Below are 115,343 nucleotides of genomic sequence, written 5' to 3'. Positions count from 1 at the left end.
TCTAAAGCAGTCAGACGCTTTCCGCTTCTGGCTCTCTCTACTCTCTCCCAGGCTGTTACCGCTTTACCTGTTCCCTGTTTTTTGGAGTTCTTTTTTTCTTCTTCTTTTTTTGGCATGTGAATCCTGGAAAACTGACAATATCCATCGCGCCTCTCATGAATCTTCACAAGAGCTGCCAGAGTCTGTCTTAAGTCTTCCCTTTTCACAATTCCATCCAGCATACCATGCTCCAGAAGAAACTCTGCTCTTTGAAAGCCCTCCGGCAGCTTTTGTCCAATGGTCTGTGCAATGACTCTGGGACCCGCAAAGCCAATGAGTGCCTGGGGTTCTGCCAAAATCACATCTCCCAGCATGGCAAAGCTTGCCGTAACCCCACCCATGGTAGGGTCAGTCAAAACAGATATATACAGAAGCCCTGCCCTGCTGTGCTTTTGTATGGCTGCTGAGGTTTTTGCCATCTGCATCAGGGATACAATCCCCTCCTGCATACGGGCTCCCCCGGAACAGCAGAATAAAATCACCGGGAGTTTCTCTTTTGCGGCACGTTCAAAGGCAAGGGCAATTTTCTCGCCCACTGCATAGCCCATACTTCCCATAAGAAAACGGGTATCACAGGCGCCAAGAACCACAGGTGTGCCCTCGATTTTTCCCTCTCCGATATACAGGGCTTCATCTAAATGGGTTTTTTCTCTTAATTCCTCCAGCTTTTCCTCATATCCGGGGTACTCCAGGGGGTTGTTACCCTCCACCTCTGTAAACCAGGGGGTAAAGCTGCCCTCATCTGCTGCCAGCCTGATTCTGGTCTTTGCCTTCATGCGGAAATATCCTCCGCATTTCGGACAGGTGTAGGAATGCCGGACTACCTCCTCCTTTAAGAGCAATTCTTTGCATTTCGGGCATTTTACCCACATACCCTCCGGTACAGAGGGACTCTGCAAACTCTCTGCTTTTCCTGTTTCTTCCTGTTGTTTTTCCGTCTGCACAGCGGCAGTTTTCTTAAATAAATCTCTTAATCCGGACATGTCCTGTCACTCCCTTTGGCAAAATTTCTGTATTAGTCGAAAGAATAGTGTTCTTCAATAAAATGAGTAGTCACTCTTCCCTCTTCAAAGTCCTTTTGTTTCAAAATATCATACTGAAAATCCAAATTGGTCTTTACCCCTTCAATAATCACTTCCCCCAGCACACTCCGCATTTTGGCAATAGCGGACGCCCGGTCCTTATCATGGACAATCACCTTCATAATCATGGAATCATAGTTGGGTGGAATTTTATATCCGTGATATACCGCAGTATCCACCCGCACCCCCTTTCCACCGGGAATGTGCAGATTTTCAATGGTTCCCGGACAGGGCATAAAATGATGCCTGGGGTCTTCTGCATTGATTCTACACTCAATGGCATGTCCTCTTAAAACAATGTCCTCCTGTTGTACAGAAAGAGGCAGTCCTGCTGCAATACGAATCTGCTCTTTTATTAAATCTACCCCGGATACAAATTCCGTGACCGGGTGTTCCACCTGGATTCTGGTATTCATTTCCATGAAGAAAAACTCCCCGGATTTATCCAGAAGAAATTCAATAGTTCCTGCACTTTCATAGCCTACGGCAAGCGCCGCCTTTTTTGCTGTTTCCCCCAGTTGTTCCCTGATTTCTTCGGAAACAGCGCAGGAGGGAGATTCTTCAATTAATTTCTGGTGACGTCTTTGAATGGAGCAATCTCTTTCTCCAAGCTGTACGGCATGTCCCTGCCTGTCTGCCAGAATCTGCACCTCAAATGTGCCGGGGACGCTCAATATAGCGTTCCAGATACATGGCGTTATCTGCAAAGGCATGTATGGTTTCTGTCTGGGCTGTGTGGAAATTCTCCAGAAAATCCTCTCTGTCATAAGACACCCGCATACCCTTTCCTCCGCCGCCGAGCGCAGCCTTTATCATAACGGGAAAACCGATTTCTTCTGCCCTTAAAAGAGCTTCCTCTGCCTCATACACCGGTTCTTCTGTTCCCGGCACCACCGGAACGCCTGCCTGTACCATGGTCTTTCTCGCTTCTGCCTTATTGCCCATTTTTTCTATGACCTCTGCAGAAGGACCAATAAAAGCAATATGACATTCCTCACACATTTTTGCAAAACGGCTGTTTTCGGAAAGAAAGCCAAAGCCGGGGTGAATGGCTTCTGCCTTTGCGGCAATGGCTGCGCTTAAAATCCGCCCCATATTCAGATAGCTCTCCAAAGGAGAAGCAGGTCCGATACACACCGCTTCATCTGCCAGTTGCGCATGAAGGGCGTCCTTATCTGCCTCGGAATAAACTGCCACTGTACAGATTCCCATTTCCCTGCAGGCACGGATAATCCGCACAGCAATCTCTCCCCTGTTTGCAATTAAGATTTTCTGAAACATATCCTGCCACTCCTATCCAATCATAAAGGTCAGCTCTGCGGCTGCTGTAACCTGCTGCTTCTGATTTTTTGCCACAGCCCTTCCGATTCCCACAGGACCTTTGACCTTGATAAGTTCTACCTCTAAGGTCAACACATCGCCCGGGACGACCTTCTGCCGGAATTTTGCCTGACGGATTCCTCCAAAATAGGCGGTTTTTCCTTTGTTTTCCGGCAGACTTAAAATAGCTGCCGCGCCGGTCTGTGCCAACGCTTCTATCTGGAGAACCCCCGGCATCACCGGCTCACCTGGAAAATGTCCGGCGAAAAAAGGTTCGTTATAAGTTACGCATTTGTGTCCCACAGCTCTTACTCCCGGCTCCAGTTCTTCAATAGTGTCCACCAGAAGGAAAGGTTGTCTATGGGGAATAATTTCCATAAGTTCCTTTGTTGTCAGTTTCATTTTTACTCCTGTCCCAGCACAAATAACGGCTGTCCATACTCTACCATGGTTTCATTGGAAACCAGAATCTTTTCAATCACACCATCTTCTTCTGCCTCAATTTCATTCATCAGCTTCATGGCCTCAATAATACCCAGTACCTGTCCCTTTTTCACGGTGTCACCCTCCTGTACAAAAACCTTTGCACCCGGAGATGGAGCATTATAAAAGGTACCTACAAGAGGAGATTTTATGGTTTTTCCCTGAGGCGCGCTCTTTTGGCTTAGTACCTCTTCCTGCTCAGTCAAATTCTCTGCCCCCTGTACAACAACGGGAGCTGTCTGTAAACCCTTCACCCTTGCCTTTTTCCCTGCCTTCATAGAAATTTTCAGATTGCCCTCTTCCATATAAAAATTTGTCAAATCTGATTTGCTCACTGCCTGAATCAGTTCTGTTATTTTTTCAAACTCCATTTCTATTTTCAATCCTTTCTATACTTACCCAAAAGCAGGCTGGCATTATGACCTCCAAAGCCCAGAGAATTGCTCAGTGCATAGGAAAGCTCCATATTCTCTCCATGTCCTGCCACATAGTCCAAATCACAGTCCTCGTCCGGTACCTGGTATCCTGCTGTTTCATGAATATAATTCTCCTGAAGTTCCTTTACACAGGCAATGGCCTCTACGGCTCCGGCAGCGCCCAGAAGATGTCCGATCATGGATTTGGTAGAATTGATTTTCATAGCGTGAGCATGCTCGCCAAAAAGCCTTTTAATGGCTCTTGTTTCAAATAAATCATTGTGGTGAGTACCCGTACCGTGTGCATTAATATAAAACAGCTCTTCCGGTGCAAGTCCTCCTTCTTTTAAGGCATATTCCATACATTTGGCTGCACCCTCTCCGTCCTCTCTTGGAGAAGTAATGTGAAAAGCATCGCTGGTGGCCCCATATCCCAGCACTTCTGCCAAAATATGCGCTCCTCTTTGTTTCGCATGCTCCAACTCCTCCAGAACCAGAATGCCTGCTCCCTCACCCATGACAAAGCCCTCTCTCTCTTTGTCAAAGGGAATGGAGCAGCGTTTGGGATCTGTTGAGGAAGACAGTGCAGTAAGAGCTGCAAAGCCTGCCACTCCAACAGGCGTAATGCTGGCTTCTGTACCGCCTGCCAGCATCACCTCTGCATCACCTGCCTGTATACTTCGATAAGCTTCTCCAATACAATGGGTACCGGAAGCACAGGCTGTCACCACATTCAGACTCTTTCCCTTTAATCCAAACTGAATAGACACATTTCCTGCTGCCATATTGGAAATCATCAGAGGAACCATAAGGGGATTCACCCGGTTGGGTCCCTTTTCCAGAAGCTTTTTATGCTCTCTCTCCACAGTCTGAAGGCTGCCGATACCGGAACCAATGGAACAACCCACCCGATAGGCATCTTCCCTTTCCATATCCAGCCCGGACTGCAAAAACGCTTCCTTTGCTGCCGCTACTGCGTACTGACAGAAAAGCTCCATACGCTTGGCTGCCTTAAAATCCATATAATCCTTTCCTTGAAATCCCTTTACCTCTGCTGCCAGGTGTGCCTTATATTCCCTGCTGTCAAATCTGGTAATTTCTCCAAAGGCAGTCTGCCCTTCTTTTAAACCTTTCCAGTATTCCTCTACATTTAAACCCAGAGGGGTAATGGCTCCCATGCCGGTTATTACTACTCTTCTCACAGTTATCCTCCTACATACTCATGCCGCCGTCTACACAAAACGTCTGTCCTGTAATATAGCTCGCCTTATCAGACGCCAGAAATGCTACCATTTCTGCCACGTCCTCCGGTTTTCCGAAATGTCCCAAAGGAATCTGCCGACAGGCTGCCTCCTGAATCTCTTCTTTTAATACGCTTGTCATATCTGTTTCAATAAAGCCAGGCGCTATAGCATTTACTGTAATTCCTCTGGACGCCAGCTCTCTTGCTCCTGTTTTCGTCAGTCCCAAAACTCCTGCCTTGCTGGCAGCATAATTGGCCTGCCCTGCGTTTCCCAAAACGCCGGATACAGAAGAAATATTAATGATTCTGCCGCTTCGTTTTTTCAGCATATACCGGGCGGCATGACGCATGGTGTGAAACGCGCCTTTTAAATTCGTATCAATCACTGCGTCAAATTCTTCCTCTGACATACGCATAAGCAGATTATCTCTTGTAATTCCCGCATTATTCACCAGAATATCCAAACCGCCAAAATCCTTGATCACCTGGTCTGTCATCTCTTTACATGCCTGGAAATCTGCCACATTACAAGCATAGGCCTCTGCCTTTCTGCCCTTTTGACGGATAAACTGCACCACTTCCTCTGCCTTTTCTCTGGAGCCGCAGTAGTTGACTGCAACGTCTGCCCCATATTCTGCCAGCGTCAGGGCAATAGCACGTCCAATTCCCCTGCCGCCTCCTGTTACCAGCGCTACTTTCTGTTCTAACATCGCTTTCTCCTCTTATCTTTCCTTTAAAGCTTTTACCACTGTCTGAAAATCCTCCAGAGTCTGTATATTCAGAACCCTGACATTTCGGTCTATTTTCCGCATAAAACTGCTGAGTGTCTTACCCGGTCCCACTTCTATAAAAGTATCCACCTGGTCTGCAAGCATGGTTTCCACGCACTGCTGCCATTTCACGGGAGAGGACACCTGGCGCGCCAGAAGCTCCTTGACTTCCTGTGCTTCTGTCACATATTTTGCGGTCACATTGGCTGCATAGGGAATCCATGGCTTTTGTATGGAAATTTCTTTTAATGTCTCCCGCAGTCTTTCTTCTGCTTTCTTCAGCATAGGAGAATGAAACGGCCCGGACACTTTTAAAGGAAGCACTCTTCTGGCTCCCGCATCCTTCAGTTTTTCAGATGCGTTTTCCACTGCTCTTGCCTCTCCTGTAATGACTACCTGTCCCGGACAGTTGTAATTGGCAACTGACACCATTCCCGGCTCTTTTTCACAGATTTGTTCCACCTGTTCACCGGATAAACCCAACACGGCAGACATAGCGCCACCCTCTGGAACTGCCTCCTGCATGTAAATGCCTCTTTTTCTTACCACAGAAAAGGTATCCTCCATGGACAGAACCCCTGCTGCAAGCACTGCCCCATATTCTCCCAGGCTTAAGCCAGCGGCTACCTGAGGTCTTATGCCTTCTGCTTCCAATGCCTTTAAAATAGCTGCCTCCACGGCTATCATGGCAATCTGAGTAAATTCCGTAATATGAAGCTGTTCGTTTTCTTCAAAACAGAGTTTCTTTAAATCTAACTCTGCAATTTCACCTGCCATATCCATAACCTGTCTGCACAGAGGAATCTGCTCGTAAAAATCCTTTCCCATGCCTGCGTACTGTGCGCCCTGACCCGGAAAAATAAATGCTGTCCTGCCCATTTCATACTCCTTTGTTTTTAAAATATTTTGTATATCAAAATATCAACTTAAAAATATGGGCTGTTCCATAAAGTGTGCCGAAAAGTTTCGACTCCTCTATGCAGCAGCCTCGTTTTTTATTCTTCTACACCTTTGGACTTCAGATATTCCACAACAGAGCCAACAGTTGTCAGATCCTGAAGCTCTTCGGAAGGAATTTCAATGGAATATTCATCTTCCAACGCCATTACCAATTCAAATAAATCCAGAGAATCTGCACCTAAATCTTCTTTAAAAGAAGTTTCCATCTGAATGCTTTCTGCCTCGCAATTTAACTGTTCTGCAATAATTTCTCTCATTTTTTCTAACATGATTCCTATCTCCTTTAAATTACATATTCTTTTATTCCTGTTGGAATTTATTTGCTTTTATTATTTTGATGTTCAAAGTATATCCTCTTTACCCGTATTTGTCAACCCTTTTCTTTTTCAAATCCGATTTTCCTGGAAACACTCAGAGCAATTCCCATTTCCACCATTAAGAACAAAATAGACGTACCTCCGTAGCTGACAAAAGGCAGGGTAATTCCTGTGGTGGGTATCCAGTTTAGCACTACACAAATGTTTAAAACAACCTGCAGGGCAATATGTACCATAATTCCGCTAACCATAAGAGAGCCGTAGAAATCCTTCGCATTTTGTGCAATAAAGAACAGACGATATAAAAGATATCCAAAGAGGACAATGACAATCAGTCCGCCGAACACTCCTAATTCCTCGCAGACAATGGAAAAAAATCATATCATTTTGCGCTTCCGGCACAGGTCCCAGCTTCTGTACACTGTTTCCCAGTCCTTTGCCGAAAAAGCCGCCGCTTCCGATGGCATACAAAGCCTGCATAATCTGATAACCGCCTGCTGAAGAATACTGCTCCGGATTTAACCATACCAAGACACGCTTCAGACGGAAGTTCTCTACCTCGTTCATGTCAATCTGAATACCGCCCAGAGTCATCTGCAGGATAATTCTTCCAACAATCAAAACCACTGCCAGAACTCCCATGATTTTCAAAAACATTTTCTGGTTGGGGTGTGCAATAAAAATCATAAAGCCCGTAATCCCGCCAATGATAATGGCAGTACTTAAGTTATCTGTAAAAAACAAAGCTGCTGCAGCCAGTGCCCCTCCGTAGAACATCAACTTCCAGAAACCCTTTCTGGTAGCAATCTTTTTTCCCATTTTCATAATCAGACAGGGAATAAAAGTAATTGCCGCAATCTTTGCTATCTCTGCAGGCTGAAACTGCAAAGCGTCAATCCCAAAGTTCAGCCATCTTCTCGCACCGTTTACCTCCACCCCAAGAGGCGTAAATTTTACCAGAAACATCAAGAACAAAGACAGCCAGTAAAGAATGCCACCCAGATAATACAGCCAGTGATAGTCCCATCTGGAAATAATCAGAGCTCCTACAATACTGCAGGCGCCGATAATCGCCCTGCTTAGCGAAATACTCCATATCGTTGTGACTTTCCACCAATGCCGTGTAAGCACTGGTACTATAAAGCATAACCAGCCCAAAGCAGGTGAGCAGTATCACCACTGCCACCAGATTGTAATCATAATACTCTGCTTTAAAGGCTCTCCCCTTTTTTCTTTTTTTTGCCATTTACTTCCTCCCGCTAAATTCCAAACGCATATCCAAGCAGTTCTCTGTACCCGGTACTGCTACCGCTCTCCCGGCTCTGCACCTTCCGCACCATAACCGGATCGTCTGTAATCAGATTGTCCACTCCCATATCAATCATACGCCGGACATCTCCCCTTTGATTCACTGTCCAGGCGTGTACTTCCTTTCCCATTTCATGGGCTTCCTCTACAAACGGCTCTGTAATATAAGTATGCTTTACACTGAAAAAATCTGCCGCAGTAATATCAGAAATGCTGCCATAGGTCATTGTCATAATGTATCCGGTACGGATTTCCGGCGCAATTTCTTTTATCTGCTGTAAAAATTCGTAATTCATAGAGGTCACCACACAGTAATCCTCAAACCCGGCTTCCCGGATTTCCCGGACTACCCTGTAAACCAATTCCCCTGTTCTTACCATTATACTTAATCTCTATATTTAAGTCCAGTCTTCCTTTACAAAATTTAAGGGTTTCAGGAAGCGTAGGAATGTGCTCTCCCGGAATTTCTGATGAAAGCTGACGCCTGCGTCCAGCTTCTCTATCTGTGCCAGATCCATTTCCCACACCTTTTGCTGACTCCTGCTGTCCGCTTTAAGGAGTCGTCATGCAAAAGGATTAATTCCTTGTCCCTGGTTTCCTGCACATCAATCTCGGCCATATCCGCCCCTGTGGATATAGCCTGCTCCAGCGCGCTTATGGTATTTTCCGGTGCCATTCTTGCGCCTCCCCTGTGGGCTGTAATCCCTGTATCTGCAGTAAGACGCTCCAGGGAAACATTATGACTCTGTGCAAGAAAAAGCAGGCACAGCCCTTCCCCTGCAACAAATAGCGCCGTAAGCATGGCTGCCGCTCTTCTTTTTCCCACTTTTGAAAACCAGGCATATTGTTCCATATGCCGATAAAGAAAGACCTCCTCCTTAGAGTGCGTATGAAATCTGGCATAAATTACATACACAAAGGCAAGGCTCACGGTAAGCTGCACTGCGCCTGCAGCAATCCCCAGACTCATTTCAATCCAGTCACTGTAAATCAACACCTGACTGATTTTATTTTCCGTGGCTACATGAAAAGAAACCAGAGCTGTCATACCTGCCATAGTAACAAAATACAGACCAAAAAGAAAGACTGTCATAATCCCATGCAGAATCACAAATCCTGACAGCGTTTTTTTCCACTGTCTTTTCAGCAACCGAAGCCCTCTGAGAAAAGCAGCCCTGCTTTTTTCTTTTTCCAAAATGGCATAAGGCAGCATAAATACACAGAAAAAAGACCCGACCAGCAAAAGGCCAATCCCAAAATACAGAAAACCAGGATTCTTTGCGGATTTGTATAAATGCAGGGCAGTAAACTTCAAAAGCCGGATATAAGAAATTTCCCGGACAATAAAATACGCAGTAAAAAACGGTGCAGAGAAGGCAGCCCCGAAAATCCAGGAAATTCTGCTGTGCCGCAAAAAAGAACAGGTTCTGTAAAGCCCCAGAAGCAGCATATCACTGGCATAAAGTTTCTGTTTCTGATAGGAACAGGCAAAGCCTGAAAACAACGCGGAAACCTCAATTAAAAAAAGCAGCAAAAGCAGGAAAAGCAGCAGCAAAAAAAGTACAACAGACAGAGGTGCGGACAAAAATTCCCCAAAGTTTTCTGCTGTCAGATAGCTGAACTTCTGTTGTTTTAAAGAAAAATCCACAGCAGCATGAATAAGCTGTGTCATGAGCACAAAGGACGCAATCCTGTAGCCAGCCTCAAACAGCAGCAGGCTTCCCAGATTACAGGTTATTACTGCCCATGTCTTTTTTAAAATCCGTTTCATAGTTCTCCCTCATCACCTTTTGTGCTTCCTGCTTTTATTTTAACAAAAATCGTCTTCCTTATGCAAGGGTGTTTTCCAAACCGCAAATCTGTGTTACACTATATGACAGATTGTACTAGGAGGATTTATTATGGAACAACATACATTACCACATCAACACGGACAGTCCAAGGAACAGCTTTTACAGCACATGCCCGCCACAGAAAATTTTGAGCTTGTATCTGCGATTTTCAAACAGTTAAGCGATCCTTCCCGTATCCGCATCTTCTGGATTCTCTGTCACTGCGAAGAATGCGTCATCAATATTTCTGCCATGATGGAAATGAGCAGTCCGGCTGTGGCACATCATCTGCGCCTTTTAAGAAGCAGCGGACTCATTGAATCCAGAAGAGATGGCAAAGAAACCTATTACCGCGCCAGCCTTTCCAAAAAGGCTCAGTCCCTTCACAAAATGATTGAGGAAATGATGGAAATTTCCTGCATACAGCTATAAAACCACAACACCCAGGAGGAAATTACATGAGTTTAGCATCCGTCTTTTTTATTGGTGTAGGCCTTTCCATGGACGCCTGCGCTGTATCCTTTGCCAAGGGAATCTCTTTAAAAAAGAATATAAAAAAATACGCCCTGCTTCTGGGGCTTGCCTTTGGAATCTTTCAGGGGGCTATGCCTCTTTTCGGCTGGTGGGTCGGCACACACTTTGAAGCCCTCATCACTTCTATTGACCATTGGATTGCCTTTCTTCTTTTAGGCTTTATTGGGCTCAACATGATACGGGAATCCGGAGAAGAGAAGGACGAATATACAGCCTGCACAGATACTATTTCCGGGAAGGAAATTCTGCTCCTTGCAGTTGCCACAAGCATTGATGCACTGGCTGTTGGTATCAGCTTTGCCTTTCTTCAGGTAAGTATCCTGCCAGCAGTCTGTCTTATTGCTGTCACAACCTTTCTCATCAGCGTTCTTGCCGTGTTTCTGGGAAACCGCATTGGCGGTAAACTGGGAAATTATGCAGAGGCTGTAGGAGGAATCATTTTGATTCTCATTGGATTGAAAATTCTGATTGAACATCTATTTGGCTAAACAAAAGGCTGCTCCGGAAAGTCTGTAGCTTTTCCGAAGCAGCCTTTTTTGAACTCTTTTCTCTTATTTTTTATCTTCTTTCCATTTTCTACATAAACAGCAGTATAAGATGATACATAACAAAAGCTGCTATCCATGCAATCACACACTGTCCCAGCGCCATAGCTGCTGCCCATTTTCCACCCAGTTCTCGTTTTACAGACGCAATGGCTGCCACACACGGGGTATAGAGCAGACAGAAAATCAGAAGCGCTGCTGCTCCAGGAATCGCCAGGCTGCTCTGTAAAAGAGCGGTGCTTCCGAAAAGCACAGTCAGGGAAGATACCACGCTTTCTTTTGCTAAAAAGCCGGAAATCAAAGCAGTGATAATCCTCCAGTCGCCAAAGCCTACCGGCGCAAACACAGGAGCCAAAAAGCCTGCTGCCAATGCCAGAATACTGTCCTGGGAGTCAGATACCATGTTAAGCCCTGTATCAAAGTTCTGCAGAAACCAGATAATGATGGTTGCAACAAAGATAACAGTAAATGCTCTCTGCAAGAAATCCTTTGCCTTATCCCACAAAAGATGCCCCACATTTTTCGCTCCCGGCATACGGTAATTCGGAAGTTCCATAACAAAAGGAACTGCCTCTCCCTTAAAGGCTGTCTTCTTGAAAATCAATGCCATGAGAATACCCATAACAATACCGAAAACATACAGCCCAATCATAACCAGAGCTTCATACTTCTGAAAAAAGGCTGCTGTAAAAAAGGCATAGATAGGCAACTTTGCCGTACAGCTCATAAACGGAGTTAAAAGAATAGTCATCTTTCGATCCCTTTCTGAGGGAAGAGTACGGCTTGCCATAACGCCAGGGACTGTACAGCCAAAGCCGATGAGCATAGGCACAATACTTCTTCCGGAAAGTCCCAGCTTACGAAGCAGCTTATCCATAATAAAGGCAACTCGCGCCATGTAGCCACTGTCCTCCAAAATAGAGAGGAAGAAAAACAGGGTGACAATAATGGGAAGGAAACTTAAAACACTGCCCACACCATTAAAAATACCGTCAATCACAAGGGAATGTACCACGCTGTTTACATGGGCTGCTGTCATTGCCTGATTTACCAGATTGGTAAGCTGGGTGATTCCTGTTTCCAAAAGCCCCTGTAAAAAGGCGCCGATAACGTTAAAGGTGAGCCAGAATACAATTCCCATAATACCAATAAAGGCAGGAATACCCGTATACTTTCCGGTGAGAAAATGATCCATTTTACGGCTTCGGATACGCTCCTTGCTCTCCTTTGGCTTAACAATAGTACTGCTACATACATCTTCAATATAGCGGAAACGCATCTGCGCCACTGCTGCAGCACGATCCATGCCGGTTTCCACCTCAGTCTGTCCTGCGATTTCTTCCAGGATTTTTTTCTCCTGATCCGTGAGTTTCAGCTGTTCTAAAAGCTTATTGTCCCCTTCCATTACCTTGCTGGCGGCAAATCGGATAGGAATTTCTGCCTGGGCTGCATGATCTTCAATCAAGTGCATAACTGCATGAATACCCCTGTGAATCCCTTCGTCCTTACTGCAGAAATCTGTTTTTAAAGGCTTTTCCTGGTATTTTGCCACATGAATGGCATGTCGAATCAACTCCTCGATTCCTTCTCCCTTGGCTGCGGAAATAGGAATCACAGGCACCCCAAGGGCTGCCTCCATTTCATTCACCTTTACGGAACCGCCGTTTTCCCTTAACTCGTCCATCATGTTCAAAGCAACTACCATGGGAAAGCCCAGTTCCAGAAGCTGCATGGTCAGATACATATTTCTCTCAATATTGGTAGCATCTACAATATTAATAATACCCTTTGGCTTTTCGCCAATCACAAACTCTCTGGTTACAATTTCTTCACTGCTATAAGGGGACATGGAATAAATTCCCGGCAAATCGGTAATCAGAGTATTGTCATAGCCTCGGATAACGCCGTCCTTTCTGTCCACCGTAACCCCCGGAAAGTTTCCCACGTGCTGTTTGGAGCCTGTGAGCTGATTAAACAGGGTTGTTTTTCCGCAATTCTGGTTTCCCACAAGGGCAAAAGTCAGTGTTTCCCTTTCCGACAGGGGATTTTCCTGCTTTCTGTTATGAAATTTTCCGCCCTCTCCGTATCCGGGATGATGGGTTTCTGGTCCATGATGCTTCTCCTTTTCTGCTTTTGGCTCATGAGCCTTGCTGACTTCAATATTTTTTGCATCTTCCAGGCGTATGGTCAGCTCATAGCCATGCAGCCGCAGCTCTATGGGATCTCCCATAGGCGCGTATTTCACAACCGTTACTTCTGTTCCCTGAATTAAGCCCATATCCAGGAAATGCTGGCGCAATGCACCAGCTCCTCCGACAGCAAGTATAGTTGCCGTACTCCCTATTTGTAATTCACTTAGTTTCATTGTATCTCCTTCATTTGTACTTACTCTTGTACTTAAAGCTTCTGTACTCTCAATGCGCGAATTGCATTTAATACAGCAAGCACCATAACGCCTACATCTGCAAAAATAGCAAACCACATATTCGCGATACCCAGCGCACCCAGTCCCAGACAGGCAAACTTAATTGCCAATGCAAAGACAATGTTCTGGTATACAATTCCCAGACATTTTCTGGAGATTTTAATTGCCTTGGAAATTTTTAAGGGATCATCGTCCATAAGCACTACATCTGCTGCTTCAATAGCTGCGTCAGAGCCCATAGCGCCCATGGCAATTCCAATGTCTGCTCTGGTAAGTACTGGCGCATCATTGATACCATCTCCCACAAATGCCAGCTTTTCCTTCTCAGCTTTTTCTTCCAGCAGGGCCTCCACTTTTTCCACCTTATCACCCGGCAAAAGCTCACTGTACACCTGGTCTATGCCCAGATCTTTAGCAACCTGCTCTGCTACGGCTTTGGAATCCCCGGTAAGCATAATTGTTTTGGAAACCCCTGCCTTTTTCAGCTCCCTGATTGCTTTTTCTGCATTTGGCTTAATGATATCGGAAATCACAATATGTCCGGCGTATTTATTGTCCACAGACATATGAATAATGGTTCCCACCTTATGGCAGTCCTGATATGTGATACCCAGACGTTTCATCAGCTTGCTGTTTCCTGCTGCCACCTCTTTGCCGTCTACTTTTGCCAGAATTCCATGTCCGCTGATTTCCTGAATATCCGTCACACGGCTTCGGTCAATTTCTTTTCCGTATGCCCTCTGCAGACTTTTGCTGATGGGGTGAGAAGAAGCACATTCTGCCAATGCCGCATATTCCAAAAGCTTTTCTTCTTCTATTTCATTGTGATGAATACCGCTGACCTCAAAAACTCCCTGAGTCAGGGTTCCTGTCTTATCAAAGACCACAAATTTTGCCTGGGATAAGGTTTCCATATAGTTGGAGCCTTTAATCAGCACCCCTGCCTTGCTTGCTCCGCCAATACCGGCGAAAAAGCTGAGCGGAATACTAATAACCAGCGCACAGGGACAACTGATAACCAGAAAGGTCAGCGCACGATAAATCCAAACACTCCATGCACCGCTCTGCCCCAGAAACAACATCTGTACCAGAGGGGGAAACACTGCCAGCGCCAAAGCGCCGTAGCATACCGCTGGTGTATAAACTCTCGCAAATTTTGAAATAAAGTTCTCGGATTTGGATTTCCGGGAACTGGAATTTTCCACCAGTTCTAAAATTTTAGAAACCGTGGATTCCCCGAATTCCTTTGTGGTTTTGATTCGCAGCACACCTGTCATATTGATACAGCCACTGATAATCTCATCTCCTGCCTTTACATCTCTTGGCAGACTTTCTCCTGTAAGAGCGCTGGTGTTTAAACTGGAGGCGCCGTCAAGAACCACGCCGTCAAGGGGAACCTTTTCCCCTGGCTGCACAACAATCACACTGCCTGTTTCCACCTCGTCCGGATCTGCTTTTTCCAGCTTTCCATCCCTTTCCACATTTGCATAGTCAGGGCGGATATCCATTAAAGCACTGATGTTCCTTCGGCTTCTGCCCACTGCATAACTTTGAAATAATTCTCCAATCTGATAAAACAGCATAACAGCAATGGCCTCATTGTAATCTCCGCTTCGGGAATAAATGGCCAAGGCAAAAGCACCTACTGTGGCAACTGCCATCAAGAAATTTTCGTCAAAAACCCGACGGTTTAAAATTCCCTTTCCCGCTTTTCTCAAGATATCATATCCCACAATCAGATATGCTGCCAGATAAAAAATCAGTCTTGGCAATCCCTGTACAGTTATAAACTGCAGAGCAATCACCATAACTGTTGTAATCAAAATCCGAATCAGCATTTTCTTCTGCTTCTTATTCATAAATCCAGTTCTCCCTTCCTCTTTTTTTATTGTATCCAGAAGAGGAGTGCTGTCAGGCATTTTGTTTTCAAGCCGAAGCTTTCCAGTATTATCTACTTCACAAAATGCATTATACCTCATTTCCTCTTTTTCTGTATACTGATTTCTTATATTTTTTTATTTTAAAGGGCTGCCGTATGAATCTTCATGCAGCAGCCCCTGCTCATACAGGAAATAAAAACTTTTCTACATACCCTTAAATTTCAATTTCGCAGTCAGGCTCTACTTTTCTGCAGGCTTTCAGCACTTCTTTCATAACTGCCTTGGGTTCTCTGCCTTCTTCAAATTCTACAATCATTTTTAAAGCCATAAAGTTTACAGTAGCATTTGCAACACCATCTGTTTTCTTTGCTGCTTCCTCCATTAAATTTGCACAGTTGGCACAATCTACCTCAATTTTGTAAGTTTTCTTCATAACAAATACTCCTTTCTTGCGTAAATCATATTGAGATTTCGCTTCAATTTTTCTTTAACAATTAAACGTTTATTTAATTTATATTTGTAATATACTTTATTTTATGACAAAAGTCAAGAGGATTTTCATGTTTTTTTTAATCTTTTGCAGATGAAATACTTCGCTCCTTCTATTCTTCCTGCATAGTTGTAGCAAACGGTACGACAGCGTAAAAACAACAGAATATCTGAAATGCCGTTGTCCCTTTCTCTATGAAAGTACTGTAATGGGAACGCTTTTAAAAAATCCCCATAAAATAAAACTGTAACAGAACCTCTTTTATGGTTCTGGAGATATAGAAAAGAATTATTTATAGAAAGGTTTTCATCATGGAAAATTATCGAATGAATTATAATGCCTGCCGTTCCTGCCGGGTTATGCCCAGAGAAGCGGTTCGCAAAACACCCCCTGTTTCCAATGACTGCGGCTGTTCCGACAAAGTGGAAAATACTGGTGTTTATACCCATGCAGACCATCTCCCTCTCACTATGGCCTATGTTCCTTTCCAGCAGTTTCATACTACCTTTGAACTGCATAAAGCACTGCAGGTTGGAACTGTTTTTCCGGAACTCTGCAAACCGTTTTGCGGAAAGAGGGGTGTAAGACGATGAAAAATCTCCGTTCCTGTTCTCAGGCAGAACTTTTATCTACGATTAATCAGATAAGCTTTGCAATCAATGACATTACACTTTATCTAGATACTCACCCGAACGACGAAGCTGCCCTGGCCTATTTCAGTGAGCATATGGAAAGCCGAAAAGAACTGTTAAAGGAATATGCCACCCGTTTCGGTCCCCTCACTCTGGACAGTGACAAAGAGAACTGCAGACAGTGCTGGGACTGGGTGATGCAGCCATGGCCTTGGGAAGGAGTGTGTTAAAAGATGTGGAATTATGAAAAGCGACTGCAGTTTCCTGTAAATATCAAAAAACCGGACGCCAGAACTGCGAAGGTAATTATCAGCCAGTATGGGGGTCCTGACGGCGAAATGAGCGCTTCCATGCGGTATCTGTCCCAGCGCTTTGCCATGACAAATCGTGTTGCTATGGGAACTTTAACAGACATCGGCACCGAAGAATTAGCCCACCTTGAAATGGTAGCCACCATTGTACACCAGCTCACCCGCAATCTCTCCATGGAAGAAATCGAAAAGGCTGGTTTTGCCCCTTATTATGTAGACCACGCAGTCGGCATCTGGCCTCAGGCAGCAGGCGGAATTCCTTTTAATGCCTGTGAATTCCAGTCAAAAGGTGACCCAATTACAGATTTATTTGAAGATTTGGCCGCAGAGCAAAAAGCTCGCGCAACCTATGACAATATTCTTCGTCTGATTGATGACCCAGACGTTATTGCTCCAATTCGCTTCCTCCGCGCCAGAGAAATCGTCCATTTCCAGCGTTTCGGTGAAGTTTTAAGGCATGTACAGGAAGACCTGGATTCCAAAAACTTCTATGCCTTTAACCCGGCATTTGATATGCCCTGTAAAGCCTCCTGTGGGGAACATGACTGCGGCTGCAATCGATAAGACGTGAAATACAAAAGTTACTGAAAAAATATAGTAAATGCCAAAAGTAAGGACTCTGCTTTGTAAACAGTCAGTCAGGAACTATAGCCTTTTCCAAAGAAAATTGCTACAGCTCCTGACTCCTATTTACAAGCAGAGTCCCTTTTTCTCTGTTTCTTCTTTATTTAACACTCTTACACCTGTTTATTTTCCGCAGTGTCCGCCACAGGTATGACCTTCCTCACCGTGTCCGTGACAACCCTCTCCCTCATGGTGGTGATGATTACACATAGTATCCGGATTATAATTCAGACTTCCTGCCAGAAAGGCTTCTGCCTGTGCATCTGCATTTCCACATGCTCCCGGGAAAAGACGGATTCCAGCCTCTGCCAGTGCGTTTCTAGCTCCGCCGCCGATTCCGCCGCAGATTAAAACTTCAACACCCAGGTTTTTTAAAAATCCTGCCAATGCGCCATGTCCGCTGCCATTAGTGTCTACAATTTCAGAAGAAAGAATTTTTCCGTCCTCTGCTGTATATACCTTAAACTGTTCTGTATGTCCGAAATGCTGGAATACTTCTCCATTTTCATAAGTCACTGCTATTTTCATTTTAAAAACTCCTTTCTCACTACCGTTCTTTTCTTTTGGCTCTTCAATACAAAAATTTCCGCCCCGAATACAAAGCCCTGCACCCTCCACAAGAAATCTGGCTGTTTTCTTCCTTGCTTCTGTATAAAGGCTCTGCACCGTTGCCCTTGCAATTCCCATTTGTCTGGCACATTGTGCCTGAGTCATTCCCTGATAATCCAAAAGCCGTAGAGTTTCGTATTCCTCAACTGACAAGACAATCTCATGACAGGAGTTTTCTTTTCCAGCCGGATAATAGGTCTGACAAATCGGCAGTTTCTGTACACATTTTGGTTTGTTTGGTCTTGGCATTGCTTTTCCTTCCCTGCCTTTATTGGCATATGTTTATTATACCTTTGTTATCAGCATATGTCAATAACATTCTTCAAAAAATATCTTTTCTATCTGTCCTTTTTTCTCATACAATGATAAAATAAAGATAACACTTTAACATAACATAGGAGGTAACAAATGGAATATCGTGCATTTGAAAAACTGAGGGTTTCCCCTTCTCTTCTGGGCTTTGGCTGTATGCGTTTTCCCCAAAATCCCGACGGAACTATTGACGAAGCAGAGGCCGCAAAGCTTCTGGATACTGCTATCAAAGCCGGGGTTAATTACATAGACACTGCTTATCCCTACCACAACGGAGAAAGCGAACCCTTTCTTGGACGCACACTGAAAAAATATCCCCGGAATTCCTTTTATCTGGCTACTAAGCTTCCCATGTGGGATATCAAAACCCCGGAAGATGTAAAAAAAATCTTTGACAGCCAGTTAGAACGTTTGCAGACAGACTATGTAGATTTTTATCTGATTCATTGTCTGGACAAGGAAAAATGGCAACAGGTATTAGATTTGAACGTAATTCCGTTTCTGGAGGAAATGAAACAACAGGGAAAAATCCGTTTTCTGGGATTTTCCTTTCATGATGATTTTGACACCTTTAAGAAAATTCTCACCTACAGAACCTGGGATTTCTGCCAGATTCAGTATAACTACATTGACACAGAGATTCAGGCAGGGGATCGAGGCTATGAGCTGACCGAAGAACTTGGTATTCCTCTGGTTATTATGGAGCCTGTCAAAGGCGGCTCCCTGGCTTCTCTTCCCGAGGAAATTGCCGCTCGTTTTACAGACTTTGACCCTTTACACAGTCTTGCGTCCTGGGCGCTTCGCTGGGTTGCCAGCAAGCCTAATGTCAAAGTGGTATTAAGCGGCATGTCCACCATGGAACAGGTGCAGGACAATCTGGAAACCTTCACACATTTTACACCTCTCTCCTTAAAAGAAAAGGAAGTTGTGGCTAATGTAGCTGCCGCAATCCGCCAGAGAACCAAAAATGGCTGTACCGGCTGCGCCTACTGTATGCCCTGTCCCTTTGGCGTGGACATTCCGGGCAATTTTCACATCTGGAATAACTGGTCCATGTATGGAAATGATGAAAAGGCAAAACGCGCTTATTTTACCGAAATGAAAGAATCTGCACGGGCTGACCAGTGCAAAAAATGTGGCAAATGCGAAACCGTCTGTCCCCAAGCGCTTTCTATCCGTGAAAATCTGGCAACTGCTGCAAAAGAGCTGGGCGAACTGGCATAAAAATTCATAAAACACGCATTCCTGTGAAACAATAGGCTGCCGAATCAGAAATATTTCTGATGCGGCAGCCTATTGTTATCTTAACAAAAAAGACACCCCACATATTGATATGCGAGATGTCTTTCCGTATTTTTTCCTTACGCCTCTTCTCTGTCATTAGTCAGCTTAAGCTTGTCCAACACATAGAAAACCAGGCTCAGAAGCATACCCACGATGCAGGCAAGCACCATACCTCTTAACTCAATTTCTCCAATACGCAAGGTGATTCCGGAAAGCCCTGTGACAAAAATCACAGAAGTCAGCGCCAGATTTCTGGAACGGCTGTAATCTACCTTTCCATCTACCAGAATACGGATACCAGAAGTACCAATCATACCATACAGCAGGAAGGAAATTCCACCAATAACCGGTCCCGGAATGGTGTTGATTAATGCAGTCAACTTTCCGATAAAAGAACAGATAATAGACAGTACGGCTGCACCGCCGATAACATACACACTGTATACACGGGTCATTGCCATAACTCCGATATTTTCTCCATAGGTTGTAGTCGGTACCGAACCGATAAAGCCGGAAATCATGGTAGAGAAATTATCTGCAAACAGAGAACGGTGCAGTCCCGGATCTTTAATCAGATTTCTGCCAACCACCTTTCCGGTTACAATCTGATGTCCAATATGCTCAGAGGTAATAACCAGAATAACCGGCAGAATAATCATAATGGCTTCAGCATTGAACTTTGGTGTGCCGAAATTCGGCAGAGCAAAAAGCGGCGCCTCGGCAACTGCCTGAAAATCTACGATTCTGCAGGCAATGGCTGCAATATAACCCGCAATAATGGCAATGAGAATCGGGATAACGGAAAGGAATTTCCGAAATACCACAGATCCAAACACAGCCACGCCTAACGTTACCAGAAAAACGATGACATTACCGCTTTTCAGCTTCTCGTCCAGCATACCGGCATTGCTCGCCGCCGTAGAGGACAGTTCCAGACCAATCAGGGCAACCACTGGTCCCATGGCTGCCGGAGGCAGTACCACATCAATCCAGTCTGACCCGAATTTGTAAATAATCAGTGCCAGAATACAGCCGCAGAAGCCTACAACCACAAATCCTCCAAGAGCGTAATCATAACCGAATTTACTGATAACAATCCCCGCCGGGGCAATAAAGGCAAAGCTGGAACCCAGATAAGCAGGCGCTTTTCCCTTTGTAATGAGAATGAACAGCAGAGTTCCCACACCATTCATAAACAATACGATTGCCGGATTAATACCAAAGACAAACGGAACCAGCACAGAGGCGCCAAACATGGCAAACATATGCTGGATACTCAGCGGAACCAAAAGCTTTGGCGGTACTTTTTCTTCTACCTGGATAATTTTACGATTTTCCACAGTTTTTTCTCCCTTACTTTTTATTTCGTTTTAACATTCGTCTTATATTAGCATAAATCCTTTCAAAATACCAGAAAAAAAGGCGGCTGTTTCCAAAAAACAACCACCTTTTTCTATTTCTTCGCTTTTTTTGCTTCTCTTATTTTGTTTCCAGATTAAAGCCAAAGTAGCGCACTGCGTTGTTGTAGGAGATTCCTTTGACAATCTTCTCCAGATTCTTCATATCCTTTGGATATTCGCCGTTTTCTACCCAGCCGCCGATAAGCTCGCACATGATTCTTCTGAAATATTCGTGTCTTGGATAAGACAGGAAGCTTCTAGAGTCTGTGAGCATACCGATAAAGTTTCCGAGAAGACCCAGGTTTGCTAAAGAAGTCATCTGCTTCATCATACCTGTTTTATTATCATTGAACCACCATGCAGAACCCTGCTGGATTTTACCGATGGCGTCGCTGTTCTGGAAGCAGCCCAGAATTGTACCGATTAATTCGTCATCTCCCGGATTCAAGCTGTATAAAAATTGTTTTCGGCAGGTTTTTTGCTTCATTTACTGCATTTAAGAAGTCTGCCAACTGCTCGCCTGGTGCAAAGTTGCTGATACAATCAAAGCCTGTATCCGGTCCCAGCTTTGCATACATGGCTTTGTTGTTATCTCTCTTACAGCCATAGTGTAACTGCATTACCCAGTTCATTTCCTCGTATTTTCCTGCCAGGAAAAGCATAAATGCAGTTTTATATTTTGCTGCTGCTTCTTTTGTGATTTCTTTTCCTGCCAGGCGGTCAGCAAAAATTCTTTCTACTTCTTCGTCACTGGCCGGCGCATACATGACATAGTCCAGACCATGGTCAGAAATAGAACAGCCCATACTGTCAAAATATTCCATTCTCTTTGTAATAGCTTCCTTTAAATCTGCAAAGGTTTTAATTTCCACACCGGAAGCCTTGGAAAGCTTGCCGAGGTATTCCACAAACTCCGGCTTTTCCAGATTGGTTGCCTTGTCCGGTCTCCATGCAGGCAGCACCTGTACGTCAAAGGTTTCGTCTTCTTTGATAACCTTGTGCCATTTCAGGTCATCAATGGGGTCATCTGTGGTGCAAAGCAGAGTTACATTAGACTGCTTAATCAGATTTCTTACACTCATGGAATCCTCCTGCAATTTTGCATTGCACAGGTTCCAGACCTCTTCTGCTGTTTCGCCGTTTAATACGCCTGTATAGCCAAAGTATCTCTGCAGTTCCAGGTGACTCCAGTGAAACAGAGGATTTCCAATGGCTTTTTCCAGAGTTTCCGCCCATTTCTGGAATTTTTCCCTGTCCGGGGCATCTCCGGTAATGTAATATTCGTCCACGCCATTAGAACGCATCTGACGCCATTTATAATGGTCGCCCCCCAGCCATACCTGAGTAATGTTTTCAAATTTTCTGTCCTCAGCGATTTCCTGAGGATTGATATGGCAGTGGTAGTCCAGCACAGGAACCTGGGCTGCAAAATCATGATACAGCTCTTTGGCTGTGTCTGTACTGAGTAAAAAATCTTTGTCCATAAATGCTTTCATAGGACAGCCTCCTTATAAATTTATTTTATACATATCCCATAAGGCTTGGCAGCCACAGACTGAGCTGCGGGATATAAGTTACCAGCATCAGTACCACAAAAATTGCGGCAAAGTAAATCAACAGCTGTTTAAACACGGTTTCAATCTTAACATTTCCAACCTTAACACCAACAAACAGCGTGGTTCCGACCGGCGGTGTAATCGTTCCGATACACAGATTGAAAATCATCATAATACCAAAATGAATAGTATTCATGCCAAGTGCGGTACACACCGGAAGGAAAATCGGTGTAAAAATCAGACATGCCGGTGTCATATCCATAAAAGTACCTACAATCAGCAGGATAATATTAATCATCAGAAGAATAACAATCTTGCTGTCACTGATAGCTAAAAGTCCGTTGGAAACCAGAGTCGGGATATTGGTAAATGCCATAACCCAGGACATAATACTGGATACACCAATAAGGAAAATAATAATACCTGTCATTTCCGCACTGTCCTTTAACAATTTTGGAATATCCTTAAATTTAATGGATTTATATCCAAACAGAGACAGTAACAAGCTGTATACTACTGCAACTACAGAACCTTCGGTTGCAGTGAAAATACCTGCGATAATACCGCCGATTACAATGATAATCAAAAGCAGACATGGAAGCGCCTGAAGAATAATGTTCATGGCTTCTTTAAATGTAAATTTCTGTTTGCTTCTGTAATTGTTCTTCTTTGCAATAAAGTAAATGACCAACATACAAGCCAGACCCCAGAGAATTCCCGGAATGTAGCCTGCCATGAAAAGTGCTGCCACAGAAGTACCGCCGCTTACCAAAGAAAAGGTAATCATAACGTTACTTGGAGGAATCAGAAGTCCTGTAGGCGCTGTTGCAATGTTGGCTGCTGCGGAAAAGTTCGGGTCATACCCCTCATCTTTTTCAATCGGTCCGATAATAGAACCCATAGCAGAAGCAGCCGCTGTACCGGAACCGGAAATCGCGCCGAACAACATGTTAGCCAGAACGTTTGTCTGTGCCAGGGCACCCGGTGTACGTCCTGTCACCAGTTTTGCAAGATTAATCAAACGGACTGCAATACCACCCTTGTTCATAATGTTTCCGGCCAGAATAAAAAACGGAATGGCCAGCAAACTGAATACGGAGATACCGGAAAAAATTCTCTGAGCTCCTGTTAAAACTGCAACACTGGTATCCATAACCGGAAGAATTGCACACACGGAAGAAATTCCCAACGCAACGGCGATGGGCACACCGGCAACCAGCATGATAACCAGCAAGACCAAAATAATCAGACCTGAAATAATTGCTGTATTCATATACTTCTCCTCCCTCTTATTCCTTTACTTCTCTCTGTTCTCTTTCATATCCTGCAACCAAATCTACAATATTCAGTATAGAGTAGATGACAATCAGAATACCGGAAAGAGGAACGACCGTATAGATAACACCCATAGGAACCCCTAAAGAAGCAGTCACCTGTGTCATGGTCAGCCCCATAATATTCCAGCCGCCGTATACCATAACACTGCCTGCCAAAAACATAATCAGAATCTCAATAATGATTTCCAGCACTTTTCTCGGTGTTCCTGTTAATTTGTCTGCAATAAAGCCCATACGCATATGGTCTCTTTTTCCGAATACGTAAGCGGAAGCCAGAAGCGCCATCCAGGTAAAGCTGTAAGTCAGAAGTTCCTCTGATACAGTACTTGGGCTATTGAAAAAATAACGAACTACAATCTGATAAGTTCCCACAATTACCATCAGTGCAAACAGAGCCGCACAGGCCCAGCTCAATACCAGGTCAATTCCTTCACGGATTTTATGCAATACGTTCATTACTCTGCCTCCTTATCTACATATTTTGCGTTGATTTCCTGAATGTGGTCATACAAATCCTGAATGTCCGGATTTTCTTTGAGCATCTCGTCCTGAACACCGGCTACTTTGTCTTTAAACTGCTGAATGTCCACATCAATAAATTCCACGCCCATGTCGTCCTTGGCAATTTTCTTTGCCTCTTCTACCTGTACATCCCATTCCTCCAGTTCTACTTCTGTAGACAGTCTGGCAGCTTCCTCAAAAACTTCTCTTTCTTCGTCGCTTAAGCTGTTTAAAAATTTCAGGTTTCCGATTAACATATCCGGCACCATCTGATGCTTATTATAAGAGAAGTATTTGGCAACTTCTCCGTGTTTGTTGTTCGTCAGAGCCAGCTCGTTGTTCTCCGCGCCGTCGATAACCCCCTGCTGAATGGCTGTATAAACTTCACCAAAACTCATTGGAGAAGCGGCAGCACCAAAGGCTTTCGCCATATTTACACTGGCTGGTGACTGCTGTACACGGATTTTCAGACCTTTCAGGTCATCCGGTGTATGGATTGGCTTTGTTGCATAGAAGTTACGGGTTCCTGCATTGTACCAGGTCAGTACGCGAAAACCGGCTTCGTCTGTAGAAGCATACACCTGATTCATATAATCTGTATCATTCATAACTTCATGATAGGCCTCCTCTGAAGTAAACAGATATGGCATACTGAAGACCTCATATACATCTGCAAAGGTTTCCAGGTTTGCGGTACCTGCCACTACGAAGTCAATGGCGCCTGTCTGTGTCAGCTCAATGGCCTTCTGTGCAGAACCCAGAAGCTCATTTGGAAAAATCTGTACTTCATACTTATCACCCAGATTTTCTTCTACATACTCCTTAAACCTCAAAAGACCCAGATGTTCCGGGTGGGTTTCAGACTGTGCATGAGAAATACGGATAATTCTCTTTCCTCCTGTAACGGAAGAGGTACAGCCGGACATTCCCGCAACAACGGCAACACAAAGAGCTGCTGCTAAAATTCTTTTTAAACCTTTCATTCTTCCTTGTCCCTTCGTTTTGTTCTAAAAATTAGTTGTTCCCCGTTTTATCAGATGACATCTGACAGAACGCTTATGCCGCACGGATTTTCCCTCCAGCAAAAGCATGAGAGAATCCACGGCTGTTTTGCAAAGAGCATCTCTTCTGCTGTCAATAGAAGTCAGCTCCGGCTCGCAGCACACGGCAAGCTCGGAATCATTAAAACCAATGATATTGACGTCCTCCGGTATACGCATCTGCTTTTTCATGGCATATTTTAACGCACCCACGGCAAGCCCATCATCTGTGGCAACCACTGCATCAAAATTCAGTTCCCCTCTTTGCAATAAGTTTTCCCTGACTGTGGATATTTTGTTTTCCGTAAAAATTTTCAGTTCCTCCACCATCGGAAGACCATTATCCCTCAGTGCATCCTCATATCCTAAAAGTTTTTGCGTTGCACTGTAGGAATGAGAATCATAGAGAAACAAAATCCGCTTTCTGCCTGCCTCTGTCAGAGCGCATACGGTATCATACATAATCTGATAATTTTCAGACAGCATACAATACACACCCGGACAGCGGACATAGCCGTTAATCAAAAAGACCGGTACCTCCCTAGCTGCTTCTCTTAAATAGCCGATTTCCTCCTCGCTGCCGTCTCCCACATAATGAGAACCCACCAGCACCAGGGCATCAATCTTTTTTTTCAAAACCATTTGTACAGCATTTACCTTGCTTTCCTGCTTATAACCGCTGCAGTAAAGAATGCAGTCATACCCATAACCCCGGAAACGCTTCTCCAAATAGGCAACCGATTCTGCCATATAAGCGTCCGACACATCTGGACAGACAATCCCCACAGTTCTCATGGAATTTAATCCCAGTCCCCGTGCAAATACATTCGGCGTGTAATTTTGTTCCTCCATGACAGCCCGTACCTTCTGCTTGGTTTTCTCGCTGACCTTGGGGCTGTCATTTACAACTCTTGATACCGTTGCAATGGAAACGCCTGCCAGTCTGGCAATATCATAGATGTTCATACAATTCCTACTTTCTTTTTCCTGCATTTGCAGAATTTTGATGTAAGCTCTTACACCCTATTTCTATTATACAGAACCTTTTTGCACAATGCAAAAACTTTTTCATCGTAATTTTATACAATTTTCTGCATTTGTTTTTATGCATTTTTAATATTTTTTATTTTTCTCCAAAATTTGTATTGACGTTTTTTTCATTCGGCGGTACATTAAATGTAAGCCCTTACATTTTGTTCGGAACAAATTTTAGGAGGAAAACATATGCAGAAATATATTAAAATCCACCCGGATGACAAAGTAGCCGTTGCCCTCTCTCCATTAGAGGCTGGTACTGTTGTCACCATAGACAAACAAACCTTAACACTGACTGAGGATATCCCCCAGGGACATAAATTTGCCCTGAAGGATTTGGAAGCAGGCGAACCTGTTGTGAAATACGGATATCCCATCGGGATTACAAAGGAGGCTGTAAAAACAGGATCCTGGATTCATGTCCATAACATGAAAACCGGTCTTGGAGATTTACTTACCTATGAATATGACAAACAGGACACTTCCCTTTCACCTACAGAAAAACGTTTTTTCCAGGGATACCGCCGCAGAGACGGAAAAGTCGGTGTCCGCAATGAAATCTGGATTATTCCAACTGTAGGCTGTGTCAACAATGTGGCAACTGCTATTGAGCGAAAAGCACAGACCCTTGTAAAAGGAAGCATTGAGGCAATTGCCGCTTTTCCTCACCCTTACGGCTGCTCTCAGATGGGCGATGACCAGGACAACACCAGAAAAATTCTGGCAGATTTGATTAACCACCCAAATGCCGGCGGTGTGCTGGTGCTGGGTCTTGGCTGTGAAAACAGCAATATTGAAGAACTGAAAAAATTTATCGGTCCTTATGATGAAAACCGGGTAAAATTCCTGGTAGCACAGGAATGTGAAGATGAGATCACCGAATCTTTAAAACTTCTTGAAGAACTGGCAGACTTTGCAGGAAAAGCAAAACGAGAACCCATTAACTGCAACGAGTTGATTATCGGTATGAAATGCGGCGGCTCTGACGGACTGTCCGGTATTACTGCAAATCCGGTGGTAGGCGCCTTTTCCGACCTGCTCATTTCCAAAGGAGGCACTACCATTCTCACAGAGGTTCCTGAAATGTTCGGCGCAGAAACTCTGCTCATGAACCGCTGTGAAAATGAGGAACTTTTTGAAAAAACCGTACACCTGATTAATGACTTTAAAAATTATTTCACCAGCCATAACCAGACCATTTACGAAAATCCTTCACCTGGGAACAAAAAAGGCGGTATTTCCACTCTGGAGGACAAATCCATGGGCTGTACCCAGAAATCCGGTTCCGCACCAGTGAGAGGCGTCCTTTCCTATGGAGAGCCTGTAAGAGAAAAAGGGCTGAATCTCTTAAGCGCACCCGGCAATGATTTAGTCGCTTCCACTGCACTGGCAGCCTCAGGGGCACACATTGTCCTCTTTACTACAGGTCGGGGAACACCGTTTGCTTCCCCGGTACCTACTGTGAAGATTTCCAGCAACTCCAATCTCTACGGACACAAAAAGAACTGGATTGATTTCAACTGTGGAACCATGGTAGAGGGAACTTCTCTTTCTGAATTAAGCAATCAGCTTTTTTGACTATGTTATAGCTGTTGCTTCTGGAGAAGAGGTCAAATCAGAAAAAGCAGGCTTCCACGATATGGCTATTTTCAAACAGGGAGTCACCCTTTAAATAGGAAATAAAAATCTATAAATATAAATTTAAAGCAGAAAGTGAGGATCACACTATGAAAAAATTAAGCTATCAGACACTGGAAGAACAGGGCTACAACGGCTATCTGTTAAAAGACGCACCGGAACGTGTGCTGCAGTTCGGAGAGGGAAATTTTCTCCGTGCCTTTGTAGATTATTTCATTGATATGATGAATGAAAAAGCAGGATTTAACAGCAAAGTTGTGCTGGTACAGCCCATTGCCAACCACGGCGGTTTTAATCTGGCAGATGTGATTAACGAACAGGATGGTCTGTATACCTTATATTTAAGAGGTTTTGAAAACGGACAGAAGGTCAACGACAAGCGCATCATTTCCTGCGTCAGCCGTTGCTTGAATGTACACAGCGACTACGAAGCAGTCATGGCATGTGCAGAAAATCCGGATCTCCGCTACATTACCTGCAATACCACAGAAGCAGGAATTGCCTATGACCCTTCCTGCCAGTTTACAGAAACACCACCTTCCAGCTATCCTGCAAAACTGACTCAGTTTTTATACCGCAGATTTCAGACATTTGGAAAAGAAGCTGGAAAAGGCTTTGTCATTCTTGCCTGCGAACTCATTGACAACAACGGAAAAGAGCTGGAAAAATGCGTGTTAAACTACGCAAAACAGTGGGAACTGGGTGACGAATTTATCAACTGGATCCAGCAGGAAAATATTTTCTGCTCTACTTTGGTAGACCGTATTGTAACCGGTTTCCCGAGAAATGAGGCTGCCGCTATTAATGAAGAAAATGGTTACGAAGATAATATCATTGACACTGGTGAAGTTTTTGGCTTCTGGGTTATTGAAGGACCGGAATCCCTGAAAAAAGAGCTTCCCTTTGCCGAAGCAGGACTTCCTGTGCTGATTACAGACGACCACAAACCATACAAACAGAGAAAGGTGCGTATTTTAAACGGCGCGCATACTTCCATGGTTTTAGGCGCTTATCTGGCTGGTCAGAACATTGTCAGAGATTGTATGCATGACGACACAATCCTGAATTTTATGAACAAAACTATTTATGAGGAAATCATTCCAACCCTCTCCCTTTCTGAAGAGGACTGCAAAGACTTTGCGGCTGCGGTAACCGAGCGTTTCAAAAATCCGTTTATCGACCATGCCCTTATGTCCATTTCCTTAAACTCCACTTCCAAGTGGAAAGCCCGGGTAATGCCATCCCTGGAAGGCTATGTAGCGAAATTTAACAAACTGCCGAAATGTATTACCGCTTCTTTTGCCTTCTACATTTCTTTCTACCGTGGCACAGAACTGACTGACGCAGGTCTGGTGGCAAAACGTCCAAACGGGGATACCTACACCATTTCTGATGACCGCGCAGTTCTGGAATTCTACTATGCACATAGAACGGACAGTGCAAAAGAACTGGTACACGCTGTCTGCACAAATACAGATTTCTGGGGCAAGGATTTAACCGAAATCCCGGGATTTGAAGAAGAAGTGGCTACCATTGTGAAAAACATCGAGGCACACGGAACTTATGAGGAGATGAAAAACTGCCTGTAAGAAAGCAGAAAATCATAAACACCTCTGTCATATAACAAAAAGCTGTTTTCCCGGTCTATGAATCAGGAAAACAGCTTTTTTGTCCTTCTGCTTTTTATTTGCTTTTGTCTCCAAGAATCGCAAATTCATAGGGTTCACAGGTTCTGCACATGACCATTGTAAACAGCAAACGAATTATGGCTGTAGTTAGCAGCCAGATCTATAATAGCGATGGGATTCTCAAAGAGAAAAAACTGCCACGCAGAGATGTCAGCCAGATTCTTCCGGTATTCATACTTCTGTGTGGCAGTTCTTTTACCATTTATAAGGATTTTGCCTCCTACCATTCTATCTGTACAGCTCCCCAGGTAAGTCCTGCGCCAAACCCGGAAAGAATCAGCTTATCTCCTCTCTGCAGCTTTCCCTGACGGTTTAATTCGTCCAGAAGAATGGGAATGCTTGCAGCAGAGGTATTTCCGTAATGCTCCATATTAATGGGAAACTTCTCCTCCGGCTCTTTCAGCCTTTTGGCTGCGCTGGAAATAATGCGGCTGTTTGCCTGATGCAGAAGGTAATATTTAATTTCCTCCTTTGTCGTCCTGGTCTGTGCCAGCAATTCTTCAATACACTCCGGAACCTTCTTTACTGCAAATTTAAAGACCTCCTGTCCCTCCATTTCCAGTCCACAGGTCTTCTGCTCTGCTTCCGGCTCTTTGTCAAAAGGATTAATTCCTTTTATTCCCACATGTCCTTCCCTGCAGGTAAGAACCTCTCCCTTTTCTCCATTTGCATGCTGCACCATACCCTCAATCCCTGTTTCTTTTGCCTCCAGTACCACAGCCCCTGCCCCATCTCCAAACAGGACACAGGTACTTCGGTCCTCCCAGTTCAGCAGTCTGGACAATTTTTCAGTTCCAATAATAAGGGCTTTTTTATAAATTCCGCTCTGCAGATAAGCCCAGGCTGTGTTAAGCCCAAAAAGAAAGCCTGAACAGGCAGCGCTTATATCAAAGACAACTGCCTGCCTGGCGCCTATCTCCTTTTGTATCTGGCAAGCAGTGCTTGGAAAAAGAAACTCTCCTGAGCAGGTTGCCACAATTAAAAGCTCTATCTCCTCTGCCAGAGCCCCTGCTTTCTCCATAGCTCTTCTGGCTGCCTCTGCTCCCATTTCTGCAACCGTTTCCTTTCCGGCAATTCTCCGGCTGCGGATTCCCGTACGGCTGTAAATCCATGCGTCGCTGGTATCCACGATTTCGGAAAGCTCCTCATTGCTGACATTGATTTCTGGTACAAAACTTCCCGTCCCTGTAATTCTTCCTGTCATTTTTCTTCCTCTCTGTTATTTTTTATTATTTATGATTCAAATATTTTGACTATCAAATTATAAATTCAGTATACTGGCTTTTCCCTTCTTTGTCAAGTCTGTTACCGCTTCATGAAAAAAGAACGACCCCCTCTACTGGTTGTCGTCCTTATAAATCTTCTTAATTTCCTGTGACAATTCCCGGTTTAAATCATCCAAGTCAATTCCTATTCCGCTTCCCATATATGGCATCTGCTGCTTTGGGGGCTCGTACTGCTTCTGTCCCACATGATGCTCCTGCGTTTTGTCAAGCTCCTCCCTGTCCATAGGCGCCTCAAACTCTGGCTCTTCCTCGGGCGGCTGATAATCGCTGTCATAGTCCCCATCATCATAATCATCGTCTGTAAAAATTTTTCTTCTCTTTTCCAGCGCCTTATCCCTTGCAGCCTTCTCTTTTGCTGCTTTCTTCTGTACCACCTTTGTCTTTTTCACTACTTTTTTCTTTCGTCTTGTGGGAAGTCCCATACCTTTTCTGTCTGAGAATCTGCCAAAAAGAGGAGTTTCTCTTCCATCCTCCCGCATAAGGGGTGCAGCCTGTATGAAAACACCGATAATTGCCAGAATGATACCCAGCACCAGTTCTCCGGCTGTCCCTTTGTTCATCATGGAAAAAATCAGATGGATACCTCCGATTCCTCCGCAGATCGCGGTAACCCCAATAACCATCTGCTTCTCATATCCCAGTGCCAGCGTTCCTGCAAACACACCTGCTACCAATGCAAGGATATGCTGGGTCATGGACGCATCCTGGAAAAATCCCAAAATCATGCAGTATACCAGCCCGGTACACATGAAAAAGACTCCAAACTTATATAAAAGCCAGGCCAGAAGCCCAAGAATCAAAGCTCCTCCGGCAGCGCACACCAGAGCCATAACCTTATCCTGAAGAAAATAGTACCCGGCAGCCCCACCTCCTCCGGCGCCTGCCAGCACTCCCAGAATACAGCCCCAGACTTTGCGAAGACGATATCCCATAAAGCAGTTCAGAAGCGCAAAGACAGCTCCTGCCAGATAAATAACCAGCTTATACTGCTGCGGAATTGTGTCCCAATATCCTTTTATAAGTTCCAGTACCTGTGATACCTGTACATTCATAAATCCTTACATTCCTTTCAGATATATGTGCCTGATATAACTCAGTGTTTCCTTTTCTCCCTTTTCTGCCAGCATACGAAGCAGCATCTCCAAATCCCGGTTAGTATCCTTATGGACAAACCAAAGCTTCTCCTTGCTGGCAAGAAAATACTCAAGAGGCGCTCTGTCCGTATAAGTATCCGGATGATAATTTCTGGAGGCACTGATGCGATCCATCACCATTTCTGCAATATATTTTCTCGGCATGGGCACGCCGCGGATAATGGTATCGCAGTGAATACCGTAATCCACCCAATGTTCAAAATGATGCTTGTTTCTCCCATAATGGTGGATCCAGGAGGTAGACAGCCCTGTCGCCTCCCTCTCTGCATTATTTGGACTTCTGTTTCCCTGATAATATTTGCAGCCTATCCGAAATTCCGTCCAGGAATACTTGGACAAATCGTGAAGAATCCCCTGTTTGTAAAGTCCAATCTTAAAGCAATATTTCATGACTAAAAACTTGTGCCTTGTAATCGTCTTAAAATGTTCCCAGCCCCGCATGTCTTTTCGCCCTGCTTTCCTGTTAAAATCATAATTGTTCTCGGTGGAACCACGAGGGTTCGCTCCTTAATCATCTCCTGTTGCTCCAGAAATCCTCCGTTTTCTTCCTCATCTGTGCGCAGAACCATCTGCCAGAAAATTTCCCCGGACATACCCGGAAGGGCAAGCTCATGGGAAACCCAGTGCAGATTCACTGCTACAAACCAGAATTTTCTATCCTGTCCGCAATAATCTCCGCAATACATCATACCCAGACAACGAAGTCCTTTTTCCTTTGGTACATACCAGGCCTGACTGCTGTGATAAGAAATATCCGGATATCCAAGCGCTCTGTAATCTATCCCCCTTGGTTCTTCTTTCATGTGAAAAACCGGATTCTCTTTTCTCAGGGCAATGGCCTTTTTTACAAAGGTGAAAATTTTCTCATGCCCCTGTATACCGCTCCAGTCTATCCAGCCCAGCTCATTATCCTGACACCATACATTGTTGTTGCCCTTCTGGGTGTTCCCCCATTCATCTCCCTGATAAATCAGAGGCGTTCCCTGACTGAAAAGAAGAAGAGCAAAGGCATTTTTTATCTGCTGAAGCCGTAGTCTGCGGATACTGTGTTTTCTGGTCTGCCCCTCAGCTCCGCAATTCCAGGTACAGTTATACTCTATACCGTCCTGATTTTCTTCTCCGTTTGCCTCATTGTGCCGTTCCTCATAGGAAACCATATCTGCCATAGAAAACCCGTCCTGGTCAGCCATATAGTTTATGACACCACTACAAAGAGGATTTCTCCTGCTGCGGAACATAAATTCCTCTATCATGCCCTCCTCTCCCTTGAGAAGACGGCGCATACAGTAGAGAAAACCTTCGTTATACTCTGCAGTGCCTTTATAAAAGGGCTTCTTTCCGTCAAAGACCTCTCTGCCGTCCACATCATGGAAAAACAGCTTGCTCCCGGCAAGAAATGCATCCTTCATAAACAGTTCCTTTGGAATCCGTTCTCCCATGAGATGAAAGCCGTCAATGTGATATTCGCATTTCCAGAAACGGAGAATATCCAGCATCACAGAAGGCGGCAGCTCCCTTCCAAAATAAAATTCCATAAGACATTCCAGCCCTGCCCCGTGAAGGGCATTGACCAGATGCTTAAATTCCTTCACCGGATTTGCAGAAGCGCTAAAGGCTGCCTTTGGTGCAAAGTAACAGGCCTCTCCTGTATAGCCCCAGCAGTTTACCCTTCCCTGACCTTCATCCTGCAGCTCCTTATACGGACTTCCTTTTATCTGCAGCCTGAGCCGTTCCCGGTATTCATAAGCCGGCATAAGCAGCACTCCTGTTATTCCAAGTTCCTGCAGATAGGGGATTTTTTCCTCCATTCCTGCAAAGGTTCCTCTTTTCCTTACTTTAGAACTTCTGTGCATGGTAAAGCTGCGTACCTGTACCTTATAAAAGACAGATTCTGATAATTCCTTTGACAAAAATCCTCTGTCTGTCCAGGCAAAAGCTTCCTCCCGGTATTTACTTCGTGGTTCTTCCTTTTCTTCTTTTCCGAAATCCGGCGTTTTAACCAAACTCTGTGCATAAGGATCCTGCTTTACCACACCGTCTATACAGAAATTATACTGCACCTCCCGTTTGGGAAGCCCTGTTACAAACAGGGACAGCAGATTTCCCCTTCTACTCTCTTCCAAAAAAGGAATCCTCAGGACTTCAGATTTTCCCTCTCTTTCCTTATATAAGAGCAGCTCTGCCCCGGAACCAGGCAGCACCTCTGCGGTAAACAGATGCCCCTTTCCTGTTTGCTCCACCCCTGGACGGTATGGGATTCCCGGCACTGCCTGTATTTTTTCTTCTGTCATTCTCCTATTGCTGTTCAAGCTGTCACCTCATTTCCCTGTCTTCTCAGGACAGAGAACCTTTCTCTGCACACATTTTTTTCATACTGTCATAAACCATGGACGCATGGTCTTCGTCAGTCAATGTTACCAGTACATCGCCTGCTCTTAAGATTGTCTTTCCCTTCGGAATCAACTCCGTACCGTTTCGCTTTACTGCCACAAGCAGACACTCTCCAGCCCAGCTTACCTGCTGTATACTCTGGTTGTGAAGGAGGCTTCCGTGACAAATCACAAATTCCTGTAAAATTTTTCCTCCTGTCTTTTCAGGCACCTGCTGACCGCGCCTTCTCAAAAGACTGCCCAGAAGGCTTTCATAAATGGGCTCTGATTTCAACCCGGACGCCACCAGATAAGCAACAATGGACACCAGGGACATGGAAAGCATCTGGCTCACCTGCCCTGTCATCTCAAAAATCAAAATAATTCCGGTAATCGGTGCCCTTACAATAGCAGTAAAATACCCCGCCATTGCCAAAAGCACAAAATTACTGATATAAGAAGGATCCAGTCCCATATATTCTGCTGCAAAGGTGCTATACATACCTCCGAGAAGTGCGCCCAAAACCAGAAGCGGAAAGAAAAATTCCTCCCGGCGCACCGGAGCCAAAGCAGATAAGGGAAAACAAAAACTTCACCAAAAATAAAACCGCCAGCGCCTTCAGCACCATGTTCCCCTGTGCAGCCATATCAATCAGCTCATGTCCGCTGCCCAGCACCTGGGGCATCACAAGCCCCAGCACACCGGCTAACAGAAAGGGAATCAAAAGTCTTGTGGTTTCATTCAGTCCTTTTGCCTTAAAATACAGTCCCTGTACCCACATGGTCATTTTGTTGTAAAAAGCTCCCATAATCCCAAGGAGTATCCCCAGAATCACAATATGTCCGTAATACTGAGGCGCAATTTCCGTGCCGATGTCAAACTGAAAAACCGAAGTAAACCCCAGAAATTCACTGGATATATAGTCTGCTGTAATTGACGCAGTCATAACCGATACCAGCACAGACACGGAAAAATTTTTATGTATTTCTTCCAGAGAAAACATCACACCTGCCAGCGGCGCATGAAAGGCAGCCGCAAGTCCTGCGCTTGCTCCGCAGGTAAGCAGGTACCGCTCCTCTGTCTTTTCTCTTTTTAAAGCTTTGGAAACAGCCTTTCCCACCATGGCTCCAATCTGGATAGACGGACCCTCTCTTCCCAGTGAAAGTCCGGAAAACAGAGATAAAAAACCACCCAAAAACTTTGCCGGAAGTACCTTCCACCAGACCTGATCCAGCTTTCCCATCATTTCCCCTTCTACCTGGGGAATTCCGCTTCCGGAAATCATAGGTTCATATTTTACCAACTTTCCCACAATGCAGGCAATGGCAAACAGTACGAAAAACCAGGTTCCTGCCAGCACCGGATACCTTCTTGCGTATTCCAGAACAAGCTCCATTCCCCTGCCTGCATATTCCAGCAGCACTCTGTACAAAAGCACTACCAGTCCTGCTGCAATCCCCACTACAAAACCCTCTGCTGTGAGAATCGTCTTAAAATGCTCTGCCCTTTTCAGCAGATGCGATGTCCCCTTTTTCAATCTTTTTTCCTCCTTTTCTTAACATAGACATTTCCATTATACTTGTCCTATGACAAAATTGCAAATCCTTTCTGTGGTTGCATTCCTCTCCCTATTCTGGTAGAATAGGAACAGATATTACACATGAGGAGGATAAGCATGAGCGAAGAAACCTATACAACCAATCTGGATTCCTGCAACCCAAGCGACTGTGCTTCCTGTACAGCAAACTGCTCCAGTGCAGGCGGCAAAAACCAGGGAACCATTCCCAATGTACCCAATCCTACCATTAAGCTGACTCTGGACGATGATTCTGTTTTAGAATGTGCAGTTCTTACTACCTTCCCGGTAGAAGACTTTGGAGAATACATTGCCCTTGTTCCCTTAAATGAAAACGGCAAAAACAAAGATGGAGAAACCTATCTTTTCCGCTATGCAGAAGAAGGCGACAATCCTGTGGTAAGCAATATTGAAAGAGAAGACGAATACATGGCAGCCGCAGAGGCGTTCCATGATTTCATCGCAAATCTGAAAAGCGAGGAAGAACTTTCCAAAGAAGACGAAAAATAAGACAGACGAAAAGTTCTTTTCTGAAAGCTCTTTTTAATAAGAAATTTTATATCTAATTTTCAATTATCCGCATAAATACTATACTTTCAAGCATTTTGAAGTATATTGAAACACTCATTTTACCATGAATTTACCGCGATTGAATGAGCCTTGATATGACCATAAAACTACTAAGGGAGATAGCACGAGTAACTATGTATCTCCCGATTTTCTTTTATACAGTTGATTACTTCACTCGTATTTCAAATTTCAAGATTGCTTTCATCATATCTGTATAAATTTCTCCTTTTAGTTCTTCATCAACCTGCATAATGATTTTACCACTTTCAGAGTGGTAAAAAGGACGCAAGCATAATTTAGAAATATAAGTGTCATAAAACTTCAGAATTTCTCTGATTGCCAATTCATCTCCACTTGACGCTCTGCAAATCAATTCAAAAGAGGGATAGCCATAATCTTTGCTCATTCTTTTTACTTCCTTTCGCTTAAAAGCGTTTTTAACTTCTTTAGTCCTCTACTTATTCTGCTAAAAATAGCAGAACGTGATACATGGTACAGTTCTGAAATTTCTCTGTCGTTCATGCCTTGAAAATAGCGTAATAAAATTGCACTACGCTGTTTTTCTGACAGTCTATGTAAAGCTGTACCGAGTGTTTCATCAGATACATAAATAGTAAAGTGCAAGACTTTAAATGATACACAATCATAAAAATAGGTGTCATTCGTTCCACGTTCAACCTGTTTCGTTTCTGCTATTTCGCAAAACAATACTTCAAGTTTAGAACGTCTTGCAAGCTGTCTGTAACGACTTTTTAATTTGTTCTTAATGATAATCGGCATTAAAGAATTAAACTGTAACCTGACGATATGCTCGAAAGAAGATATCCTCATAATCTCACCCCCTTTCCGTTAAAGTGGGATATATAAACGGGAATTAAAGTGTCCGTTTATACCGTTGCACTAACTTACGAAAAGAATGTGTCTATAAAAAAGCCCGTACAAAACGTAAAGTTTGTACGGGAAATATTCATAGAAATCCTATGGACTTATAAAGAAATATAATTTACTGCCTCAATATATTTTTCTGTTACTTGGTAAGAATCTACACTTTATTCTCTTTTACTGATAATGGGAAATGCACATACTGTCCATGTTTTTTCGTTCTTTTACCGTATTGAATTGCAAATTTAGGACAATGGTGTAGACAAGAAAGGCACATAACACACTGCTCTTGATTCCATACTGGTTGCTTATTCGTTATGTCTATGGCGGAAATCGGACACTTTTGGGCACAGAGTCCACAACCTACACAGGTATTTTCTACATGGAAATGACTTGTTTTACGCATAGTATCATACTCCATATTGTAAAACCACTTTGCAATAGGCATAGGAACTTTTCTTTGCATATAATCTCCTATGGCACGATTTATAATTTTATCTATTACAGAATCTATTTGAAGTTCTGCCCTTTCATTTATCTTTCTGACATGTTCTTTATTGCTTAAGTTAAAAGTTGGTGTCCATGTATCTGGCATTTTCACACTGAAATATGCCGAAATTTCTATATTTTGCTTTTGTAATATTTCATTCGCAAAATTACCTATTTGCCCTGTGGTTGTTCCATAGGTTGCAATAAACCATATATAAGACGGTTTTTTGTTCAAGTTTATTTTCTTCAAAAATTCTTTTACAATCTCTGGTAATCCCCAAGAATAAGTAGGGCTGACAATTCCTAAAAACTCACTTTCATGAAACTCAAATTGGAATTGCTGATTTTTCATACATGCAGTGATAGAAACGGTTCTGTCTCCTGTTGCCTGAGCAATTCTTTCTGCTACATAACGGCTGTTTCCTGTTGCTGAAAAATAAATAATCATAAAAACTCTCCATTAATAAAATTTTTTTGCAAAGTACATGATGAACGAGGACGGAAATACTTTACTCACAACTCGATAAAATTTATAAAAGCGTCCAGGTGTATAGACTGCTTTTTTATGCTCTGCTCTAGCTAATGCATTTTTTGTTACTTTCTCCATATCAAGAAACGGTAAGGTATTAATCTGTTTACTTGGTCTGGCTTGACCTTTAGGGTTCATTTCTGTATCCATGTTGCCGGGACATAGCAATAAGATATTTACATTATTTCTTTTTTCTTCTTCCCGAAGTGCTTTTCCTAAAGCATAGATATATCTTTTTGATGCACTATATACAGCCTGATGTGGAATTGGTGTAAATGATGAAACAGAACATGTCATAATAGCAAAACTATCTTTCGCAAAATATGGACTACAAATTCTTTGTACCATAGTCAATCCTTTTACATTGACAGAAATCATATTTTGGATATCTGATGCAGACATATCTCTAAAATTGCCTGAGCATTCATAGCCGGCATTATTGACGAGAATACTAATTTGTGGCTTTTCATCAGATAACAATGTTTCCAGTTTGCTATATTCCTCATCAGCACCTAGGTCAAGCGTTATCGCACGTATTTTTTTATCTGGATTATGTCTTGCAAGATTTTTCAATCTGTCTTTCCGTCTTGCGATAATCCAGATTTCATCGAGTTTAGGATACTGCTTTATAATCGTCTTTGTAAATTCAACTCCTAATCCCGAAGAAGCTCCTGTAATGACTGCTATTTTCATATATACCTCTCTTTCAAAACATTCGTTTTAATTTAGACACTTGTAAAAATTGTAAGTTCATGTTAGATTAAAGATAGCCTATGTGCAAGAGTCAATACTCTAAAAACGTCTAAATATAGACATATTTAAGAAAATGCAAAAGGAGTCCATACTGTGAAATACAATACAAACAAGAAAATGACAAGAGGTGCAAAAAGAACTCTCAATGATTTTATGTGTACTATGTTTACCATGCTTTCTGAAAAGAACTTTGAAGAAATAACGGTAGGAGAATTATGTAAGTGTGCAAACTATCCTAGAGCGACTTTTTATAATTACTTTGACGATAAATTTGACTTATTGAATTATTGTTGGATAGGATTGACGCAAGAAATTCATTTGGAAGAATATCATCATATGGTGCATGAAGAAGCATTGTATATTTTTTTTGACCGTATTTATGATTACAGCAAAAAAAACGAAAAGAAGATACGTGGCATCTTGACGCATAACTCAGAAATTGGATATATGTTCAGTAGTTTTCAAACTTTTATGAATGGTAAAATGCGTGAACTTTTTCATTCTTGTACAATGAGTGAAAAGATGTTGATTCCCAAAGAAATATTGGCAAACCATTACAGTAATACACTATTGCTTATATGGCAATGGTGCATATTAAAAAATCAAGATTGTACGAAAGAGCAAGCTTGTGCCTATTTAAGATATTTAGTGGGTAATTTATGAATTACTCGCTACCCCTTTCTTCCTCTTAATTACCCAACACAGAAAAGAAAAAGCCCTGTCAAGAGCTTGCCACCATTGGTGGTGCTTTGCACTCTTGATTGGGCTTTTTGTTTTCTGTATCTTCCATGCAAGAGGAAAAGATTACTCGTCCTCATCATCAAATTTACCTGTTACCCACGGTAATTTCGATAACAGTTCCATATCTTCTTTAGAGTTCGGGTTTATCATTTTCACGACTTGATAAGGTGTCTTATACTTATGTCCCTCTATGCTTTCTCCAAACATATCCATGCTGTATAAATCATCATAGCGGTCTAACAGTTTTTGAAACTTTAAATGCTGGATAAATTCTTTAATCGGGTAAAGGTCGGACGCTTCAATGCTTGTTCCATTGATGTAGTCGGTAATGTATTCCCGTAACTTTTCTAACTCATATTCCAGCCATTCTTCTTCGCTGTCAAAGAAGTTATCATAATGTCCATGCTTCAGTTCTGCATTTAGACGTTCCTCTGCTCTCAAAAACTGACAGACTTCTTTTTCGGACTGATTAACATATTTCCATTCCCCCGACAACAATTCATTGGGCGTTACGTCCAGCACTTCCATTATCTTTTCCAGCGTTTCATAAGCGGGATAGTTTAACCCTCTTTCAATCTTGGAAAGGCTCTGCATATTGATACCGATTTTGTCCGCAAGCTCCTGTTGTTTCATTCCCCTGAATTTTCTTATGGTCTGTATATTATTTCCTAAATGGCTTATTTTCATTGCATAACCCTCCGTATCTCGTTATATCTCCGTTGTTATAAGTCTATCATGCTTAATATGATTTGTAAAGATAAAAAAAGATATTGACAAATAAGCATATAAGAATCACTATGTTCTTGTAATTAAATAAGCACAATAGAATGAAATACAAAAACATTCAAAAAGAAACACCTATTTGATTAAACCCGTAGATATGAATATCGGTTGAAATGGAACTTGTTAGAAAAGGCAAAACAGGACTTGCCGACAGAGCATTGTAGGACTGTTGGCGTGCGTCAGCAACAACGCCATGACGACTTGCCGTCAAAGGACGGAAATGCTTTGTCGGCTGGCGAGCCTGCGAGCCTTGACTGTGCCCCCGTTATCTAACAGGGGGGCACTATTTCACAAAAGACAAGTCAAAAACCATACAACCCCAAAGCTGTAAGGAGTAATGAGGAGTTTTAAGAAGATAGTACACTTCACATTTTTTTGAATGGTGGTTTACAGGTATTTCAAGGCTATTGTAGGATTGGAGGAATACAATGAACAATTTAGAATTTGCACTTGAAATGAAGAACAAACGTCTTGCAAGCGGTCTTTCGCAAGGAGAACTTGCAAGTCTTACCCATGTATCAAGATATAGTATCAACCGCTTTGAGAACGGAAAAGCCAATGCCAGCAAGGAAACACAAAATATTATCCTGCGTTGTCTGAATTACTATGTCTGTGATAAGCCTTTTTATCTGCTCGTTGATTATCTGTCTGTCCGTTTTTCAACGACTAACGCATTGGAAGTTATCCGAAAGGTGCTTGGCATGAAAGCAGATTATTTTATCCATTATGAATATGGGTATTATGGCTATAAGGAGCATTATGCCTACGGAGAAATCAAAGTTATGGCTTCTGATGATGAACACATGGGCGTATTCTTGGAATTAAAAGGGGCAGGCTCACGCAACATGGAATATGTCTTACAGGCACAGAATAGGGATTGGTATTCATTCTTAAACCGCTGTCTTGACTGTGGCGGTGTTATCCGACGTTTTGACTTGGCAATCAATGATATGTGCGGTCTGCTGGATATTCCCACCTTATCTGAAAAATACAAAAATGGCGGTGCGGATTGTCGCTGTAAAAACTATGAAAATGTGCAAGGTGGAAAATTAAGCGGAAAAAACCGCAATTTAGCAAGCACCCTTTATATCGGCTCAAAGGCAAGGCTGGCAAGTAAGAACATGAACCCGAAAGATTTACAGTATATCATGGGGCATTCAAATATCAGTATCACAATGAACTGGTATGCTCATGCGTCCATAGATACCGCAAAATCAGAGGTTCAGCGTCTAATCGCATAAGAAGTATTTACCACGATTTTAACCACGCTTGATAGCGAAAATATAAGAAGATAGACCTAGATATGTGAGGTTTACCACAAAAGAAAAATGCCCGTAGAGCCGATAAAATAAGGCTTTGCGGACATTTGAGAAGATATAAAAAGATAGTCAAAAAGACATATATAATTTAAATCAAATTATATCACTATATAAAGGAACAATCTTATTGAACAGTTATAAAAGTACGCCTTTCACACCATAATTATTTTTTATCCAAAGTATCTTCTATAATTTCAATAGCACGATTGATAAAACTGATTTTTCTTTTGCTAACAAGTTCTCCGTTTTCTGAAATAGATACATAGGCTATACCTAACTGGTCGTCCTTTGTTGAAGAAGTATTTCCCATTAGTGTCGCCCATTCTATATCAATATCTTCTTTTGTGATATTTGTATCAAGTCCAAGTTTGTATTGTAGTGGTTTGAAAAATTCAGAATTAGATTTTGAATTAACCAGAATTACATTATCCTTGCCTTGATATACTTCCACAGTATAATTTACAATATCTTCTTCTTTTTCGACATATTCTTTATTTGGAGAAATTGTTTCTTCATATATCAATTCCATATTTGGAGTTATTGTTATATCATCATTGTTTTCAGTATTTTTTGATGAGCAGCCAATCAAATTAAGCACCATTAAAAAAGTAACGACTACAAAAAGTATTTTGTTTTTTCTTGCCATTATTAACACCTCAAACTTTCATTAGCGTTGCATATATTATATCACTCCCATTTGAAATTTAGGCAAGAAAAAAGCAGTCAATACTAAGACTAACTGCTTTGTGTATATAGATATAAAATTGTTAAACTGGAATTTTATTGACTTATTTTTTCCTATGGAATAAATTCATAACACCAGCGAATATTAAAAAAGCACCTATAATCCCACACCCTATACGTTCTCCAAATCCATGCAAAAACAAGAAAAGTTTTGATGGCTGAAATGCAAGGTAAAGAAGCACTACACCTAATACTAACATTAAAACAATCCCTATAATTCGTCCTGTTCTATTCATCATTTACACCTCAAATCTCAGTTGATATTTCATATATTTTAGGAAATTTAATAACTGTTATATTTGATTATCAAATTCCTCACAAACCCTTGAAAATACTAAGTTTGTAGCAAGTGAACTTTCCCTTACCTTTTCCCTTGTGTTACATCCTCCCATTGGGTTTCATGAACCTTAATATGGGAAAAATTAAGGGAAAGAAAATTTCATAACATAGTATAACATATAACAATAACGACATGGTGAACTGATTGAAATGTTTTCGATATTTAAAACTCTGTAACTGATTATAAAAAATGGAGCTAAGATATGATGAGAACACTTTATGCAGAATACAACATAAACCACGATAGTATTGATGTTTACACAAGTGCCGGATATATGCTTCGCATTGATTGTTAGGAAGCTGAAAAAAATTTAAAAACTACATATGGATCGGCGTGTGCTCTTACTTCATTGGCTGTAGATGAGCCTTTGGAATATACAAGATTATATCTTGAGGGCAATTTACAGATGTGGGTGGATGCAGAAGATTCACTCGAATTATAAACAATATAATTATTGACAATTTTGACTAAATATAAATAATAAAGTTGCTCTGAGAAGTAGCATCTCTCTTTGAAGTAATTGCGCTTTCTCTCATTTTCCCAACATGGGCGCAAGGTCTTAAATTGTTTTTGACATAGGATCTTGCGCCCTTATCTATACTTGTATTCTTCGAGAAAACGAATTATACTATAAAACTGGAGGTGTAATATGGACTACATGACACTAAAAGAAGCTGGCAAAAAATGGGGTGTGACACCTCGTTGGATAAATTATTATTGTGCAGGTGGACGTATTCCCAGTGCTGTGAAAATGGGAACAGTATGGTTAATACCTAAGAATGCCGAAAAGCCTATTGACGGAAGAACAAAAATAGCAAGGAGCAATCATAATGGAAAACAAGATAATATTGATTGAAGATGATACAGAAATCAGAGGAATGATAAAAGACTATTTATCAGGAGAGTTTGAAGTGATGTCCTTTGATGATGGCACAACAGCTATTCGGACGATCACAAGCTATGATGAATATTCGCTTGCCCTTATTGATCTTATGCTGCCGGACATGAGTGGCATGGAGATTATCAAGGTCATTCGACAGGTCAGCAATATTCCTATCATCATTATCACGGCAAAAGATAATGATACCGACAAATCATTAGGATTGAATTTAGGTGCTGATGATTATGTAGTAAAGCCTTTTTCTTTAATTGAACTCGTTGCAAGGATAAAGGCGAATATCAGACGAGCCAGAACCTATCAGGTATTACCGAATAATTCGATTGTCAAAATTAAAGATATTGAAATCAATCCCCAAAGCCACATGGTTATGCGCAAAGGGGTATCCATAGACTTAACCCCAATCGAATTTGAACTTTTGTATCTTTTAGCCAGCCATCCGGGACAGGCATATTCAAAAGAACAGCTATATGAACTCATTTGGAAAGAGCCGTATTTTGGAAACGAAAATGTGTTAAATACTCATATCAATCGCCTACGTTTGAAGTTGAAGAATAATGCGGAAGATACTATGCCCTATATTAAAACCTTATGGGGTATCGGCTACAAGATGGAGGACAAGTAGATGTGGATTATATCTTCAATTCTTTCATTTGTTCTGTTGCTTATCTTAATTTTGCAACAGGTACAGCACAAAAAGTTAGAACGAGAGATCAGCTATATCATCGACAGACTTACTTCTCTTTCAATTACTTCTGAAAATGGCTTTGTGCTTATACCTACGGATAATGACAGTATCAAAAAATTAGGTGTTGCGCTCAATACCTTACTGCAAGAATTTTATACAAAAAAGTCAGAGTTTGATCAGAGCAAACAGGCAATGGCGCAGGTTCTAACGAACATCTCTCACGATATCCGCACCCCGCTCACAGTCCTTAAAGGAAATAGTGAAATACTTTCCAATATAACAAACAATCCCTCTATGCCTGAAAATGTACATGCTATGGCTACTAAAATAGACCGAAAGGTTGATGATTTAATCTCGACAATCAATGACTATTTTACAATGTCCAAAATAGCTTCCGGTGATCTTGCAATTAAACTGAAAAAGGAAAATGTTTCAAGACTTTGCCAAGACACCATTTTGGACTATTATGATCTGCTTGAACAGAAACAATTTGAAGTCGATATTCAGATACCAGATACACCGATTTTTGCCTACATAGATAAGGAGGCATTACAGCGTATTTTGAAAAATCTGATAGAGAATGTAATCCGACATGGTGGTGATGGCAAATATATTTCTCTACGGCTCACCATATCAAATGGAAAAAGCATAATTGAAATAGAAGATCACGGAAAGGGAATGTCACCACAGCAGAAAAAACAGATTTTTGTAAGGAATTATACAACAGCCCCAAAATCTTCCGGCAGCGGTTTAGGTCTTGCGATTTCAAAGCGTCTTGCTGAACAAATTGGTGCAGAATTAGAAGTTTATAGCGTACAAAATGAGCGAACTATTTTCTCAACCATCTTGAAAAGTTAGAAAAGCGTTAGATTTACGACAGAGAAAAGCGAAGTCCATTTTGTATAATGGTAGCCATAAAGGAGGCACACAAAATGGATTATATCATGGAAACCGTAGGCGTGCGAAAGGCTTACAAGGGAAATGTCGTTGTAGATGATGTAAATATCCACATACCTAAAGGGGCAATATATGGCTTTGTTGGTCCAAACGGTGCAGGGAAAAGCACGGTTATGAAAATGATTTTGAACCTTATCCAGCCAGACGCCGGAGATGTTCAGCTTTTAGGCGAAAAAGTTACCGATCACAGCTACGAAATATTCAAAAAGGTTGGTTCTATTATTGAGAACCCATACTTTTACGATAAAATGACTGCTCGGCAAAACTTAGAGTTGCACTGTGAGTATATGGGATTTCCCAACAAGGAACGGATTGATGAGGTTTTACATTTGGTGGACTTGCAGAATGTCGAGGGAAAACAAGTCCGTCATTACTCGTTGGGCATGAAACAACGACTTGCTATTGCAAGGGCTATTCTGGCAAAACCAGAATTTTTGATTTTGGACGAACCAATCAATGCTTTAGATCCCGAGGGCATTCGTGAAATGCGAACCCTCTTTCAGCGGTTAAACCGAGAAGATGGAACAACCATTTTTATTTCCAGCCACATTCTATCCGAAGTGGATCTTCTTGCTGATACGATTGGGATTATTCAACACGGAAAGCTCTTAACAGAATTGTCTATCGAAGAAATTCATAAGCATCAAACGGATTATATCAGCTTGCAGGTTGACGATGTGACCCGCGCTGCTACATTACTTGAAAATATGAGAATCAAGGATTTTAGTGTATTAGATAAAGAATTTATTCACATTTATGATTCTGATGTTTCAGGCAAAGCTCTGTCAAAAGCCATCATTGAGAATGGTATTGGTTTGGAGAGCATGGGGCGCAAGCAAGACACACTGGAAGATTTCTTTTTCCAGCTTACAGAGGAGGAAAAATGATATGGCACACCTGATTAAACTGGAACTGAAAAAATTTGGTATTGCACGAAATATTATCTTTATGTTTGCCGCAATCCTTTTCAGCATCATTTTCATCACAATATCTTTGTGGGATAGCATGACAGACCCGGAACAGGTCAAAGACACGTTTGAAAGCACATACCTTGTTATTGGTTTACTGATGTCATTCATTTTTCTTGTGTATTCGTCGGTTTTAACTGCAAAGTTGGTTATTGGAGAATATAATCAGCGAACAATTACGATTATGTTTTCCTATCCTTTGAACCGAATAAAATTGATTGTCAGCAAATTGATTATCATTATGATTTATACAGCAATTTCAATGGCGATTGGATATGTCTGTTGCAGCGGTTATATTGTGTTTGCGGATAGATTTTTTGATATGTTGGAGGGTACATTCCAACTCTCAATGCTTCAGACATGGATACCAATGGCAATAACTACTGTGATTGTATGCACGGTGCTATCGCTATGGCCGTTCATCATTGGCATGATCCGAAAATCCGTTCCTGCAACAATCGTTACTTCTCTGATTGTCATTGTGTTTCGGCAAGTTATTATCAGCAAAAATGCAACCTATCAGGAATCCATACTGCAAATTATTTTAGTGGCTATTGTTACTCTTGGGGTTGCTCTATTTATCTTCAAAAAGAAAGTACCAGAACTATATTGATTATTTCTTCAGGACGATAGAAAAGAAAATCCCTATCTCTCAAAAAAGAGAGGCAAAACTATGGTGTTCATATAATAGCAGGGAACAATGTTTTATCCCCTGCTATTATACGTTTATTTTTATCATATTTTCACCAATGTTGCTTGGTATTTAACTGAGTTTTCAAATAACATCTAAGTCCAACATATGCTCCCTGCGAAAGTACGAAAAGCAATAGAAGATTTACTGACAGTACCTTTTTGATTGTTTCTCCAAAATAGAAAATATAAAAGATAGTCAAAAAGACATATATCATTTTCATCTAACTCTGATATCTGAAACTTATTTTATGCTGGGAATAGAAACCTGAATTTCTACATCTTTTTCATAGTCAATGTTTTCAAAGCCAAATCCGAACATCTGGTAAAAGTCCTCCCAATATCCCCTGATATCTGAAATCTGCTCCACATTTTCTGTTGTCACCTGGTTCCAGATTTCCCATACCCGGTTCTGAATATCCTCCTCCAACTCCCAGTCGTCCATACGAATTCTTCCCTTTTCGTCAACCGGAGGCGTTTCCTTTAAAAGCTTTTCTTTAAACAGGCGTACCATCTGCTCGATACAGCCCTCGTGATTTCCCTGCTCCTTCATAACCCGATAGAGAATAGCAAAGTATAGCGGCACAATGGGAATAGCTGCGCTTGCCTGAGTTACAAGAGCCTTATTGACAGAAATGCGTGCCTGCACAGAAGGAAATTCCTCTGCAATCACTTCTGCGGTATGCTCCAGATGCCGTTTTGCCTGTCCGATGGTACCGTCATAATAAATAGGATAGGTAAGCTTTGGCCCAATATAGGAATATGCCACTGTAAGCGCCTGCTCCGCCAGAGCATCTGCCTCCTTCAGCGCTTTTATCCAATCCAGCCAGTCCTCTCCTCCCATGACCTTTTTCGTGCCTTCCAGTTCTTCTGCTGTGGCAGGCTCTACTGTTTTCTCGGCAATGGTATTGTTCCGCAAATCCAGACTCTTTTCCGTAAAAGGCTCTCCTGTAGTTTTTAAAGAGGATACCCAGGTGTTCCCCTCAGTGTCTGTCCTTCTGGGCGCTGCCAGGCTATAAATCACCATATCTGCCTTGCCCCAGTCCTCTTTTATCAGAGCAATGGTTTTTTCCTTCACCTCCCTAGAAAAAGCATCTCCGTTTATGGTTTTTGCATACAGCCCTTCTTTTCTGGCCTCTTCTTCATAAGCCGCGGTATTGTACCACCCCGGTGTTGCCGTTCTCTTACCGTTTGAGGGCTTTTCAAACATAATTCCCAGAGTGGCTGCTCCACAGCCAAAGCCGGCAGTAATCCGGCTTGCCAGACCGTAGCCTGTGGACGCTCCTATAACCAGCACCTTTTTCGGCACCCTCTCTCCCTCATGAATGATTTTCTCTCTTTTCACACAGGCAATCTGTCTTTTTACATGTTCTCTGCATCCCTCCGGATGGGCTGTGGTACAGATAAACTCTCGAATTTTCGGTTCAACCTTCATCTTATCCTCCTGCAAGCAGTATCTCTTTCTTTTCAAACTGCTATGATTTTCAATTATTTTGTATTTCAAAATATTTTAGCACAAAAAAAAATAATATGCAAGAGTTTTCCCTCCTGCATATTATCTCCGCTTTTATGCTCCCTAACAGCCAGCCTGCTAATGCTTTCCGGTAGTGCTGCCAAAGCCTCCGTTTCGCACAGCCTCCACATCATCGTCCATGGTGATGCCGTATTCCAGAAAAATCCCCTGTGCAAAGCCGGTTCCTGCCTCCACCTGTACGGTTTTGCCCTCATTGGAAGCATTGGTTATTTTAATAAAAATGTGGCCCTCATTGTCAGAGTAAAAATAATCACTGTCAATAATTCCTACGGTATTGTTAAGTTGTAAGCGATATTTAAAGCCCAGTCCGCTTCTGGGATAAAGTTTCAAAACCCAGCCGCATTCCATTTCCGCCCGGATACCTGTGGGAATTTTTATGGTTTCTCCCGGTTTCAGTTCAAAGCTTAAAGGACTGAAAAAGTCGTATCCTGCACTTCCTGCGGTGGCTCTTTTGGGAAGTCTGATGTTCTCATAAATATTCTGAACTTCTGCATCGCTCACTTCCCCAAAGGAATCTCTCCAGCCCTCTGCAAACTGTTTTTCGCTTACTTTATGAAATTTTGCAATTCTCTTCATTTTGTCCTCCTATGCATGCAGCACTATATTTCCTGTTTCTAAGGTCTGCGGTACATCAATCACCCTCTGATTTGCGCTTCCTTTCCATTTTAAGGCAATATCCTTCTCTGCCTCTACAAATTCTCCGTCCACCAGAACGTCCAGATAAGGCAGAATATCCAAATCTCGGATTTCTTCCCATAAAAATCCTGTGTACAGCCATATGGTTTTTTTTGGGTATTTTTCCTTCAGTTCCTTTGCAAGGGCTGTAACCTCCTCCACATTTCTCCAGTGCAGGGGATCTCCTCCGGAAAACGTAATGCCTGCAATATAACTTTTTTCCATTTGTTCAAAAATCTCCTGCTTTGCAGTTTCGTCAAAAATCAGCCCGCCATTGGGATCCCAGGTCACCGGATTCTGGCAGCCTTTGCAGCCATGGTCGCAGCCTGCTACCCACAGCACCACCCGAAGACCGTCGCCGTTTAACATATCGTCTTTTGTAATATTATGATAACGCATATAGGTTCACCTCTGTACTCTGTAAATGGTATCTTTTATTTGCTTAATCCCGTTTTTTAGTTCTTCTTCCGCCTGCTCTGTGCTGACGCACACCATACAGACATGGTCTTTCCATAGAATATCTTCCTCGGAAATTTCCCCCTCATAAAACTCCATGGGTATAATCTGAAGCTCTGCCACATCTTCTCTCCAGTTTTTTGTAATGACCCAATAAGCGGAATCGCTAGACGTATCGCTCACCGCAAGGCTGTATCCCTGTGCCAGCCATTCCTCAGGCACCTGAAACTGAAACGTATAATTACGGAAAACCGGCTCGTAAGTAGTATTACTGGTAATGGTATAAGTGTTTCCTTCTGCCAGAAGTTCCTCTTTTTTATTAGCTTCTTTTCCATTTAAAAGCATCTGTATATTCTTCTTTTCAAATTCATTGAAAATACTTTCCTGAAATTGTTCCGGTTCTATATCTGCCTCATACCAGGGCTGTGCTTCAAAATACTGTCTTATATTTTCTGTCTGAAACGCATATCCGTGTCGGGCATAAATTTCATTGACTGCAAGGTCATACCAATGGGGATTATACCCATAAATAATTTCCTGGTTGAAATCCTGCATACGGATAGAGGGCGATATTGCCTCCTGCTCCTCCAGCATTCGTTTGTCTGAATCTGCAAAGAGAAAAACACCCTCACTCACTTTTGGGGACTCCTCCTTTGCAGAGTCTGCAGAATCTTCTCTGTCTTTTTGTACCTTTTCCTGCGCTTCCGGTTCCCGGCACTCTGCCGTCTTCTCCTCTTCCGGTTTGGGACTTTTTTCCTCTTGTCCCCTTCCGCAGCCGGAAAGTGCGGCTGCCAAAAGCAGCATAAAAATTCCGATTCTTTTTCTATTCATATTCCACCTGAAAAAGTCCAAAAAGGGGGCGCACCCTTATCTGTGCCACCCCTCCTATTTGTTTCTGTTTTACAACTTTTATGCCTCTTCCGGAACATCTTTGATGCTGAAGCTGATACGTCCCATTTTATCTTTTCCAAGGCATACCACTTTTACAACATCACCCAGAGAAAGCACATCTTCTACTTTGTTGATTCTTTCCTTTGCAATTTTGGAAATGTGAACCATTCCTTCTTTACCTGGTGCAAATTCCAGGAAAGCGCCGAACTCTTTGATGCTGACAACCTTTCCTGTGAAAATCTGACCTTCTTCAAAGTCTGTTGTAATAGTCTGAATATACTTTACAGCCTTATCCATCATTGCCTGGTCTGTACCGCATACAGACACTGCACCGCTGTCGTCAATATCGATTTTCACACCTGTTTCATCAATGATGGCATTAATGGTCTTTCCTCTCTGACCTACCACATCGCCGATTTTTTCAGGGTCAATCTGAATCTGTACAATCTTAGGCGCATATTTGCTGACCGTTTTTCTTGGCTCTGCAATACATTTTTCCATAACTTCTGTTAAAATGTATTCTCTTGCCTCTTTTGTTCTGGCAATGGCTTCTTCAATAATCTGCCTTGTAAGACCGTGAATCTTAATGTCCATCTGAATGGCAGTGATACCGTCATGTGTACCTGCTACTTTAAAGTCCATATCTCCGAAAAAGTCTTCCAGACCCTGAATATCGGTAAGTACCAGATAATCATCATCGGTTTCTCCTGTAACAAGACCGCAGGAAATACCTGCAACCGGTTTTTTAATGGGTACACCTGCTGCCATTAAAGACATGGTAGATGCACAGATACTTGCCTGAGAAGTTGAGCCATTGGATTCAAAGGTTTCAGACACCGTACGAATTGCGTATGGGAATTCCTCTACACTTGGGATTACCGGTACTAAAGCTCTTTCTGCCAGTGCTCCGTGTCCGATTTCACGGCGTCCCGGTCCTCTGGAAGGTTTTGTTTCTCCTACAGAATAGGACGGGAAATTATAGTGATGCATGTAGCGCTTGCTTACTTCAAATTCATCTAAGCCGTCCAATCTCTGTGCCTCTGATAACGGAGCCAGAGTGGTGACAGTACAAATCTGAGTCTGTCCTCTTGTAAACATAGCAGAACCATGGACTCTCGGAATCAGGTCAACCTCTGCTGCCAGAGGACGAATCTGGGTGATGGCTCTTCCGTCTGGACGTTTATGATCTTTTAAAATCATCTTACGAACCGTTTTCTTCTGATACTGGTAAACAGCTTCACCTAATACAGCCAGCCATTCTTCATTATCTGCAAAAGCCTCTTCCAGCTTTTCGGTAATCGCACGGATATTTTCTTCTCTTACCTGCTTTTCATCTGTAAAGACTGCTTCTTCCATTTCTTCCGGAGTTACAATCTCTTTAATTGCATCAAACAGTTCTTCCGGAACTGCACAGCTTTCATAAGTGTGTTTTTCTTTTCCGCATTCTGCAACGATTTTATCAATAAATGCAATGATTTCCTGGTTTACTTCATGAGCTTTGAAGATTGCTTCAATCATTTTTGCTTCAGGAATTTCATTTGCTCCTGCCTCAATCATAATGACTTTTTCTCTTGTAGAAGCAACTGTAAGCTGAAGATCAGAAATTTCTTTCTGTGCCAGAGAAGGGTTTACAACCAGCTCTCCGTTTACCATACCAATCTGGGTTGCTGCACAAGGACCATCAAACGGAATATCAGAAATACAAGTTGCAATAGAAGAACCCAGCATGGCAACAACCTCTGGGTTACACTCTGTATCCACAGCCATAACCATGTTGTTTAAGGTTACATCATTTCTGTAATCCTTTGGAAACAGCGGACGCATAGGACGGTCAATAACACGGGAAGTCAGGATTGCATGTTCACTTGCCTTTCCTTCTCTTTTGTTAAAGCCTCCCGGAATCTTACCTACGGCATACATTTTTTCTTCGTATTCCACGCTCAATGGGAAGAAATCAATTCCTTCTCTTGGTTTGTCAGACGCGGTTGCAGTGGATAATACAGTGGTATCTCCATAGCGCATAAAAGCCGCGCCGTTTGCCTGCTTTGCCACACGTCCGATATCTACGGTCAGGGTTCTTCCTGCCAATTCCATTGAAAAACTCTTATACATATTTTTTCTCCTTTTCTTCTTTCCAGCACTGTCTGTCCGAAACAACTGAAAAACACACTTAAAGCTCTTCAAATGTGCTTTTCAGTGGTCCCGGTACCAGAATAACCTGTGCTGTTTTTCTTTCTCACGGTAAAAACAGGGCGGGAATCCTCCCGCCCCGTCTTCTGGTTCTGATTATTTTCTAAGACCTAAACGCTCGATTAAAGCACGGTATCTTTCAATATCAGTTTTCTTCAGGTATGCAAGCAGTCCACGTCTTTGACCTACCATTTTCAGAAGACCTCTTCTGGAGTGATGGTCTTTGTGGTTCACTTTCAGATGCTCTGTAAGCTCCTGAATTCTTGCTGTCAGCACAGCTACCTGTACTTCCGGTGAACCTGTATCGCCTGGTGTTCTTGCGTATTCTGCCATAATAGCCTGTTTCTTTTCTTTAGAAATCATTTTTGTTTCCTCCATAATTATCATATTCTATCGCCTGTGATTAAGGAGCGGTTGGAGCTTCCGACTTCTGAACCACGGCTGTTCTCAACGTTTTGAGTATAGCATATACCTGACGGAATGTAAAGACAAAACTTTTGCTTTTTTCATTGCCATTTTAAATTCTATCTGTTTTTTCCGGTACAAGAAAACACCCTAACAGAAGCCAGAAAAAAGGCGCTGCGGCTACATTGCTGTTATTGACCAAACCTGTTATGATATATGCCATAATTCCCCAGAAAAAAACATCTGGCTTTTTCTCTTTTATTCCCTTTTTAAAGGCTGTAAAAAACACGTACAACATACAAAACAGGGACAAAATACCACTGCTGACGGCTGTCTGCAGATACCAACTGTGTGCCTGCTCAATACAATAATCTGCACTTCCGTGTACATTCAGCATACCTGCCACCTCTGACTGAGGATAAACAAATGGAAAGGCGCCGATTCCTTTTCCTAAAAGCATGGTATCCATAAGCACCGGTATACTGGATATCCAGATATAACCCCGACCTGTAAATAAGGGATAAAATCGTTCCAGACCTCTCATAACCGGCTGAGGGATTTTCTGCAAAAGTGAGCCATTAAAATCTATATAATATAGCTTACCGCTTTCTGCATAAAACTCTACAGGTTCCTGATATCCAAAATCAAAAGACAAAATCTGTCCCATAACCTCTGCTTTTATTTTTTTGAAATCTCCGGTGAGTCTGCCGGATTCTGTTTCAATTTGCTCTCCCCTGTCATCTGTAAACATAAAGTCCTGCAAATGCAGATCAGAACCTTCTGACAGCACTTCTGTCGTAAAATTTCCTTCCTCTCCCCACACCTTTAATTTTCCCTGCTGCAGTTGTATCTTTTCAACTGCAAAAACAGATTCGTTCCTAGTGTACTGCGTATTTACCAGAGAAGACTCCGTTTTTTTCCATATATTATTTTGTCCATGAAGCACCAAAAACTGTAAAGCAGCAGAAAAGAGAAACAACAAAAGAACCATTTCTCCAGCTAAACCTATTCGTCTTTTCCAGTTTTCTTTCTTTATTCGGAAAAAGATTTGAAAAAAAGCAGCCAGAAGACCTGCATAAAGAGCGCCTGAAGAACCTGACATCAAAATGCAAAAAAACATTCCCCCAGCCAGCCCTGTATTTATCCACCTCTTTCCTCGCTTCTCTTCCTGTATTCCCATTCCCAGTAAAATGGGGAATAATAATGCACAAAACCCTCCGAAAAATCCGGGATTTGCAAAAGTAAGAGATACGCTTCCATGATAATCCAGATACAAATGCTCCAGCAGATGTTCGTAGTGATCCGGAGTAAGCAGTTTTTGAATCCATTCTATGTTAAAAAGCGGTCCATACTTCATTTCCAGCGCAGTTCCCAAAATGATAAAAAAAGCCAATATTTTAATTCCTGCTTTCAGCAGCACTCTGTTTTTCTCATTTTGAAAAAGGAAATATCCTGCTGCAAACAGTACCATATAACCAAAAATCGCTGCAAGTCCCTCATAGTCAATATGTAGTCCCATAACTCCATATTCTTTATAGGAAGAAAGCAAAACAGAGAATACATTCAGTAAAAAATAAACACTGACTGCCCCAAAAATCTTCTTTTGCAGACAAAAACGAAAAGGAATTTCTTCTTTGAGGACATAAAAAAGCATTCCTCCCGTTACCATTGCCAGCAGTAAAAAAATGGCAAAAATGAATAACATCTTCTCTTTCTGATATAAAAACATATCCACTAAAACTTTTGACTTTTTTGCAAAATACCGCAGTTCCATTCCAGAGGGTTTTTCTGCATGAAAATATGTAAGAAACGGATACCATATCATAAAAAATACAGTAACTCCGGCCATGATTCTATAATAGACTTTTAATCCTTTCATCTCTTCCCCTTTATAAATCTTCAGAAAACAGAAACCCATTCTGCCTTAAGACAGACGGGTTTCTGCTTTTTATCCTCACACAAAATACCATTTGTACTACTATTTATTCTGGTTTAATTTCCTGTTTTTGGAGATTTTTTTGTAGTTGCAGAAGATGTCTTCACTACTTTAGAATCTCCTTTTCCCTCAGCTTTTTCCGGCTGAATTGTTCCAACCGGATCCTTTTCTCCCGGTTTAATTGTTCCAACTGGTTTTTCTTCTTTGTCCAGAACAACAACTTCCCCGTTAGACATGATCTTTACAATTGCTACTGGAGAAAGGCTGTCAAAGTGTGCTTTTACACTGTAATATGTATAACCATAGATGTTTTCTACAACGGCTGTTCCTTCCAGCACTTCCCAGGTTCCGTCTGCTTTCTGATGAAGAACATATACAGTATCTCCGTCTTTCAGATCTTTCAATGTTTCATTTTCTACATAGGTATTAGTATCCCAATCCCAAGATCCGGTTTCCAATCTAAGTTCTAAGTCAACTCCGCCTTCCGGCATTTCCATACCGTCCCACTGTCCATCTACAAGCTCAATATTGCCTGCGCCAAGAACAACTGCGTTCTGGTCTTCTGTAACCTCGTATCCGGCTTCCTTCAGAATTTCTTTCACCTGCTCTTCATCTTTCAGAATTTCTTCCACTTCCTTGGAAAGTTCTTCTGTCTGCATTGCAGTCACTTTGTTTCCGTCTTTATCTGTTCCGTTTCCACCCCATACGGATGGAATTTCCGGGTCTGTCGGACTGGAAGCGAATACACCTACACTCATGCTTACGCACAATACTGCTGCCGCTGCTACTGCTGCCGCCTTTTTCAAACTTTTCATAATGTTCTCTCCTATCTGCTATTTTGTGTGATTTATTAAAACATATACATGTTTTAACCTCTTTTACGGCTATTCTTCCTGTGATACCAATGTTGCATTTACAAGCCATCTCTGTTCCGGATATTCTCCGATACAGGTAGACAACGTCAGAATTTTACTATCCTGTGTGACCTCTATATCAGAATTTACATTTCCGTCTATCGAACTTCTGAGTTCGTCTAAATATTTCTGAAAATCATCTTTATCCAAAAAATTATAGCTGCCTAAAATATATCTGTCATCAAAGGCTACCGCAGCAAAAATCTGATATTTCAGGGTTTTATCCGGTAAATAAATATAAATGTACGGGTTACTGTCAAAAAAAGCTTTGTCTGTATATTTATGCAAATCCGCAAACATGGTGCCTTCTTTCATATTATGTCCGTATACGATAGTAACCGGGTCTGCAAAAGAAGTGGAATTGTATTTTTCTGTATAAATAGACCCCGGATAACCAACTTTCCCATCAATGGTTCGATTCAGATAATAGTCATCTGCCTCCACTGCTGTCTGCAGAATCGGATAATCTATGTTTGTACCCGGTATCTGTATCCATGCATAGGCATCTTGATTTAACTTCTGCAGTTCTTCAAAATTAATCTTACTTTCGTAAGGATCCTGACTCTTTTCTACCACTTCTCCCTGCAGAACCTGATAATCCTTTTCTGCCTGCTCTGCATCTGCCTTTTCCGGTTTACTGACTGTTTCTGTGGGCTGTTCCTGTCCGCCAAAAAAATAAATCACTCCGATAGCTGCACCTGCAGTTAAGAAAACTGCCGCAACAATAATAATAATTACTTTCAAAGACTTTTTCATAGCTGCTCTCCTTTATATCTGTCACTGTACTGCTTCTCCTGTAATTCCCTCTTCTGGAACCTCTTCATAAAAAGACTGAATTACAAGTTTTTTTAACTCTTCCGTATGCACATGATATTCCTCATGTTCCCCTGCCGGAACCACATCACCGGGAACCATACCGATATTTTCCGGATTCAGACGGATATTTACAAGCTCCGGAGCCAGATAAGCAAGATCCTCCAGTGTTATATTCGTACACATATAATCCGTTAACTGCTGAAAGAGCTCTGCCGGAAGGGTTACATCTTTTTTAACTGCTGCTTTTGCCTGATCAATAAACCCGGTTATATACTGTTTCTGTCTTTCCAGTCTTCCCATGCTGCTCTCAGGAATGGTTTCATCTCTCTGCCTTACATAATCAAGAGCCATTTGTCCTTTCAGATGCAAGTCCTGGCCTTCATAAAAACTGCCATTCCACCATTGTACAGTTTCCAGAGCCGTCAGCTTTACCCCTCCGATGGCATCATTTAAAACAGGAAGCGCCGTAAAATTAATGGCACAATAACGCTGAATGGGCAGCTTATACAACAAATTCGATACAGCCTCTGCCGTAAGTTCACAGCTGTCTTTGGCTGTTCTTCCATAGGCATACTGCAGTGTAATCTGTTTATTTTCTGTTTTTACAAAATTCCCGGCTCTGTCAAAAACTTTTACAGGAATCACAGTTTCCCTTGGTATAGCCAGAAGTTTCACATCTTTACTTTGCACATTAATACTCACCAGCAAAACGGCGTCTGCCAGTCCCTCGCTTCCTGTATTCCTCTTTTCCTCCATGGGAATATCTTTATCAATACCAAGGCACAAAAAATTAATCTCATCTTCATTATACCGATACCGTTTTCCCTGATATGTGGTATAAATACCCTCCGGCAAATCCTCTTTCTCTTTTTGCCCTTCCTTCTCGCTTTTTTCCTCTGACTGCTCTGCAGCCGGAACTGCTGTTTTCAGTCCTTTCTCTCCTTTTACACGCAAATAAAAAAAACCTGCGATACTGCCAGCCAAAAGGAAAAAGAAAATCCCAAAAAAAATCAAGCAGACTTTCAGAATTCTTTTCTTCCCTGTTTTTCCTTCTGTTTTTTTCACAGCTTCCCCCTGTTCTGTGTTTTTATAAACAAAAACTCCGCTTGTCATAACAGACAAACGGAGCCTTCCTATACACGCTAAAATCCAAATTTTCCCAGCATATCCGCCGTCTTCTCTTGCTCTCTGTCCGTCTATGCTGTAAATATTTACTTTTTATATTTTACCCCTGTGCCTATCTCCTGTCAAGATATTTTTTATATTCTCAAAGCAGCCTCACAGCCTGTACTGCATGCTCCCAATACACATTTGACACCTTAATTCCTGTAGCCTTACTGCTGGCATGCACCACCTGATTGTCCCCCATGTACAACACCACATGGTAGATTTCCCCACCGTCTGCATAGAAAATCAAATCTCCCGGCAAAAGCTCTGTAAGCGCCACTCTTGTTCCTGCATTTGCCTGGTCTGCCGCCACTCTTGGCAGGGAAATCCCGAAATTCTGATACACACTCTGGACAAAGCCGGAGCAGTCTGCCCCCTCTGTCAGGCTTGTCCCACCCCACACATAGGGATTTCCCACAATTGCAAGGCAAACTGCACCAGTTCCTCTCCTTTTGAGGCATTTTGCACCCCGGCACTTGCTGTCTGAATTTTATCAGCCTTGTTTGTCTTTTCTTCTGAAATCCGATATGCATACACAGGTTCCCTCCTCTGAGTCAAAGCCAGATATTCCTTTTCCGAAATGCCTGTAATCAGGTATGCTTTAAACACATAACCTTCAATTCCGTCCGAAGAAATCCTGCACCAGTCCCCTGCATCCTCCAGAATCTCACAGCACCCGTCCTTTGGAAGCTGCGCTTTCACCTCATACTCTGTCCCTTTGCCTGTGCGAATATTCAGACAGGAATTTACATTTGCATATGCGATTATCTTTCCTTCCTCTGCGGGCGCTGCCAAAAGTTCCTCCCTGTACAAAAAAATTCCTGCTGCCAGAAGACCTGTTGTAAAAAGTCCCCTGATGCAGCGTTTTCCCATTTTCCGCATAATATACCCTTTCTCCTTTTCTCAAATTTTCCTATAACAAAAAATCCCTCCTGCGGGATCCTCTGTCTGTGACTGGTCGCATCAGCGACATCATTCCATTCCGCCGCAGTGCAATCCTCGCGAAGCTGCAAAAAAGCCCAAGGGCAGTTTCCCTCAGGCTTATCTTTTGTATATTATACGTTTTTTTCTTCCGGTTCCTCATCTAAAATGGAGAAGGCAATATTGGTCGCATGATCTGCCACTCTCTCCAGACCGGAAATCAAATCAGAAAACAACATTCCGGCATCAGGTGTACATTCTTTTCTGGTAAGGCGTTTTACGTGCGCTTTCTGCAAATCCCGTTCCATCTGGTCAATGGAATTTTCCAGCTCCAGAATTTCCTGAAGATGCTCCCGGTTATTATTGGAAAACATGTCCATAGCATAGGAGGTAATCTGAAGCACCTGTTCCAGCATTCCCTTCATCTCCTCCTGCGCCTGCGGGCTGAAAGGAATATTTCGCTCCTCTCTGGTTCTGGCTGCATCCGCCACATTTTCTGCATGATCTCCGATTCGCTCAATATCATTTACCACATGAAACAGACCACCAATACTTTTAATGTCATCAATAGGAAGGGTACTCTGGCTGATGGATACCAGATAGTCCGTAATTGCATGATTCATGTAATTGATATTCTTTTCTGTTTCATACACGCTTTGAAGCTTCTTTTCTTCTGGAGAAAGCAGGGCGTCCATAGCGCAGCTTAAATTCTCTGCCGCCATATTTCCCATACGTTCCAGCTCCTTTGTCACCTCTACCACAGCCGTGCTGGGTGAAAATACACTGGAGGGTCCTATGTACTCCAGATGAAACCCTTCTTCCTGCTTTTCGTTTTTCCTGTCCGGAACCAGAAGATATGTCAGTTTTACAATCCACTGTGCAAACGGGAAAAGAACCAGAACCTGGAAGACCTTAAAGAAGGTGTGGGCATTTGCCACACTTCGTCCAATGTCATGGTTGGAAATTGTCAAAATACCAGCTTCAATCCAGCGTTCTCCCAAAAGAAGAATCACCGCAATAATTATGGTTCCTATAATATTAAACAGGAAATGAATCATTGCCGCACGTTTGGCATCTTTATTCCCACTGATGCTTGCCAGAAGCGCAGTAGTACAGGAGCCAATGTTACAGCCCAAAATAATATAAAAACAAATCCACAGAGGAAGCAGCCCCTGCTGTGCCATTAAAAGCACAATGCTGACTGTAACAGAAGAACTTTGAATAATGGCTGTAACCACAAATCCCACAAAAATTCCCAGGAAAGGATTATCAAGACCTGCCAGCAGATTCACAATTACAGGAGATTCCTTCATGCCTGCCATGCTGCCAGACATCAGAGAAAGTCCCATGAAAAGCACACCAAATCCCAGTATGGCTTCTCCGGTCTGCTTCACCTTTGTATTTTTGCAGAACATAGTCACAAGAACACCCAGCATCAAAAAGATCGGGGCTGCTTCTGACAGATTAAACGCAACCAACTGGGAAGTAATGGTTGTACCAATATTGGCCCCCATAATAATACCGGTTGCCTGTACCAGATTCATAAGTCCTGCATTAACAAAGCTGACCACCATAACCGTCGTAGCGCTTGAGGACTGCACAATCGCGCAGAACAGCATGCCAAACAACATGCCCACAAACCTGTTTTTGGTAAAAAACGCCAGAAAGCTTCGCATCTTTGCCCCGGCTGCTTTCTCAATGCTGTCCCCCATAACGGTCATACCATAGAGAAAAAGCCCCAGACCGCCAATGAGCGACAATACGTTTTCTATATTCATTTTTCTCTCCTTCGTAAAGGCGCTGCCACACGAAACAGCACCCTTTCATCATAATCGAAGTTTTTACTTTTGTCTATTTTCTTCTTCAAAAAACATTCGAGCCATTTCTACATCATGGTTCAACTGCTTCTTCAATTCCTCCAGGGAGTCAAATTTTACCTCTGGACGCAGAAATTTATAAAACCGTACCTCTGCCTCCTGCCCGTACAAATCCTCATTGCAGCAGAAAAGATAAGTTTCCACACCCAAAAAATTCTCCCTTACCGTTGGCTTGTAGCCCACATTGGTAATTCCTTCAAACAGTTTTCCGTCTATAAAGGATTTTGTAATATAAACACCGTTTGGCGGAAGCTTTTTTATCTCATGTGGAATAAGATTGGCCGTGGGTACACCTATAGTTCTTCCTAACTGCCTTCCGTGAACAATCTCACCTCTGGTAAAATACGGATACCCTAAAAGCTCATTGACCTTTTCCATATTTCCCTTTTCCAGCTCTTCCCTGACATAGGTACTGCTGATATCCCTGGCGCCGTCCTTTTCCTTTTCTACGATTTCCACCTGAAAACCATACTGCTCCCCAAGTTTCTGAAGCAACTCGGGATTTCCTTTTCGATTATGGCCAAAGCAAAAATCCGGTCCCACTGCCAGATAGGCTGCATGCAGCCGCTCCACCAGATATTCCTTTACAAAGTCCTCGGGCTCCATGTGCATCAGCTCTTCCGTAAAAGGACATTCTGCCAGAATGTCGATTCCTCTCTCCTCTGAAAGCTCCCTTCTCTCCTCATAAGTAAGCAGAAATTTAGGGGGTGTTTTCAGCATATAAGACCTTGGCGGCACATCAAAGGTAAACACCACGGTTCTACAGTTCCTGCTGCGCTTTTTCTGAATGCGGTGAATCAGCTTCTGATGTCCTCTGTGCAGTCCGTCAAACTTTCCCAGAGTCACTGCACTTCTGACTCCTTCTTCCAAGCGCGGAACTTCTGTTGTATAAATCATCGCTGCTCCTTCACGTTTTATCCCTTTTTTCAGGCAGAAAATCCTCCGGAGAGGAAAAAATAGCAACCGGCTTATACAGCCCTTTCTCCTCCTGCCATTCATAAATTCCTACAAATACGCCTGTATTTGTATACATACGGACTCTGTCTGACTCCAAAATCCGTTTTTCTGCAACTGCATTCCCATTCTGCAGCATTTTAGCAAACGCCGGCTTTGCATAAAGAGCAGGTAAATATTCAAACATTTCCTCCACAGAAACCATATGTTCCAAAAGCTTTCCCTCTTTCATCAGAGCTTCTGCTTCGGAAAGCTTCAGGCTGTCCTGTATCAAAAATCGGTCTACTCTTGTACGCACCAGGCTTTCCATACAGCCCATGCACCCAAGCTTTACTCCTATATCATGGCACAAAGTCCGTATGTAGGTTCCCTTGGAACAGGTAACAGAAAAACGGACAAAGGGCAGATTTATAGAAAGAATCTGAATCTCATAAAAAGTAACGGGTCTTGCCTGCCTTTCTATCTCAATGCCTTCTCTTGCCAACTCATACAGCTTCTTCCCTTTTACTTTTAAAGCGGAATACATAGGCGGGATCTGCATCTGATTTCCCACAAAGCCTTCCACACAGGCTCGCACCTCTTCCTTTGTCACCTGAACCGGACACTCCTGCTTTATGGTTCCGGAAATATCCTGAGTATCGGTTTCAATGCCCAGATGAAGCACAGCCTCATAGGTTTTTCGCTTATCTGTCAGCATGGAGCAAAGCTTGGTTCCTTTTCCCAGGCAGACCGGAAGCACGCCTTCTGCGTCCGGGTCTAAAGTCCCGGTATGTCCGATTTTTTTCTGGTGCACAATTCCCCGAAGCCTGGCCACCACATCATGAGAGGTATATCCCTTTTCTTTATAAATATTGATAATTCCGTTTATCATTCTGTTTCACTCTTTACTAACTGTTTTTCTATACCCCGCAGCAAATTGTTGATTACATCATAGGCAGAACCCTGAAGGGTACAGCCTGCTGCCAGCACATGACCGCCGCCGCCGAAATAGGAGGCAACCTCATTTACGTCCACCTTCCCGTTGGAACGAAGGCTGACCTTAAATTCCTGTACTTTCTGCTCATAGAGGAACATGGCAACCTCCACGCCCTTTGTTACGCGAAGCTGCTGCACAATGCCGTCTAAATCCTTTGGCTCCACATGGTAAAAATCCATATCTTTTCTTCGGATAACCCCGATGATACACTGTCCATCCAGCACCATAATGCTTTCCATCAGACATCTGCCCAGTATCTGATTCTGTACATAGGTCTTTTCATAAAAAGATTTATCCACAATTTTGGAAAAGGCAATTCCGGTTTCCATTAATTCTGCTGCAATCCGCATAGTTTTCGGAGAAGTGCAGGAATACTGAAACACTCCTGTATCATTGGCAATTCCGGTATACAATGCCTCTGCCACCGGCTTTGTCACCTTTTCCTTTTCCAAAAGCGTATACAAAAGCTCTGAAGCAGAGCTTGCATTCGGGTCAATCACATTGACATCTGCAAAGCCCTTATTGCTGATATGATGATCAATACAGATGGTCTTTTTTGCAGATTCAAAAGCTTTCAGGGCGACGCCCATACGGTTTTTCACACTGGTATCCAGCACAAAAAACACATCGTAGCTCTTCTCTTCGGTATAAGAGGTCTGAATATTCTGTGTTCCCTGTAGAAACAGCAGACTTTCCTTTGGCTCCTCCAGATAAATATCTGTTTCGATTTCCGGATAATTTTCCTTCAGGTATAAATACAGCCCCATACAGGCACCCACACAGTCACCGTCCGGACGTACATGTCCGGCAATGGCTGCTGTGCGGATTCCCTTTAATTCACTGATCATCTTCTCCATTTTCCAAAACCTCCTGTCTGCCCACGCTTCCGGTTACCTCATCAATAAGTTTTGACATGGTGACTCCGTATTCAATGGATTCGTCCAGAATGAAACGGATTTCAGGAGTGTTTCTAAGATTAATACGCTTTGCAAGCTGTCTGCGGATATAACCTTCCGCACTTTTTAAGCCTGCAATAGTATTTTCCTTTGCTTCCTCATTTCCCAGAACACTGATATAGGCTCTGCAGGTTTTCAAATCCGGCGCTACCTCTACCGCTGTCACAGAAGTCATTGGGTGAATACGCGGGTCTTTGATTCCTTCCCGGATTAAATTTGCCAGCTCATGCTGTACTTCTGCATTTACCCGGGTATTTTTTATACTGTTTTTTCTCATAATCTACTTCCTGTTCCGGCGAAGGGTTTCCTCCTTTTCGCTGCTTACCGCTTATCTCGGAACCTCCACCATAATATATGCTTCCACTTTGTCTTCTTCCTTGATGTCATTGAAGTCTTCAAATACCAGACCACATTCATAGCCTGCTTTTACTTCTTTTACATCATCTTTAAAACGCTTCAGAGATGCCAGAGCGCCCTCAAAAATCTGCTCGCCCTCTCTGCTGATACGAACCTTGCAGTTTCTCTGGAACACACCGTCCAGAACATAGGAACCTGCAATGTTGCCCACGCCAGAAGCTTTGAAAATCTGACGCACTTCTGCGTGTCCGATAACCTTTTCTTCAAATACAGGATCTAACATACCCTTCATAGCTGCTTCTACGTCCTCAATGGCCTGATAAATGACACGGTACAGGCGCAGGTCTACGCCCTCCTGCTCTGCAACGGATTTTGCAGTTGCGTCCGGACGCACATTAAAGCCGATAATAATGGCATTGGAAGCGCTGGCAAGAGTTACGTCAGATTCCGTAATGGCGCCGACACCACCGTGGATAACTTTTACCACAACCTCTTCATTGGAAAGCTTCACAAGACTCTGTTTTACTGCTTCTACAGAACCCTGTACGTCTGCTTTTACGATAATCGGCAGCTCTTTCAGATTACCTGCCTGAATCTGGCTGAATAAATCGTCCAGGGACATTTTTGCTTTTGTTTCTTCCAGAAGACGATTTTTATTTTCAGAAACAAAGGTTGCCGCAAAGTTTTTGGCTTCTTTATCATTTTCTGTTACAACCAGGATTTCTCCTGCATTTGGCACATCGCTAAGACCCAGGATTTCCACTGGTGTGGAAGGACCGGCTTCTTTTACCTTTCTTCCCTTATCGTCAATCATGGCACGAACTTTACCTGAACTTGCGCCTGCCGCAATAAAATCACCTACATGCAGAGTACCCTTCTGTACCAGAATGGTTGCCACAGGGCCTTTTCCTTTGTCCAGCTCTGCCTCAATGACAAGACCTCTGGCTCTTCTGTTTGGATTTGCCTTTAATTCTGCCACCTCTGCAGTAAGGAGTATCATTTCCAGAAGGTTATCAATTCCCTCACCTGTATGTGCAGATACGGGTACAAAGATAGTGCTTCCACCCCAGTCTTCCGGAATCAGCTCATACTCGGATAATTCCTGTTTTACTCTTTCAATGTTTGCGCTTGGCTTATCAATCTTGTTAATGGCAACAATAATTTCCACGCCTGCGGCTTTTGCATGGTTAATGGCTTCTACTGTCTGAGGCATGACGCCATCATCTGCCGCAACCACCAAAATGGCAATATCTGTAGCATTGGCACCGCGCATACGCATAGCGGTAAACGCTTCATGTCCCGGTGTATCCAGGAAGGTAATCTTCTGTCCCTCTACGCTTACCATATAAGCGCCAATGTGCTGTGTAATACCGCCTGCCTCTCTGTCTGTAACATGTGTCTTTCTGATGCAGTCCAGAAGTGAAGTTTTACCATGGTCAACGTGTCCCATAACACAGACAACCGGAGGTCTTGCAACTAAGGTGCTTTCTTCCTCTTCTTCCTCCTTTAAGAGTTCTTCAATGACATCTACCTTTTCTTCCTGTTCTGCAATGATATCATAATCCAGTGCAATTTCCTGAGCCTTTTCAAAGTCGATCTCATGGTTTACAGTAACCATAATTCCTTCCATGAACAGCTTTTTCACAATTACGGACGGCTGCATTTTCATCTTTTCAGCCAGCTCGCGAATAGTCATTTTTTCCGGAAGTGTAATTTCCTTTACTTCCTCTCTCTTTTCTTCCTTGGCATGTGTCACCGGCTTCTGAAGCTGCATAGCCTTTGGAATTCTCTGAGTCTGACGGCGGCCGCCCTGATTTGGACGTTTGCTCTGATTCTGATATTCATCTCTCTTATTATCTTTTTTCTTATTTTCTCTGTTTGCTTTACGGCTGTCCTTTTCCACAAACTCCAGCTTCGGTGTATCGAACTTTCCGCCCTGATCTCTTCTTCCATCTCCACCGCGATTGTTGTTTCCACCGAAACGGTTATTGGAACGCTCTCCGTTGTTGTTTCCATTGTAACGGCTATTGGAACGCTCTCCATTGTTGTTTCCGTTGTAACGGTTGTTGGAACGCTCTCCATTGTTGTTTCCATTGTAACGGTTGTTGGAACGCTCTCCGTTATTGTTTCCATTGTAACGGTTGTTAGAACGCTCTCCATTGTTGTTTCCGTTGTAACGGTTGTTGGAACGCTCTCCGTTATTGTTTCCGTTATAGCGGTTGTTGCGTTCTCCGTTATTATTTCCATTATAACGGTTATTAGAACGGTTCTCCCCATTATTTCTGTTGTTGGAACGGTTTTCCCCATTGCTGTTTCCATTATAACGGCTGTTATTGCTGCTGCGGTTATTATTTGAACGGTTATTTCTGTTGTTCTCCTGTTTCATGGATTCCTGTGTACCTCTGTTTTCTCCCTGCCGGTTATTCTGACGCTTCTCATTATTTCTCTGTTCCTGGCCGTCGTTTGCCTGGCGCTGGGATTTCTGTCTGCGCTCCGGCACATGACTGGCGTTCTGAGGGCGGAACACCTGAATAATTTTCTTCTTGGGCTTTTCGCCACCTTCCTGCTTTGCAGCATCTCCACCTGCTGAAGAGAGATTTCCCTTTCTGTAATTTGCTCTTACCATATCTGCCTGGGAAGCTTCCACATTGCTCATATGGCTCTTTAACTCTATATTTTTGGATTTCAGAAAATCTAAAATCTCCTTATTGCTTTTGTTTAACTCTTTTGCGAGTTCATAAACCCTGACTGACATATATTGCCCTCCTTTTCACTGTTAAAGTCCTGTTTTTTCCAGTTTTTTCACCGTTGCCACAGCAAAATTCTCATCAGTCAGCGCCAATGACGCCCGATATTCCTTTCCTATGGCGATTCCCAATTCCTCCTTTGTTCCGATACTGTAAAAAGGTACCTGATAAAACGTACACATATCTCTGAATTTTTTCTTTGTATTGTCAGAGGCGTCCTCTGCAGTAAGCACCAGAAACGCCTTGCCTGCTTTCACGGCGTTTTCTGTGGCAAATTCTCCGCTGACAATTTTTCCGGCTTTTGCCGCAAGTCCCAGAAGGGACAGTTCCTTACGCATGTTCAAGTTTCTCAAACTCCTTTGTCAGGCTTTCATATACTTCTTTTGGTATGGCTGTTTTTAAAGACCGCTCAAGCCCCTTGTTTTTCATGGCTTTTTCCAGACAATTCTTATCAAAGCACAAATATGCGCCCCGTCCATTTTTGCGGCCTGTGGTGTCCAGCACAATCTCCTCGTCTGTGGTTTTCAGCACACGAAGCAGCTCTTTTTTGCTTTTCATCTCACCGCAGCCTACACATTTACGCATGGGAATTTTCCGTACTGTACTCATAGCTCCACCTTACTCTTCTGATTCTTCTGCGTCCTCATATGCTTCCTCTGTTTCCTCGCAAGCATACTCCTCTGCAGCCTCTTCGCTGTAATCCGGGGTCAGCTCCTGTGTTTCCTCAGCTGCTTCTTCCCCTTCCTCATTTTCGTAATACTGGAAATCTCCTGCTTCTCTTGCCTGTGTTTCACTCTTAATATCAATCTTAAATCCAGTCAGTCTGGCTGCCAGTCTGGCATTCTGACCTTCCTTACCAATGGCAAGGGAAAGTTGAAAATCCGGTACAATCACCATAGCGGTTTTTTCTTCCGGATCTGCCATAACAGAAATAACCTTTGCCGGGCTTAACGCATTTTCAATGAGAAGCGCCGGATTGTCGCTCCAGTTGATAATATCAATTTTTTCTCCTCTTAATTCCTCTACAATAGAATTTACTCTTGCACCGTTCATACCCACGCATGCACCTACCGGATCTACGTCCGGATCGTTGCTCCATACAGCAATCTTGGTACGGGATCCTGCTTCTCTGGCAATACTCTTAATTTCCACAGTACCGTCCTTTACTTCTGTAACCTCTGCCTCAAACAGACGTTTTACAAGTTCCGGGTGTGTTCTGGATACCAGAATCTTCGGTCCCTTTGGTGTATCCTTCACCTCCAGAATATACAGTTTGATCCTCTCTGTAGGCTGGAACACCTCTGTTTTCACCTGCTCGTTTTCTGTCAGGACTGCATCTGCCTTACCCAGGTTAATGCTGTAATTTCTGCCCATGCTTCTCTGCACAATACCGGTTACAATATCTCTTTCTTTTCCGTAATATTCATTGAAGATAACTTTTCTTTCCTCTTCACGGATTTTCTGCAGAATCACGTTCTTGGCATTCTGTGTGGCAATACGGCCAAATTCCTTTGATTTTACCTCCACATTTACCACATCGCCCAGAGCATACTGGGAATGCATCATTTTGGCATCTGCGAGGCTGATTTCTGTTACAGGGTCCAAAACCTCCTCCACTACGGTTTTTTCTGCAAACACACTGAAATCACAGGTCTCATGATTGATATTAACCTTGATGTTGTCTGCCTTTCCGAAATGGTTTTTGCATGCCTGAAGCAAAGACTGCTCAATCGCTTCCAGTAACGTATCTTTACTGATGGATTTTTCTTTTTCCAGAATATTCAGCGCTTCCAATAATTCTGTGTTCATTTTTTACTTCCTCCTAAAATCTCTATGGTTCTATGGTTTTTAAAAATCAAAAGCAAGCCGTATCAGTGCAATATCTGACTTCTGGAAGGTCTTTTCCTCTCCTTTGCAGTCAATGGTCACACTGTTTTCATCGTATGCTGTTAAAATCCCATAAAATTCCTTTTCTCTGTTTACTGCGCGGTAGGTTCTGATTTCCAGTTCCTTTCCCATGCTTCGTTTATAATCTTTTTCCTTTTTCAAAGGTCTTCCCAGCCCCGGAGAACTGACCTCCATAATATAGGCGTCCTCGATAAAATCTTCTTCGTCCAGCTTTTCGGAAAAGGCTCTGCTTACAACCTCACAGTCTTCTACAGTAATTCCCTGGGGTTTGTCAATATAAGCCCTCAGATAAAAATTACTGCCTTCTTTTACATACTCCACATCTACCAGTTCAAAACCATGGGCAGCTACAATGGGCTCAATCAATGCCTCTGCCTTCTGTTCGTATACTTCTTTTTTGCTCATGCTTTCACCCTCCTTCCGCTTGTCTTCTGCGCTTCTTCCTCCGTGCAGACACGCACTTTAGTCGGTTGCCCGCGCAAATGATAAGAGTGGACCGACTGGTCCACTCTTATGCTATCGTTATTATCTAGTTCTCTATTAGGATAACACTAATTACAGGAACTTGCAAGTGCTTTTTTGACAGGGCGACCCTGCTCCCCGAAGCAGACGCTGAAATTCCCTGCCTTTATGGTCTCCACACCAAAACCAAAAGCCTGTCCTGACCGCCAGAATAGATATTCCACGAAATACCCTGTCCTGGCTGCAGCACAGAGGTATTCTGCATGGCCTCTTTTACCAAAGAGCCGTTTACCAAATCCTGCACTGCCCTGTCATAATCCTCCTGCCTTGCAAAATACAGTTCTGTTTTTTGTCTGCCTGCGTTGACGTCCTGAGTCAAAACCTGCCGAATCTGTTCAGGGTCATAGGTTTCATACCAGCAGCCTGCATTTTTGTAGTAATTATAGCGGTCATCATCACAGACCGGAAGAGGAATATCGTCATTTGCCCGATGTGTCCGTCCCAGAAATTCCTCTGTACAGCACAGATAGCTGTAATACACGTCAATCTCTGTAGCTGTCTGGGCATCGTAGCGAGGATTTCCCCAGGTTGTGTCCACATAATAATAGTTTTCTCCTATTTTCACCAGATTCCATGCATGTCTGGAACTGGTTCCTTCTGTAATCTCTCCTGTTACCAGTGTGCAGAAAATTCCCATTTTATTCAGCAGATACTGAGTTGCCTTTGCATAGCCCATACATACCGTGCTTTTTCCCAGAAAAACGCTGCGTATATTCTGATTATCAGGACTTGTTTCCTCATATTCCACATTCCGAATCAGCAGCTCGTACACGGCTTTTATCTTCCCATAGGTATCTGTGTCAGCAGGTATCTCTCCTATCCAGGCTTCTGCCTGCGCCTCTATCTGCCGCCCTATCTCTTCTGCCTCCTGTCTGTTTACCAGATAGTTGGGAGAAACTCGCATTCCCTTTACAGAGCCGTCCGGATATTCCTCCTTCCAATACTCAAAGGCGCCGTCTGTCCAGAAATATTCCGGGTGGTCTATCATCACCAGATTCGCAATGGCAGACAGTTGTTCCTCTGTTACAGGGGACAGTCTGATTTCCTCCTGAAAGCTCTCCATTCCCTGAATCAACTGCCGATATACCTGCTGCTCCTCTGTATTTAAAGACTGATATCCGTAAAAAAGCTCTTCCTCTGATTCTTCCAGCTTCTTTTCCGGAAGGATTTCTTTTGCTGCCTCAGCTTTTGAAATCTCAGCTTCTGCCTGTCCGCCCTCAGAGAAAAAGACTTCCTCTGGATTGTCTTTACTACAGCCTGCCAGGACTGCGAACAATAACACCATAGCAAGAAGCACACCTCTACCGTCTTTTTTCTTTTTCAAACCGCACCTCTTTTCTTTCTGCCACAACTCAGACACGCACCTTCGTACCCTTTGTATCCCGTTTTGCCAGCTTCAGCTTATTCAGTATCATCTGCTTTTCCTTATAGACAATCTCATAATCTGTTCTGCTCTCCAGCATATAAGCATGAGAAAGCTCGTCCTTGTCGTCCATACGGATTCCTCTGACACCCAGAGCATTTTTCTTCTTTTCCGGTATTTCTTCTTTTAAGAATTTCAGGAAAAATCCCTTCTTTGTCTGAAGCACCATATATTCCATAGGATCTGCATTCTGTACCAGAACCACCTTATCGCCCTCACTGAGCTTGGTGGCAACAATGGTTCTCTTTGCCACATCAAATTCTGCGCCGTCTACCAGCTTTACCATACCCTTTGCTGTGGCAAAGCAAATCTTCGCACACTTTAACGCTGTCTGGGCTCCTACAAAGACAAGCTGTTCTGTGCTGCTGTCATAATTGCTCACATTGTCTACCGGAGTTCCTTTATCCCGCAGCTTTCCGTAAGGCAAATCCAGCACTTTTACCAGATGCATACGCCCTGAGTCTGTGAACAGACAGATTTTATCTGTGTTCATACAGGAAAAGACATATTTATTTTCACTGTCTGCGGTTTCCTTATTGCGCTCATAGGTTCCCTTGTCTATGGTACGCACATAGCCAAAGCGATCCATCAGAAATACCACTTCCGTTTCCTCAATTTTCTTTTCCTCATATACAGCCTCTGCCGCATTTTCCACAGCCGTCCGTCTATCTCTTGCATATTCCTTTTTTATCTGCTTCAGTTCCGTGATAATCACCTCTGCCATGGAATCGTAATGATTCAAAATATCCTCATATCTGGCAATTTTTTTCAAGGTTTCCGCGTGTTCTGCCATGAGGGTTTCCATTTCCAGACCTATGAGTTTATAAAGACGCATGTCCAGAATTGCCCCTGCTTGACGCTCTGTAAAGCGCAGCTTCTTTGCCTGACGCTCACTGGTCTTTGTCTTAAAACGGATTCCCTCTGTCATACCGCTTATGAGGCAGTTTTTTACCTGCTCCCTGCTTTTACTGCCTCTTAAAATCTCAATAATCAGGTCAATGACATCACAGGCCTGAATCAGACCTTCCTGAATTTCCTGATTTTCTTTTTCTTTTTTCAAAAGACTGCTGTACTTTCTGGTTGCCACCTCAAACTGGAAATCCACATGATGCTCAATAATCTGTTTTAAGCCCAGTGTTTCCGGTCTTCCCTGTGCCACTGCCAGCATGTTGACGCCAAAGGTATCCTCAAGCCGTGTTTTCTTATACAGCATATTCTTCAGATTTTCAATGTCTGCTCCCTTTTTCAACTCCAGCACAATGCGAATGCCTTCCTTGGAAGACTGGTTGGAAATATCCGCAATATCTGTAGTTTTCTTTGTTTCACTGAGTGCTGCCACATCATTTAGAAATTTTCCGATATTAGCGCCAATCATGGTATAAGGGATTTCTGTGATCACCAGCAGACTTTTTCCGTTTTTCCCTTTTTCTACCTCTACCTTTCCCCGGATTCTGATTTTTCCAGTTCCGCTTTCATATATGGACAGCAAATCGTCTTTATTAACCACAATACCCCCGGTTGGAAAATCCGGACCCTTGATGTACTGCATCAGCTCCTCTGTAGTAATTTCATTGTTCTTCATATAGGCAATCACACCGTCCAGTACCTCGCCCAGATTGTGAGGCGGAATGCTGGTTGCCATTCCTACCGCAATGCCATCTGCACCGTTTACCAGCAAATTGGGAACGCGCACAGGAAGCACCTCCGGCTCCTTCTCTGTTTCGTCAAAGTTGGAAACAAAATCCACTACGTTCTTATCCAGATCCCCCAGGTATACCTCCTGGGTGATTTTCTGCAGTCTTGCCTCTGTATATCGCATAGCAGCCGCGCCGTCGCCTTCAATGGAGCCAAAGTTTCCATGACCGTCTACCAAAGGCTGTCCCTTTTTAAACTCCTGCGCCATAACCACCAGAGCTTCATAAATAGAGCTGTCCCCATGTGGATGATACTTACCCATAGTATCTCCCACAATGCGGGCGCATTTTCTGTATGGACGGTCATAGCGGATACCCAGCTCATACATATCATACAGCGTCCTTCTTTGCACAGGCTTTAAGCCGTCCCTGACGTCCGGCAGGGCACGGGCTATAATAACGCTCATTGCATAGTCAATATATGACTTCTGCATAATTTCCGAATACTCGGTTCTGATAATATTATCCTGATTCTTCGCCATACTGTATCTCCTATATATCTAATTCCGCATCACGGGCATGCTCATAAATAAATGCCTTACGCGGCGGCACCTCTGTTCCCATAAGCACCTCTGTAACCTCTGACGCCATTCTGGCATCTTCGATTTCCACCAGACGCAGCATACGGGTTTCCGGATTTAAGGTGGTTTCCCAGAGTTGCTCTGCGTCCATTTCTCCCAGACCCTTGTATCTTTGCAGGGTAAAGGGACCTTTATGTTTTTTCCTGTAATGCTCTAACGCCTTGTCATCATAAAGGTATTCTTCCTTGCCCTTTGAAGGCATAGCCTTATAAAGGGGTGGCATGGCAATATATACATGCCCTTCATAAATAAGCTCTGGCATAAAACGATAAAACAGGGTCAGCAAAAGCGTGGAAATATGAGCTCCGTCCACGTCTGCATCTGCCATAATAATAATCTTGTCATAGCGTAACTTTGTAATATCAAAATCATTGCCATAGCCCTCGGAAAAGCCGCAGCCAAAAGCATTAATCATGGTTTTAATCTCCGCATTGGCAAGCACCTTGTCAATGGTTGCCTTCTCCACATTTAAAATTTTTCCCCGGATAGGCAAAATTGCCTGAAAGCTCCTATCTCTGGCTGTCTTGGCACTGCCCCCTGCGGAATCTCCCTCTACAATGAAAATTTCGCATAAAGAAGGATCTCTTTTTTCACAGTTTGACAGCTTTCCGTTGGAATCAAAAGAATATTTCTGCTTTGTCAGAAGATTGGTCTTTGCTTTTTCCTCTGTTTTTCTGATTTTCGCAGATTTCTCAGCACAGGCAAGCACACTCTTTAAAACGTCCAGATTTCTGTCAAAATACAGGACAATCTCCTCTCCCGTTACCTTTCCTGTGGCCTTTGCAGCGTCCTGGTTATCCAGTTTTGTCTTAGTCTGTCCCTCAAATCGGGGCGCAGGGTGCTTAATAGATACCACCGCAGTCATACCATTACGCACATCAGCTCCTGTAAAGTTGGAATCCTTTTCCTTTAAAATTCCCAATTCTCTGGCATAAGTATTCATCACAGAGGTAAAAGTGGTCTTAAAACCTGTAAGGTGGGTACCTCCCTCAGAGTTATAAATATTGTTACAAAATCCCAGCACATTTTCCCGAAATTCATTGACATACTGAAAAGCTGCCTCTACGGTAATGCCATCGCACTCCCCTTTAAAATAAACAGGCTCATGGACTACCTCGCTCTTTTTATTCAAATCCCGAATAAATCCCACAATCCCCTCTGGCTCATGATACACGATTTTTTCAGGGACTTCTCCCCGCTTATCCTCAAACACAATGGTAAGCTCCGGATTCAGATACGAGGTTTCATGAAGACGACTCTTGACCTCCGTGGAAGAAAATCTGGTTTTCTCAAAAATTTCCGCATCAGGCAAAAAATTCACCAGGGTTCCTGTAGCCTTTGTTCTTCCCAGCTTTGGAAGCAGTCCGTCCTCCAGCTCAATGGTAGGCACACCACGCTCATAGTGGTCATGATGTACATACCCTCCGGTGCTGATTTTAATATCCAGATACTCAGACAGAGCGTTTACTACTGAAGAACCAACTCCATGCAGTCCGCCGCTTGTTTTATAGACAGAATCATCAAACTTTCCGCCTGCATGCAGGGTGGTAAAAACCAGACGCTCGGCTGACATTCCCTTTTCATGCATACCCACCGGGATTCCTCTTCCATCGTCCTCTATAGTGGCAGACCCGTCCGCCTCCAGAATCACCCGAATATTTTTGCAAAAGCCGGCCAGATGCTCGTCTACTGCATTATCCACAATTTCATAAATCAAATGATTCAGACCCTTGCGGGACACACTTCCGATATACATACCAGGGCGTTTACGCACCGCTTCCAGTCCTTCCAGCACTGTAATACTGCTGGCATCATAAGTATTCTTTTTCGCCATTTTCCTTAACCTTTCTTTTTTATTTCTCCTTAACCGGTATCCTTTTCATCAGATACACCCCTGCAAAACCACAGAAAATTCCCAATATCATACCTGCAAGCACATCTGTAGGGAAATGTACGTAAAAATACAACCTGGAGATTCCCATGAGAACTGCCAGAATCAAGCTACAGATTCCAAGCCGCCGGTTCGTCAGAAGCAGAGCGCCTGCTGCTGCAAAAGAAGCCATGGTATGCCCGGAGGGGAAAGAATAATCCTTTGGAACCCGCACCAGAAGCTCTACCGTATCCTTTATCCAGCAGGGTCTGGGACGGGCAACCAGAGGCTTTAAAATTACATTTGCCAGAATAAAATCCAGTACCAATGCAAGCAATACCGCAATTCCGCAGGGACGGAATTTCTTTGTGCAAAGAAGCACCATGCCCAACAGAATCCAGAACCAGCCTGCTTCTCCCAGCATGGTAGTAAATGCCATAATTTTCGTAAGCACCGGATTTTGTATATTTTGCAGCATATCCAAAACTGCAAATTCCCATTCCATATTGTCATCACCTTTCTTTTTGTAAAGACTTCTGTATCATATCTCATTTTTCCGGTATTTTCAAACCCTTTTTCCCGGTTCTTTTATTTATTATAGTGAACATCTGTTCTGTATGTCAAGTTGGTTTTTTAATTTTTTTTATTTTTTTCAAAAAAGTGTTGACATTCTCATACATATACTGTATTATAGGCAAGTAAGGTTCGTTGGTCAAGCGGTTAAGACGCCGCCCTCTCACGGCGGAAACACGGGTTCGATTCCCGTACGAACTGTTTTTTGGGAAATACTCAGTTGAGTGTTTCCCATTTTTTGTTTTTTAAATAAAATCTACGGGAGGTTTTTATGGAAAAGCTGATTGATTTGCATGTACATTCTTCTGTTTCAGACGGCACCTTTTCCCCTGAGGAGCTGGTTGCCTATGCGCTTGAAAAGAAACTTGCCGCCTTTGCCCTTACAGACCACGACACCACAGACGGCATCAAAGCTGCCCAAAAGGCAGCAGAAGGCACAGAGCTTGAAGTGGTACCTGGCATTGAGCTTTCTACAACCTGGCACAATCGGGACGTTCACATTGTAGGGCTGGATATCAACTGGAAAAATCCCGATTTTCAGAAAACTCTTCAGGGATTTCGGGATTCCAGAGAACTGCGAAATGATAAGGTATTGGCGCTTCTACAGAAGGAAAACATTTCCATTACCAGAAAAGACATGGAAGAAAGTTTTCCGGACAGTGTCTGGACCAGGGCGCACTTTGCCAGATTCCTGCTGGACCACCACTATGTAGGATCTGTAAAAGAAGCTTTTGACCGATATCTGGGCGATCATGCAAAGTGCTATGTTCCCAGAGAAAAAGTTACGCCCATTCAGGCAATCCAGTTGATTCATCAGGGCGGCGGAAAGGCTGTTTTTGCCCACCCGCTTCTGTGCCGTTTTTCCAAGGAACGGCTGGAAAGCTTTCTCGATGTTCTGAAAAAGGAGGGACTGGACGGCGTGGAAACCATGTATTCCTCCTATACCCCTTCTGACCAGCTTCGCATGACAAAGCTTGCCAGTCATTTCGGACTGAAAAATTCAGGAGGAAGTGATTTCCATGGCTCCAACAAGCCTCACATTGACCTGGGCTCGGGCACCGGAAAACTGCAGATTCCTTATTCTGTACTGAAAGAGCTGCGTACCTGAAGACTCTCTGGTACACAGCTCCTTTTCTCCTGTTCTCATTTATTCTTCTTCCGGTGCCTCTGCTGGAACAAAGACCCGTTCATCTCCTGTATGCATCGGTATTTTTGCTTTTTCATCAGCTTCTTCACAGAAGTATTCCTGTGAATTTATCAACTGTTTTCCTCTCTTGTCAATTTTTTCATAGGTTCCGTCCGGTTGCAGAACATGGGCTTTTACATTATCTGCAAGCTGAATTTCCAGAATATGCTTTACTTCTTCTTTAATATCCTTATCCTCTACCGGAAACACGATTTCCACTCTCTTATCCAGATTTCGCGGCATCCAGTCCGCGCTTCCCATGAAAATCTGCTCCCTGCCTCCGCTGTAAAAATAGAAAATCCGGCTGTGTTCCAGATAATTCCCTACAATAGACCGCACGGTAATGTTCTCACTGACACCCGGAATCCCTGTTTTCAGACAGCAGATGCCGCGGATAATCAAATCAATCTGTACTCCTGCCGCACTTGCTGCATAGAGGGCTGCAATAATGTCCCGGTCGCAGAGAGAATTCATTTTTGCCACAATTCTTGCCCTGCGTCCCTCCAGCGCCTCCTTTTGCTCCATTTCAATAAGATGCAGGAAGCGATCCCGAAGCCAGATAGGCGCTACAGCTAATTTATTCCAGCTTTTCGGCTCAGAATAACCGGAGAGCATGTTAAACACCGCTGTGGCGTCCTCCCCGATTTTTTCCGAGCAGGTAAGAAGTCCGCAGTCTGTATACAGCTTGGCTGTAGAATCGTTGTAATTTCCGGTTCCCAGATGCACGTATCTGCGGATTCCCTCCTCTTCCTTTCGCACAACCAGAGTAATCTTACTGTGGGTTTTCAATCCCAGCAGCCCGTAAATGACATGACAGCCTGCTTTTTCCAGCTTCTTCGCCCACACAATATTGTTCTCCTCATCAAAACGCGCCTTTAATTCCACCAGCACAGTGACCTGCTTGCCGTTTTCCGCTGCCTGCGCCAAAGCTGCAATAATGGGAGAATTGCCACTGACGCGGTACAGGGTCTGCTTGATGGCAAGCACCTGCGGGTCTTTTGATGCCTGACGGACAAAATCCACCACAGGAGCAAAAGTCATAAACGGGTGATGAAGCAAAATATCCTGTTTTCGTATCTGGGTAAAAATATCCTCCTCTGCCATCATCTGCGGCACCGGCGCAGGTACATGCTGGGAAAGCTTCCAAGTTTCAAACCCCTCCAACCCATACAACTTCATAAGGAAAGTCAGATCCAGAGGTCCGTTGACGGCAAATACGTCTTCTTCCTTTACTTTAAACTCTGTTTTTAAGATTTTAAGCAGGCGGGGATCCATTTTTTCGTTGACATCCAGTCTGATAACCTCGCCCCACTGCCTTTTTTTCAACTGTTTTTGAATCTCGTTTAAAAGGTCTGCTGCCTCGTCCTCATCAATGGTTAAATCCGCATTTCGGATAATACGGTAAGGGCAGGCGCACACCACCTGATTACTTAAAAACAGCTTACCAATGTTTCTCTCTATAATTTCCTCCAGAAGAATTACAGTTTGCTTTCCATTCTTCTCTTCAGGAAGCTCCACGATTCTTGGAAGCACGGAAGGCACCTGCACAGTAGCAAATTCCAGTTCCTCTTTATCCTTTTTATTTTTCTTTGCAATCAGTGCGCCAATATTTAAAGTTTTATTGCGGATAAGAGGAAATGGCCTCGCGCTGTCCATCGCCATGGGAGTCAGTACCGGATAAATGGTTTCATCAAAGTATTTATCCGCAAAGCTTTTCTGCTCCTTGCTTAAATTTTCATGCTTTTCTACAACCACCAGCCCTGCCTTTTTCAGCCCCGGCAAGAGAGAACGATTATAGGTACTGTACTGGGTATGAATAAACTCCTTTAATACAGGCGCCAGTCTTTCAAGCTGTTCCTTTGGAGAAAGCCCTGCAATATCCGGTTTTGTATATTTTGCATGAACCATATCCTTTAAAGAAGCAACCCGAATCATGAAAAATTCGTCCAGATTAGAGGCCGTAATGCTCAAAAACTTCAGGCGTTCAAATAAGGGCAGGCTTTTATCCCTTGCCTCAGACAGCACTCTTTCATTAAACCCTACCCAGCTCAATTCTCTGTTGCGGTAATATTCCGGCTTTGTATATGCCTTAAATTCCATATGCTCACTCCTCCTTATTTCCTCATTCTTACCTTCAGTACAGGGCGGATACTGAAAATCTCTTCAAAGAAATCTGCCTGCTCTGGCAAAAGTCCTCTCTCCAGCGTCAAATCCTCTTTTGCAGAAACGGTAAGCACCAACTCCTGCTCCTTTACTGCAGCCCGGATTTCCTCAATTTTCTGTCTGTGGCTTCTATCCAGCACATTTGCCACCCGGATAATGGCTGTCAGCTTTGCTACCGTCATATAGCCCTTGCGGTCTATCTCAGATCTGGAATCTGCGCTTCCATAATACTGAAAAGGCATTTTAATAAATTTCACCATATGGGCAATCATCTTTCGTTCCTTGTGGGACAGTCCGATAATCTCCGTGGACATAATGATTTCATATGCACATTCTGAAGCATTGCTCAGACTGATATAATTGCCGCAGTCATGCAACAAGATAGCAATCTGTAAGAGCAGCCGCTCTCTTTTCCCCATACCGTGAAGCTTCTTCATGCCGTCAAAAATGGCAAGTGCATTCTGCGCCACTGCCTGGGTATGATTTTTGCTGCTCATATATCGCTTGGCAATATTTCTCGCTGAAACCAGAATGTCATTTTCAAAATTGTGCTTGCTTTTCATCAGTTTGCGTCGCTCCGCATAATCATAAGCCACTCCATCGTTTAAGTGCGTTCCCGGAAGCCACATGGTCTGTCCGCCCAGCTCCTCAATAAATACACGGTAAATAATCATGCCAGGTACCATAATCTCTGCATACTCCAGAGAAACTCCCAGCTTTACTGATACCTCTTCCGCAGAATGCGCCATCACCCATCTATATTCCTCCATAAAGGTTTCAAGGCTGATGGTTCTGCTCTCTGTCATACTCTCTTTTTTCTCAAACAGTCTTTCCGTAAAGGTATTTCCCATAAGAATAATGTGCTCTATTTTGCGATCCTTTACATGCAGCTTTTTAAAACCCAAAATCTGGTTATGTACCAGCTCTTCCACCAGGCGTTCATAATGTACGGTTTCCTTTTCCAGAGGAAGCAGAAGCTCCTTGATTCGCAGGCTTCCCATTTTAAAATTCTGAGTAGTAACAAGAGTATCCTTATCAAACAGGGAAATTTGTACATTTCCCCCTCCTACCTCCATAACTGCCGTGCCCTTCTGAATGATTTTTTCAAAAGAAGCTTCCTTTGCAGCTACGGATTTATAGCCGTAAAAGCGCTGTTCCGAGTTGCTTAAAATCTCTACCCGGATACCTGTTTTCTGATACACCTGTTCCATAACCAGCCATACATTCTGCGCCTCTTGAAGCGTACTGGTGGCACATGCCCGATACTCCTCTACCTGATATTCCTTCATAATCTCTGTAAAATCACGAAGGACACGGCAAAGCTCCTTTGCTGTAGCAAAGGTAATCTTCCCTTCACCATAGGTTTCTCTCCCGATTTCCAGACGGCTTCTCACTTCGTTTATACACCGAATCCCATTCCGCGGAGAAATTTCATAAATATCCATACATACATTGTAAGAACCTACGTCAATCGCTGCAAATGTTTTCACTCCCATAGATGGCTCCTTTCCGCCTTTGTTGCTTTTCTGCTCTCCCCTTTCTAGGAAAGAAGAAATTCCTGTAATGCTCTGCTGTTTTTCTCTGCTGTAGCATATCCCTCTTCATACAACTTTTCCAGCTTTTCCCGATTCTTCTCCACTCTGCCGATTTCCACTGGTTTTTCCGGACAAATAAGGAATATCTTTCCCTTTTTCTCTTCTTCATATAAGTAATCCAAGGTTTCATTATAATCCAGATGCCGGTTTTTCATACGCTCTACCAGCCTTGGAAATTCTCTTCCGTATCTTAAATAAGCGGCTGGCATGGCCCTATTTGGTTGTTTTCGGTATCCTCTCTGCCGTGTCAGCACCACCACCTGCTTTTCATTTCCCAGCTTTTGGGACTGCCTTACAGGAATCGAGTCTGCAATTCCCCCGTCCAGATACGGAGTGTTCTGAATCCACACTGTTCTCGCCAAAAGAGGCAGGGAACTGGACGCCCGGACATAGTGAATCCCCTTGTGCATATCTGTAATTTTCTTATATTCCGCATCTCCCGTTTCACAGTTTGTCACTGTTACATAAAACTCCGTAGGATTTTGGTCAAATGCCCGGTAATCATAAGGATTTAATTCCTCCGGAATTTTCCTGTAACACATATCAACCCCAAACAAATCTCCTGTTTTTATGAGATTTTTTACACTGCAGTAAGCTTCATCTTCCAGATAGTCTGTATTTGTTTCAAATCCTCTTCGTCTTTGCTTTGATAAAAAGCTACATGCATGGCAGGCGCCTGCGGATACGCCGATACAGGTATGAAAAGAAACCTCCCTGTCCAGAAAAAAATCCAGTACCCCCGCTGTAAATGCACCTCGCATACCGCCGCCTTCCAAAACCAGTCCAACTTTACTATTTGCTGCCATGTTTTCCCTTCTTTCTATTCACATAACTTTATTTTAGCACGAATTTTGTTATCGCAAAAGTTAAATAAATTTTACTTTTTTCAAAAAGGCACAAAACCATTCCGCCCCAAGACAAATGACACCTGTATCTTTTAACCAGTATCCTCTCATTTCCAGGCTCGCTTTTATGCGGACTATTTTCATTCAAGGATTCCTCGAAAATCGAACTTTCCCATACAGCAAAAAGGCTGAAACCCTTTATTTCACTGGATTTCAGCCTTTTCATACTTTCTTCATTCATAAAACTGCCGGCAATGGGACTTGAACCCATACGTGGTTGCCCACAACAGATTTTGAGTCTGCCTCGTCTGCCATTCCGACACGCCGGCATTTCCTAACGGAACAATAGATATTCTAGCACGACTCCCTCCAAATTGCAAGCATTTTTTTGAATTTTAATGCAATTTATTCTATTTTTTTGTTTTTTTTATTGATTGCAGTCCAGATTTTTATAAAAGTCAAAGCAGTCAAAGGTAGCAAAATAATCTTTTGGCGTTTCTGCCCTACGGATCAGCTGTATACTCCCGTCTGTTTTCAGTAAAAGCTCTGCGGATTTCAGCTTTCCGTTGTAATTGTATCCCATAGCAAAGCCATGGGCGCCTGTATCGTGAATCACCAGCAAATCGCCTTTCTCAATCTTTGGCAGCATTCTGTCCACAGCAAATTTGTCGTTATTTTCACACAAAGAACCTGTCACATCATATTTGTAATCACAAGGCTGATTTTCTTTACCCATAACCGTAATGTGATGATAAGCCCCATACATGGCCGGACGCATCAGGTTTACCGCACAGGCGTCCACACCAATATATTCCTTGTGGGTATGCTTTTCGTGAATGGCCTTTGTCACCAGGCAGCCGTAGGGTCCCATCATAAATCTTCCAAGCTCTGTATAAATTGCCACATCGTTCATACCTGCAGGCGTCAGCACCTCTTCATACACCTTTCTTACACCCTCTCCAATGGCACGAATGTCGTTGGGCTTTTCTCCCGGTCTGTATGGAATTCCTACGCCGCCGGACAGGTTGATGAAACAGATTTTTGCGCCGGTTTCCTTTTCCAGGCACACTGCCAGCTCAAAAAGCCGCTTTGCCAGCATGGGATAATACTCGTTTGTCACCGTATTGCTGGCCAGAAATGCATGGATTCCAAATTCCTCCACGCCTTTGTTTTTCAAAATACGAAATGCTTCAAAAATCTGAGGCTCTGTCATACCGTATTTGGCATCTCCCGGATTGTCCATAATGCCATTGCACACCTCAAACACACCGCCTGGATTATAACGGCAGCTTATACGCTTAGGCAGCGTTCCGATGGCTTTTTCCAGATATTCAATATGAGTGATATCGTCCAGATTAATGGTTGCTCCTAACTCATTGGCATACTGAAATTCCTCTGCCGGTGTATCATTGGAGGAAAACATAATATCTTCTCCCACGCAGCCAATGGCCTTTGACAGCATCAGCTCTGTATACGAAGAGCAGTCGCATCCAAAGCCATATTCTCTTAAAATCTGAATCAAAAACGGATTGGGGGTTGCTTTTACAGCAAAATATTCTTTAAATCCCTTATTCCATGCAAAGGCTTCCTTCATTGCCTGCGCATTTTCCCGGATTCCTTTTTCATCATACAAATGAAAAGGTGTGGGATATTCCTTTACAATTTCTTCTAACTGTTCTTTTGTCACAAAGGTCTTTTTTTCCATATATATTCTCCCTTAATGGATTTCTGTTTTTCTGATTTTTTCTGACGAACCTCATTATACGAAAATGCGCTTTGCTTTTCAAGTCATTCTCTGTCTTTTTTAATTTTTTAACGTATTGACGTATTCCCGTTTAAAATTCAAAGAAAACCTTTGCAATTTTACCAGTCCTGTTGTATAATGAACAAAATAAAAAAGACGGGAGCTTGTAGACAGGCTGAGAGGAAGGTATGACCTTCGACCGATAACCTGATTTGGATAATGCCAACGTAGGGACGCCTTGGAATCATATGTGCAGAATATGCAGCGGGAAGTTACCGAGATTGGTATCTTCCCGCTTTTTAGTTCCCGCAAAAGAGGTGAAATATGGTAAAAATAAACGGAAATACCCTGCATCTGGAGGGAATCTCTCTGTCCCAGTATCTGAAATCTGCGGATTACAATCCAAAAAGGATTGCCGTTGAGCGAAACGGAGAAATCATCCCCAAATCAAAATACGAAGAAACTCTGCTGTCAGACGGCGATGTGCTGGAAATTGTCAGCTTTGTAGGAGGCGGCTGATGATACCTGGAAGAGAAGAAATGGAAAAAGCCTTGAAAGAACGGCATGGAGAAACTCTGCAGAAAAAATTCAACGCTGCCACAGTTGCCATCTGCGGTCTGGGAGGACTTGGCTCCAATATCGCGCTCTCTCTTGCCCGTGCAGGCGTTGGCAGACTGCTGCTCTTTGATTTTGACCGGGTGGATATTACCAACCTGCACCGCCAGCAATACAAAGCAGCCCAGGTAGGCATGTACAAAACAGACGCTCTGACAGAAAATCTCAGGGAAATCAATCCCTATATCTGTGTACAGAGCCACACCATAAAACTACAGGAAGAAAATCTGCAGCAACTTTTAAAGGACGCACAGATAATCTGCGAAGCCTTTGACCTGGCAGAAAGCAAGGCTATGCTGGTCAACAGGGTTCTGGAGGTCATGCCCGAGAAATTTCTGGTGGCTGCCTCCGGTATGGCAGGTCTTGACAGTCCTAACCTCATAAAAACCCGGCAGATTACTCCTCATTTTTATCTCTGTGGAGATGAGCAAAACGAGGTTTCCCCAAAATTGGGACTTTTTTCCTCCCGGGTTATGTGCTGCGCTGCCCATGAAGCTCATGTCGTCCTACAGCTTCTGGCAGGACTTTAACATCTGAAAACCAGATTGATACAACATCTGCTTACAAAATTTACAGAAAGAAGGTTATTTTATGAACAACGATACACTCCTGATAGGGGGACACGAATTTCATTCCCGCTTTATTTTAGGATCCGGCAAATATTCTCTGAAACTCATTGAAGCAGCCGTAAAAGACGCCGGTGCAGAGCTTATTACCCTGGCTGTACGCCGTGCAAATACAAGGGCGGAGGAAAACATTCTGGATTATATCCCCGAACATGTAACCCTGCTTCCCAATACCAGCGGCGCCAGAAATGCCGAAGAGGCTATACGCATTGCCCGTCTGGCAAGAGAACTGGGCTGCGGAAATTTTGTAAAAATCGAAATCATGCGGGATTCCAAATACCTGCTGCCTGACAACCAGGAAACAGTTAAGGCAACGGAAGTCCTGGCAAAGGAGGGTTTTATTGTCATGCCCTACATGTATCCGGATTTAAACACAGCCAGAGATTTAGTAAACGCCGGGGCTGCCTCCGTCATGCCTCTTGCCTCCCCCATTGGTTCCAATAAGGGGCTTTCCACCAGAGATTTTATACAAATTCTTATTGAAGAAATTGACCTGCCGGTGATTGTGGATGCCGGTATCGGACGCCCCTCCCAGGCTTGCGAGGCAATGGAAATGGGTGCGGCAGCCATTATGGCAAATACAGCTCTCGCCACAGCAGGAAATCTCCCCCTGATGGCATCTGCCTTCAGACAAGCCATTGAGGCAGGCAGAAAGGCCTATCTTGCAGGACTCGGCAGAGTGCTGACCCGCGGTGCTTCCGCCTCTGACCCACTCACCGGATTTCTTCATAATTAGGAGGGAAAGAACATGGAAAACCAGTTTTTTATAGATTCCGGACATCTGTCCCCAAAAGCCCTGGAAAAGAAACACCGTCTGGAAACAGACCCTGCTTTTCGGAAAAACCATATGGAATACCTTCCCGGTATGGAACAAATCGAATCTGATGTATGTGAAAAGGTTTTAAACCAGGTAAATACTTATGATTATACTGCCTACACCAGACAGGACGTCCGCACTGCCCTGTCCCATCAGACTTGTTCCCCGGAGGATTTCAAAGCTCTGCTTTCTCCTGCTGCCGAGCCCTTTCTGGAGGAAATGGCACAACGGGCAAGACTGGAAACCAGCCGCCACTTTGGCAATACGGTCTATCTCTTCACCCCGCTCTACATTGCCAATTATTGTGAAAACTACTGTGTATACTGCGGCTTTAACTGTTATAACCACATTCATCGCATGAAGCTGTCCGTGGAACAGATTGAAAAAGAAATGAAAATCATTGCCGACAGCGGTATGGAAGAAATTTTGATTCTCACTGGAGAAAGCCGTCAAAAAAGCGATATTACCTATATCGGAGAAGCCTGTAAGCTGGCACGGAAATACTTCCGCATGGTAGGGCTGGAAATTTATCCTGTCAATACAGAGGAATACCGCTATCTCCACGCATGCGGCGCAGACTATGTAACGGTGTTTCAGGAAACCTATGACCGTGATAAATATGAAACCCTGCATCTGATGGGACACAAGCGCGTATGGCCCTACCGCTTTGATGCCCAGGAGCGGGCGCTGAGAGGCGGCATGCGGGGTGTTGCCTTCTCTGCCCTTTTAGGGTTGTCGGATTTTCGCAAAGACGCCCTTGCCAGCGCCCTTCATGTATATTATCTTCAGAGAAAATACCCCCATGCAGAAATGTCCCTTTCCTGTCCCAGACTGCGCCCGATTATAAACAATGACAAAATCAATCCTCTGGACGTCCACGAAACCCAACTTTGCCAGATTCTCTGCGCTTACCGGATTTTCCTGCCCTTTGTGGGAATCACGGTTTCTTCCAGAGAAAGCGCCAGCTTCCGAAATGGCATTGTTAAAATTGCTGCCACTAAAATTTCTGCAGGGGTTTCCACCGGAATCGGAGATCACGAAAGCAAATATAAAGGAACAGAAACTGACGGGGAACAGGGGGACGAGCAGTTTGAAATCAATGACAGCCGCAGTCTGGAAAGAGTGTATAAGGATATTGCTTCAGAAGGTCTGCAGCCTGTCCTGAATGATTATCTCTATGTCTGATATTTTATGCATCACCAATCGAGGGCTGTGCAGAGAGGACTTTCTCTCCCGCATGGAAAAACTGGCAAAAGCAAAACCAGGAGGTATTATTCTGCGGGAAAAGGATTTGTCCCCACAGGAATATCTTCTTCTTGCCAGGCAGGTCATGGACATCTGCCGAACCTATGAAGTTTCCTGCATTTTGCACACCCATACAGAAGTTGCTCTTTCTCTTGGAGCAACGGCTCTGCATCTTCCCCTGCCCCTGCTTGTAAAACTGTCCCCAAAGGAACGAAAATCCTTTTCCTGCCTGGGCGTTTCCTGTCACTCTGTAGAAGACGCCCTTTTAGCAGAAAGTCTGGACTGTACTTATATAACTGCCGGACATGTTTTTGACACTGCCTGCAAAAAAGGCATTCCAGGAAGAGGACTGGATTTTTTAAGGGAAATCTGTCAGAAAATATCCATTCCTGTCTACGGACTGGGCGGAATCACGCCCCAAAACAGCAAATCCGTAAACAAAGCCGGCGCTGCGGGAATCTGTATTATGAGCAGCGCCATGACCTGCAAAGAACCGGAAGAATATCTGAAAGAATTCCTGTAGACAAAAACAGAAAATCCCGAACAGGATTTCAAACTGTTCAGGATTTTCTCTTCTTATCTGATTTCGCTTTTTATTTTACTTCCATAACATGCAGCATATTGGTAACATTTGCCTCCGCCTTGCTGCTGTTGGTAGCCGGATCCCCTGCAGTTACAACCACAAGCTGCCCCTTTTTCACCAGCTTGTTCTCCTTCAGGGTTTCCATTGCATTGATAATAATATTTTCCGTCGTATCTCTTGTATATCCCTTCAGCGGTCTTACGCCCCAGTACAGACGCATCTTTCTCTGCACTCTCTCATTTGGCGTAATGGCATAAATAGGCATAGTAGGACGAAAACTGGAAATCATGCGGGCTGTTTTTCCTGACATGGTTGGTGTCACAATACAGTCTGCCTCAATGTTTCTGGCTGTACGCACAGACGCAATTCCAATGGCACAGGAAACCTTTGTTTTCGGGTGCATGGTTCTGTGCTTAATATATTTTTCATATTCTACATAGTTTTCTGTATTTTCCGCAATCTGATTCATCATTTTCAGCGCTTCTACCGGATATTTTCCTGCTGCAGTTTCACCGGAAAGCATAATGGCATCTGTTCCGTCATAAATAGCATTGGCAACGTCTGTTACCTCTGCCCTTGTAGGACGGGGGTTACGAATCATGGAATCCAGCATCTGTGTTGCAGTGATAACCGGAATATAGTTGGCATTGCACTTGTGAATAATCATTTTCTGAATATGAGGAACCTCCGGCGCCGGAATTTCCACACCCAAATCTCCCCGGGCTACCATAATACCGTCAGACGCTTCTATAATGGCGTCCAAATTTTCCAGTCCCTCTGCATTTTCAATTTTTGCAATAATAGCAATATCCTCTGCATGGTTTTCTTCCAGAATCTTACGGATTTCCAGAACGCCCTCTGCGTTTCGGATAAAGGAAGCTGCAATAAAATCAATGCCCTGCTCAATACCAAAAATAATGTCCGCCTTATCTTTTTCTGTAATAACAGGAAGCTTCACTTTTACATTCGGCACATTCACGCCCTTTTTCTCGCCCAGTTCTCCACCGTTTACCACGCGGCACACAATACGTCCCTGTACCACTTCTTTTACTTCCAGTTCAATCAGACCATCGTCAATCAGGATTTTATTTCCCGGCACAACATCGTCAGCCAGCCCTGCATAAGTAATAAAACAGCCTTTTTCGTTTCCTGTCATTTCTTCTGTATGCAGAACAAACTCTTCATTTTCCTTTAAAGTTACTTTCTTTCCGTCCTCCAGTACGCCTGTACGGATTTCCGGACCTTTGGTATCCAGAAGGATTGCTACTGGTTTTTTCAGCTCATTTCTTACCTTTTTCAATAAATCCATACGATTTTTCTGTTCTTCGTAATCGCCGTGGGAAAAATTGAAACGGGCAATATCCATTCCGTTTTCTACTAAAGCTCTCATATTGCTCTCGATATCGGTATTCGGTCCCATGGTACAGACGATTTTGGTTTTACGCATATAATTGTTTTCCTCCTAAATTATTGTATATGTTTGTGAGTAAACAGGTGGTCCTGACAATACTCGTAATTTCCATTGCATTTGGAACAGAAACGAAATTCCAGATTGTCCCCGTCCTCTTCCGTTCTTCCGCAGACCGCGCACTTATGCTTTGTGGTGCCAGGCGCCATCTTTGGGTGAACCGCTTTCTGAAACTGTTGCTTTCTGTGGATTTCCTTTGGTGAAATCCTCTGGTAATTTCTGGTCGCCAGAAAATAAATAATAAAGTTCAAAAGGGAGGCAATAATTACAGTTCGGATACCCCAGCTTCCATTTACCATGTCATATAAAAGATATGCCACATCCAGCACTGCCAGCCATTTCATTTTCATGGGAATAATCATCATAAACAACACCTGCATATCCGGATAACTCACTGCAAACGCCAGAAAAATAGACAGGTTAATGTAATATGTGGAAAAGGCTCCGCTGTAGTACAGGGAGGTTATCGGACTTCCCCCTGCGATAAAATACAGAATAAAAGCGCCGATTACAGTGAACAGCACACCGCCTAAAATATACACATTATAACGGAACGCACCCCATGTTCTCTCCAGAGTTTCTCCCAGAGAATAATAAAACATCAGCATAATCAGCACAAAAATCAGATTGCTGCTTGGCGGTGGAATCAAAAGCCAGGACACAAGCCTCCATATCTGCCCGTGCACAATGTGATAAGGGCTTAAGGACAGATACTGTGTAAAAGAAATATGGAAAAGGCTTCCTCCATACAGGAGAATATACCCGATGATATAACAGCCTATCATATATTTCGTCAGATTATGAATGGCATAGCGCCCAAATTTGCGCTCCATTTTGTTCAAAAAGTTCATATGGTTTCCTCAATTCTTTCAATCGCTTAAAATAAATTCTTCTTAGAAAAGATAAACGCCACAATCAGGCTTAAAAGCAGAGAGAGGACAATGACAATGGCAAAACCCTCCGGGTGGCTGGCAAAGGGCATTCCCTTCATATTTACATTCATGCCGTAGGCGCTGAAGATCATCGTGGGAATGGACATTACAATGGTAACGGTTGCCAGAAATTTCATAACAATATTCAGATTGTTTGACACAATCGACGCAAATGCCTCTGTCATGCCGCTCAAAATACCGCTGTACACATTCGCCATCTCAATGGCCTGCTTATTCTCAATAATAACGTCCTCCAGCAAATCCGTATCATCTGGATATTGCTTGATACGCTCCACCTTTAAAAGCTTCTCCAGCACCATTTCATTGGAACGCAGGGAAGTTGTAAAGTATACCAGGGATTTCTCCAACTCCAAAAGCTCAATGAGCTCCTTGTTTTTGGTGGACTCCTGCAGCTTTTCCTCCACTTCCTCGCTCTTCTTGTCTATGATACGCAGATAGTGCAGAAACATGCTGGCGTTTTTATAAAGAATCTGCAGAATAAAACGCGTTTTCATATAAGTATAGAAATTACGCACACGTCCGTCCATAAATCTGCCAAGCACAGAGGTATCCTCCAGACAAACGGTAATAATAATTTCATCGGTCACAATAATAGATAATGGAATGGTGCCATACCAGTCCTTTTCTCCCCTTTCCTCCAAAATGGGAGTGTCCACAATAATCAGGGTGTAGTCTTCCTCCACCTCAATACGGGAACGTTCCTCCTCATCAAGAGGCGCTCTTAAATCGTCCACTTCAATGCGGTACCTTTTGGCAACCTCAAAGATTTCCGTTGCTGTTGGGTCCGTAAGCGCCAGCCAGCAGCCCTCGCTGGCTTCGTCCATCTGATGAATTTTTCCATCGACTGTTTTGAATATTCTAATCATGGTTTCTCCCTTTCGCCCTCCTGCCTTTACAGGAGTACGGGGCAGTACCCTGTCAGCAGGATTCTTCTTTTTTTATTTTTTCTTCTTGCTTTTTCTCAGGACAAGGCCCGCTTTCCATAATTTTGCACTTCCTTTTTTCAAAAATACTGCTTTTCTATTTCTTATGCTTCACATTTAGAGAAAATAATACTGTTCGGTGTTTCCACCTTCATGGGTTTTCCCTTCATAATCAATAACTGCTTTTCATAGTCAATGGCAAAGGTGGTAATGGAATTAGATTCATGGTTCACCACTGCCAGATGCTTTCCGTCCGGAAAAACGTCCAAATCCTTGGGATAATTGCCGCTGATAGGCAAAATACACTGCTTTTCCAGAAGACCGGTTTCTTCATCTCTCTTAAACATGGCAACCGTATCCTCTCCTGCATTGGCACAGAAAATATATTTTCCGTCCCTGGACAGACACATACCGGAGGTTGCATCATGGGCTTCATCGTCATGGGAAGCCAGAGTAGACTCTGTCTGTAAAAGTTCGAAAACCGGGTTTTTACCGCTTCCGTCATAGCGGTATACCTGAATGGTATTGTTTAACTCATAGTTTAAATAAGCAAATTTTCCGTCCGGACTGAATTTAATCAGCTTTGGACCGGACTCTCTTTGACATCTTAAAATATCTACCAGTTCCAGACGTCCGGTACGTCTGTTGACCTTGTATACCTTCATCTGGTCAATGCCATTATCCACTGCACAAAGATACTTATTGTCAGGCGTCGGGCGTACACAGCTTACATGTGGGCGGAAATTCCGTTCTCCCACACTTCCCAGACCTTTGTGGAACACACCGTCTAACACGCTTCCCAGACGTCCGTCCCTGTGGGTATGCACAACCGTCACCTTTCCGTCATGATAGCCTGCTACAAAAAGATATTTGCCCTCCTCATCTGTGGACAAATGGCAGCCTCTCATGCCGTCAATATCTACTTTATTAATAAAGGTTAGATCTCCGTCCGGCGCAATGGCAAACACTGCCACACCCTCGTCTGCAATGGAATACAGATACTTTCCGTTCAGAGATTTCGCCAAATGGGAAGAATTGTTCACTGGAATGACCTTTCTCTCAGAAAGGGTTCCTTCTTCCACATTTACATCATACAAATGGATTCCGATACTGCTTCCGTGGGTGTAGGTTCCCACATAGGCTACATATTTTTCCTTCATTTATGCAATATCCTCCTGTTTTCTATTGTTTCACCACACGACAAATCTGCGGCTTTTATACAAAAATACCGCCAGTGTACATTACACTATGGACATTCTACCACAAAGTTTTTTCTAATACAATGCATATTCAATATTGACATGATTTTTTCCTCTAGTATAATGAATAAAGATTATATGCAAAGGAGAAGCGGCATGAACCATACCTTAGTAAATTTAACTGACATCTCCAAAAGCTTTGGAGAGCAGGTCATTCTGGATAAACTGAATCTTTCCATACGGGAAAATGAATTTCTCACTCTGCTTGGCCCCAGTGGCTGCGGAAAAACCACAACGCTCCGGATTTTGGGCGGTTTTGAATCCCCGGATAGCGGACGTGTTATTTTTGACGGCAAGGATATTACCAACCTTCCTCCAAATAAGCGAAACCTCAACACCGTATTTCAGAAATACGCGCTGTTTTCCCATATGAGCATTGAAGAAAACATTGCCTTTGGCCTGAAAATTTCAGGAAAAAGCAGAGCTTATATTCGGGATAAGGTAAAATATGCCTTAAAGCTGGTAAATTTGGAGGGATATGAAAACCGTCTTCCCGATTCTTTAAGCGGCGGACAGCAGCAACGTGTCGCTATTGCAAGAGCCATTGTAAATGAGCCCCGGCTTCTTCTTCTGGACGAGCCCCTGGGCGCTCTGGATTTAAAGCTGCGCCAGGATATGCAGTATGAGCTTATCCGTCTGAAAAATGAGCTTGGCATTACCTTTATCTATGTCACCCATGACCAGGAAGAGGCGCTTACCATGTCAGACACCATTGTGGTTATGAATCAAGGCTATATCCAGCAGATGGGAACCCCGGAGGATATCTACAATGAGCCGCAGAATGCCTTTGTGGCAGACTTTATCGGGGAGAGCAATATCCTTCCCGGCATCATGCTGGAAGATAAGCTGGTGGAAATTCTGGGGACAAAATTCCCCTGTGTAGACGTAGGCTTTGGGAAAAGCGAGCCCGTAGACGTAGTAATCCGTCCCGAAGACGTAGATTTACTCGCTCCTGAGGAGGGCATTATACAGGGTGTGGTATCCCACCTGATTTTCAAGGGCGTACATTATGAAATGGAAGTACAGGCAAACGGCTTTGAATGGCTGGTACACAGCACAGATATGTTTCCGGTTGGACAGAAGGTGGGAATTCATGTAAATCCCTTTGATATCCAGATTATGCACAAGCCGGAATCCGAGGACGAGGAGGCGATTGGAGTCAATGAATAAGAAAAAACTGCTCTCCGGCCCTTATCTTTTATGGTCCATAGCCTTTATTCTCATTCCTCTGGCTATGATTTTATACTATGGCTTTACTAACAGCGAAGGACATTTTACCTTTGAAAATGTCCTTGCCATCGGAACAGCAGAAAACTTCAAGGCGCTGTGCCTTTCTCTTCTGCTGTCTGTAATCAGCACCCTGGTTTGTCTTTTGCTGGCATATCCTTTGGCGTTAATGCTGACCAATATGAAAATAAACCAGACCGGCTTTATGGTGCTGCTTTTTATCCTCCCCATGTGGCTGAATTTTCTGCTCAGAACCCTTGCCTGGCAGACCCTTCTGGAAAAAAACGGGGTCATCAATCAGATTCTGGGGTTTTTCCATCTTCCACTGCTGCAGATGATCAACACCCCCGGAGCTATTGTCCTGGGTATGGTATATAATTTTTTGCCCTTTATGGTAATGCCCCTGTACAATGCACTCTCCAAAATTAACAAAGACGTTATTTTTGCAGCCAGGGATTTAGGCGCCACCTCCTTTTATACCTTTCGGAAGATTATTTTTCCATTAAGCCTTCCGGGCGTAATCAGCGGTATTACTATGGTTTTCGTGCCTTCTCTGACCACTTTTTGTTATCTCTGACCTTTTAGGCGGCAGTAAAATTCTTCTGATTGGAAATGTCATTGACCGCCAGTTTCAGCAGGGAAGCAACTGGAACGTAGGAAGCGGACTGTCCCTGGTTTTAATGGTCTTTATTTTAATCAGCATGGTTCTCACTGGAAAATACGATAAAAACGGAGAAGGAGGTATGTTCTGATGAAAAAAGCAGCGCGAAATCTTTATCTTGGACTGATTCTTTTCCTCATGTATGCCCCTATTGTGGTTTTGATCGTCCTGTCCTTTAATGCTTCCAAATCCAGGACAAAATGGGGCGGATTCACACTGAAATGGTATCAGTCCCTGTTTCAGGATAAAGCCATTATGACTGCCCTGTACAACACCCTGCTCATTGCCCTGCTCTCTGCCGCTATTGCCACTTTTCTTGGCACTGCAGCCTCCATTGGCATCAATGCCATGAAGGGCAAAGGCAAAACCATACTTATGGGAATTACTAACATTCCCATTTTAAATTCAGAGATTGTCACCGGCATTTCTCTCATGCTCTTGTTTATTGCATGCAGAGTGACTCTGGGCTTTTCCACGATTTTGCTGTCCCATATTACCTTTTGTATTCCTTATGTAATTTTAAGTGTTATGCCAAAGCTGAAGCAGACCAGCAAAAGCGCCTATGAGGCAGCTCAGGATTTGGGCGCGGGATCCATATCCGCCTTCTTTAAGGTGGTATTTCCTGATATTCTGCCAGGTATTGTTTCAGGATTTTTAATGGCCTTTACTATGTCCCTGGACGATTTCATCATCACACACTTTACCAAAGGACCTGGGGTAGACACTCTTTCCACTAAGATTTATGCAGAGGTCAGAAAGGGAATCCGGCCGGAAATGTATGCTCTCTCCACTCTGATGTTCATCAGTGTGCTGGTGCTGATGATACTGGTCAATATAAGCCCGAAGGAAGCCAAAGATGTAAAAACCACTTCTTCCCGTAAGTCCATACAAAAAGGACTTCGGCTCGCCCTTCCCCTGCTCTTTGTGGCAGTTCTGGCAGTCGGCGGCGCTGCCTATTATTTCGCAGGCTCTGGAAAGAGCAGCGGCGAACAGGTGGTGGTTTACAACTGGGGAGATTATCTGGATCCCAAGAGCGTTGAGCTTTTTGAGAAGGAAACCGGCATTGCCGTTACCTATGAAGAATATGAAACCAATGAAATCATGTATCCCAAAATCCTCTCCGGCGCTATCGCCTACGATGTGGTCTGCCCCTCAGACTACATGATTCAGCGTATGCTGAAAAATAATCTGCTGGCAGAATTAAACTGGGACAACATTCCCAATGTTAAAAACATGGATCCTGTTTATATGAAGCAGTCCCAAAGCTTTGATCCGGACAATGCCTACTCGGTTCCCTACTGTGTGGGAACTGTGGGAATCCTATATAACAAAACCATGGTTCATGAGCCTGTAGACAGCTGGGATATTCTCTGGAATCCCAAATATCAGGACAGCATACTCATGCAGGATTCTGTCCGCGACGCCTTTGCCGTGTCCTTAAAAAGGCTGGGGTATTCCTTAAATTCCAGCGATGTAGAACAGCTCATGCAGGCAAAGGACGATTTAATTAAGCAAAAGCCACTGGTACAGGCTTATGTCATTGACCAGGTGCGGGATAAAATGATTGGAAACGAGGCTGCCCTAGGCGTGATTTATTCCGGAGAAGCAGGATATACCAAACGGGAAAATCCCAATTTAGAGTATGTCATTCCAAAAGAAGGATCTAATGTCTGGATTGACTCCTGGGTCATTCCCAAAAATGCCAAAAACAAGGAAAACGCCGAAAAATTTATTAACTTTATGTGCCGTCCGGACATTGCTTTGATGAACTTTGAATATCTCACCTATGCAACACCCAATAAGGCTGCCAGAGCCTTAATTGAAGATGAGGAAACACGAAACAGCAAAATCCTTTTTCCTGAACCGGAAGATTTGAAAAACTGCGAAACCTTCCAGTTTTTAGGCGATGATGTGGACAGCTATTATAATGAACTCTGGAATAAAGTAAAATCAAAATAAGCAAACGTACAAAAGGAATGTTTTATGAAGCGTATTTTTGAATATGATATTAAGGACACAGATCTCCCCTGCAATGCAGGGGAGTATTTAAAAAGAATCGGCTGCTCCCATCAGATTCTGGTGCGGCTGAAAAAAACAGAAAAAGGGATTTTGGTAAATGAAGAATGGGCTTATGTCAGGACTCCGCTAAAAGCAGGAGATCTTCTGAAAATCACTTTAACAGAGGAAGCACCCTCTGAAAATATTGTTCCCATCCCTCTGCCTCTTTCCATTGTATACGAGGATCAGGACATTCTGCTGCTGAACAAACCTGCCGATATGCCGGTACACCCTTCCATCAACAATTATGACAATACCCTGGCAAATGGAGTTGCCTGGTACTATGCCCAAAAGGGAGAGTCCTTTGTCTTTCGATGTATCAACCGCCTGGATCGGGACACTACCGGACTTCTCATTCTTGCCAAACACGCTCTCAGCGCATCTGTTCTTTCCGCACAGATGAAAAACCGGGAAATCCACAGAACCTATCAGGCTGTTGTGGCAGGCACACCGCCCTTTTCAGAAGGCACGGTTGACGCCCCCATTGCCCGAAAAGAAGGGTCTGTCATGGAACGCTGCGTGGACTTTGAAAAAGGAGAACGGGCAGTGACCCATTATCGTGTGCTGAAAGAAGGAAAGGACTGTTCTTTATTGGAACTTTCTCTGGAAACGGGACGAACTCACCAGATACGGGTGCATATGAAGCATCTGGGCTGTCCGCTTTTAGGGGATTATCTCTATTATCCCGATTTCTCACAGATTCATCGAGTGGCGCTGCACTCCTGCGCCCTGTCCTTTCCTCACCCTATGACAGGAGAGACCATGCACTTTGAAGCGCCCCTTCCCGAAGATATGAAAAAACCTTTTCTCTGATTCAGCAAATGAGGTCATTGCAAGCGCAATAACCTCATTTTTTATCATACTTTTTATTCTTTTTAATTTCTTCTAAGCGCCTCAATAGGGCTTAAAGATGCTGCTTTTTTTGCAGGATAAATTCCAAAGAAGATTCCCACTGCACAGGAAAAAGCAGTTGCAATCAAAATCGTGCTGACACTGATTCCGGGAGTCAGTGTCATGCCCTGGCTGGAACCAATCACTGAGCAAATTCCAAAGCCGCCTGCAATTCCCAGGATAATTCCGATAATGCCTCCAATAACAGTGAGAATCGCAGATTCTGCCAGGAACTGCATCATAATAGAAGAGGTCTTTGCTCCCAATGCCTTTCGGATTCCGATTTCTCTGGTTCTCTCTGTTACAGACACCAGCATAATATTCATAACACCAATGCCGCCCACCAAAAGAGAGATTCCCGCTACAAAGGAAATAAACGCAGTAACCATTCCCAGCATCTGATTCATCATTTTCATAACGTCCTGAAAACTCTGTATCTGGAAATAATCCTCTCCGGCTGACTGGTGCTTCTGTTCCAGAACTTTGATAATTCTGTCAGATACTACCTTGGAATCCAGCTTCTTATCTGCCTGCACCATAATATAGTAAAAATCGTCTGCCGTATCTCCCAGAAAATCCTTAGCCGCTGTATAAGGGATGGAAAGAGAAACCGGCATCCCTTCATAGGTATAGCTTACAAAAGTTCCGTTTTCTTTCTGGGTTGTCACGCCTACAATACGGAAGGATTTCGTCAGACTCATACTCTGCACATCAATTTCCATTCCCACTACATCATCAGAACCAAACAGTCTTTTTGCATCACTGTCAGAAATCACACAAACATTGCGCCCCTCTGTAACATCTGCCTCTGTAAAGTAAGAGCCTCTTTTCATAGCAGAATTCATCAAAATATTTCCGTCCTGGGTTTCCATGGAAAGATTTACACTGAATTCTCCTTTACCGGTAACGGTTTCGCCGGTAAGGCTGTCCGTTCCTGTGACACCTTCCACACCTTCGATTTCACGAATTGCGTCCAAATCCTCAGGCGTCATATAAATTTCCTGATTCATAGCGTCCAGACTGCAGTTAATGGCAATCTGTCCGCCGCCTACGTCGTTAATCTCACTGTTCATTTGATTCTTGGTACCCTCACCAATGGAAACAATGGCAATGACCGAAGCAATTCCAATGATAATTCCAAGCATGGTAAGAAAGGAACGTCCTTTATTGGCAAGAATATTCTGAATCGCCATTTTGACATATTCTATTATATTTCCCATTTTCTCTTCCTTTCCTGCTACTTTGAAGTCTTGCTGTCCTCTGCCTCTTTCGCAGTCACGCTATCTCCCTCGCTATATGTACCCATATCCTTGATTACCTGGTCACCTTTTTTCAGACCACTTTTCACTTCCACCATAGAATCAGAGGTAACGCCTGTTTCAATCTCTTTTTTGACAATCTTACCGTTTTCTACCACATAGCAAAAGGAACCCTGTTTTCCGATATTAACGACTTCTACAGGAAGCACCGGAACATTTTTTGCCTCAGATGCCTGAATACTTACTTTTGCCTCTACCCCGATAAAGATATTGTCATCCGGGTTATCAATATGTATGGTAACGCCAATCAGCGGTGTTCCTTTTTCATTTGGAATAGCGATTTTGCTCACCTTTTTCACAGTTCCCTTGTACTTTTTATCTCCAAGGGTAATTTCTGCTTTCTGTCCTTCTTTTACCTTGTCAAAGTCATATTTGGATACATTGGCGTCCACACACACGTCCTGAGTACTCTGTAAAGTGAAAAGTTCCATTCCCTGGGTTACAGTTGCGCCCTGGGTTACTCTTGCGTCTGAAATAACGCCTTTAAATTCTGCCTGGATTCCTTTTCTGCCTTCCTCTAAAAGCTCCTGCAGATTTTTGGTTTCCAGTTCTGCCAGATTGCTTGTGATTGCCATTTTTTCTTTTGCCGCGCCAGTAAGTCCGGTCACATCGCTTTCTGCAATGGCCTGTTTGGAAGCCAGTTCAGACTGAAGCTGTGCCAAATCTGAAGCTGCGGATTCCATCTGCGCCTGAAGGTCTGCCGTGTTGGCTGCTGCGCCTCCGGAAAGTCCGTCCATGGATATGCTGTAATCTGCTTTGTTTATTTCTTTTTTAACTGGTTTTTCAGGAACAGAGTCTTGTGCTTGCTTTAATTTATCCAGTGCATCATTATATTTATCTGCAATTTTTTCTCTCTGAGATTCATCTATCTTCCCAGCTTCATAATCAGTACTAGCCTGTTCATATTCTCTTTCCACATCATTTTTTTCACGCTCGCACTGTTGTACTTCTTCTAACTTTTTATCATATTCTTCTTTTAATTTATTATATTCCTGCTCCGCCTGCGCCTTTTCCGCTTCATAAGCTGCATCTGCATCTTTCTGAGCCTGCTCCATCTGAACCTGTGCTTCGTTCTGTGCATTTGTCTGAGCGTCCGCAATCTGCTGCCGCAGACTCTCAATTTCATTTTCTTTTTCCGCAATGGCACTCTCCAGCCCCGGAATGGCTGCCTGGGCATCTGCCACCTTGCCTGCCGCCTGGTTTGCCTGCTCCTGAGCGTCCTGCATATCCAGTTTACCGGATTTTAAAGACAACTCTGCTTTCTGATTTTCTGCTTCCAGATTTTCCAGATTAAAACCGATAATATTCTTTCCTGCCTCTACGCTGTCCCCAGATTCTACCGTCATAGTCTGAATGGTTGCGTTTACAGGAGAATAAAAGGTTTTCTTTATCTCGCTTTCCACATTTCCTGTGGCATCTACTTCCTGTGTGACATTTCCGGTTTTTACAGACACCACTTCCACAGAAGGCTTGGCATCTTTCTCTCCTCCTGCCATGCTTCCAATCAGGGCAATCGCTGCGATTGCCAGTACAATTACGCCTATGGTAATAAGCATCACCACATTTTTATTTTTCAATACTTCCTTTTTCATGTTCTTCCTCCATACTGTCAAATGCCGGGTTGATAACGTCCGATTCTATTTTTCCGTCCATAATACGCACCACGCGCTTTGCCCTTGCCGCAATGCCATCGTCATGAGTGATAAGAATGACGGTTCTTCCCCCTTTGTGCAAATCCTTTAAAATGCTTAAAATTTCCTTGCTGGAAGCAGAATCCAGGTTTCCGGTAGGTTCGTCTGCCAGAATTACCGGAGGCTTTGCAGCAATCGCACGGGCAATGGCAACACGCTGCTGCTGTCCCCCTGACATTTCTGAAGGCTTGTGGTTCATACGATGGGAAAGCCCTACCATTTCCAGCGCTTCCCTTGCCAGCTGTCTTCTGGTTTTTTTGTCAATTCCCCGGTAAATTAAGGGCAACTCTACATTTTCCTCTGCCGTCAGATTTGCAATCAGATTAAATCCCTGAAAAATAAAGCCAATTTCCCGGTTTCTCACTGCTGACAGCTCATTGTCTGTCATGGTAGACACATCAGTCCCATTTAAGAAATAGGTTCCTGAGGTAGGTGTATCCAGGCAGCCCAGCATATTCATAAATGTAGATTTTCCGGAACCGGACTGCCCGATAATTGCCACAAACTCACCTCTGTCAATTTTCAGATTGATATGGTCCAAAGCCCTTACTTCATTTTCCCCCGGATTGTAAACCTTGCACAAATCGGTTACTTTAATCAGATGTTCCATACGTTCTCCCTTTCTCCTTTATCTGGCTTTTGATACAGGAAGGGGCTGTCACATTAATGAAACTGCACTTAATGCAACAACCCCATTTTCCCTTTACTTTCTCGTCTTCTTATAGACTGGTTCCGCTCTTTGTATCCTGCATAGCCTGACGGTTCTTTAATGCTCCCCAGAAATACAACAAAGGAAGAATTAAAGAAAACAGAATGGAAATCACGGATAATGCGCTGAAGCCGCCTGTTGCAGCAGCAATTCCCGCCTGAATCAGAACATAGGCAATCAAAAGGATTCCAAAAATAAAGCAGATATTCGCTTTTTCGATTTTGTTGCAGTTTGCAACCCCCAGAATTCCTGCTGCCAGATACAGAACGCCCTGAATCACAGACTGGATTATACCTGCCTGAAAGGTTTCTGCGGTAAGTCCTGCCTGTTCATATACAGCCGTTACCGCAGGATCCAATGTACCGTTAGACAGTGTGCTTACCACAAAGGCATTAGACGCTGCCCCGATAAACCCAAACACGCCTCCAATAATCAGCAAAATTCCTACTACCTTCAAAAATCCCTTTCCCGGTGCTTTTTTATCCATATGAAAAGTCCTCCCTCTCTGAATAAATTGTTATCATTTTATACTTTGATTTTCAAATTGTCAATTCGATTCCACGATGTTTTTCTAAAATTTTTCTGAATTTTATAAAGCTCTGATGCGCGGAACCTCATCTACATGCAGGTATCGGCTCACTGCCTTCACAATAATGTCATGGTTGATAAAATGACTCTGATTTGTCACCATAATCGCGCCTATGACGCCAACTTCTTCTACACGCACCGGAAAGCCGCCGCCCAGGCAGGAATATTCCTCTTTTCCAAGACCAATATCCTCCATGGTTTCTTCACTTCTTTTCAGTTCGCTGTATAACAGCATGGTGCTTTTTTCCATACGGGAAACAGAAGCAAACATCTTATCCGCCCAGATTTCATTGTTTAAGGTCGTACCGTTGCCTGCATATTTAAACACCGTATGCCCATTGTTTAACCGAATTTCCACCGTGGTATCCAAATCCCGCTTCTTTGCTTCTGCTACCAGCAAATTGCCCAGCGCCCATGCGTCCTCATTGGTGAAATGATTAAACTGCAAAATTTCCTCCTGCATTGCCAGAACCGTAACTACTTCCTCAACTGTCATAACAGACACCTCCTGTCTTTTACCGGATTCTGTCCGGGAAACCAACCTTTCTCTGTACCTTTCTCAGAGTTTTATTTGCAAAGTACTGTGCTTTCTCTGCATTTTCTTTAATAATGGAATCCAGATAAGCTTTATCCTTTTCCAGTCTTGCCACTTCGTCCTGCAGCGGTTTTAAAACGCTGACCACTGCCTCGCCTACGGCCATTTTCAAATCTCCGTAGCCCTTTCCTTCAAATTCCCCCACTGCCTCGTCCGGGGTTTTTCCCATGCATGCGCAGTAGATATCAATCAGGTTTTTCAGTCCCGGCTGCTCTTCTCTGTAAGCAATGCATGCCTCAGAATCTGTCACTGCGCGCTTGCATTTTCTCATAATGGTATCCGGGTCGTCCATAAGATAAATGCTACCGTTTGGATTTTCATCTGATTTGGACATTTTCTTTGCCGGATCCTGAAGACTCATAATCTTTGCCCCTACCTTGCCAATATATGCCTCCGGCACGGTAAAGACATCGCCGTAAATATTATTGAAACGAATGGCAATATCGCGGGTCAGCTCCAGATGCTGCATCTGGTCAATGCCCACTGGAACCACATCTGCCTGATACAGCAGAATATCGGCTGCCATAAGCACCGGATAAGTAAAGAGTCCTGCGTTGATGTTATCTGCATGCTTTGCAGATTTATCCTTAAACTGTGTCATACGATTTAACTCACCCATATAAGTAAAGCAATTTAAAATCCATGCAAGTTCTGCGTGTCCGGATACATGGGACTGATAATAAATACAGTTCTTTTTCGGGTCCAGACCTGCTGCCAGATACAACGTCAAAAGCGCTCTGGCTCTCTTTCTTAAGGTTGCAGGATCCTGGCGCACGGTAATGGAATGCATGTCCACCACACTGTAAAAGCACTCGTATTCATCACTTAAAGTTACCCAGTTTTTCAATGCTCCCAGATAATTCCCAAGTGTCAGGTTTCCGGTAGCCTGCATACCGCTGAATAAAACTTTTTTTGTCATTTATCATCTCTTTTTGTCCTCCAACTACTACAATTTCCCTTTATTGGTCTATTTTAGCACGTTTTTTTTCTGTCAGCAACCTTGTTCTGGCTCTGTTTTCTACTATTTTTCTGCAATTATCAGAAACATAGGCGTGGAATAATAGTTTGCCATTTCCTCCTCGCTCCAGACCTCTTTCCAGGCTTCTTCCTCTGCTTTTACCTGTTTTACGCACAGTTTCCCCAAAACCTCCCTGTCCCAGGCAGGTCTTGCAATGCGGCTTAACGGAACTTCCTTTGCGATTTCTTCCATGGCGTCAATATCCGTGCAGATGTAGTGGTCGCTAAGCTGCAATTCCTCTACCCTTGCCCGGTCGTTTTCATATTCCCGGCGTTTTTCTTCATCAAAGAGATGATGATACCAGTTTGCATCATAATTCAAAAGAACACCGCCTTTTTTCAGCACTCTCACCCATTCTCCATAGGCTTTTTCCGGATTTTCCAGATTCCAGGTCAGATTTCGGGACACCACGGCGTCAAAGGTATGGTCTTCAAAGGAAAGTTCCTGGGCATTCATCTGCTTCCAGCAGATTTTACCTGCCAGATTTCCCGCATTTTTCTTTGCCTCTTTTAACATTTCCTCTGTATAGTCCACGGCGGTTACCTGATATCCCGCCTCTGCCAGAATAATGGCAAAAAACCCTGGTCCTGTGCCAATATCCAGCACTTTTGTTTCTTCCGGTTTCTTTCCTCCCAGATGTGCGATTAAATGCTCTCTCCATTTTCTTCTCTGCTCTGTGGCAAGCTCTCCCTGGTTGACCTGGGAATAGCCCTCCGCTCTCCCGGTCCAGTATTCTTCGATTTTTATCTAATAATTCCATCTCTGTTCTCCGTTTCAAAATTTTGCAGTTCTATTTTACCACGCTTTCCCCGTTTTTCACAACCCGCCCCTGTGATTTTCCTTGCGTCCTTTCCTGAAACCGCTTATAATAAATCTGTCAGATTCCAAAATCTGAAAAATAAAAAAGATTTAAAAAATCAGAAAAGAGGATTATGTATGGAAAAAATTGCAAGCTTTACCATTGACCATATAAAATTAAAACCAGGTGTTTATGTATCCCGCAAAGACCATGCAGGCTCTGAGGTGATTACAACCTTTGATCTGCGTATGACCTCTCCCAACGACGAACCGGTTATGAACACTGCAGAGGTACATACCATTGAGCATTTGGGCGCTACCTTTTTAAGAAATCACCCTCAGTTCGGAGAAAAAACTGTATATTTTGGCCCTATGGGCTGCCGCACCGGCTTTTATCTTCTGCTTTTGGGGGATTACTCTTCTAAAGATATTCTGCCTCTTGTCACAGAAATGTTCACCTTTATCCGTGATTTCCACGATGAAGTCCCCGGCGCTTCTGCCAAAGACTGCGGAAATCATCTGGACATGAATCTTGGCATGGCAAATTGGCTGGCAAAACGATATTTAGACCAGGTGCTTACCAATATCTCAGAGGAACGTCTGGTTTATCCGGAATAAAATGCAAATCGGGCATGCTTTGAGTTCTGAATCTCAGAGCATGCCCGATAAATTTGCTGCAAATATATAAATTTTCTTTTCTGATTACCCAGTACAGAAAGGAACAGAAAATGTGTTACAGTTCTTCTCTTCTGTCAATATCCTTCAGTTCCCGTTCATCAGAAACCTCATAGAAAAATACGTCCTCCATATGGCTTTTCAAAACCCGTTTTCCTCCTACATCTCCTGTCAGGCTCTGCAGTTCCCGTACATATTTTTCGTGAAAAATCACCGGATTGCCACTGATCCCTTCTCTGCACACACAACCAATGCCCTTTCCTGTTTTCAAAAAAGCAGACAGAAATTCTTCTATAGTTTCCTGTCGCAGAAACGGCTGATCTGCTACAAAAAACATATAATAATGCTCCTTCTCCCTTTCTGCAGATTCCATAGCTTTCGTAAGCCCCAGCTTTAAGGAAGAGGAAATTCCTCTGCAACTGTCCTCATTTTTCACTACTGTAACATTCCTCTGCCCGGCTGCCTGCTTTATTTCCTCATACTGCGTCACCAGGGTCAGGGATGTCAGCTTCTTTTTTACCTGCAGACAGGAAAGCTGTTTCAGTACATGGTCATACATAGGTCTTCCCTCCAGTAGATACAAAAGCTTATTTTCTCCAAACCGTGTGGAAAACCCTGCTGCCAGAACAATCCCATGTACCCTTTTTTGCCACCCGTGCAAGAATACAGGAACAGAAAGCTTTTCCTGCAATCTTTTCCTGCTCTTTTCAGGGGATTCCAGAACATCTGCCTGATTTAAAAGCACTGCAATCTTTTTATCAGGAAATCTTCTTTTTAAAGGCTGGATATACCCTGCCTCTAACAATCCTCCAAGCAGGGACTCTGTCACTGGAAAAGAACTGTCCCATACCTTCTCCCATTGTATCTGTCTGAAAAGCCCCTGTGCCTCTTCCAGTCGGTGACAAACTCTGTCAAGAGGCTGTCCGAGGGCGGACGCTCCTGCCAGAATCAAAATATGGGTGATATTTTCATAAATCACCGGCTCTCCTTTTTTCGGCACTTTAACAGGAAAACGCCTGGAACCGTCTGCCTCTACAAGTACACAATCCGCCTCTTTGCAGACCCTTTGATAAGTTTCAACAGGAAGCCCCTGGATTTTTCCACCCTGCAAAGCAGGAAGCCCTGCCAGCACTGCACCCTTCTTCTTCAGAGCCTCCATAATCTTCTCTTCCCTGTTCTCTATCACAGTGGGGAGCGGAAAAGTTTCAGGCTTTTCCATGTGGGTGGAAGTTGTCACCAATACCTTTTTTCCCTGTTCTCTCCACGCATCTGCCAACTCCAGAATACAACTGGTTTTTCCCCCGGCTCCTGCAAATGCCACATTTTTCCGGGGTGTTTCTCCCAAATACGATATGATTTCACACAGCTTCATAGCTTACTTCTTTTCCAGAATTCCTTTCTCCCAGGCGCAGACCAATTCCAGCACACCACCTGCAATGCATCTCGCCTTATCTGAAATCAGATTACAGTGTGCCCTGGATTCCTTTCTGGGATCCACATCTGCCAGTTTAAAATGCTCGGTCACAACAAATCCGTCCTGCAAAATTCCCCGCACCACACCGGAAATCTCAGTGCATACCTCTGTTTTGTCCGCCTCCTGCTCAATAAAGCCTACTGCTTCTCCTGCATTGACCCAGTCCCCAATTTCCCGGATTCTCCTGAATCTGCCTGCACAGGGAGCATGAAGCACCCGCTCCTTTCCGTATCCGCCAATAATGCCCGGTACACCAGTATTGGAAATGGCGCTTCCCTTCTCTATCCGTCTTCCCAGATAATGCCCTCTCTTTGTTTCTATCACATAATCCACATCTTCCCCTGCCGTAAATCCCGGTCCCAGAGCAATAGTCAAATCCGCCATACCGCGATGTGTTCCAAGATTCTTCTTTGCCAGAATGGCATCAATTAAAATATTGGGGTGGTATTGATTCAGGCAGGCTGCCTTCGGGTCTATGACAAGCATGGGGTTCTTCCACGTTACCTTTTCCAGGGCTTTTGAAAAGGTATCTGCCTTTTGACACACAATCCCCTCTACCTCCATACTTCCCTCATAAGCAGCCTGACAAAAGGAAACTTTCTGTCGGATAGCCGATGGACTTGTATCCTCTAAAACAATCACCGGATACCCGCTTTTACACAGGCGGTGAATGGTTCCGGTTGCCAGATCTCCGCCGCCTCTTACAATAATCGGCTTCATAGCTTCACCCCTTCTTTATGGTTTGAGAATTAAATCTGCCTGCGCCTGCACCTGTACAATCTGATACATATTCACAACCTCGCCTACTGCCAGCTTTTCCTTTAACTTATAGAAATCCAGACAGGTACCGCAGGTGCAGATTCTCACGCCTTCTTCCTCTAAAAGCTTTAAATCCTCCAGCACAGGAGAGTCCTCACAGGACAAAAAAGCCCCGCTGTTATAAAGCAGCACAGAATCCGGAAGCTCCTCCAACTGTGTCAGGGCATACACAAAACCCTTAATCAGGATTTTTCCAAGCTCTTCCTCTCCTTCTCCCATTTTATCAGAGGAAAGTACCACAACGGTTCTCTTTTGCGACTTTATCTGACAGCTTTCCAGTTCCAATGAAGCTAATTCTGCAGCTTTTCCCTCTTCTGCATTTTCAGATGTATACTCTTCCTGTACGGTAATAACAACCTCATACTCCTTTTCCCCTTTTTTCTTAAACCAATAGTCTGCCTTCTGGGAGGCTGCCAGTTTTCGCAGATTTTCCACTGCAATTTGATTGTCTACAAGTATGCAGACCTTTTCTCCTTTTTTGCAGGCGTCCATTGCCTTTTTTGCCAAAATGACCGGTTTTGGGCAGGTCATACCCTTTGCATCAATGTTCGTATTCATCTTTCTTTCCTTTCATATAACTCGACTTCATGTATTTCCTGTATTTGCAGCTGTCCTTCCTTTACCGCCTTTTCCACACAGGCTTTCTGTCCTGTATCGGTACACCACGCCAACCCACATTCCGCAGAAATACTGGAGGGAAGAGGAATCAGCCTTCCGGGAAGCCCCTCCTCTTGAAACCATTTTTCTGCTGCCATGGCATGGGTAGTGGTGGAAAAAGAAAGAACCAGACGCATGACTTTTTCTCTCATATGCAGCTTCCCTCCTTCCCAAATCTGCTTTTCCCCTGTTATTCCTATGATACACTAAAATCCGGTGCCGTGTAAACCATTCCTGGAAATATGTCCATTCTGCTTTGTAGAAAACAAAGAGAAACAGCAAAGTCCTCTTATCCCTAAGATTCCTCCACTGTTTCTCTTTGTTTTTATAAGAGCTGCCTAGCGGACTTGAACCGCCGACCTCCGCCTTACCAAGGCGACGCTCTACCGACTGAGCCAAGGCAGCATAACTTTTTGTGCTGTGTGCTTACCACATTTATAGACTATACCAAAAAGTTATGCGCCTGTCAACCTTTTTTATTAATTTTTTATCTGTTTTTGTAATTTTTCCTTTTTTACATAAAATTCTCACAGCTATTCTTCTATCATGCCATGAATTTTACCGCGAATCCGCTGCAACGCATTGTCCACAGACTTGTCCGGTTTTTCCAGCTTTTTCGCAATCTTCCGGTAATCCATACCCTGCAAATAGAACTTCAACACCTGATTTTCAAAAGGGCTTAGTACCTTACAAATCCGTTTTTTCAGGTTGTCTGCACTCTCCCTGCCAATGACAATTTCCTCCGGATTTAACTGCACCGTATCCTCAGTATTTGCCAGAGGTCCGTCCTCCTGACTCAGAGAAATATAGGTATTTAAAGGTCTGTGCTTCTGTCTGCCGGAAATTTCAATAGCCTTACACATCTGCCGTTCCACACATAAGTTGGCAAAGGTAGAAAATGACGCATTTTTTCCCGGCTGATATCCCTGCACTGCCTTAAAAAGCCCTATCATGCCCTCCTGAATCAAATCCTCCTGTTCCCCGCCTATGAGAAACATGGCATGGGCTTTTTTCAGTACCATGGGCTTATACTTTTTAATCAGATAATCCTCTACGGAATGTTCTCCTTTTTGCAGAAGCTCGATGATTTCCTCATCTGAGCATTGTTCATAATTTTTCATTTTTCCATTCTCTGACGCACAATTTCAAAAGCAAGTACGCCTGCTGCCACAGACGCGTTTAAGGAATCAATATCACCTTTCATGGGGATAGATGCAATAAAATCACATTTTTCCCTTACCAGCTTGGACACACCGTCCCCTTCATTGCCAATCACCAGCCCCATAGGTCCCTTTAAATCCAGATCATACATGGTGGTTCCGCCCATATCTGCACACACAAACCACATACCCTCTTTTTTCAGCTGTTCAATGGTTCTTGCCATATTTGTCACCTTTGCCACAGGCGTATAATTCAACGCACCTGCCGAGGTTCTGGCAACTGTGGCAGTCAGACCGACGGCTCTGTTTTTCGGAATAATGACGCCGTGGGCGCCTGCCAGATTGGCAGTTCTGATAATAGCACCCAGATTGTGAGGGTCTTCAATATTGTCCAGAAGAATCAGAAACGGCGGTTCTCCCTTTACCCTTGCTGCCTCCAACATCTCTGCCACCTCTGCGTAATTGTAAGCCGCAGTCATGGCAATGACACCCTGATGCATACCTGTTTCCGACAGTTGCTCCAGACGCTCCTTTTTCACAAATTTCACTATAGTATCATGCTTTTTCGCTTCCCTTAAAATCGTGCGGACAGGACCGTCCTCACATTTTTCCAGCACAAAAAGCTTATCCACGGATTTCCCGGAACGAAACGCCTCCAGTACGGCATTGCGTCCCTCTATTTTTGTTTCCTGGAATTTATTCTCCATCTGCTTCTCCTTTTGCCTCTTCTGTCATTCCCAGTTTAATCAGTTCCAGCATTCTCTCCCACTGCTCCGTGAGATACAGATATCCCATAAGCGCCTCAAATCCTGTTGCCCTGCGGTAATCTGACATGGTTGCATTCTTTGCCATGGTATAGGATTTGGCGTTGCGTCCCCGTTTAAACACTGCCATTTCCTCTTCTGTCAGATAGGGTTTCAGCTTTTCAATCATTTCTGACTGTGCAGACGCCTTTACCAGACGGTTGGCTCTCTGATTCAGCTTATTTACCTGTGTGTTACCCTTTTCCACCAGAATCGTACGGACAACCAATTCATAAATTGCATCTCCGATATAGGCAAGTGTCAGGGGAGAATACGTCCGGATATCCGTATCCGCTAACTGAAACATTTCCTTTAAATAGCTTAAGCTCGCTTCCATTGTACACCCTCTCTTGTATCCTTCAGAATAATGCCCATGTCTGCCAGCTGGTCGCGAATTTCATCTGCACGCTTGAAGTTTTTCTCTTTTCTGGCTATCTGACGTTCTTCAATTAATTTTTCAACATCTTCGTCTAAGACATCTGCCTCTTTGTTTACCAGAAGTCCCAGAATATCGCTTAAATGTACAATAGTATCCAGAAGTTCCTGTACAAATCCCTTTGTACTTGTTCCGTCTGCCTGTGTATTTGCAAATTTTACCAGTTCAAAAATTGCTGCAATGGCATCTGCGGTATTGAAATCATCTTCCATGGATTCTTCATATTTCTTCACATAACCCTGGATTTCTGGCTCCAGTTCCAGTTCTTTTGCTGTCTTTTCCCCTTCCGGCGCTGTTTCCAGCAAATGCTTTAACTGGTCTACGCAGGTAATGATTCTATCGAGAGCATTTTTTGATGCTTCCATAAGTTCTGCGCTGAAATTCAGCGGACTTCTGTAATGTGCGTTTAACATGAAGAAACGCAGTACCTGTAAGTCATATTTTTCTCCGATTTCTCTCACGGTAAAGAAATTCCCCAGAGATTTGGACATTTTCCGGTTATCAATATTTAAAAAGGCATTGTGCAGCCAGTATCTCGCAAAAGGCTTTCCGTTGCAGCATTCAGACTGTGCAATTTCATTCTCATGATGAGGGAAAATCAAATCCTCGCCACCTGCGTGAATATCAATTTCCTCGCCCAGATATTTTTTGGACATAACAGAACATTCAATGTGCCAGCCGGGGCGTCCTTCACTCCACGGAGATACCCAGAAAGGCTCTCCTTCCTTTTTCGGTTTCCAGAGTACAAAATCCAGTGGGTCTTCTTTCTGGTCTTCTCCGGATACCTGCAGAGAGCGGAATCCAGACTGCAAATCCTCCAGGTTCTTATGGGAGAGTTTTCCATATTCCTTAAAATTTTTCACCCGGAAATATACGGTGCCGTTGACCTCATAGGCAAAACCCTTGTCAATCAGCGTCTGAATCATATCTATCATGCCGTCAATTTCCTGAGTAGCCAGAGGGTGTGTGGTTGCAGGTTTTACATTCATATCTGCCATATCTTTTTTACATTCTTTAATATATCGGGTAGAAATTTCTTCTGCGCTTACGCCTTCCTCTACTGCCTTTGCAATGATTTTATCGTCCACGTCTGTGAAATTAGAAACATAATTTACCTCATACCCCTTATATTCCATATAACGGCGCACGGTATCAAATACAATCATAGGTCTTGCATTTCCAATGTGGATAAAGTTGTAAACCGTAGGTCCGCAGACGTACATACTTACTTTTCCCTCTTTTAAAGGAACAAACTCTTCTTTTCTCTTTGTCAGTGTGTTATAAATTTTCATATGCTTTTTACTCCTTTTTCATTTTCTGTTCTGCAAGTTCTCTTGCCCTGCGGCATTTTGCTTCTCTTTCCTGCATATCCTTCAGTTCATAGCCCATTTTCTGAAGCTCTGAACGGAGTTGTTCATTTTCATGCTGGAGATAATGAATATCGTCCAGTGTAGGGTCTGGCAGATGTACCTGGTCCATATCCACCCGCGGCACCTTCTGATTTTCCTTTTTTACTACACGCCCCGGAACGCCTACCACGGTACAATTAGGCGGTACCTCTTCCAAAACCACGCTTCCTGCGCCGATTTTAGAGTTTTCTCCAATGGTAAACGACCCCAGGATTTTAGCGCCGGCGCTGACCATAACATTATCTCTAAGCGTTGGGTGGCGCTTTCCCGTTTCCTTTCCCGTTCCCCCAAGGGTCACACCCTGATACAGGGTTACATTATCCCCAATAATCGTAGTTTCTCCGATAATCACCCCTGCACCATGGTCAATAAAAAGCCCTTTTCCAATCTTTGCCCCGGGGTGGATTTCGATTCCCGTCTTTCTGGCAGCTCTCTGGGAAATCCACCGTGCAAGGAAATAATGTCCCTTTTCGTATAATTTATGCGCTCTCCTGTATTGTATCATAACACGAAAGCTGGGATACAGCAAAACCTCCATGGGCGTTTTAATTGCCGGGTCCCTTTCCTGGATCACCTGAAACTCTTCTTTAATATGTCCGATAAATCCCATGTCACACTTCCTTTCCTGTATGAAAACTGTATGCAAAATAAAAAACACCCCTACACTGCTGCTTTGCAGTATAGAGGCGAATGATTCCGCGGTTCCACTCTATTTGAAGACAAAATTTCTGTCTGCCACTCCTTTGTCCATAACGCAGACCTGCGTATCCGGCTATGTCCTGTTCTTTCTAATCAAAGAATCTGCCTTCACCGAATCAGCTCCCGAATGCACTTTCCGAGGTTTCTTTTAAGGCAGCTTACAGCCGATGACCGCCTCTCTCTGAAAAAGAAGAATGTTCGTACTCTTTTCGTTCCAAGCCTTTTTCTGTCTTTCTCTAGTTTATGCATAAATGAGGGATTTGTCAATGTTTATCTGAGTTTTTCCAGTGGATTTGTGAGCAGTGTCACAGACTTTGCTCCTGCGTCCAGACAAATCTCACTCCCGATAGGCAGGGTAAGCATGGGGTGGGTATGGCAGCAGTCAAAATCCGCCAGTATTGGAATCTTGGGCGTTCCCAGTACCTCCAGCAGGATTTCATACGGCTTTCTGCCTGTCCCGTTATCATCAAATTTTTCATGCTTGCCCAGAATAATCCCTCCGACTTTTTCAAACACGCCTGCCAATTTTAAAAGGGAAAAAGAACGTTCAATCGTACAGGCATCTTTCAGGGAATCTTCTATAAAAAGAAGATCTCCTTTTCGGATTTCCGGCATGTATTCTGTTCCGAAAAAGCCTTCCATGGTGTTCAGATTCCCACCTATCAGTCTTCCTTTTACCTGACCGGGATTTACACAAATCCACTGGTTTTCCCGCTCTTCTTTTCCCCTTGTCTGTCTGTTCCAGTCTATAAATTCGTCTGTCCAATATTCAGGCGTGGGAAAGGTATAAGGCAGCTTCCCATAGCCTTGAAGCATGGTTTCAAACTGCGCGTACGTCCAATCTACAAAAGGCGGCAGTTCCCCAAAAGAAGATGCCAGGGCAGGTCCGTAAAATACCGGAAGTCCCGTTTTTTCATAAACAGCCAGCAGCAATGCCGTTGTGTCCGAATACCCTATGATGATTTTCGGATGGGCTTTCAGATACTCGTAATCCAGGTATGGTAAAATTGAATTGGTATTATTTCCTCCTATGGCTGCCATAAGTATGGAAATATCCTCCCGGTACAAAAGCTGATTAAACTCCTCTGCCCGCTCCTTTATGGTGCCGGAACGATAAAAATTCCCTTTGCTTGTACAAGCTTCCGTCCACAATCCCAAAGCCTTTGCTTTCCAAATATGCCTTTCCTCTCTCATACCGCACAGATGCCGTAACGGAAACTGGGGACGAAGAGGAGAATATGCCTATGGTAATGGGGGTTTTGTGTTCTGCTAGTTTCATATGCTCACTTCCTTAAAAATTTTTTCCTATTTTAACATACAAGAAATGAAATTTCCATGAATTTTCTCGGAAAAAGTCCGGCAATTTTAATTTCTATCATAGAAAAAACTGCCGGACTTATAAATATGACCAATATATCTCTTTTTTTATCTTGGAACTGTCAAATCCACATACCTATTGCATTTATTAACAAAAAAATTGCTGCCAATAAAGAACTCTTTTTTTTATCCGATTTTTGAAGTATATATTCTACAAATATGCAGAAAAAAGCACTGATGTTCATTGCTGTCATAACACATTTTCTACCAAATCCACCTGTATTTCCAGTTAAGATAAGAATTATCCCAATTACAACTAATGTCCATGCCAAATATTTTAAAATTTCAGAGTATTTATCTCTACTAGCTTTCATTAAATTACTCCTATCAAATCTGTGCGTGCTGCATCTGTATAAAAATAGAACTTATGATACATTCTTGGTCTTCCTCCCTACTAATTCATCAGTATAATATGTAATATCTGTATAATAAATTGTAGGAAGATGACGACCTACTATTATATCTGCTATAGCAACAACTGCTGACCAACCTCCTGAACCTACAAGTGCCAATATCGCAGCAGCTACACCTGCAACATCATCTATATCTGTGTTTAATACCCCATTTCTTCTACTCATTTCATGCGATCCATATAACAAAATATCCTCTTCTGAATCTCCGATACACTTCCCAGCGACAACCAAAACACCGTTATATTTATTGTAAGTTATCGAATGCAGCGTCCCTTCTATTTCATAATCCACTTGTCTTAGCGTTTCATTCTCATACAAAACAAATTCAATGTTTTGGTTCCCAATCACAGTTTCAAATTCTTCTCTCTGTACCTCTTCTTCCTGTGCCATGACTGGTAGTATAGATAAATTTGTAGTCATTACTAAAATTAAACAAATACTCAAAAAACCTTTTACTAACTTTCTCATTCAGAACACTTCCTAAATATATCGTTTTATGCTATCGAATGGTTAACAAAATAAGCCATTGGAATCCCTCCTTTACAAACTATAATTTCTACAATATTAAAATAGACACAATCTTTTATCCAAATATCTGATCAAATATCTCTTTAATTAAGTCCTCCCAAAATCCCAACACAGAAACATCTCCAACAAAAAAATTCATAATCTCTTTCGCCTCCTTGTCCTTTCTTCTAATACAACAATAGCAAAAGAAATTATGAATCTCAACATTAACTCTTTTATCGGTTAAATAACTTGTTTATTGGTTATATCTCAGCATGATTGTACATATAAACTCCTCCCCCTGTACTTTAAAATTAAACAATCCATTTTTACCTTCTATCATTTCTTTTACATTTTTCATTCCCATACCATGATTTTTCCCCTCTTTTTTTGATGTCACAGGCAATCCATCTTTTCCTAATCTTACACTCTCTTCTTGTATGCTGTTTTTTATCTGACAACTCAAACTTCCTGCATATTCTTTAAAATAAATATAGATATGTCTTTCTTCATCTCCCTGTATTCGATTTACTGCTTCTACTGCGTTTTGAAACAAGTTTGCAAAAATACAACATAAATCCACTTCATCTATCGGAATCGCATCGTTACACTTCCCTATAACCCGAATCTGTGTCTTCTTTCTAATCCTGCCTGTATGATAGTTTAACAAAATATCCAATATAAGATTTCCTGTATCGTAATTTTTATTTTGTATCTGCTGCATATCCTTTTGTAAAGTTTCAATATAATGAGAAACCAGCTCTGTCTTTTTATCATCTGCAAGTGCTTTTAAACACATCAGATGATTTGTAATATCGTGACGATATTTTCTGGTTTCTTCTTCTTTTTGCAACAGCATTTCATAGTAGTTCTTCTGCGAATTTCTCAATTTTTTTCAATATCTACCGTTTCTTTCATTTTCTCATTCATACGTTCCACATGGTATATTGCCACAACCAGTATGACCAGACTGGAAAAGGAAAAAATGCTTAGTACTGTCATATAAGTATAAGCTTGTCCGTTTAAAAGCTTATCTTTCATATAGCTTAATCCTGCCAAAACAAGCGCTATCTGACTTGCCATAACGAAAATCAGAATCCACTTTCCCTTCTGCAAGAGCTCCCCAAATTTATGATAAAAATTCCATTTTTTCTGTTTTTTTACAATATGTATAATGAAAATACAAAAGAGCATGATAATATCGCTGATAATTACAATAACTTCTTTTTCAAAACAGTAATCCATTCCTGCCACAAACCAGACAACGATATCATTACATATCTCGTCTATGCAGGTAACACAGAAAACTGTGAGAAGAATTGTTAAAAAATTTTTTCTTTCTTTTATCCTGACGGTTAAAAATTGTATACTTATGACCACAAGATAGAGAAATAAACTTTTTTCTACATTTGTCACATTCACAAATTCAATCAACACCGCATATAATAACAGTGCGAAAATCCCTATATTTTTTCGTCGAATTTCTGCTTTATATAAAACAGAAAAAATCAGCCAATATTTCAGCCATTCCAAAATAAATACTATCAAGTAAAACCTTTTCATATTCCCTGTCACCTGTAAACAATCTGAAATTCATTGTAAAGTTTTTCAAAATCTTTTTGCTTTCTCCTGGAAACCCTACTTTC

At 43.1% G+C, this 115,343-nt stretch carries 113 protein-coding genes, 3 tRNA genes, 9 pseudogenes, 1 riboswitch and 1 other annotated feature (2 of these 127 only partly in view); of the genes and pseudogenes, 30 read left to right on the top strand and 95 right to left on the bottom strand.

Annotated elements, in window-relative coordinates; translation table 11 throughout:
- The 12 genes and pseudogenes from DQQ01_RS05925 to DQQ01_RS05880 form a co-directional block, all read right to left on the bottom strand.
- A protein-coding gene (locus DQQ01_RS05925) for an acetyl-CoA carboxylase carboxyltransferase subunit alpha (protein WP_111919209.1) crosses the window boundary here: on the bottom strand, positions 1-1,022 show its 5' portion. Its footprint begins 721 nt before the window's first position; the window shows 1,022 of its 1,743 coding nt (coding positions 1-1,022); it begins with the start codon at positions 1,020-1,022; the stop codon falls past the left edge of the window.
- Positions 1,023-1,054: 32 nt separating this feature from the next.
- Positions 1,055-2,402, bottom strand: a pseudogene (locus DQQ01_RS18080) (acetyl-CoA carboxylase biotin carboxylase subunit).
- A 12-nt stretch (positions 2,403-2,414) separates the two neighbouring features.
- Positions 2,415-2,843, bottom strand: coding sequence for a 3-hydroxyacyl-ACP dehydratase FabZ (fabZ, locus tag DQQ01_RS05915; protein WP_111919207.1), 429 nt, complete (start codon positions 2,841-2,843; stop codon positions 2,415-2,417).
- A gap of 2 nt (positions 2,844-2,845) precedes the next feature.
- A complete protein-coding gene (gene accB / locus DQQ01_RS05910; RefSeq protein WP_111920843.1) occupies positions 2,846-3,295 on the bottom strand; it encodes an acetyl-CoA carboxylase biotin carboxyl carrier protein in 450 nt (149 codons plus the stop codon).
- Positions 3,296-3,303: 8 nt separating this feature from the next.
- A complete protein-coding gene (gene fabF / locus DQQ01_RS05905; protein WP_334293942.1) occupies positions 3,304-4,518 on the bottom strand; it encodes a beta-ketoacyl-ACP synthase II in 1,215 nt (404 codons plus the stop codon).
- Positions 4,519-4,552: 34 nt separating this feature from the next.
- Positions 4,553-5,293 carry a 3-oxoacyl-[acyl-carrier-protein] reductase gene (gene fabG / locus DQQ01_RS05900; RefSeq protein ID WP_111919203.1) on the bottom strand — a complete coding sequence of 247 codons (741 nt, stop codon included), beginning with the start codon at positions 5,291-5,293 and terminating at the stop codon, positions 4,553-4,555.
- 12 nt (positions 5,294-5,305) lie between these two features.
- The gene (fabD, locus tag DQQ01_RS05895; RefSeq protein ID WP_111919201.1) at positions 5,306-6,232 is read right to left on the bottom strand and encodes an ACP S-malonyltransferase; all 927 of its coding nucleotides are present in this window, start codon (positions 6,230-6,232) and stop codon (positions 5,306-5,308) included.
- Between the two features lie 116 nt (positions 6,233-6,348).
- Positions 6,349-6,582 carry an acyl carrier protein gene (acpP, locus tag DQQ01_RS05890; protein ID WP_111919199.1) on the bottom strand — a complete coding sequence of 78 codons (234 nt, stop codon included), beginning with the start codon at positions 6,580-6,582 and terminating at the stop codon, positions 6,349-6,351.
- Positions 6,583-6,683: 101 nt separating this feature from the next.
- A pseudogene (locus tag DQQ01_RS05885) lies at positions 6,684-7,876 on the bottom strand (FtsW/RodA/SpoVE family cell cycle protein).
- A 13-nt stretch (positions 7,877-7,889) separates the two neighbouring features.
- Entirely contained in the window at positions 7,890-8,318 is a 429-nt protein-coding gene (locus tag DQQ01_RS16385; protein ID WP_242980609.1) for a glycerophosphodiester phosphodiesterase family protein, read from the bottom strand.
- A gap of 18 nt (positions 8,319-8,336) precedes the next feature.
- Positions 8,337-8,465 (bottom strand): hypothetical protein, encoded by a 129-nt coding sequence (locus DQQ01_RS16875; protein WP_278278174.1) that lies wholly within the window; start codon positions 8,463-8,465, stop codon positions 8,337-8,339.
- On the bottom strand, positions 8,438-9,709 hold the full coding sequence (locus DQQ01_RS05880; protein ID WP_242980607.1) for a glycerophosphodiester phosphodiesterase family protein: 1,272 nt from the start codon (positions 9,707-9,709) through the stop codon (positions 8,438-8,440). The genes DQQ01_RS16875 and DQQ01_RS05880 overlap by 28 nt, the downstream gene beginning before the upstream one ends.
- 130 nt (positions 9,710-9,839) lie before the next feature.
- On the opposite strand from DQQ01_RS05880, the gene DQQ01_RS05875 reads away from it, so the two are divergent.
- Complete coding sequence (locus tag DQQ01_RS05875; protein WP_111919197.1) at positions 9,840-10,202, top strand: ArsR/SmtB family transcription factor; 363 nt, start codon at positions 9,840-9,842, stop codon at positions 10,200-10,202.
- Between the two features lie 26 nt (positions 10,203-10,228).
- Positions 10,229-10,792: a manganese efflux pump MntP gene (locus DQQ01_RS05870; protein WP_111919195.1), complete on the top strand. Its 564-nt coding sequence runs from the start codon at positions 10,229-10,231 to the stop codon at positions 10,790-10,792.
- A gap of 88 nt (positions 10,793-10,880) precedes the next feature.
- Here the strand turns inward: DQQ01_RS05870 and feoB are convergent, their stop codons facing one another.
- The 3 genes from feoB to DQQ01_RS05855 form a co-directional block, all read right to left on the bottom strand.
- Positions 10,881-13,214, bottom strand: coding sequence for a ferrous iron transport protein B (feoB, locus tag DQQ01_RS05865; protein WP_111919193.1), 2,334 nt, complete (start codon positions 13,212-13,214; stop codon positions 10,881-10,883).
- A gap of 32 nt (positions 13,215-13,246) precedes the next feature.
- Complete coding sequence (locus DQQ01_RS05860; protein ID WP_111920842.1) at positions 13,247-15,133, bottom strand: heavy metal translocating P-type ATPase; 1,887 nt, start codon at positions 15,131-15,133, stop codon at positions 13,247-13,249.
- Positions 15,134-15,368: 235 nt separating this feature from the next.
- Positions 15,369-15,587, bottom strand: a complete 219-nt coding sequence (locus DQQ01_RS05855; protein WP_111919191.1) for a cation transporter — start codon at positions 15,585-15,587, stop codon at positions 15,369-15,371.
- 368 nt (positions 15,588-15,955) lie between these two features.
- Between DQQ01_RS05855 and DQQ01_RS05850 the strand changes: the two genes are divergently transcribed.
- From DQQ01_RS05850 to DQQ01_RS05840, 3 genes are read left to right on the top strand one after another with little or no spacing between them, the layout of a single operon-like run.
- Entirely contained in the window at positions 15,956-16,237 is a 282-nt protein-coding gene (locus DQQ01_RS05850) for a spore coat associated protein CotJA (protein ID WP_111919189.1), read from the top strand.
- On the top strand, positions 16,234-16,506 hold the full coding sequence (locus tag DQQ01_RS05845; protein WP_111919187.1) for a spore coat protein CotJB: 273 nt from the start codon (positions 16,234-16,236) through the stop codon (positions 16,504-16,506). Before DQQ01_RS05850 ends, DQQ01_RS05845 begins: the two co-directional genes overlap by 4 nt.
- Before the next feature lie 3 nt (positions 16,507-16,509).
- A complete protein-coding gene (locus DQQ01_RS05840; RefSeq protein ID WP_111919185.1) occupies positions 16,510-17,151 on the top strand; it encodes a manganese catalase family protein in 642 nt (213 codons plus the stop codon).
- Between the two features lie 183 nt (positions 17,152-17,334).
- Here the strand turns inward: DQQ01_RS05840 and DQQ01_RS05835 are convergent, their stop codons facing one another.
- Positions 17,335-18,069 (bottom strand): DUF134 domain-containing protein, encoded by a 735-nt coding sequence (locus tag DQQ01_RS05835; RefSeq protein ID WP_111919183.1) that lies wholly within the window; start codon positions 18,067-18,069, stop codon positions 17,335-17,337.
- A 159-nt stretch (positions 18,070-18,228) separates the two neighbouring features.
- Here DQQ01_RS05835 and DQQ01_RS05830 point away from each other — a divergent pair, with 159 nt between their 5' ends.
- Complete coding sequence (locus DQQ01_RS05830) at positions 18,229-19,356, top strand: aldo/keto reductase (RefSeq protein ID WP_111919181.1); 1,128 nt, start codon at positions 18,229-18,231, stop codon at positions 19,354-19,356.
- Between the two features lie 137 nt (positions 19,357-19,493).
- Here DQQ01_RS05830 and uraA read toward each other — a convergent pair whose 3' ends face one another.
- The 6 genes and pseudogenes from uraA to DQQ01_RS05800 form a co-directional block, all read right to left on the bottom strand.
- Positions 19,494-20,756, bottom strand: coding sequence for a uracil permease (gene uraA / locus DQQ01_RS05825; protein WP_111919179.1), 1,263 nt, complete (start codon positions 20,754-20,756; stop codon positions 19,494-19,496).
- Positions 20,757-20,895: 139 nt separating this feature from the next.
- A pseudogene (uxaC, locus tag DQQ01_RS05820) lies at positions 20,896-22,312 on the bottom strand (glucuronate isomerase).
- Positions 22,313-22,337: 25 nt separating this feature from the next.
- Positions 22,338-23,645 (bottom strand): TRAP transporter large permease, encoded by a 1,308-nt coding sequence (locus DQQ01_RS05815; RefSeq protein ID WP_111919177.1) that lies wholly within the window; start codon positions 23,643-23,645, stop codon positions 22,338-22,340.
- Between the two features lie 16 nt (positions 23,646-23,661).
- Complete coding sequence (locus DQQ01_RS05810) at positions 23,662-24,165, bottom strand: TRAP transporter small permease (RefSeq protein WP_111919175.1); 504 nt, start codon at positions 24,163-24,165, stop codon at positions 23,662-23,664.
- Entirely contained in the window at positions 24,165-25,193 is a 1,029-nt protein-coding gene (locus DQQ01_RS05805) for a TRAP transporter substrate-binding protein (RefSeq protein WP_111919173.1), read from the bottom strand. Before DQQ01_RS05805 ends, DQQ01_RS05810 begins: the two co-directional genes overlap by 1 nt.
- A gap of 24 nt (positions 25,194-25,217) precedes the next feature.
- Positions 25,218-26,216 carry a LacI family DNA-binding transcriptional regulator gene (locus DQQ01_RS05800; RefSeq protein ID WP_111919171.1) on the bottom strand — a complete coding sequence of 333 codons (999 nt, stop codon included), beginning with the start codon at positions 26,214-26,216 and terminating at the stop codon, positions 25,218-25,220.
- A gap of 258 nt (positions 26,217-26,474) precedes the next feature.
- Between DQQ01_RS05800 and DQQ01_RS05795 the strand changes: the two are divergent.
- Positions 26,475-27,957 (top strand): annotated as a pseudogene (locus DQQ01_RS05795) (UxaA family hydrolase).
- Between the two features lie 55 nt (positions 27,958-28,012).
- Positions 28,013-29,512: a tagaturonate reductase gene (locus tag DQQ01_RS05790; RefSeq protein WP_111919169.1), complete on the top strand. Its 1,500-nt coding sequence runs from the start codon at positions 28,013-28,015 to the stop codon at positions 29,510-29,512.
- Positions 29,513-29,646: 134 nt separating this feature from the next.
- Here DQQ01_RS05790 and DQQ01_RS05785 read toward each other — a convergent pair whose 3' ends face one another.
- From DQQ01_RS05785 to DQQ01_RS05760, 6 genes and pseudogenes are all read right to left on the bottom strand, one after another.
- Positions 29,647-29,838 carry a hypothetical protein gene (locus DQQ01_RS05785; RefSeq protein ID WP_111919167.1) on the bottom strand — a complete coding sequence of 64 codons (192 nt, stop codon included), beginning with the start codon at positions 29,836-29,838 and terminating at the stop codon, positions 29,647-29,649.
- Entirely contained in the window at positions 29,832-30,815 is a 984-nt protein-coding gene (locus DQQ01_RS05780) for a beta-ketoacyl-ACP synthase III (RefSeq protein WP_111919165.1), read from the bottom strand. Before DQQ01_RS05780 ends, DQQ01_RS05785 begins: the two co-directional genes overlap by 7 nt.
- 132 nt (positions 30,816-30,947) lie before the next feature.
- Positions 30,948-31,949 (bottom strand): DUF308 domain-containing protein, encoded by a 1,002-nt coding sequence (locus DQQ01_RS05775; protein WP_111919163.1) that lies wholly within the window; start codon positions 31,947-31,949, stop codon positions 30,948-30,950.
- 6 nt (positions 31,950-31,955) lie between these two features.
- The gene (locus DQQ01_RS05770) at positions 31,956-32,492 is read right to left on the bottom strand and encodes a DUF5662 family protein (protein ID WP_111919161.1); all 537 of its coding nucleotides are present in this window, start codon (positions 32,490-32,492) and stop codon (positions 31,956-31,958) included.
- Complete coding sequence (locus tag DQQ01_RS05765) at positions 32,444-34,342, bottom strand: glycogen operon protein GlgX (RefSeq protein WP_111919159.1); 1,899 nt, start codon at positions 34,340-34,342, stop codon at positions 32,444-32,446. Before DQQ01_RS05765 ends, DQQ01_RS05770 begins: the two co-directional genes overlap by 49 nt.
- Positions 34,343-34,385: 43 nt before the next feature.
- Positions 34,386-35,958 (bottom strand): annotated as a pseudogene (locus DQQ01_RS05760) (ClC family H(+)/Cl(-) exchange transporter).
- A 138-nt stretch (positions 35,959-36,096) separates the two neighbouring features.
- Here DQQ01_RS05760 and DQQ01_RS05755 point away from each other — a divergent pair.
- Positions 36,097-36,507 (top strand): DUF1292 domain-containing protein, encoded by a 411-nt coding sequence (locus DQQ01_RS05755; RefSeq protein WP_111919157.1) that lies wholly within the window; start codon positions 36,097-36,099, stop codon positions 36,505-36,507.
- A gap of 226 nt (positions 36,508-36,733) precedes the next feature.
- Here DQQ01_RS05755 and DQQ01_RS05750 read toward each other — a convergent pair whose 3' ends face one another.
- From DQQ01_RS05750 to DQQ01_RS05735, 4 genes are all read right to left on the bottom strand, one after another.
- A complete protein-coding gene (locus tag DQQ01_RS05750; protein WP_111919155.1) occupies positions 36,734-36,973 on the bottom strand; it encodes a helix-turn-helix domain-containing protein in 240 nt (79 codons plus the stop codon).
- Between the two features lie 5 nt (positions 36,974-36,978).
- Positions 36,979-37,398 carry an RNA polymerase sigma factor gene (locus tag DQQ01_RS05745; protein ID WP_111919153.1) on the bottom strand — a complete coding sequence of 140 codons (420 nt, stop codon included), beginning with the start codon at positions 37,396-37,398 and terminating at the stop codon, positions 36,979-36,981.
- Between the two features lie 211 nt (positions 37,399-37,609).
- Positions 37,610-38,386 (bottom strand): EFR1 family ferrodoxin, encoded by a 777-nt coding sequence (locus tag DQQ01_RS05740; RefSeq protein WP_111919151.1) that lies wholly within the window; start codon positions 38,384-38,386, stop codon positions 37,610-37,612.
- A gap of 12 nt (positions 38,387-38,398) precedes the next feature.
- On the bottom strand, positions 38,399-39,160 hold the full coding sequence (locus DQQ01_RS05735; RefSeq protein ID WP_111919149.1) for an SDR family NAD(P)-dependent oxidoreductase: 762 nt from the start codon (positions 39,158-39,160) through the stop codon (positions 38,399-38,401).
- Positions 39,161-39,313: 153 nt separating this feature from the next.
- Here DQQ01_RS05735 and DQQ01_RS05730 point away from each other — a divergent pair, with 153 nt between their 5' ends.
- Entirely contained in the window at positions 39,314-39,883 is a 570-nt protein-coding gene (locus DQQ01_RS05730; RefSeq protein WP_111919147.1) for a TetR/AcrR family transcriptional regulator, read from the top strand.
- 141 nt (positions 39,884-40,024) lie between these two features.
- Here the strand turns inward: DQQ01_RS05730 and DQQ01_RS05725 are convergent, their stop codons facing one another.
- The gene (locus DQQ01_RS05725) at positions 40,025-40,648 is read right to left on the bottom strand and encodes a helix-turn-helix domain-containing protein (RefSeq protein ID WP_111919145.1); all 624 of its coding nucleotides are present in this window, start codon (positions 40,646-40,648) and stop codon (positions 40,025-40,027) included.
- Between the two features lie 524 nt (positions 40,649-41,172).
- Between DQQ01_RS05725 and DQQ01_RS05720 the strand changes: the two are divergent.
- A pseudogene (locus DQQ01_RS05720) lies at positions 41,173-41,790 on the top strand (helix-turn-helix domain-containing protein); the annotation flags it as partial.
- A 57-nt stretch (positions 41,791-41,847) separates the two neighbouring features.
- Positions 41,848-41,985, top strand: a pseudogene (locus DQQ01_RS16870) (site-specific integrase); the annotation flags it as partial.
- Between the two features lie 241 nt (positions 41,986-42,226).
- Here DQQ01_RS16870 and DQQ01_RS05710 read toward each other — a convergent pair.
- Together DQQ01_RS05710 and DQQ01_RS05705 are read right to left on the bottom strand one after the other, a co-directional pair.
- On the bottom strand, positions 42,227-42,709 hold the full coding sequence (locus DQQ01_RS05710) for a hypothetical protein (RefSeq protein ID WP_111919141.1): 483 nt from the start codon (positions 42,707-42,709) through the stop codon (positions 42,227-42,229).
- Between the two features lie 142 nt (positions 42,710-42,851).
- A complete protein-coding gene (locus DQQ01_RS05705; protein WP_242980605.1) occupies positions 42,852-43,046 on the bottom strand; it encodes a preprotein translocase subunit SecD in 195 nt (64 codons plus the stop codon).
- Positions 43,047-43,352: 306 nt separating this feature from the next.
- Between DQQ01_RS05705 and DQQ01_RS05700 the strand changes: the two are divergent.
- The 6 genes and pseudogenes from DQQ01_RS05700 (at position 43,353) to DQQ01_RS05675 (ending at position 47,271) form a co-directional block, all read left to right on the top strand.
- A pseudogene (locus DQQ01_RS05700) lies at positions 43,353-43,589 on the top strand (DUF6061 family protein).
- 207 nt (positions 43,590-43,796) lie between these two features.
- The gene (locus DQQ01_RS05695; RefSeq protein WP_111919137.1) at positions 43,797-44,003 is read left to right on the top strand and encodes a helix-turn-helix domain-containing protein; all 207 of its coding nucleotides are present in this window, start codon (positions 43,797-43,799) and stop codon (positions 44,001-44,003) included.
- Positions 43,978-44,670 carry a response regulator transcription factor gene (locus tag DQQ01_RS05690; RefSeq protein WP_111919135.1) on the top strand — a complete coding sequence of 231 codons (693 nt, stop codon included), beginning with the start codon at positions 43,978-43,980 and terminating at the stop codon, positions 44,668-44,670. The genes DQQ01_RS05695 and DQQ01_RS05690 overlap by 26 nt, the downstream gene beginning before the upstream one ends.
- Positions 44,671-45,591: a sensor histidine kinase gene (locus DQQ01_RS05685; protein ID WP_111919133.1), complete on the top strand. Its 921-nt coding sequence runs from the start codon at positions 44,671-44,673 to the stop codon at positions 45,589-45,591.
- Positions 45,592-45,665: 74 nt separating this feature from the next.
- Positions 45,666-46,577 carry an ABC transporter ATP-binding protein gene (locus DQQ01_RS05680; RefSeq protein ID WP_111919131.1) on the top strand — a complete coding sequence of 304 codons (912 nt, stop codon included), beginning with the start codon at positions 45,666-45,668 and terminating at the stop codon, positions 46,575-46,577.
- Between the two features lies 1 nt (position 46,578).
- A complete protein-coding gene (locus tag DQQ01_RS05675) occupies positions 46,579-47,271 on the top strand; it encodes an ABC transporter permease (RefSeq protein ID WP_111919129.1) in 693 nt (230 codons plus the stop codon).
- A gap of 130 nt (positions 47,272-47,401) precedes the next feature.
- Here DQQ01_RS05675 and DQQ01_RS16380 read toward each other — a convergent pair whose 3' ends face one another.
- The 27 genes from DQQ01_RS16380 to DQQ01_RS05545 form a co-directional block, all read right to left on the bottom strand.
- On the bottom strand, positions 47,402-47,566 hold the full coding sequence (locus DQQ01_RS16380; protein ID WP_330407727.1) for a DUF6040 family protein: 165 nt from the start codon (positions 47,564-47,566) through the stop codon (positions 47,402-47,404).
- Positions 47,567-47,592: 26 nt separating this feature from the next.
- A complete protein-coding gene (gene fabV / locus DQQ01_RS05670) occupies positions 47,593-48,783 on the bottom strand; it encodes an enoyl-ACP reductase FabV (protein ID WP_111919127.1) in 1,191 nt (396 codons plus the stop codon).
- A gap of 156 nt (positions 48,784-48,939) precedes the next feature.
- Positions 48,940-49,458 carry a dCTP deaminase/dUTPase family protein gene (locus DQQ01_RS05665; RefSeq protein ID WP_111919125.1) on the bottom strand — a complete coding sequence of 173 codons (519 nt, stop codon included), beginning with the start codon at positions 49,456-49,458 and terminating at the stop codon, positions 48,940-48,942.
- 9 nt (positions 49,459-49,467) lie between these two features.
- Positions 49,468-49,956, bottom strand: coding sequence for an anaerobic ribonucleoside-triphosphate reductase activating protein (nrdG, locus tag DQQ01_RS05660; RefSeq protein ID WP_111919123.1), 489 nt, complete (start codon positions 49,954-49,956; stop codon positions 49,468-49,470).
- A 6-nt stretch (positions 49,957-49,962) separates the two neighbouring features.
- Positions 49,963-50,844, bottom strand: a complete 882-nt coding sequence (locus tag DQQ01_RS05655) for a YARHG domain-containing protein (RefSeq protein WP_162624255.1) — start codon at positions 50,842-50,844, stop codon at positions 49,963-49,965.
- A 78-nt stretch (positions 50,845-50,922) separates the two neighbouring features.
- Entirely contained in the window at positions 50,923-53,016 is a 2,094-nt protein-coding gene (locus DQQ01_RS05650; protein ID WP_111919119.1) for a polyribonucleotide nucleotidyltransferase, read from the bottom strand.
- A 174-nt stretch (positions 53,017-53,190) separates the two neighbouring features.
- Positions 53,191-53,457: a 30S ribosomal protein S15 gene (gene rpsO / locus DQQ01_RS05645; RefSeq protein WP_111920841.1), complete on the bottom strand. Its 267-nt coding sequence runs from the start codon at positions 53,455-53,457 to the stop codon at positions 53,191-53,193.
- Between the two features lie 154 nt (positions 53,458-53,611).
- The gene (locus DQQ01_RS05640; protein ID WP_162624254.1) at positions 53,612-55,378 is read right to left on the bottom strand and encodes an O-antigen ligase family protein; all 1,767 of its coding nucleotides are present in this window, start codon (positions 55,376-55,378) and stop codon (positions 53,612-53,614) included.
- Between the two features lie 113 nt (positions 55,379-55,491).
- Complete coding sequence (locus DQQ01_RS05635) at positions 55,492-56,250, bottom strand: Nif11-like leader peptide family natural product precursor (protein WP_111919115.1); 759 nt, start codon at positions 56,248-56,250, stop codon at positions 55,492-55,494.
- A 69-nt stretch (positions 56,251-56,319) separates the two neighbouring features.
- A complete protein-coding gene (gene srtB / locus DQQ01_RS05630) occupies positions 56,320-57,105 on the bottom strand; it encodes a class B sortase (protein WP_111919113.1) in 786 nt (261 codons plus the stop codon).
- Between the two features lie 21 nt (positions 57,106-57,126).
- The gene (locus tag DQQ01_RS05625; protein ID WP_162624253.1) at positions 57,127-58,230 is read right to left on the bottom strand and encodes an LCP family protein; all 1,104 of its coding nucleotides are present in this window, start codon (positions 58,228-58,230) and stop codon (positions 57,127-57,129) included.
- Between the two features lie 202 nt (positions 58,231-58,432).
- Positions 58,433-58,735 carry a C40 family peptidase gene (locus DQQ01_RS16375; RefSeq protein ID WP_242980603.1) on the bottom strand — a complete coding sequence of 101 codons (303 nt, stop codon included), beginning with the start codon at positions 58,733-58,735 and terminating at the stop codon, positions 58,433-58,435.
- On the bottom strand, positions 58,714-59,214 hold the full coding sequence (locus tag DQQ01_RS16370) for an SH3 domain-containing protein (protein ID WP_242980601.1): 501 nt from the start codon (positions 59,212-59,214) through the stop codon (positions 58,714-58,716). Before DQQ01_RS16370 ends, DQQ01_RS16375 begins: the two co-directional genes overlap by 22 nt.
- 173 nt (positions 59,215-59,387) lie before the next feature.
- Complete coding sequence (locus tag DQQ01_RS05610) at positions 59,388-61,031, bottom strand: Na/Pi cotransporter family protein (RefSeq protein WP_111919107.1); 1,644 nt, start codon at positions 61,029-61,031, stop codon at positions 59,388-59,390.
- 63 nt (positions 61,032-61,094) lie between these two features.
- A complete protein-coding gene (locus tag DQQ01_RS05605) occupies positions 61,095-62,027 on the bottom strand; it encodes a bifunctional riboflavin kinase/FAD synthetase (protein WP_111919105.1) in 933 nt (310 codons plus the stop codon).
- A gap of 10 nt (positions 62,028-62,037) precedes the next feature.
- Positions 62,038-62,955 carry a tRNA pseudouridine(55) synthase TruB gene (truB, locus tag DQQ01_RS05600; RefSeq protein ID WP_111919103.1) on the bottom strand — a complete coding sequence of 306 codons (918 nt, stop codon included), beginning with the start codon at positions 62,953-62,955 and terminating at the stop codon, positions 62,038-62,040.
- Positions 62,952-63,917 (bottom strand): DHH family phosphoesterase, encoded by a 966-nt coding sequence (locus DQQ01_RS05595; RefSeq protein WP_111919101.1) that lies wholly within the window; start codon positions 63,915-63,917, stop codon positions 62,952-62,954. Before DQQ01_RS05595 ends, truB begins: the two co-directional genes overlap by 4 nt.
- Complete coding sequence (gene rbfA, locus DQQ01_RS05590) at positions 63,898-64,293, bottom strand: 30S ribosome-binding factor RbfA (protein WP_111919099.1); 396 nt, start codon at positions 64,291-64,293, stop codon at positions 63,898-63,900. The genes DQQ01_RS05595 and rbfA overlap by 20 nt, the downstream gene beginning before the upstream one ends.
- Before the next feature lie 51 nt (positions 64,294-64,344).
- Complete coding sequence (gene infB / locus DQQ01_RS05585) at positions 64,345-67,128, bottom strand: translation initiation factor IF-2 (RefSeq protein ID WP_111919097.1); 2,784 nt, start codon at positions 67,126-67,128, stop codon at positions 64,345-64,347.
- A 21-nt stretch (positions 67,129-67,149) separates the two neighbouring features.
- Complete coding sequence (locus tag DQQ01_RS05580) at positions 67,150-67,464, bottom strand: L7Ae/L30e/S12e/Gadd45 family ribosomal protein (protein ID WP_111919095.1); 315 nt, start codon at positions 67,462-67,464, stop codon at positions 67,150-67,152.
- Positions 67,451-67,729, bottom strand: coding sequence for an RNase P modulator RnpM (gene rnpM / locus DQQ01_RS05575; protein WP_111919093.1), 279 nt, complete (start codon positions 67,727-67,729; stop codon positions 67,451-67,453). The genes DQQ01_RS05580 and rnpM overlap by 14 nt, the downstream gene beginning before the upstream one ends.
- Positions 67,730-67,738: 9 nt before the next feature.
- On the bottom strand, positions 67,739-68,929 hold the full coding sequence (gene nusA / locus DQQ01_RS05570; RefSeq protein ID WP_111919091.1) for a transcription termination factor NusA: 1,191 nt from the start codon (positions 68,927-68,929) through the stop codon (positions 67,739-67,741).
- Positions 68,930-68,968: 39 nt separating this feature from the next.
- The gene (locus DQQ01_RS05565) at positions 68,969-69,433 is read right to left on the bottom strand and encodes a ribosome maturation factor RimP (RefSeq protein WP_111919089.1); all 465 of its coding nucleotides are present in this window, start codon (positions 69,431-69,433) and stop codon (positions 68,969-68,971) included.
- Positions 69,434-69,656: 223 nt separating this feature from the next.
- Entirely contained in the window at positions 69,657-70,874 is a 1,218-nt protein-coding gene (locus DQQ01_RS05560; protein ID WP_242980600.1) for a transglutaminase domain-containing protein, read from the bottom strand.
- A 28-nt stretch (positions 70,875-70,902) separates the two neighbouring features.
- Positions 70,903-73,149 (bottom strand): DNA gyrase/topoisomerase IV subunit A, encoded by a 2,247-nt coding sequence (locus DQQ01_RS05555; protein WP_111919087.1) that lies wholly within the window; start codon positions 73,147-73,149, stop codon positions 70,903-70,905.
- Positions 73,150-73,159: 10 nt separating this feature from the next.
- Positions 73,160-75,082: a DNA gyrase/topoisomerase IV subunit B gene (locus DQQ01_RS05550; protein ID WP_111919085.1), complete on the bottom strand. Its 1,923-nt coding sequence runs from the start codon at positions 75,080-75,082 to the stop codon at positions 73,160-73,162.
- Positions 75,083-75,101: 19 nt separating this feature from the next.
- Positions 75,102-75,623: a phosphatase PAP2 family protein gene (locus DQQ01_RS05545; RefSeq protein ID WP_111919083.1), complete on the bottom strand. Its 522-nt coding sequence runs from the start codon at positions 75,621-75,623 to the stop codon at positions 75,102-75,104.
- Between the two features lie 197 nt (positions 75,624-75,820).
- Between DQQ01_RS05545 and DQQ01_RS05540 the strand changes: the two genes are divergently transcribed.
- Both DQQ01_RS05540 and DQQ01_RS05535 read left to right on the top strand, forming a co-directional pair.
- Positions 75,821-75,892, top strand: a tRNA-Glu gene (locus tag DQQ01_RS05540).
- A gap of 70 nt (positions 75,893-75,962) precedes the next feature.
- A complete protein-coding gene (locus tag DQQ01_RS05535) occupies positions 75,963-76,799 on the top strand; it encodes a PHP domain-containing protein (protein ID WP_111919081.1) in 837 nt (278 codons plus the stop codon).
- Positions 76,800-76,838: 39 nt separating this feature from the next.
- Here DQQ01_RS05535 and DQQ01_RS05530 read toward each other — a convergent pair whose 3' ends face one another.
- The 6 genes from DQQ01_RS05530 to DQQ01_RS05505 form a co-directional block, all read right to left on the bottom strand.
- On the bottom strand, positions 76,839-78,977 hold the full coding sequence (locus DQQ01_RS05530; RefSeq protein WP_111919079.1) for an RNA degradosome polyphosphate kinase: 2,139 nt from the start codon (positions 78,975-78,977) through the stop codon (positions 76,839-76,841).
- 14 nt (positions 78,978-78,991) lie between these two features.
- Positions 78,992-80,536, bottom strand: coding sequence for a Ppx/GppA phosphatase family protein (locus DQQ01_RS05525; protein WP_111919077.1), 1,545 nt, complete (start codon positions 80,534-80,536; stop codon positions 78,992-78,994).
- Between the two features lie 44 nt (positions 80,537-80,580).
- The gene (locus DQQ01_RS05520) at positions 80,581-81,441 is read right to left on the bottom strand and encodes a patatin-like phospholipase family protein (RefSeq protein ID WP_111919075.1); all 861 of its coding nucleotides are present in this window, start codon (positions 81,439-81,441) and stop codon (positions 80,581-80,583) included.
- A 28-nt stretch (positions 81,442-81,469) separates the two neighbouring features.
- Complete coding sequence (locus DQQ01_RS05515) at positions 81,470-81,721, bottom strand: hypothetical protein (protein ID WP_162624252.1); 252 nt, start codon at positions 81,719-81,721, stop codon at positions 81,470-81,472.
- Between the two features lie 5 nt (positions 81,722-81,726).
- Positions 81,727-81,809 (bottom strand) — tRNA-Leu (locus DQQ01_RS05510).
- Positions 81,810-81,907: 98 nt separating this feature from the next.
- A complete protein-coding gene (locus DQQ01_RS05505; RefSeq protein ID WP_111919071.1) occupies positions 81,908-83,185 on the bottom strand; it encodes a diaminopimelate decarboxylase in 1,278 nt (425 codons plus the stop codon).
- A gap of 185 nt (positions 83,186-83,370) precedes the next feature.
- Positions 83,371-83,475: riboswitch (TPP riboswitch) on the top strand.
- Positions 83,476-83,548: 73 nt separating this feature from the next.
- On the opposite strand from DQQ01_RS05505, the gene thiS reads away from it, so the two are divergent.
- The 5 genes from thiS to DQQ01_RS05480 all read left to right on the top strand — a co-directional run bounded on the left by thiS (position 83,549) and on the right by DQQ01_RS05480 (position 87,050).
- On the top strand, positions 83,549-83,743 hold the full coding sequence (gene thiS / locus DQQ01_RS05500) for a sulfur carrier protein ThiS (protein ID WP_111919069.1): 195 nt from the start codon (positions 83,549-83,551) through the stop codon (positions 83,741-83,743).
- On the top strand, positions 83,743-84,369 hold the full coding sequence (gene thiF, locus DQQ01_RS05495) for a thiamine biosynthesis protein ThiF (RefSeq protein ID WP_111919067.1): 627 nt from the start codon (positions 83,743-83,745) through the stop codon (positions 84,367-84,369). Before thiS ends, thiF begins: the two co-directional genes overlap by 1 nt.
- A gap of 61 nt (positions 84,370-84,430) precedes the next feature.
- Entirely contained in the window at positions 84,431-85,201 is a 771-nt protein-coding gene (locus DQQ01_RS05490) for a thiazole synthase (RefSeq protein ID WP_111919065.1), read from the top strand.
- A gap of 12 nt (positions 85,202-85,213) precedes the next feature.
- Positions 85,214-86,467 carry a 2-iminoacetate synthase ThiH gene (thiH, locus tag DQQ01_RS05485; RefSeq protein WP_111919063.1) on the top strand — a complete coding sequence of 418 codons (1,254 nt, stop codon included), beginning with the start codon at positions 85,214-85,216 and terminating at the stop codon, positions 86,465-86,467.
- Positions 86,460-87,050 (top strand): thiamine phosphate synthase, encoded by a 591-nt coding sequence (locus DQQ01_RS05480; protein WP_111920839.1) that lies wholly within the window; start codon positions 86,460-86,462, stop codon positions 87,048-87,050. The genes thiH and DQQ01_RS05480 overlap by 8 nt, the downstream gene beginning before the upstream one ends.
- A 70-nt stretch (positions 87,051-87,120) precedes the next feature.
- Here the strand turns inward: DQQ01_RS05480 and pyk are convergent, their stop codons facing one another.
- The 4 genes from pyk to DQQ01_RS05460 form a co-directional block, all read right to left on the bottom strand.
- Complete coding sequence (gene pyk, locus DQQ01_RS05475; RefSeq protein ID WP_111919061.1) at positions 87,121-88,557, bottom strand: pyruvate kinase; 1,437 nt, start codon at positions 88,555-88,557, stop codon at positions 87,121-87,123.
- Positions 88,558-88,577: 20 nt separating this feature from the next.
- Positions 88,578-89,429, bottom strand: a complete 852-nt coding sequence (locus DQQ01_RS05470) for a DUF1751 domain-containing protein (RefSeq protein ID WP_111919059.1) — start codon at positions 89,427-89,429, stop codon at positions 88,578-88,580.
- 26 nt (positions 89,430-89,455) lie between these two features.
- A complete protein-coding gene (locus tag DQQ01_RS05465) occupies positions 89,456-90,397 on the bottom strand; it encodes a magnesium transporter CorA family protein (protein WP_111919057.1) in 942 nt (313 codons plus the stop codon).
- Positions 90,398-90,558: 161 nt separating this feature from the next.
- On the bottom strand, positions 90,559-91,614 hold the full coding sequence (locus DQQ01_RS05460) for a lactonase family protein (RefSeq protein ID WP_111919055.1): 1,056 nt from the start codon (positions 91,612-91,614) through the stop codon (positions 90,559-90,561).
- Positions 91,615-91,809: 195 nt separating this feature from the next.
- Between DQQ01_RS05460 and DQQ01_RS05455 the strand changes: the two genes are divergently transcribed.
- The 4 genes and pseudogenes from DQQ01_RS05455 (at position 91,810) to DQQ01_RS05440 (ending at position 96,472) form a co-directional block, all read left to right on the top strand.
- Entirely contained in the window at positions 91,810-92,883 is a 1,074-nt protein-coding gene (locus DQQ01_RS05455) for an ABC transporter ATP-binding protein (protein ID WP_111919053.1), read from the top strand.
- Positions 92,876-93,692, top strand: a pseudogene (locus tag DQQ01_RS05450) (ABC transporter permease). The gene DQQ01_RS05455 and the pseudogene DQQ01_RS05450 overlap by 8 nt, the downstream one beginning before the upstream one ends.
- Positions 93,692-95,560 carry an extracellular solute-binding protein gene (locus DQQ01_RS05445; protein ID WP_111919051.1) on the top strand — a complete coding sequence of 623 codons (1,869 nt, stop codon included), beginning with the start codon at positions 93,692-93,694 and terminating at the stop codon, positions 95,558-95,560. The pseudogene DQQ01_RS05450 and the gene DQQ01_RS05445 overlap by 1 nt, the downstream one beginning before the upstream one ends.
- 24 nt (positions 95,561-95,584) lie before the next feature.
- Positions 95,585-96,472 (top strand): RluA family pseudouridine synthase, encoded by an 888-nt coding sequence (locus DQQ01_RS05440; RefSeq protein ID WP_111919049.1) that lies wholly within the window; start codon positions 95,585-95,587, stop codon positions 96,470-96,472.
- A gap of 62 nt (positions 96,473-96,534) precedes the next feature.
- On the opposite strand, the gene DQQ01_RS05435 is transcribed toward DQQ01_RS05440, so the two are convergent.
- From DQQ01_RS05435 to DQQ01_RS05405, 7 genes are all read right to left on the bottom strand, one after another.
- Positions 96,535-97,770 carry an ABC transporter permease gene (locus DQQ01_RS05435; protein ID WP_111919047.1) on the bottom strand — a complete coding sequence of 412 codons (1,236 nt, stop codon included), beginning with the start codon at positions 97,768-97,770 and terminating at the stop codon, positions 96,535-96,537.
- A gap of 17 nt (positions 97,771-97,787) precedes the next feature.
- On the bottom strand, positions 97,788-99,461 hold the full coding sequence (locus DQQ01_RS05430; protein WP_111919045.1) for an efflux RND transporter periplasmic adaptor subunit: 1,674 nt from the start codon (positions 99,459-99,461) through the stop codon (positions 97,788-97,790).
- Complete coding sequence (locus DQQ01_RS05425; RefSeq protein ID WP_111919043.1) at positions 99,436-100,170, bottom strand: ABC transporter ATP-binding protein; 735 nt, start codon at positions 100,168-100,170, stop codon at positions 99,436-99,438. The genes DQQ01_RS05430 and DQQ01_RS05425 overlap by 26 nt, the downstream gene beginning before the upstream one ends.
- A gap of 109 nt (positions 100,171-100,279) precedes the next feature.
- Positions 100,280-100,756, bottom strand: a complete 477-nt coding sequence (locus DQQ01_RS05420; RefSeq protein WP_111919041.1) for a hypothetical protein — start codon at positions 100,754-100,756, stop codon at positions 100,280-100,282.
- Between the two features lie 102 nt (positions 100,757-100,858).
- On the bottom strand, positions 100,859-101,353 hold the full coding sequence (locus tag DQQ01_RS05415) for a heme-degrading domain-containing protein (protein ID WP_111919039.1): 495 nt from the start codon (positions 101,351-101,353) through the stop codon (positions 100,859-100,861).
- Between the two features lie 19 nt (positions 101,354-101,372).
- On the bottom strand, positions 101,373-102,371 hold the full coding sequence (gene trpS / locus DQQ01_RS05410) for a tryptophan--tRNA ligase (protein ID WP_111919037.1): 999 nt from the start codon (positions 102,369-102,371) through the stop codon (positions 101,373-101,375).
- A 102-nt stretch (positions 102,372-102,473) separates the two neighbouring features.
- On the bottom strand, positions 102,474-103,211 hold the full coding sequence (locus DQQ01_RS05405) for a class I SAM-dependent methyltransferase (RefSeq protein WP_330407725.1): 738 nt from the start codon (positions 103,209-103,211) through the stop codon (positions 102,474-102,476).
- Positions 103,212-103,406: 195 nt separating this feature from the next.
- On the opposite strand from DQQ01_RS05405, the gene DQQ01_RS05400 reads away from it, so the two are divergent.
- On the top strand, positions 103,407-103,886 hold the full coding sequence (locus tag DQQ01_RS05400; RefSeq protein WP_111919033.1) for an S-ribosylhomocysteine lyase: 480 nt from the start codon (positions 103,407-103,409) through the stop codon (positions 103,884-103,886).
- Between the two features lie 115 nt (positions 103,887-104,001).
- On the opposite strand, the gene yqeC is transcribed toward DQQ01_RS05400, so the two are convergent.
- From yqeC to DQQ01_RS05320, 16 genes are all read right to left on the bottom strand, one after another.
- Entirely contained in the window at positions 104,002-105,315 is a 1,314-nt protein-coding gene (gene yqeC, locus DQQ01_RS05395; RefSeq protein WP_111919031.1) for a selenium cofactor biosynthesis protein YqeC, read from the bottom strand.
- Between the two features lie 3 nt (positions 105,316-105,318).
- Positions 105,319-106,137, bottom strand: a complete 819-nt coding sequence (gene yqeB, locus DQQ01_RS05390; RefSeq protein WP_111919029.1) for a selenium-dependent molybdenum cofactor biosynthesis protein YqeB — start codon at positions 106,135-106,137, stop codon at positions 105,319-105,321.
- Positions 106,138-106,152: 15 nt separating this feature from the next.
- Positions 106,153-106,794, bottom strand: a complete 642-nt coding sequence (gene yedF / locus DQQ01_RS05385) for a sulfurtransferase-like selenium metabolism protein YedF (RefSeq protein ID WP_111919027.1) — start codon at positions 106,792-106,794, stop codon at positions 106,153-106,155.
- Positions 106,791-107,045 carry a putative Se/S carrier protein gene (locus DQQ01_RS05380; protein WP_111919025.1) on the bottom strand — a complete coding sequence of 85 codons (255 nt, stop codon included), beginning with the start codon at positions 107,043-107,045 and terminating at the stop codon, positions 106,791-106,793. Before DQQ01_RS05380 ends, yedF begins: the two co-directional genes overlap by 4 nt.
- Before the next feature lie 180 nt (positions 107,046-107,225).
- Positions 107,226-107,298: transfer RNA gene (locus DQQ01_RS05375), tRNA-Thr, on the bottom strand.
- Between the two features lie 128 nt (positions 107,299-107,426).
- Entirely contained in the window at positions 107,427-108,014 is a 588-nt protein-coding gene (locus DQQ01_RS05370; RefSeq protein ID WP_111919023.1) for a sigma-70 family RNA polymerase sigma factor, read from the bottom strand.
- On the bottom strand, positions 108,011-108,760 hold the full coding sequence (gene rlmB, locus DQQ01_RS05365) for a 23S rRNA (guanosine(2251)-2'-O)-methyltransferase RlmB (RefSeq protein ID WP_111919021.1): 750 nt from the start codon (positions 108,758-108,760) through the stop codon (positions 108,011-108,013). Before rlmB ends, DQQ01_RS05370 begins: the two co-directional genes overlap by 4 nt.
- Positions 108,750-109,193, bottom strand: a complete 444-nt coding sequence (locus tag DQQ01_RS05360) for a Mini-ribonuclease 3 (protein ID WP_111919019.1) — start codon at positions 109,191-109,193, stop codon at positions 108,750-108,752. The genes rlmB and DQQ01_RS05360 overlap by 11 nt, the downstream gene beginning before the upstream one ends.
- Positions 109,178-110,584 carry a cysteine--tRNA ligase gene (gene cysS, locus DQQ01_RS05355; protein WP_111919017.1) on the bottom strand — a complete coding sequence of 469 codons (1,407 nt, stop codon included), beginning with the start codon at positions 110,582-110,584 and terminating at the stop codon, positions 109,178-109,180. The genes DQQ01_RS05360 and cysS overlap by 16 nt, the downstream gene beginning before the upstream one ends.
- Before the next feature lie 7 nt (positions 110,585-110,591).
- Entirely contained in the window at positions 110,592-111,311 is a 720-nt protein-coding gene (gene epsC, locus DQQ01_RS05350; protein WP_111919015.1) for a serine O-acetyltransferase EpsC, read from the bottom strand.
- 69 nt (positions 111,312-111,380) lie between these two features.
- Positions 111,381-111,626: a binding site (T-box leader), on the bottom strand.
- Between the two features lie 44 nt (positions 111,627-111,670).
- A complete protein-coding gene (locus tag DQQ01_RS05345; RefSeq protein ID WP_242980598.1) occupies positions 111,671-112,594 on the bottom strand; it encodes a S66 family peptidase in 924 nt (307 codons plus the stop codon).
- Positions 112,595-112,839: 245 nt separating this feature from the next.
- The gene (locus tag DQQ01_RS05340) at positions 112,840-113,091 is read right to left on the bottom strand and encodes a hypothetical protein (RefSeq protein WP_111919013.1); all 252 of its coding nucleotides are present in this window, start codon (positions 113,089-113,091) and stop codon (positions 112,840-112,842) included.
- A gap of 51 nt (positions 113,092-113,142) precedes the next feature.
- Positions 113,143-113,658, bottom strand: a complete 516-nt coding sequence (locus DQQ01_RS05335; protein ID WP_111919011.1) for a hypothetical protein — start codon at positions 113,656-113,658, stop codon at positions 113,143-113,145.
- 295 nt (positions 113,659-113,953) lie between these two features.
- Positions 113,954-114,556 carry a sensor histidine kinase gene (locus DQQ01_RS05330; protein WP_111919009.1) on the bottom strand — a complete coding sequence of 201 codons (603 nt, stop codon included), beginning with the start codon at positions 114,554-114,556 and terminating at the stop codon, positions 113,954-113,956.
- A gap of 26 nt (positions 114,557-114,582) precedes the next feature.
- Positions 114,583-115,260, bottom strand: a complete 678-nt coding sequence (locus DQQ01_RS05325; RefSeq protein ID WP_111919007.1) for a hypothetical protein — start codon at positions 115,258-115,260, stop codon at positions 114,583-114,585.
- Positions 115,261-115,268: 8 nt separating this feature from the next.
- Positions 115,269-115,343, bottom strand: the 3' portion of a protein-coding gene (locus DQQ01_RS05320; protein ID WP_111919005.1) for a LytR/AlgR family response regulator transcription factor. It continues 624 nt past the right edge of the window; only the last 75 of its 699 coding nucleotides appear in the window; its start codon lies beyond the right edge, outside the window; it ends in the stop codon at positions 115,269-115,271.

It is taken from the genome of Blautia argi (assembly GCF_003287895.1).
In the GTDB taxonomy this organism is placed as follows: Bacteria; Bacillota; Clostridia; order Lachnospirales; family Lachnospiraceae; genus Blautia; species Blautia argi.
The sequence above is the reverse complement of the archived record's forward strand: the minus strand, read 5'-3'. Positions and strand labels throughout refer to the sequence as shown.

Coding starts and splice junctions, on each gene's coding strand:
- fabZ (WP_111919207.1), bottom strand. CDS start 2,843: ATGAAACTGACAACAAAGGAACTTATGGAAATTATTCCCCATAGACAA.
- accB (WP_111920843.1), bottom strand. CDS start 3,295: ATGGAGTTTGAAAAAATAACAGAACTGATTCAGGCAGTGAGCAAATCA.
- fabF (WP_334293942.1), bottom strand. CDS start 4,518: ATGGGAGCCATTACCCCTCTGGGTTTAAATGTAGAGGAATACTGGAAA.
- fabG (WP_111919203.1), bottom strand. CDS start 5,293: ATGTTAGAACAGAAAGTAGCGCTGGTAACAGGAGGCGGCAGGGGAATT.
- fabD (WP_111919201.1), bottom strand. CDS start 6,232: ATGGGCAGGACAGCATTTATTTTTCCGGGTCAGGGCGCACAGTACGCA.
- acpP (WP_111919199.1), bottom strand. CDS start 6,582: ATGTTAGAAAAAATGAGAGAAATTATTGCAGAACAGTTAAATTGCGAG.
- DQQ01_RS16385 (WP_242980609.1), bottom strand. CDS start 8,318: ATGGTAAGAACAGGGGAATTGGTTTACAGGGTAGTCCGGGAAATCCGG.
- DQQ01_RS05880 (WP_242980607.1), bottom strand. CDS start 9,709: ATGAAACGGATTTTAAAAAAGACATGGGCAGTAATAACCTGTAATCTG.
- DQQ01_RS05875 (WP_111919197.1), top strand. CDS start 9,840: ATGGAACAACATACATTACCACATCAACACGGACAGTCCAAGGAACAG.
- DQQ01_RS05870 (WP_111919195.1), top strand. CDS start 10,229: ATGAGTTTAGCATCCGTCTTTTTTATTGGTGTAGGCCTTTCCATGGAC.
- feoB (WP_111919193.1), bottom strand. CDS start 13,214: ATGAAACTAAGTGAATTACAAATAGGGAGTACGGCAACTATACTTGCT.
- DQQ01_RS05860 (WP_111920842.1), bottom strand. CDS start 15,133: ATGAATAAGAAGCAGAAGAAAATGCTGATTCGGATTTTGATTACAACA.
- DQQ01_RS05855 (WP_111919191.1), bottom strand. CDS start 15,587: ATGAAGAAAACTTACAAAATTGAGGTAGATTGTGCCAACTGTGCAAAT.
- DQQ01_RS05850 (WP_111919189.1), top strand. CDS start 15,956: ATGGAAAATTATCGAATGAATTATAATGCCTGCCGTTCCTGCCGGGTT.
- DQQ01_RS05845 (WP_111919187.1), top strand. CDS start 16,234: ATGAAAAATCTCCGTTCCTGTTCTCAGGCAGAACTTTTATCTACGATT.
- DQQ01_RS05840 (WP_111919185.1), top strand. CDS start 16,510: ATGTGGAATTATGAAAAGCGACTGCAGTTTCCTGTAAATATCAAAAAA.
- DQQ01_RS05835 (WP_111919183.1), bottom strand. CDS start 18,069: ATGCCAAGACCAAACAAACCAAAATGTGTACAGAAACTGCCGATTTGT.
- DQQ01_RS05830 (WP_111919181.1), top strand. CDS start 18,229: ATGGAATATCGTGCATTTGAAAAACTGAGGGTTTCCCCTTCTCTTCTG.
- DQQ01_RS05815 (WP_111919177.1), bottom strand. CDS start 23,645: ATGAATACAGCAATTATTTCAGGTCTGATTATTTTGGTCTTGCTGGTT.
- DQQ01_RS05810 (WP_111919175.1), bottom strand. CDS start 24,165: ATGAACGTATTGCATAAAATCCGTGAAGGAATTGACCTGGTATTGAGC.
- DQQ01_RS05805 (WP_111919173.1), bottom strand. CDS start 25,193: ATGAAAGGTTTAAAAAGAATTTTAGCAGCAGCTCTTTGTGTTGCCGTT.
- DQQ01_RS05800 (WP_111919171.1), bottom strand. CDS start 26,216: ATGAACATCTATGATATTGCCAGACTGGCAGGCGTTTCCATTGCAACG.
- DQQ01_RS05790 (WP_111919169.1), top strand. CDS start 28,013: ATGAAAAAATTAAGCTATCAGACACTGGAAGAACAGGGCTACAACGGC.
- DQQ01_RS05785 (WP_111919167.1), bottom strand. CDS start 29,838: ATGGTAGGAGGCAAAATCCTTATAAATGGTAAAAGAACTGCCACACAG.
- DQQ01_RS05780 (WP_111919165.1), bottom strand. CDS start 30,815: ATGACAGGAAGAATTACAGGGACGGGAAGTTTTGTACCAGAAATCAAT.
- DQQ01_RS05775 (WP_111919163.1), bottom strand. CDS start 31,949: ATGAATGTACAGGTATCACAGGTACTGGAACTTATAAAAGGATATTGG.
- DQQ01_RS05770 (WP_111919161.1), bottom strand. CDS start 32,492: ATGCGGGGCTGGGAACATTTTAAGACGATTACAAGGCACAAGTTTTTA.
- DQQ01_RS05765 (WP_111919159.1), bottom strand. CDS start 34,342: ATGACAGAAGAAAAAATACAGGCAGTGCCGGGAATCCCATACCGTCCA.
- DQQ01_RS05755 (WP_111919157.1), top strand. CDS start 36,097: ATGAGCGAAGAAACCTATACAACCAATCTGGATTCCTGCAACCCAAGC.
- DQQ01_RS05750 (WP_111919155.1), bottom strand. CDS start 36,973: ATGAGCAAAGATTATGGCTATCCCTCTTTTGAATTGATTTGCAGAGCG.
- DQQ01_RS05745 (WP_111919153.1), bottom strand. CDS start 37,398: ATGAGGATATCTTCTTTCGAGCATATCGTCAGGTTACAGTTTAATTCT.
- DQQ01_RS05740 (WP_111919151.1), bottom strand. CDS start 38,386: ATGATTATTTATTTTTCAGCAACAGGAAACAGCCGTTATGTAGCAGAA.
- DQQ01_RS05735 (WP_111919149.1), bottom strand. CDS start 39,160: ATGAAAATAGCAGTCATTACAGGAGCTTCTTCGGGATTAGGAGTTGAA.
- DQQ01_RS05725 (WP_111919145.1), bottom strand. CDS start 40,648: ATGAAAATAAGCCATTTAGGAAATAATATACAGACCATAAGAAAATTC.
- DQQ01_RS05710 (WP_111919141.1), bottom strand. CDS start 42,709: ATGGCAAGAAAAAACAAAATACTTTTTGTAGTCGTTACTTTTTTAATG.
- DQQ01_RS05705 (WP_242980605.1), bottom strand. CDS start 43,046: ATGATGAATAGAACAGGACGAATTATAGGGATTGTTTTAATGTTAGTA.
- DQQ01_RS05695 (WP_111919137.1), top strand. CDS start 43,797: ATGGACTACATGACACTAAAAGAAGCTGGCAAAAAATGGGGTGTGACA.
- DQQ01_RS05690 (WP_111919135.1), top strand. CDS start 43,978: ATGGAAAACAAGATAATATTGATTGAAGATGATACAGAAATCAGAGGA.
- DQQ01_RS05685 (WP_111919133.1), top strand. CDS start 44,671: ATGTGGATTATATCTTCAATTCTTTCATTTGTTCTGTTGCTTATCTTA.
- DQQ01_RS05680 (WP_111919131.1), top strand. CDS start 45,666: ATGGATTATATCATGGAAACCGTAGGCGTGCGAAAGGCTTACAAGGGA.
- DQQ01_RS05675 (WP_111919129.1), top strand. CDS start 46,579: ATGGCACACCTGATTAAACTGGAACTGAAAAAATTTGGTATTGCACGA.
- DQQ01_RS16380 (WP_330407727.1), bottom strand. CDS start 47,566: ATGATATATGTCTTTTTGACTATCTTTTATATTTTCTATTTTGGAGAA.
- fabV (WP_111919127.1), bottom strand. CDS start 48,783: ATGAAGGTTGAACCGAAAATTCGAGAGTTTATCTGTACCACAGCCCAT.
- DQQ01_RS05665 (WP_111919125.1), bottom strand. CDS start 49,458: ATGAAGAGAATTGCAAAATTTCATAAAGTAAGCGAAAAACAGTTTGCA.
- nrdG (WP_111919123.1), bottom strand. CDS start 49,956: ATGCGTTATCATAATATTACAAAAGACGATATGTTAAACGGCGACGGT.
- DQQ01_RS05655 (WP_162624255.1), bottom strand. CDS start 50,844: ATGAATAGAAAAAGAATCGGAATTTTTATGCTGCTTTTGGCAGCCGCA.
- DQQ01_RS05650 (WP_111919119.1), bottom strand. CDS start 53,016: ATGTATAAGAGTTTTTCAATGGAATTGGCAGGAAGAACCCTGACCGTA.
- rpsO (WP_111920841.1), bottom strand. CDS start 53,457: ATGATTTCTAAAGAAAAGAAACAGGCTATTATGGCAGAATACGCAAGA.
- DQQ01_RS05640 (WP_162624254.1), bottom strand. CDS start 55,378: ATGAAAGGATTAAAAGTCTATTATAGAATCATGGCCGGAGTTACTGTA.
- DQQ01_RS05635 (WP_111919115.1), bottom strand. CDS start 56,250: ATGAAAAGTTTGAAAAAGGCGGCAGCAGTAGCAGCGGCAGCAGTATTG.
- srtB (WP_111919113.1), bottom strand. CDS start 57,105: ATGAAAAAGTCTTTGAAAGTAATTATTATTATTGTTGCGGCAGTTTTC.
- DQQ01_RS16370 (WP_242980601.1), bottom strand. CDS start 59,214: ATGCGGAAAATGGGAAAACGCTGCATCAGGGGACTTTTTACAACAGGT.
- DQQ01_RS05610 (WP_111919107.1), bottom strand. CDS start 61,031: ATGAATATAGAAAACGTATTGTCGCTCATTGGCGGTCTGGGGCTTTTT.
- DQQ01_RS05605 (WP_111919105.1), bottom strand. CDS start 62,027: ATGATTTATACAACAGAAGTTCCGCGCTTGGAAGAAGGAGTCAGAAGT.
- truB (WP_111919103.1), bottom strand. CDS start 62,955: ATGATAAACGGAATTATCAATATTTATAAAGAAAAGGGATATACCTCT.
- DQQ01_RS05595 (WP_111919101.1), bottom strand. CDS start 63,917: ATGGAGAAGATGATCAGTGAATTAAAGGGAATCCGCACAGCAGCCATT.
- rbfA (WP_111919099.1), bottom strand. CDS start 64,293: ATGAGAAAAAACAGTATAAAAAATACCCGGGTAAATGCAGAAGTACAG.
- infB (WP_111919097.1), bottom strand. CDS start 67,128: ATGTCAGTCAGGGTTTATGAACTCGCAAAAGAGTTAAACAAAAGCAAT.
- rnpM (WP_111919093.1), bottom strand. CDS start 67,729: ATGAGTACAGTACGGAAAATTCCCATGCGTAAATGTGTAGGCTGCGGT.
- nusA (WP_111919091.1), bottom strand. CDS start 68,929: ATGAACACAGAATTATTGGAAGCGCTGAATATTCTGGAAAAAGAAAAA.
- DQQ01_RS05565 (WP_111919089.1), bottom strand. CDS start 69,433: ATGAGCAAAAAAGAAGTATACGAACAGAAGGCAGAGGCATTGATTGAG.
- DQQ01_RS05555 (WP_111919087.1), bottom strand. CDS start 73,149: ATGGCGAAGAATCAGGATAATATTATCAGAACCGAGTATTCGGAAATT.
- DQQ01_RS05550 (WP_111919085.1), bottom strand. CDS start 75,082: ATGGCGAAAAAGAATACTTATGATGCCAGCAGTATTACAGTGCTGGAA.
- DQQ01_RS05545 (WP_111919083.1), bottom strand. CDS start 75,623: ATGGAATGGGAATTTGCAGTTTTGGATATGCTGCAAAATATACAAAAT.
- DQQ01_RS05535 (WP_111919081.1), top strand. CDS start 75,963: ATGGAAAAGCTGATTGATTTGCATGTACATTCTTCTGTTTCAGACGGC.
- DQQ01_RS05530 (WP_111919079.1), bottom strand. CDS start 78,977: ATGGAATTTAAGGCATATACAAAGCCGGAATATTACCGCAACAGAGAA.
- DQQ01_RS05525 (WP_111919077.1), bottom strand. CDS start 80,536: ATGGGAGTGAAAACATTTGCAGCGATTGACGTAGGTTCTTACAATGTA.
- DQQ01_RS05520 (WP_111919075.1), bottom strand. CDS start 81,441: ATGGCAGCAAATAGTAAAGTTGGACTGGTTTTGGAAGGCGGCGGTATG.
- DQQ01_RS05515 (WP_162624252.1), bottom strand. CDS start 81,721: ATGAATGAAGAAAGTATGAAAAGGCTGAAATCCAGTGAAATAAAGGGT.
- DQQ01_RS05505 (WP_111919071.1), bottom strand. CDS start 83,185: ATGGAAAAAAAGACCTTTGTGACAAAAGAACAGTTAGAAGAAATTGTA.
- thiS (WP_111919069.1), top strand. CDS start 83,549: ATGGTAAAAATAAACGGAAATACCCTGCATCTGGAGGGAATCTCTCTG.
- thiF (WP_111919067.1), top strand. CDS start 83,743: ATGATACCTGGAAGAGAAGAAATGGAAAAAGCCTTGAAAGAACGGCAT.
- DQQ01_RS05490 (WP_111919065.1), top strand. CDS start 84,431: ATGAACAACGATACACTCCTGATAGGGGGACACGAATTTCATTCCCGC.
- thiH (WP_111919063.1), top strand. CDS start 85,214: ATGGAAAACCAGTTTTTTATAGATTCCGGACATCTGTCCCCAAAAGCC.
- DQQ01_RS05480 (WP_111920839.1), top strand. CDS start 86,460: ATGTCTGATATTTTATGCATCACCAATCGAGGGCTGTGCAGAGAGGAC.
- pyk (WP_111919061.1), bottom strand. CDS start 88,557: ATGCGTAAAACCAAAATCGTCTGTACCATGGGACCGAATACCGATATC.
- DQQ01_RS05470 (WP_111919059.1), bottom strand. CDS start 89,429: ATGAACTTTTTGAACAAAATGGAGCGCAAATTTGGGCGCTATGCCATT.
- DQQ01_RS05465 (WP_111919057.1), bottom strand. CDS start 90,397: ATGATTAGAATATTCAAAACAGTCGATGGAAAAATTCATCAGATGGAC.
- DQQ01_RS05460 (WP_111919055.1), bottom strand. CDS start 91,614: ATGAAGGAAAAATATGTAGCCTATGTGGGAACCTACACCCACGGAAGC.
- DQQ01_RS05455 (WP_111919053.1), top strand. CDS start 91,810: ATGAACCATACCTTAGTAAATTTAACTGACATCTCCAAAAGCTTTGGA.
- DQQ01_RS05445 (WP_111919051.1), top strand. CDS start 93,692: ATGAAAAAAGCAGCGCGAAATCTTTATCTTGGACTGATTCTTTTCCTC.
- DQQ01_RS05440 (WP_111919049.1), top strand. CDS start 95,585: ATGAAGCGTATTTTTGAATATGATATTAAGGACACAGATCTCCCCTGC.
- DQQ01_RS05435 (WP_111919047.1), bottom strand. CDS start 97,770: ATGGGAAATATAATAGAATATGTCAAAATGGCGATTCAGAATATTCTT.
- DQQ01_RS05430 (WP_111919045.1), bottom strand. CDS start 99,461: ATGAAAAAGGAAGTATTGAAAAATAAAAATGTGGTGATGCTTATTACC.
- DQQ01_RS05425 (WP_111919043.1), bottom strand. CDS start 100,170: ATGGAACATCTGATTAAAGTAACCGATTTGTGCAAGGTTTACAATCCG.
- DQQ01_RS05420 (WP_111919041.1), bottom strand. CDS start 100,756: ATGGATAAAAAAGCACCGGGAAAGGGATTTTTGAAGGTAGTAGGAATT.
- DQQ01_RS05415 (WP_111919039.1), bottom strand. CDS start 101,353: ATGACAGTTGAGGAAGTAGTTACGGTTCTGGCAATGCAGGAGGAAATT.
- trpS (WP_111919037.1), bottom strand. CDS start 102,371: ATGACAAAAAAAGTTTTATTCAGCGGTATGCAGGCTACCGGAAACCTG.
- DQQ01_RS05400 (WP_111919033.1), top strand. CDS start 103,407: ATGGAAAAAATTGCAAGCTTTACCATTGACCATATAAAATTAAAACCA.
- yqeC (WP_111919031.1), bottom strand. CDS start 105,315: ATGAAGCTGTGTGAAATCATATCGTATTTGGGAGAAACACCCCGGAAA.
- yqeB (WP_111919029.1), bottom strand. CDS start 106,137: ATGAAGCCGATTATTGTAAGAGGCGGCGGAGATCTGGCAACCGGAACC.
- yedF (WP_111919027.1), bottom strand. CDS start 106,794: ATGAATACGAACATTGATGCAAAGGGTATGACCTGCCCAAAACCGGTC.
- DQQ01_RS05380 (WP_111919025.1), bottom strand. CDS start 107,045: ATGAGAGAAAAAGTCATGCGTCTGGTTCTTTCTTTTTCCACCACTACC.
- DQQ01_RS05370 (WP_111919023.1), bottom strand. CDS start 108,014: ATGAAAAATTATGAACAATGCTCAGATGAGGAAATCATCGAGCTTCTG.
- rlmB (WP_111919021.1), bottom strand. CDS start 108,760: ATGGAGAATAAATTCCAGGAAACAAAAATAGAGGGACGCAATGCCGTA.
- DQQ01_RS05360 (WP_111919019.1), bottom strand. CDS start 109,193: ATGGAAGCGAGCTTAAGCTATTTAAAGGAAATGTTTCAGTTAGCGGAT.
- cysS (WP_111919017.1), bottom strand. CDS start 110,584: ATGAAAATTTATAACACACTGACAAAGAGAAAAGAAGAGTTTGTTCCT.
- epsC (WP_111919015.1), bottom strand. CDS start 111,311: ATGGGATTTATCGGACATATTAAAGAAGAGTTTCAGGTGATCCAGGAA.
- DQQ01_RS05345 (WP_242980598.1), bottom strand. CDS start 112,594: ATGAGAGAGGAAAGGCATATTTGGAAAGCAAAGGCTTTGGGATTGTGG.
- DQQ01_RS05340 (WP_111919013.1), bottom strand. CDS start 113,091: ATGAAAGCTAGTAGAGATAAATACTCTGAAATTTTAAAATATTTGGCA.
- DQQ01_RS05335 (WP_111919011.1), bottom strand. CDS start 113,658: ATGAGAAAGTTAGTAAAAGGTTTTTTGAGTATTTGTTTAATTTTAGTA.
- DQQ01_RS05330 (WP_111919009.1), bottom strand. CDS start 114,556: ATGCTGTTGCAAAAAGAAGAAGAAACCAGAAAATATCGTCACGATATT.
- DQQ01_RS05325 (WP_111919007.1), bottom strand. CDS start 115,260: ATGAAAAGGTTTTACTTGATAGTATTTATTTTGGAATGGCTGAAATAT.